Genomic DNA, 80,784 nt, shown 5'->3' with positions numbered 1-80,784 from the left:
TGGGCGCTTCGGATATTGAAGACCGGCTTCGTCCAGCCAGTTGGCGATATTCATGCTCGGCTCCTGCGTGCCTGAAGGACAGGTGCACACTAGTCAGCCAGGCGGGGCCAGTACCGGTACGGTTGGGAAGGAGTGCAACGAACTGTATTGTTTGCCGGCCATGACAGTTGCCTGGGCCGTGGGCGTGCGGGGCGAGGGACGTCAATGGTATTGCGCCGATCGGGCCATGGACGCGGCTGGGAGGAGAGCCGTTCGCACCGAAGGTGACGATAGGAAAGATGAAGAAAATCCGGGCAACAAAAAACCCGCACCAGGCGGGTTTCTTGTGGGCTTTCAGATGATGTTGACACCACCTGAAACTAATTAGTGGTGCCCAGAGACGGAATCGAACCGCCGACACGGGGATTTTCAATCCCCTGCTCTACCGACTGAGCTATCTGGGCAACGGGGCGCATTAAACTGGTTTTTCGAGGGGTCGTCAAGCGCGATTTCAAAAAATATTTAATTATTACCGTCGCTTACGACCCAAAGCTGTTCCAAGCCTGATTATTCGGCCGGTGGAACGTAGCCTTCGGCCTTGGCGTATTCCTCGCCGGAAAAGAACTTGTCCATCTCGCCCTGGATATATTTGCGGTCTTCACCGTTCATCATGTTCAGGCGTTTTTCGTTGATCAGCAGGGTCTGGTGCTTCAACCAGTCGCCCCAGGCTTTCTGCGAAATATGTTCGAAAATATCCAGGCCCTTGGCACCCGGGTACGGAGGGCGCTCAAGGCCGGGCAGTTCTTCGTGGTACTTGCGGCACATTACGGTGCGGGTCATGACGACTCTCCTGCATTCAAAACGTCGGCTGCCCGTTTGAGCAGCTTTTTCACCGGGGCGGCAAGGCCCAGGCGCGGCGGGGTGGCGAGGTTATACCAGAGCCAGTCGGCCTCGGCCACGTGATGGGCATTCGCCTCGACCTGCACCAGCCACGGTTCGATGGCCAGCTGGAAGTGGCTGAAGGTGTGGGTCAGGTTCGGCAGCGCCTGTTGCACGCCCAGTTCCAGCGAGTGCTGCGCCGCCAGGTGTTGCAGGTCGTCGAGGTCGTCCAGCTCCGGCAGGCTCCATAAACCGCCCCAGAGGCCGCTGGAGGGGCGTCGGTAAAGCAGAATGGCGCCCTCGCGGTTGGCGAGCAGCGGCATCAGGGTGCGCTTCTGTGGCACGCTCTTGCGCGGCTTGGGAATCGGGTAGCGGGTTTCCAGGCCGAGCAGGTGCGCTTCGCAGCCGACTTTCAGCGGGCAGAGCAGGCAACTGGGTTTGCTACGGGTGCACAGGGTCGCGCCCAAGTCCATCATCGCCTGGGTGTAATGGTTCACCCGGGTGTCGGGGGTAAAGCGTTCGGCGTTGGCCCAGAGCTGCTTGGCCACCTTGGGCTCGCCCGGGTAGCCCTCCTGGGCGGTGTAGCGCGCCAGCACGCGCTTGACGTTGCCGTCGAGGATCGCCGCGCGCAGGCCCATGCTGATACTGGCGATGGCGCCGGCGGTGGACAGGCCGATGCCCGGCAGCTCGGTGAGTTTCTCGACGTCGCGGGGAAACTCGCCGCCATGCTCGGCGACGACGATCTTCGCGGTCTTCTGCAGGTTGCGCGCTCGGGTGTAGTAGCCCAGGCCCGTCCACAGGTGCAGCACTTCATCTTCCGGCGCGGCGGCCAGCGCCTCGACCGTCGGCAGCGAGGCCATGAAGCGGTCGAAGTAGTTCAGCACGGTGCTGACCTGGGTCTGTTGCAGCATGATCTCCGACACCCACACCCGATACGGCGTGATGCCTTGTTGCCAGGGCAGGTCGTGGCGGCCGTGACGGTCGTACCAGTCCAGCACGGCACTGGAAAACTGCTCGGCTCTCATCGCTTGAACAGTCCCTTGAGTGCGTCCTTGAGTTCGGGACTGACCTTGTCGCCGAGCTTTTCTTCAACTTTCTCGCTCAGTTTGTTGCCGGCCAGGCGCGCGGCGACCTGGCCGAGGCCGTCCTTGTCGATGCGGCAGGCCTTGGCGCCCAGTTCCAGCGGACCACGGCAGCGCAGCGGCCATTCGATCCCGGCGAAACGTTCGTTGACCTGGCAGGCCGGGTCCGGCATGTCGCTCTTGTCGCCTTCGACGATGATGCCGACGCGGTAGTCCATGCCCAGCACGCGCAGGTCGACATCGCCGTTGCCATTGACGCTCAGACCCGGGATGCGGACCTTCAGGTCCGGGTTGCTGGCCACGCCATTGTGCAGGTTCAGGCTGCCCTTGAGGTCCTGGAAGGGGGTGTCCTTGCCTCGCGGTTCGCTGCTCAGGGTCTTGCGGTTGAGGGTGGCGATGCCGGTGCACAGTTGCTGTTCGAGGTTGGCGTTGAGCAGCAGGCCGTCGTTGAGGGTGAAGCTGGCCGTGCCGTTGAGGCTGTCGATCAGGGCCTTCTGGCTGTTGCCGGTGGCGCTGAGGTCGCTGTTGAGGGTCAGGGCGCCCTTGACCGGCGGCTTCTGTCCCTGGGCTTGCAGGACGCGTTCGATCGGTACCCGGTTCAGCTGTGTCTGCAGGCTCAGGCGCGGGACGTCGGGGCGCACGTCGAGGCTGCCCTTGGCGCTGAAGCTGCCGCTGTAGAGCTCGCCGCGCAGGTCGCCGAGGGTCAGCACGCCGCCCAGGCCGCTGGCCTTGAGGGCGGCGTTGTTGATCGGCAGTTTCTTCAGGGTGAGCTGGTCGAAGCTGAGATCGGCGTCCACATCGGCACTGCGCAGGCGCTCGATGGGCAGCAGCTTGTCGCTGCTCCAGGCACCCTTGGTCGGGGATTCCGGCAATGGCGAGCTGCTGGCGATGGCATTGGCCTCGCTGTTCATCACCTCGGCCTGACGGACTTTCGACGCGCTGTTGGCGTCGGCCGATTTCGGCGGCAGGTAGCGGTCGGCGTCGAACTTGTCGCCCTTGAGTTGCACGCGCAGGGATTGCTTGGCGAAGTCCTCGATGGCGACGCGGCCGCTGAAATTGCTGTCATCGAGCTTCAGGTTGAGGCCGTCCAGCACCAGGCTGGTGGGCGTGCCGGTGAGGTGGGTGACCAGCTCGACCTTGCTCAGGCTGCCGTCGGCCACGCTCGGCAGGGGCTGGCCGATACTGTCGAGAAACTTCATCAGGTCCAGTTGGGCAATTGACAGCGTGCCGTTGAATTGCGGGGTCTTGTTCAGCTCATTGACCTTCAGTTCGCCGAGGGCACGCAGCTGGTTGGCCGACAACTTCAGGTTGGTCCATTCGGCGATATTCGCCGCCATGTCCACCAGCAACTGGCCCTGGGCCGAGAAGGTCAGCGGTTTGCCTTGCAGCGGGTCGCCCGAGAGTTCGCCACCGAGGCGCATGTCCTCGAACTGGTAGCGCTTGAGCACGCGGTCGAAACGCAGGTTACCGCTGAGTTCGGTGCGGGCACGCAGGACCGGCTGGTTGGTGCCGAAGAAGGCGGTGAACTTGACCGGGATTTCCTTGCCCTCATGCACCGCGCCGGTGCTCAGCTGGATGCTTTCCGAGGTGATCTGGCGGCCGGTTTTTTCATCGTTGAATTCGATCCGGGCGTTGTTCACGGTCAGGCTGTCGATGTCCAGGCGGATCGGCTGCGAGGGTTTTTCTTCCGCGGCGGGTTCGGCCGGCTCGGTGGCCTTGGCGGTCTGCGCGGTGAGGCTGGCGCCAGGGGCCGGGCGGCCGATGTCCTGCCAGTTGCCGTGGCCGTCCTTGTCGCGGTTGAGCCGCAGGTTCAGGCCTTCGACGCGGACGTCGCTCATCTGCACTTCACGGCGCAGCAGCGGCAGGACACGCACTGACAGGCCGAGCATCTGCAGGTCGGCGAACGGCTGGGTCGGGGTGACCAGGGTCGCCACGCTGGCATCGTGCAGCTCCAGGCCCAGCCAAGGGAAAAGGCTCCAGCCGATGTCGCCATTGAGGGTCAGCTCAATGTGGGCCTTGTCGCGGGCAATCTGGCGAATCTCGTCTTTGTAGTCGTTGGGATTGAACAGGTGGGTCAGGGCAAAGCCTGCCGCCACGATGATCAGCAACAATCCGAGAAGCCCCAGACCCAGGATTTTGCCGAACGCTTTCATGGGCGAGTCCTTGTAGTCAGTGGAATTTGAAATTTAGCCCGCGAGTATAGCGTTACAGGGCTGGCGACAGGGCAGGGATGATCCCTAGAGCGGATCCAGGGGAATCCGCAGCTTGGCCGCCAGTGCCTGGGCCTCGGGATGTCCGATCGGGGCCAGGAGTCGCAGTTGCGCGCCAGCCAGCCTGGCCATCCGTGCGGCTTCCGCCACGAGGCGTTCAGCCACCCCGCGGCGTCTGGTGACTTTTCTGACGCAAAGTTGGGACAGGAGCCAAAGGTCCGCCCGCCGCTCCAGGCGCGCCGCGCCCAGCAGCCGGTCGTTGAAGCGTCCGGCGATCAGGCTGCCGTCGGCCAGGGCGGCCTCGATCAGTTGCTGGCCGTCGGCTTGCGGGGCGAAAAGCCAGGCGGGAGCATCCAGGTAGATCTTCTGCAGATCCTGCTGGTCCTGGTAGGTGGCTTCGGTGAGGGACTCGACAACGATGGGCATAAATTCCTCGAATGTCCGGGGCTGGTGTTTCTGTGGGAGCAAGCTTGCTCGCGATGGCGCTCTTTCGGCTGCCATCTGCGTTCGGGTCTGATGGCTGCCTGCGGCGGATCGCGAGCAATCGAGCGTCGACCGGCTACTCCTACAGGAAATCAGAGCAGTTGCATTGCATAAAGAGCGTATCAGTCTGATTGTGCTGTCTTGGGCAGATGGTAACCTCTCATGGTTCGTCCGTCCTTCTGCGACTTATTGTCGCGTAACAAGCGGCACTCGATAACACGGCCAAGCCTGCGTGCACCAAGGTCGGGAGTGATGTGTGGCCGGCGAATCATCATTTCAATTGGGGGAGACACTTCAAATGAGCACTAGCATTACAGCGGACATTCAAGCCGCTGAGCCGGCGTTCCTGTCAAAGGAGCGCATCATCGCCAAGCCCGGCTTCAACCGCTGGCTGGTTCCGCCGGCCGCCCTGGCCATCCACCTGTGCATCGGCATGGCCTATGGTTTCTCGGTGTTCTGGTTGCCGTTGTCCAAGGCGTTGGGCATCACTGCTCCGCTCGCTTGCGCGCCGGACACGAGCTTTATCGCACAAGTGTTCTCGTCGCAGTGTGATTGGCCGATTTCCATGCTCGGCTGGATCTACACCCTGTTCTTCATCTTCCTCGGTTGCTCGGCGGCGATCTGGGGCGGCTGGCTGGAGCGTGCCGGCCCGCGCAAAGCTGGCGTGGTATCGGCGCTGTGCTGGTGTGGTGGCCTGCTGATCTCGGCGCTGGGAGTCTATACCCACCAGATCTGGCTGATGTGGATCGGTTCCGGGGTGATCGGTGGTATCGGTCTGGGCCTGGGCTATATCTCGCCGGTCTCGACCCTGATCAAGTGGTTCCCGGACAAGCGCGGCATGGCCACCGGCATGGCGATCATGGGCTTCGGCGGCGGCGCGATGGTCGGTGCGCCGCTGGCGGCGGCCTTGATGGGCCATTTCGCATCCCCCACCAGCGTCGGCGTGTGGCAGAGCTTTGTGGTGATGGCGGCGATCTACTTCGTCTTCATGATCGGCGGCGCACTGTCGTACCGCGTGCCGCCAACCGGCTGGAAGCCCGAGGGCTGGACCGCACCGCTGAAGAAGAGCAGCAACGCGATGATTACCCATCGTCACGTGCATGTGAACGTGGCCTGGAAGACCCCGCAGTTCCGTCTGGTGTGGCTGGTGCTGTGCCTGAACGTATCCGCCGGTATCGGCATCCTCGGCATGGCTTCGCCCCTGCTGCAGGAAGTCTTCGCCGGTAAATTGCTCGGCAACGGCCTGACGTTCAGTCAACTGGACGCCACGCAACTGGGCCAGATCGCCGCGATCGCAGCCGGGTTCACCGGTTTGCTCAGCCTGTTCAACATCGGCGGTCGGTTCTTCTGGGCCTCGTTCTCGGACTATATCGGCCGCAAGGCGACCTACTTCGTGTTCTTCGCCCTGGGCGTCGCGCTCTATGCGTCGGTGCCGAGCCTTGGTCACCTGGGTAGCGTCGCGCTGTTCGTCGCCGCGTTCTGCGTGATCCTGTCGATGTACGGCGGTGGTTTTGCCACGGTGCCGGCTTACCTGGCGGACCTGTTCGGTACACAGATGGTCGGCGCGATCCACGGCCGCCTGCTGACCGCCTGGGCGGCAGCCGGGGTGCTGGGGCCGGTGCTGGTGAACTACCTGCGCGAATACCAGCTGAGCCTCGGCGTCGAGCGCGCCGCGGCCTACGACATCACCTTGTACATCCTCGCCGGCCTGCTGGTGCTGGGTTTCATCTGCAACCTGCTGGTGCGTCCGGTGGCCGACAAGTACTTCATGACCGATGCGGAACTCGCCGCCGAACAGGCGCTGGGTCATGACAAGGGCGCTGACAGCACTACCGTGCTGGAGTGGAAAGCCGCGCCGGGCAGCAAGCCGATGGCGGTTGCCGCCTGGCTGGTGGTGGGCATTCCGTTGGTATGGGGCGTATGGGTCACGCTGCAGAAGACGGCGGTGCTGTTCCACTGATCACCTCGCAGGGGCCGGCTTGCCGGCTCCTACAGGGGCGCGCAGTGCCAAGGCATTGCGCTTCTCTTCGGACAACGTTTCTGCTTGTCCTGACAGGTATATCCCCGACACGCCTGGATTCAGCCCGTCCGGGAGTTCACCTTGTGTGTTTCTGTTTGCCGCCCGCGCCCCTATAATGGTTGCCTTTTTCGCCCAATGATTTTGCGGAGCTGGTGATGGCCGAACGTAAGGCGTCCGTCGAGCGCGACACTCTGGAAACCCAGATCAAAGCCTCGATCAACCTGGATGGCACCGGAAAGGCCCGATTTGATATCGGTGTGCCTTTTCTTGAACACATGCTCGACCAGATCGCCCGTCACGGGCTGATCGACCTGGATATCGAGTGCAAGGGCGACCTGCATATCGACGACCACCACACCGTGGAAGACGTCGGTATCACCCTGGGGCAGGCCTTCGCCAAAGCCATCGGCGACAAAAAAGGCATCCGTCGCTACGGTCACGCCTATGTCCCGCTGGACGAAGCGCTGTCGCGGGTGGTCATCGACTTCTCCGGCCGTCCCGGCCTGCAGATGCACGTGCCCTACACCCGGGCCACCGTCGGCGGCTTCGATGTCGACCTGTTCCAGGAGTTCTTCCAGGGCTTCGTCAACCACGCGCTGGTCAGCCTGCACATCGACAACCTGCGTGGCAGCAACACCCACCACCAGATCGAAACCGTGTTCAAGGCCTTCGGTCGCGCCCTGCGCATGGCCGTCGAGCTCGACGAGCGCATGGCCGGGCAAATGCCTTCGACCAAGGGCGTCCTGTAATGCAGACGGTCGCGGTTATCGATTACGGCATGGGTAACCTGCACTCGGTGGCCAAGGCCCTCGAGCACGTGGGGGCCGGCAAGGTGCTGATCACCAGCGATGCCGCTGTGATTCGCGAAGCCGATCGGGTGGTCTTCCCCGGCGTCGGTGCGATTCGCGACTGCATGGCCGAGATCCGTCGCCTGGGCTTCGATTCGCTGGTCCGCGAGGTCAGCCAGGACCGTCCTTTCCTTGGTATCTGTGTCGGCATGCAGGCCTTGCTCGAGCATAGCGAAGAGAACGCCGGCGTCGACTGCATCGGCCTGTTTCCCGGCCAGGTGAAGCTGTTCGCCAAGGACCGGCACGAGGACGGCGAACACCTGAAAGTGCCGCACATGGGCTGGAACGAAGTGCAACAGGCGGTGGATCACCCGCTGTGGCACAACATCCCGGACCTGGCGCGCTTCTACTTCGTGCACAGCTACTACATCGCCGCCGGCAACCCACGGCAGGTGGTGGGCAGCGGGCACTACGGCGTCGACTTCGCCGCGGCGCTGGCCGAGGGTTCGCGTTTCGCGGTGCAGTTCCACCCGGAGAAAAGCCATACCCACGGCCTGCAATTGCTGCAGAACTTCGCCGCCTGGGACGGGCGCTGGTAAATGGCCAAGATCAAGCCGCCGATCCTGACCCTCGCTCCCGAACAGGAGAACGAGGCCAATCAGAAGATCAAGCGCTTCATGGAAGAGCGCTTCGAACTGAGCCTGGGTTCGTTCGAAGCGGCTGAAATCCTCGACCTGTTTACCCGTGAAATTGCTCCGCACTATTACAACAGGGCGATTTTCGATGTGCAGACGCACCTTAAAGAAAGGTTCGAGAGCATCGAAAGCGACCTGTGGGCGCTCGAGAAAAACTGATTTCCGAGTGAAGCTGAAAAAACGACTTTAAGGTTTTCCAGATGCTGATTATCCCCGCTATCGATCTCAAGGACGGTGCCTGCGTACGTCTGCGCCAGGGCCGCATGGAAGATTCCACGGTGTTCTCCGATGACCCGGTGAGCATGGCTGCCAAGTGGGTGGAGGGCGGCTGCCGCCGTCTGCATCTGGTCGACCTGAACGGCGCCTTCGAAGGCCAGCCGGTCAACGGCGAGGTGGTCACCGCCATCGCCAGGCGCTACCCGAACCTGCCGATCCAGATCGGCGGCGGGATCCGCTCCCTGGAAACCATCGAGCACTACGTCAAGGCCGGCGTGAGCTACGTGATCATCGGCACCAAGGCGGTGAAGGACCCGGCGTTCGTCGCGCAAGCCTGCCGCGCGTTCCCGGGCAAGGTCATTGTCGGCCTGGACGCCAAGGACGGTTTTGTCGCCACCGACGGCTGGGCCGAGGTCAGCACGGTGCAGGTGATCGACCTGGCCAAGCGCTTCGAAGCCGACGGCGTGTCCGCCATCGTCTACACCGATATCGCCAAAGACGGCATGATGCAGGGCTGCAACGTGCCCTTCACCGCCGCCCTGGCCGCGGCCACCCGGATCCCGGTGATCGCTTCCGGCGGTATCCACAACCTGGGCGATATCAAGGCCCTGCTGGACGCCAAGGCGCCGGGCATCATCGGCGCGATCACCGGCCGGGCGATCTACGAAGGCACCCTCGATGTCGCCGAGGCGCAAGCCTTCTGCGATTCGTACCAAGGCTGAGGACTGACCATGGCGCTGGCCAAACGCATTATCCCTTGCCTGGACGTCGACAACGGTCGCGTGGTCAAGGGCGTCAAGTTCGAGAACATCCGCGATGCCGGTGACCCGGTGGAAATCGCCCGGCGCTACGACGAGCAGGGCGCGGACGAGATCACCTTTCTCGACATCACCGCCAGCGTCGATGGCCGTGACACCACGCTGCATACCGTCGAGCGCATGGCCAGCCAGGTGTTTATCCCGCTGACGGTCGGCGGCGGCGTGCGCACCGTGCAGGATATCCGCAACCTGCTCAATGCCGGGGCCGACAAGGTCTCGATCAACACGGCGGCGGTATTCAACCCCGAGTTTGTCGGCGAAGCGGCGCAGCATTTCGGCTCGCAGTGCATCGTCGTCGCCATCGATGCGAAGAAAGTCTCGCTGCCGGGCGAAACCCCGCGCTGGGAGATCTTCACCCACGGCGGGCGCAAGCCCACCGGGCTCGATGCGGTGGAGTGGGCGAAGAAGATGGAAGGCCTCGGTGCCGGCGAAATCCTGCTCACCAGCATGGACCAGGACGGCATGAAAAGCGGTTTCGACCTCGGCGTGACCCGCGCCATCAGCGATGCCCTGGGCATTCCGGTGATCGCTTCGGGCGGGGTCGGCAACCTCCAGCACCTGGCCGACGGGATTCTTGAAGGCCACGCCAGCGCGGTGCTGGCGGCGAGCATTTTCCACTTCGGCGAGTACACGGTGCCGGAAGCCAAGGCCTATATGGCCGCGCGCGGTATAGTCATCCGCTAGGTTTCAACGCTCAACCCAGGTGGCCGCTGGCACCATGTAATGCGCTGTTATCGTGGGCTCGGTCAATCAGCTCTCGGGGTGTGGACGCGCTGGCACATTGAGCTGTCGTACGGGCGGTTGCGGGCGCGCTGGCACATGGGGCTGTCGTACAGGCGGTTGCGCTGTTATCTGGGAGCTCAGTAAATCAGTTCTCGGCTCGGATGCCTGTCCTGATGGGGCGTGGGCAATGGTGCAAAGTTTCATCGGTAGTACCGTCTCTGCAAACTGCAGATTCAGGTGGGTGGAGGTAACGTAGTTGTCCTTCTTTGAGCAATCTGTTGCATCCACCGGGCCGAATTTGTAGGAGTAGGTTCGATTCGGTTCTTCGTTGCTTGCCAGATTGACCCTGAGACCTGTGAATGACAGGACGGGCTGGCTTATGGGGGGATCCGCGAGGATTTCCACCGGAAGGGAAAGAGCGTTACCCATGAGCCCGAATGAAGGTCTCTGGGTCGCGGATTCGACGCCGACAATGCATAGGAAATAGTAGCCAGGCTGGGTACCGATCCGGGAGTTGATAAACGCGTCGGTGGAGCTCAAGGCATCGCTATAGTAGTAGGGCTTTTCGCAGTCCTTTGCACTACGAACGGTTTTGTGGCGATAGAAATCGGTGTCGATGGAAAAGCGGTAATTCCAGGTCGGAGTTTCTGTACTCCCGTCAGCTTGTTTCTTGAGCGGCAGATATCTTTGCGGTGCATTCCGGTCGGTGCTCACGGTAGTAAATACTGGATAGAGCGGACAAGACCAGGTCGCGTTATTGACGATACGACCTTGCGGGAAACACTGACCGAGAAAATCAGCCGGGTTCCCGTATACATTTCCTGGCGTCGCCGTATAAAACTTGGCGACCGGCGTACAGGGGGCTTCCATGCGGCATGGAACGAGTCCATCCTTTAGATTGCCTGTGCCCATGACGCCGATGATCTCGTTGGAATAGCGATCGAGAATCGGGCCTCCTGAACTGCCTCCCGCGATGTCCTTGCAGCGGGTCATCATTGTGTTTCGCCATACCCACGGGCCTTCAACAAGCTCGTTGGCGGGCTGTAAGGTGCAGGCGGCCATGCGCAGCTTGTTTTTTTTGAAGTCGGTCGGGACGAGGCCCTGCGGGGCACTCACGATCAAGACATCCGTTCCGTCGGCAGGTTTTTGCCGGGCCAATTTCAGTGGCTGGATACCCTCACTGATGAGTTTTTGAAGGCTGACATCCAGCTCAATAATGGCCATATCAACGCCTTGCATGCTTCGCCACGCCACCTTTTTCACACGGTATTCCTGGGGCGTGGTGTCAACGAAGTAATTGAAGCGCATCAGTCCCCAGATCGGTCGGTCGGTCACGATGTTTCCGTTGGTGCTTTCGATGCAGTGTCCTGCGGTCAGCACATAGGCGGGAGTTGGCCCGTTTGTGGAGGTATCTCGGGTATCGAGCAGTGTGGCGGTGCAATCGCCGTTGCTCAGGCGTCCTATGCCTCGCCAGTGATCGTGGGATCCACCCGCATTTTCAAGAAGCTTTGCCGCCGTGAAGTTTTGCAGGCTTTCACCATAGTCCCTGCTTTGTGCATGCCCCTGTGAACTCAGTGAAAAAAGCACGCCCAGCAGTAGAAAGGAAATCAATCTCATCGAGTTGTACCTTTATTAATTGAGTGAAACCGGCGCTGGCCGGTGTTCTCAACTAAATCAGGTGCGCACTGCGGGTTGGCGGTATTCAATTGCCTCACCCGTGATGACCCTGGCCCATACTCTGAGCGGTTGCGCCGCAAAGGTGTCGAGGGGCGGTAGACATGATTGCGGGCCCAAGGCACTCTTGGGCACGCCACGGATTCCGGTTGCCTACTATGTCTAAACGCTTTTTCCTTGCGCTCTTTTGCCTGTTCGGACTGTTGTCGGGCACGGCGGGTGCGGCGGACGCAGCCGATGACGGCATTGTCCTGCTGACGGAGAACTTCCCGCCCTACAACATGGCGAAAAACGGCAAGAACTTCGCCAAGGACGAGAACATCGAAGGCATCGCCGCCGATATCGTGCGGGAAACCTTCAAGCGCGCCGGTATTTCCTACAGCCTGACCCTGCGTTTCCCCTGGGAGCGTATCTACAAACTCGCCCTGGAAAAGCCCGGCTACGGGGTGTTTGTCATGGCCCGGCTGCCGGAGCGCGAGAAGCTGTTCAAGTGGGTCGGCCCGATTGGCCCGGACGACTGGGTGCTGCTGGCCAAGGCTGACAGCCCGATCGCCTTGTCGAGCCTGGAGCAGGCGCAGCGCTACAAGGTCGGCGCCTACAAGGGCGACGCCATCGCCGAATACCTGGCGCAGCACCGATTCAGCCCGGTACTGGCCCTGCGTGACCAGGATAATGCGAAGAAGCTGGTCGACGGCCAGATCGATCTGTGGGCCTCGGGCGATCCCGCCGGACGCTACCTGGCGCGACAGGAGGGTATTTCCGGGCTCAAGACGATCTTGCGTTTCAACAGCGCCTCGCTTTACCTGGCCCTGAACATAGAGGTGCCCGACGCGGTCGTCGCCAAGTTGCAGTCGGCGCTCGATCAGCTCCGCCGTGAAGGCGTGGTGGATCAGGCCTTCGGTCGGTACCTGTAAGGGTTCTAACCGCTCAGCGATAAATGCCCTGCTTGCCGTGAGCTTCGCTCGCCTGGTTGCCGCGCAGGGCGATCATCGACTTGATGTCGATCCAGTCGATGCCCTGCTCCTTGAGCTTGGGCAGCTCGCGTTCCAGGACCGCCAGTGTCTGCGGGTACGGGTGGCCGATCACCACCGCCGAGCCGTGCTTGCGCGCCAGTCGGATCGCCTCTTCCAGTTGCGCGGTAATGGCCGGTTCAGTGCGTTCATTGTCGAGGAAGACATCCCGTGACACGCTGGCCAGGCCGATCTTCTGTGCTTCGGCCGCGGCGACGGTCTTGGCGCTGGTGCGGCTGTCGACGAAGAACTTGTTGCGCCGCTGCAACTCACCCATCAGCCAGGCCATGGCCAGCGGTTCGGCGGTCATGCGGCTGCCTTCATGGTTGTTGATCCCGCTGGTAAAGGGCACGGCCTTGAAGGCCGCGGCCAGGCGCGTTTTCAATTCATCGAGGGGCAGTTCGGGATGCCAGGCGAAAGGGCCGGTGGCCGGGTCCATGGGCATGTGCAGCATGACGATCTTGCCGGCGGCATGGGCCTCGCGGGCGAATTCGGCGGCGTGCGGGGTATCGGGCATGATCGACGGGGTGACCGGCCCGGGCAGGGCCAGCACCCGACGATCCCGGGGCAGGTTCTGCCCCAGGTCATCGATAATCAGGGTCAGGTAGGCCTTGACCGGGACCGGCGACTCGGTCGGCGTCGCCTGGGCAACACCGATCAAACAGCCGGTCAGGAGCAGTAGCCAGCGGCGCACCTCAGTTGCCGCGTGTCACGCTCAGGCCCTTGAGCAGGCTCAGCGCCTGGCCCAACTGGTAGTCGTCGTCCTGCAGGCGTGGCTTGGCCTTGGCCGCCTTGACGCTCGGCTTGTCGGCGCCGCCGTTGCCGTTGCCCAGGTGACCTTGCAGATCGGCTTCCTTGAAGGTCTCGTCATCCTGGGCGCCGGTGACCTTGGCCTGGCGTACTTCGACGTCGGGGATGATGCCCTGGGCCTGGATCGAGCGCCCGTTGGGGGTGAAGTACAGCGCGGTGGTGATTTTCAGCGCGCGGTCATTGCTCAGCGGCAGCACGGTCTGTACCGAACCCTTGCCGAAGCTGGTGGTGCCCATCAGCACCGCGCGTTTCTGGTCTTGCAGGGCGCCGGCGACGATTTCCGACGCCGAGGCGCTACCGCCGTTGATCAGGACCACCATCGGCACCGCTTCGCTTTCGTCGTGGCCGGTGGCCGAGAAGCGCAGTTCGGAGTTGGCGATCCGGCCCTTGGTGTAGACGATCAGGCCCTTGGTGATGAAGTGGTCGACCACTTCCACCGCCGCCTGCAACACGCCGCCGGGGTTGTTGCGCAGGTCGAGGACGATGCCGTTGAGCTTCTTGCCGTTTTCCTTGCGCAGGGCCGCCAGCGCCTTGGAGACCTCTTCGCCGGTCTTGACCTGGAACTGGGTGATGCGGATATAGCCGTAGCCGTTTTCCAGCAACTGGCTGCGCACGCTCTTGGTGCGGATGATTGCCCGGGTCAGGGTCACGTCGAACGGCGCGCCGCCGTTGCGGACCAGGGTCAGGGTGATCTTCTGACCAACCTTGCCGCGCATCTTGTCGACGGCTTCGGTCATGGTCTGGCCACGGGTCGGCTGGCCGTTGATCTTGACGATCAGGTCGCCGGCCTGCACGCCGGCCTTGGACGCCGGGGTGTCGTCGATCGGCGAGACCACCTTGACGAAGTTGTCTTCCATGCCGACTTCGATGCCCAGGCCGCCGAATTCGCCGCTGGTGTCTTCCTGCAGCTGGGCGAAGTCGTCCGGCCCGAGGTAGGCGGAATGCGGGTCAAGGTTGCTGAGCATGCCCTTGATGGCATTCTCCAGCAGGGTCTTGTCGTCCACCGGTTCGACATAGGCGGCCTTGATCCGGTCCATGACCTCGGCAAAGGTGCGCAGCTCGTCGAGCGGCAGCGGGGCCTTGGCGGTGACGGCTGGAGCAGCGGCAGCCGGCGCGGGCTGGGCAGGTTGCGCAGCGAACGCGTGGGGCGCACCGATCACCAGGGCGATCGTCAGGGCCAGCGAGGTGAGGCGGGACAAATGCAACATGTCGAACGAACTCCTGATTAAGATGCCGGCCTATCCTTGGGCGCGGCACCATTGGGCCGGATCACTCGGGTGACCCTGCTGACGTATAGCGAAATACAAGGCGGGTGCGTCCTGACCGCCACTGTTGCCTACAGTAGAGATCGACTCACCGGCTTTTACCACATCGCCCGCGGACTTGAGCAGCGTCTGGTTGTGTCCGTAGAGGCTCAGGTAACCGTTGCCGTGGTCCAGAATGACCAGCAAACCGGCGCCCCGCAACCAATCGGCGAACACTACGCGGCCACCGTGCACGGCGTGCACCTGGCTGCCGGCGGCGGCGCTGATCATCACCCCGTCCCACTTGGTCCGGGCGTCATCGCCACGGGTTTCACCAAAGCGCGCAAGCAATCGACCATCAACTGGCCATGGAAGTTTGCCGCGCGCTGCGGCAAAAGGGCCGCCGAAGGATTCTCCCGCACTCGATACCAGGGCTCCAGGCGTAGTTTTACGCGGCGGGCGTGGGCTGTCGTCATTGGCGAGCGCAGCCTCACGCTGGCGCTTTTTTTCGGCTTCCTGCTGGGCGAGCAGCGCTTTCTGGCGCGCCTCCTCCGCCTCACGGGCCTGGCGCGCCAGGGTTTCTTCGATGGTCTTGAGGACTTTCGACAGGTCGGCCTGGTCCTGTTCGCGCGCGGCGAGCTTCTGGTCGCGGGCTTTCACGTCGTCACTGAGCTTGGCCAGGGCCGCCTGGCGTTCCTTGCGGACCTTGTCCAGTTCGTCGCGCTGGCTGTCCAGGCTGCTTTTCTGCACGAGCAACTGGGCCTGCTGCAGATTGATGTCTTTCTCGACATTGGCCAATTGGCGCAGGGTTTCGTTGAAGTTCTTCAACTGCTCCATGCGCGCCTGGCTCAGGTAATCGTAATAAGTCAGGGTGCGGGCGAATTTTTCCGGGTTTTGCTGGTTGAGCAACAGCTTGAGGTACTCCTGGCGGCCGCCCTGGTAGGCGGCGCGGGCCTGGATGGCGATCAGTCGCTGCTGTTCAGTGCGCGCGCTCTGGAGTTTTTTTTTCTCTCCATCGAGCCGCTGCAGTTCGCTTTCGCTCTTTTTCAGCTCTTTTTGCAGGGCGTCGACCTGCTTCTCCAGCTTGCCCATCTCGGTTTCGGTGCCGCGCAGCTCTTTCTGCACGCCGGATTTTTCTTCCTGCAATTTGCCCAGGAGCTTTTTCAGCTCAGCGATATCGTGACGCGTGGCGTCCAACTGCTGCTGGGTTTGTGCGCGCTCGTCGGCAAAGGCCGGTTGGAGCAGGCAGATCAGGGCTAGGGCGATAAGGGCGCGAAGCATGGGGCGGGCGACACCTGGGAACGAGACGCCCTAGTATGCCCGCCGCGAGCTGCAAAAAAAACGCCCAAAAGCGGTTGCTTTCAGGCGTTTCCGATAAAGAGGTAGGCCACAGGCAAGTGGCCGTCTGATTTGTGGCGTTTAGATATCAGTCAGGATCGATGTGCCAGTCATCTCTTTCGGCTGTTTCAGGCCCATCAGCATGAGCATGGTCGGTGCGACATCCGCCAGCACGCCGCCTTCACGGACCTTCAGGGGCCGCTTGCCGACATAGATGAACGGTACCGGCTCGGTGGTATGGGCGGTGTGGGCCTGGCCGGTGGATTCGTCTTCCATTTGCTCGACGTTGCCGTGGTCGGCGGTGATCAGCGCTTCGCCGCCAACCTTCTCCAGGGCTTCGACGATACGTCCTACACACAAATCCAGGCATTCCACTGCTTTAACGGCCGCATCGAACACGCCGCTGTGGCCGACCATGTCGCCGTTGGCGTAGTTGACCACGATCACGTCATAGCGCTGGTGTTCGATGGCATCGACGATGCGGTCGGTGACTTCGGGGGCGCTCATTTCCGGTTGCAGGTCGTAGGTGGCGACTTTCGGCGACGGGATCAGGATGCGCTCCTCGCCCGGGAAGGGTTCTTCGCGACCGCCGGAGAAGAAAAAGGTCACGTGGGCGTATTTCTCGGTTTCAGCGATCCGCAGCTGGGTCTTGCCGTTTTTCGCCAGGTAGTCGCCCAGCACGTTTTCCAGGCTGCCCGGGGCGAAGGCCGACGGCGTGTGAATGCTGGCGGCGTACTGGGTCAGCATGATGAAACCGGCCAGTTTCGGCTGGCGGACGCGTTCGAAGTCCTTGAAGCCGTCTTCGACGAACACCCGGGTCAGTTCGCGGGCGCGGTCGGCGCGGAAGTTCATGAACACCACGGCATCGCCGTCTTCGACGGTGACTTTTTCGCCGATCGAGGTGGCCTTGACGAATTCGTCGCTCTCGCCACGTTCATAGGCGGCTTGCAGGCCTTCCTGGGCAGTAGGGGCCTGGAATTCGGCCTGGCCGTCGACGATCAGGTTGTAGGCCTGGGACACGCGGTCCCAGCGGTTGTCGCGGTCCATGGCGAAGTAACGACCGATCAGGCTGGCGATGCGGCCCTTGCCCAGGGTGCGGAAGGTTTCGTCCAGCAGCTCGATGGACGACTGGGCGCTTTTCGGCGGGGTGTCGCGGCCGTCGAGGAAGGCGTGCAGGTAGATCTTCTCGGCACCGCGCTTGAAGGCCAGCTCGGCCATGGCCACCAGGTGGTCCTGGTGGCTGTGCACGCCCCCTTCGGACAGCAGGCCGAGGATGTGCACCGCCTTGCCGGCGCTCACGGCCTTGTCCACCGCCGTGCAGATCGTCGGGTTCTCGAAGAACTCGCCGTCGCGGATCGACTTGGTCACGCGGGTGAAGTCCTGGTACACCACCCGGCCGGCGCCGAGGTTCATGTGGCCGACTTCGGAGTTGCCCATTTGACCGTCCGGCAGGCCGACATCCATGCCGGAGCCGGAGATCAGGCCGTTGGGCTGGGTGGCTTTGAGGCGGTCGAGTACGGGTTTTTTCGCCGAATAGACGGCGTTGTAGTCATGGCTCTCACTGTGACCGAAGCCATCCAGGATGATCAGGACCAAAGGTTTAGGCGTGGTAGTCATGGATGGCTCTCGCGGCTGGATTGAAAGGTCATGGGAAAAAGAGTCGCAGTTTAAAGCCAAGTTCAAAGACAGTCACCGCCGGGCGGGGTTTGGCCGACCTTGACGGCTGTGTATACTGGCCCACATTTTAACGCCCTGGAACCTCCTGATGGTCGATCACCTGATTGCATTTGCCACTAGCCACTATCTGTTAGCCGGCGCCTTCGTGCTCCTGCTGGCCTTGCTGATTGCCCATGAAATGAGCCGCGGCGGCGCCAGCCTGAGCACCGGCCAGTTGACCGCCCTGGTCAACCAGGACCAGGGCGTGGTCATCGACTTGCGTGCGAGCAAGGAGTTTGCCGCCGGTCATATCGTCGGCGCGCTGAACATTCCCCAGGACAAACTGATGGCTCGCATCGGCGAACTGGAAAAGCACAAGGCCAAGACCCTGATTCTGGTCGACGCCCAGGGCCAGCACTCCGGGACTCACGCCCGCGAACTGCTCAAGGCCGGTTTCACTGCCGCCAAGCTGTCCGGCGGTATTTCCAGCTGGAAAGCCGACAATCTGCCGCTGGTGAAGTGATATGAGCCAGGTCGTCGTTTATTCCAGTGATTACTGCCCTTACTGCATGCGCGCCAAGTCGTTGCTCGGCAGCAAGAAGGTTGCCTTCGACGAAATCAAGGTCGACGGCAAGCCGCAGGTGCGTGCTGAAATGGCCCAGAAAGCGGGGCGTACTTCCGTGCCGCAAATCTGGATCGGCGACCGGCATATCGGTGGCTGCGATGACCTGTTCGCCCTCGAGCGCGCCGGCAAGCTGGATGCGTTGCTAGAAGCTTGATTCCCCCAACCCTTTAAAGACCTGAAGATCAAGAAGGATCTGCTGCGATGACTGACCAACAGAACACTGCTGCCACCGAAGAAGATAGCCAACCGCAATTCTCCTTGCAGCGTATCTACGTGCGCGACCTGTCCTTCGAAGCCCCGAAAAGCCCGGCGATCTTCCGCCAGCAGTGGGAACCGAGCGTTGGCCTGGACCTCAATACCCGTCAGAAAGCCCTGGAAGGCGACTTCCACGAGGTGGTGCTGACCCTGTCGGTGACCGTGAAGAACGGTGACGAAGTGGCCTTCATTGCTGAAGTGCAGCAGGCCGGTATCTTCCTGATCAAGAACCTCGATGCGGCTTCCATGAGCCATACCCTGGGTGCATTCTGCCCGAACATCCTGTTCCCGTACGCCCGTGAAACCCTGGACAGCCTGGTCACCCGTGGTTCGTTCCCGGCGTTGATGCTGGCCCCGGTGAACTTTGATGCCCTGTACGCGCAAGAGCTGCAGCGTCTGCAGGAAGAAGGCGCGCAAACCGTTCAATAAGCGGATTGCACACCCTTTTGCAGGAGCCGGCTTGCTGGCGATAGCGCTCGATCAGGCAATGCAAGGCTGACAGGCCTCATCGCCGGCAAGCCGGCCCCCACAGAAAAAAAGCGCCTGTCCGGCGCTTTTTTTGTTCAGGTGGAGCCTGGTTTTCAGGCAAAACCCAACTGGCGCCAGCCTTCGTAGACCGCCACCGCCACGGTGTTGGACAGGTTCAGGCTGCGGCAGCCTTCGCGCATCGGCAGGCGCAGGCGTTGTTCGCCGGGCAGGGCGTCGAGCACCTCGGCCGGCAGGCCACGGCTTTCCGGGCCGAAGAGAAACGCGTCACCTTCGGCGAAGCGCGCATCGTGGAACAGCCGCGAACCCTTGGTGGTGAAGGCGAACAGGCGCGGGTGGCCGAGGCTTTCCAGGCAACTGGCGAGGTCGGCGTGGGTCTTGAGCGTGGCGTACTCGTGATAGTCGAGGCCGGCGCGGCGCAAGCGCTTGTCGTCCATTTCAAAACCGATGGGCTCGATCAAATGCAGGTGGCAGCCGCTGTTGGCGCACAGCCTGATAATGTTGCCGGTGTTCGGCGGAATTTCTGGTTGAAAAAGGATGACGTGAAACATGCACGGCTCCGAAGATGAAGATGGGCAGCATTCTACCCCCGAAGAGGACCCGCGATCGAAGCTATTGCCGCGGGTGTTGGGATCGCTGGCGATTGTCGGCTTGATGGTCGGTCTGATGATCGGTCGCCTGACCGCGCCCCAGCCCCTGGAGTTGCAGCAGGTTGAAGTGGTGCCCGAAGGGGTGGTGCTGTGGTTCAGTGCCGAGCCCAAGGTGCATGGCGAAGAGGTCGACGGTACGGTGGCGCTGCTGTTCGACGCCGAGGGCAAGGCGCAGAACGGTCACTTGCAGGTGGCCGGCAAGGATGCCAACTGGCGTGTGCGCTTGAGTGACAAGGGGTTGCTGCTGACGTTGCTGGCGGCGCGTCCGTTGCACGGCGAATGGGCCGGTGCGAAGGTGGACGGGCGCTGGAGATTGGCGATCAATCTCCGCGAGGAATAAAAGAGGGAATCTGCGGCCTGCCTGTACCGAAGCTCCCGGAACTACTGTCGGATTCGTTGCTGCGAGTCCGGGTGTTAAAGAGGGAAGTCCTGACCTGCCTGTATCAGGGTTCCCCAAAGCGTTTTGGGGCTCGTCGCTGTGAGCGGTATGAGTCCCGGTATAAAGAAGGGGAGTCCCGGCCTGCCTGTACCAGGGTCCCCGAAAGCATCTGGACTCGTCGCTGTGAGCGGTGTGAGTCCTGGTGTAAAGAAGGGAAGTCCCGGCCTGCCTGTACCAGGGTTCCCAAAAGCGTTTTGGGACTCGTCGCTATGAGCGGTATGAGTTCCGGTGTAAAGAAGGGGAGTCCTGACCTGCCTGTATCAGGGTCCCCAAAACTGGGTGGTACTGGGGTTATTGCAGGGCGCGTGCCAGTTTTTTGATAAGCACCAATGATTGCCTCGATAATTTTCAAAATGTGTCTGGAAGCCCCGGAATATGGGGCCTTTCCGATGGGGCAGGAAAATACGGGTGAGGTCTGCGTGGCCTGGTTGGCTGCTCGATAGCGGTTCAAGACGCATTGCCGTGGTGCACGGCTCTCTATTGTGAGAGCCGGCTTGCCGGCGATGAGGCCAGTCAGGTTTGCATCGATCTTGCGGACGTCATCGCCGGCAAGCCGCTATCTACAAGAGGCCGCGTAACACCCAGCCGTTTGCGGGGCGATAAAAAACCCTCTACAGCCGGGCTGTAGAGGGTTTGGCTTGAAGCGACGGATCAAGCCTCGTCGCTATCATCCTCATCGCCGCCATCGATCTTCATGCCCAGTTCCTTGATCTTGCGGGTCAGGGTATTGCGGCCCCAGCCCAGCAGCACGGCGGCGTCGCGACGACGGCCGGCGGTGTGCTTGAGGGCGGTCTCGATCATGATCCGCTCGAAACTCGGCACGGCGCTGTCCAGCAGGCTCGATTGGCCGCGTGCCAGCGCCTGGTCGGCCCATTGGCGCAGCGCCTGCTCCCAGTTGGTCACCGGTGCCGAATCCTGCGGCAGGTTCAGCAGTTCCGGTGGCAGGTCGCTGATATGCACCTCGCGACCGGAAGCCATCACGGTGATCCAGCGGCAGGTGTTCTCCAACTGACGCACGTTGCCGGGCCACGGCAGGTTCTTCAGGTACTCCTCGGTTTCCGACTTCAGCAGCTTCGGTTCCACCGACAGTTCCTGGGCGGCGCGGGCGAGGAAGTGCTTGGCCAGGGTCGGAATGTCCTCGCGACGGTCGGACATCCGTGGAATATGGATGCGGATCACGTTCAGGCGATGGAACAAGTCCTCACGGAATTTGCCCGCGTGAACCAGGGTTTCCAGGTTCTGGTGGGTCGCGGCGATGATGCGCACGTCGACCTTGACCGGCGTGTGCCCGCCGACCCGGTAGAACTCGCCGTCCGCCAGTACCCGCAGCAGGCGGGTCTGGGTGTCGGCCGGCATGTCGCCGATCTCGTCGAGGAACAGGGTGCCGCCATCGGCTTGTTCGAAACGCCCGCGCCGCAGGTTGGCCGCGCCGGTAAAGGCGCCTTTTTCATGGCCAAACAGCTCGGACTCCATCAGGTCCTTGGGAATCGCCGCCATGTTCAAGGCGATGAACGGTTGGGCCGCCCGCGGGCTGTGGCGGTGCAGGGCGTGGGCCACCAGCTCTTTGCCGGTACCGGATTCGCCATTGATCAGCACCGTGATGTTGGAGTGGCTGAGGCGACCGATGGCGCGAAACACTTCCTGCATCGCCGGTGCTTCGCCGATGATTTCCGGGGTCCGGGTCAGGGTCGGCGCCACGGCCATGCCTTGCTGTTCCTGGGCATGTTGGTTGGCGCGCTTGACCAGCGACACCGCTTCATCGACGTCAAACGGCTTGGGCAGGTATTCGAACGCACCGCCCTGATAGGAGGCCACCGCGCTGTCGAGGTCGGAATGAGCGGTCATGATGATCACCGGCAGGCGCGGGTGCTGCTCGCGAATGCGCGCCAACAGGTCCAGGCCACTGGCGCCGGGCATGCGGATGTCGGAGATGATCACATCCGGCTGCTGACGGACCAGGCGGCTCATCACGCCATCGGCACTGTCGAAGCTCTGGGTGGTCATCCCTTCCTGTTGCAGGGCTTTTTCCAGGACCCAGCGGATAGAACGGTCGTCATCGACGATCCACACGGTTTCACTACGGCTCATGTCGATGTGGCTCCTTGTTCCAGTGGCAGAAAGATCGAGAACGTGGTGTGGCCAGGGTGGCTCTCACACTCGATCAGGCCCTGGTGCTGGCTGATGATGTTCTGGGTAATGGCCAGGCCCAGCCCGGTACCGTCCGGGCGGCCGCTGACCATGGGATAGAAGATGGTTTCCTGCAGCTCGGCGGGAATCCCCGGGCCGTTGTCGGTGATCTCGATCTTGGTCACCAGGCGATGGCGCACATGGCCGATGGTGAACTGGCGGATCGCCCGGGTGCGCAGGCTGATGCGGCCCAGGCGCAGCTCGTTCTGGCTGCTGATGGCCTGCATCGCGTTGCGCACGATATTGAGCACGGCCTGGATCATCTGTTCACGGTCGATCAGTACATCGGGAATACTCGGATCGTAGTCACGCACCAGATTGATGCAGCCCTGGCTCTCGGCTTCCACCAGGCTGCTGACATGCTCCAGGACTTCGTGGACGTTGGTCAGCGCCAGGGACGGCAGCTTGTTCGAGCCGAGCATGCGGTCTACCAGGTTACGCAGACGATCGGCCTCTTCGATGATGACGTTGGTGTAGTCCTTCAGGCTTTCTTCCGGCAACTCGCGGGCCAGCAACTGTGCGGCACCGCGAATCCCGCCGAGGGGGTTCTTGATCTCGTGGGCCAGGCCGCGCACCAGCATCTTGGTGGTTTCCTGCTTGGACAACTGCGCTTCTTCCTTGGTGATCCGCAGCAGGCGGTCACGCGGGTGCACTTCCAGCAGCAGCAGGGTCTCGCCCTGGCTGAGAATCGGGGTCACGGCGTAGTCGACGGTCAGGGTCTGGCCGGTCAGCGCGGTGAGCATGGCTTCGCGTTTGGTGAACGGGTGCGCCTGCTCCACGGCCTGGCGCAGGGAGTTCAAGGCTTCGACCGACTCGGTGAACAGCTCGCTGATGAACTGGCCATGGCTGCGCTGGCCGCTGATGGCCAGGAGCATTTCCGCCGCCGGGTTCATGTACTCCAGGCGCAAATCGGCGTTGAGCAGGATGGTAGCGGTGGTCAGGTTATCGAGTAACAGTCTGTGCAGGGCGTCGCTGATGGTCATGGGGACCTCTTTTGGAGCATGGCAAACGGGGCCGGTCCCGATTTGCGCGCGCGAACAAGGCGCCGATACAAGGAAAATGCAAAAAACAAACCAAGGCTCCGAAAAGAAGCGCGAATTGCCTGAAATGGGCGTTTCAGGCTCGATTGAGTGGCGTTCTGCCAGATATGACGGGTACTTTCGAACCAAAATGGGATTTGGTTCGGGTAGGTGTGCAGTTTAGTGCACCAAGATGGTGCTCTGAAGGGCGTTGATCAGAAGAACGGCAAAATGCTGCTTTCTTCCTTGGGCTTATCCGCCAGCGGGCATTCCGGTCGTTGGCCGTAGTCGGCCATCTGGCAGGGGTTGGCCTGGCGTTTCTGCGCCAGCGAGATACGCACCATGTGGAAGGGTTGATTGGCTGTGCGTTCGGCGATCCGACCTTGGTCGTCGAGGATTTCCACCGCGAGCTGGTGGCTGCCGCGGTCGATATTGTTCAAGGCGAACACCGGGCTGGGGCCGGGCGCCGCGGTGGGCTTGCCGTCCAGCAGCAGGCGATAGGTATGACCGGGCATCAGGCCGGGCTCACTGGTGACGCTGACGATCAGGTTGCCTTCGGTGCTGCGCAGGGTGGCATCGGGGTCCGGCACCAGGATGCGTAGCATCTGGTAATGGGCGATCGGCTGGACCTTGGGCTTTTCCGGTGTGGCGGGTGAAGGCCGGGGGGGGGCCGGTGTCAGCGACAGGCGATTGACCGGCGGCAGCGGTACCGCTTTGGCGCCGGCACGGTGCTGGTCGGTGAAGACCCGATTGCCCTGGCTGTCGATGTAGGTATAGATATCGGCCAGCGCCGAGCCGGCGCAGAGCGTCAGGAGCAGCGGCAGCAGGTGGACGAAAGCTCGAATCATGAGGGACTCAAGGCTTGTGCACCCGCTGGACGGTAAAGGGCACGAGGGCGCTTTGCTGCACGACCTGTTCGCCCGCCAGGACCTGGACGCCGAGGGTGTGGTCGCCGCGGTCGATATTCACCAGTTGCAGGCGTGGCACATTGCTCGGCTGGCCGTAGGGCGCACCGTCCAGTACCAGGCGTAGCAGGTGCTGGCGTTGCAGGCGTGGCTCCATCTTCACGCCGACGGTAAAGGTGCCGTTGTTGGCGCGCAGGGCTTCCTGGGTCGGGATGTCCGTCAGCTCCAGGGTGCTGTAGGCCGCGCCAGTAGTGGCTGATGTCGCCGTCGAGGTCACTGGTGCGGGTGTCGCCGGCGTGGGGATTGGCAGCGTGTTCGACTGCTGCAGGCCCACGCTGTTGAGCGGCGGCAGTTCCACGGTCTGCGCGGTGGTGCCGTCGGGCGGCTGGTTGCTATAGGCCGTGTTGCCGTTGGCATCGGTGTACTTGTAGATCTGTGCGGCGGCCGGCAAGGCGACAGCCACTAACAGCAAGAGAAGGCTTCGACCCATGGGCGCTCCCGATAATGGTCCTGGCGGTGACATCCCGCCCAGATGCTTCAGGGTGTCAGCATAGAGCACAACCTTCAACGGCTTCAGCGCCCGTTGAGGCATAACTCGCCCACGGCGCGAATCAACGCCAGGTCATGGATCTTGTCGGTGCTCAGGGCCTTGCGCTCCTGGGCCAGCCAGGTCGGGCACTGCGGGTCCTGCCGGGAGGCGGCAAAGGCCGCGTAATGTTGCAGCAGACGGGCTTGCAGGCGGTCGAGTGCCGGGCGGATCTGCTTCACCAGGTCGGGTCGGGCGATGGTCGGGGCCTTGCCGGCGGCGTGCCACTTGGCCAGCAGGGCGTATTGCACCAGTTTGTTGGCTTCGATCTGGGCGGCGAGGAATTGGCTCACGTCTTCAGGATTGAGCTGATAAGTAGCGGCCTGTTGCGCGGCATTGGCGATGACTTGCTGTTCGCGCGGACTGTCCTGGATCGGTTTGCCGCTATCCCATTTGGTCAGGGCGACCTGATCGGCGATCTCCAGGCGCTCGCTCACGGCCTGGAGCAAGGGCGCCAGGGACGCGGGGGCGGCTGTGGGCTTCGGGGTTTCGGCGAAGGCGCCGGTGCTGAGGAGGATGAGCAGCAGCGGGCTGGCAAGGCGTTTTGTCAGGTACATGGAGCGAGCTTCGTCCGGAGGGGTGGGCACAGGGGGCTGAGTAAACGTCACAAGCGCAGGCAGGCGCCAGTTTCTTTTCATGAAAAAAATCTGGGCGTGTCCCAATGTTGTTCAGTTAAGGCTATTTGTAGCCGGGCACGATCTTGTGGCGAGCGGGCTTGCCCGCGCTGGGTCGCGAAGCGACCCCAAAAACCTGTAATCACGGTGTATCGGATATAACTGGACTATGGTTTTACGGCTGCTGCGCAGCCGAGCGCGCCACAAGGCCGTGCTCGGCTGCAAATTGCTGGTCCTGGGTTCCTGCATTAAGGGGTCAAGGGTTCGACTCCGAGAGCGCCATGCCCTCGCTGCCGGCATAGAACACCAACAGGTCCACCGGAACCGCGCCAGTGCGGGCGCGATGCTGGATGTTGACCAGGGCCGCTATTGTGTCGCCCTGTTTCAATAGCGTGTTGTGACCGCCTTCCCGGGTCTCCACCCACACTTCGCCGCAGAGGATGTAGGCGGCGCTGGGAATCGGATGGATGTGCCAGCCCAATTCGGTGTCAGCCGGAATATTGACCTGCAGCAAGGTCAGTTCCGGTGCTCCCTTGGGATAGCGTTCATAAGGCGTACCGTCCCAGGAGCAGGTGCTGCGTAGTAGTACCTGGGCTGAAGGGGCAGGTGGGGTTTGTGCCACGGGTGTCGAGATCGAGGTCATGTGTCGGGTTCCAGGTTAACGTCCTTGTACCGCGCGCCAGGCGCGGTGCCTGTGGTTCCCGTCGCAAGGTCGGGAATCCATAGTTAACGCCGCGTCGCGCTGTCCTGCCAGTCTTCAAGCGTTTCAAGAAATCTCGATTCCTGCCCATGAAAAAGGCCACCCGAAGGTGGCCTTTCGTTACGCCGCTTGCGCGAGCGCGACTGGATCAGCAGCTGTAGTACAGCTCGTATTCCAGTGGGTGTACGAAGGTGCGGACCTTGATTTCTTCTTCGCTTTTCAGCTCGATGTAGGCATCGATGAAGTCGTCGCTGAATACGCCGCCTTTGGTCAGGAATGCACGACCTTTGTCCAGCTCTTCCAGGGCTTCTTTCAGGCTACCGCAAACCTGTGGGATTTCCTTGGCCTCTTCAGGCGGCAGGTCATACAGGTTTTTGTCAGCGGCATCGCCAGGGTGGATCTTGTTCTGGATGCCGTCCAGGCCGGCCATCATCAGCGCGGCGAAGGCCAGGTAAGGGTTGGCAGCCGGATCCGGGAAGCGTGCTTCGATACGACGAGCCTTGGGGCTGTTGACGTAAGGAATACGGATCGAGGCGGAACGGTTACGCGCCGAGTAGGCCAGCATTACTGGAGCTTCGAAACCTGGGACCAGACGCTTGTAGGAGTTGGTCGACGGGTTGGTGAAGCCGTTCAGGGCCTTGCCGTGCTTGATGATACCGCCGATGAAGTACAGGGCGGTGTCGGACAGGCCGGCATAACCTTCGCCGGCGAAGGTGTTCTTGCCATCTTTGGAGATGGACATGTGCACGTGCATACCCGAGCCGTTATCGCCGTACAGCGGTTTTGGCATGAAGGTCGCGGTACGGCCGTAGGCATCCGCCACGTTGTGTACGCAGTACTTCAGGGTCTGGACTTCGTCAGCCTTGGCAACCAGGGTGTTGAATTTCACGCCGATTTCGTTCTGGCCGGCAGTCGCCACTTCGTGGTGGTGAACTTCGACGGTCTGGCCCATCTCTTCCAGTGCGTTGCACATGGAGGTACGGATTTCGTGGTCGTGGTCGAACGGTGGTACCGGGAAGTAGCCGCCTTTGATACCTGGACGGTGGCCCTTGTTACCGCCTTCCACATCCTGGTCGGACATCCACGAACCTTGTTCGGAGAAGATCTTGAACATGGAGCCGGAGATGTCGGACTTGAACTTGACCGAGTCGAAGATGAAGAACTCAGGCTCCGGACCGAAGAAAGCGGTGTCACCGATACCGGTGGACTTCAGGTATTCCTCGGCGCGACGGGCGATCGCACGGGGGTCGCGGTCGTAGCCCTGCATGGTCGAAGGCTCGATCACGTCGCAGACCAGGATCAGGGTCGGCTCTTCGGTGAACGGGTCGAGTACGGCGGTGCTGTCGTCCGGCATCAGGATCATGTCGGAGGCTTCGATGCCTTTCCAGCCGGAGATGGAGGAGCCGTCGAACATTTTGCCGATTTCGAAGAATTCGTCATCCAGTGCATCACGGGCCGGCATGGTTACGTGGTGCTGAGTACCTTTGGTGTCAGTGAAGCGCAGATCAATCCATTTAACGTCATGATCTTTGATGAGTTGAACCGACTTCGACATGGTGTCCTCCGGGTGGCTTCGGGCTGGGTAGTGGAGTTAGCCCTGAAAGAGTGGTGATGCCGGCGCGAATATCGGCCATGGCAACCTGCCTCACAAGAGAGCAAATTGCATGCCAGTGCCCCGTGATGGGTTTTTTGCCCCAATCTCACGCGTTGCAGCGAGCATAGGAGAATTTCCGGGCATTCGTTGCACCATTATGGGTCTAAAATAATCGATGGCGACCTGTTTTGGTGCGACAAAAACCATCTGCACAATAACTGGTTAAACCTTGAGCAATTTCCGCTATAATCCGCGCCCCCCTTTTTCGGCCGGCCCTTCGCGCGCTGTTTTCATGAAACTTATCGTAAAAGTCTTCCCCGAAATCACCATTAAAAGCCGTCCTGTCCGGATGAAATTCATCCGCCAGCTGGCCAAGAACATCCGTACCGTGCTCCGTGACCTGGACCCGGACGTGGTGGTGAACGGCGTGTGGGACAACCTTGAGCTGGAAACCGCGTTGAGTGAGCCCAAGGCCCTGCAGGAACTGACCGAGCGCCTGTGCTGCATGCCGGGCATCGCGCATTTCCTGCAGGTCGACGAGTACCCGCTGGGTGACTTCGACGCGATCACTGCCCAGTGCAAGCAGCACTTCGGCGAGGCCTTGCCCGGAAAGATTTTTTCGGTGCGCTGCAAGCGCGCCGGCAAGCACAGTTTTACCTCCATGGACGTGGAGAAATATGTCGGCAGCCAGTTGCGCCGACAGTGCAATGCCGCCGGGATTTCCCTCAAAGAGCCGGAAATCGAAGTGCGGATGGAAATTCGCGACCAACGGTTGTTTGTCATCCACAGCCAGCACAATGGCCTGGGCGGTTACCCGCTGGGGTCCATCGAGCAGACGCTGGTGCTGATGTCCGGCGGTTTCGACTCCACCGTGGCCGCCTATCAGATGATGCGCCGTGGCCTGATGAGCCATTTCTGCTTCTTCAACCTCGGTGGTCGCGCCCACGAGCTGGGGGTGATGGAAGTCGCGCACTTCCTCTGGAAGAAGTACGGCAGCTCGCAACGGGTGCTGTTTGTCAGCGTGCCGTTCGAGGAAGTGCTGGGAGAAATTCTCGGCAAAGTCGATAACAGTCATATGGGCGTAGTATTGAAGCGTATGATGTTGCGCGCTGCCACCGTCATGGCCGATCGCCTGGACATCGGCGCGCTGGTGACCGGCGAGGCGATCTCCCAGGTGTCCAGCCAGACGCTGCCGAACCTGTCGGTGATCGACTGCGTGACCGAGAAGCTGGTGATTCGCCCGCTGATCGCCAGTCACAAGCAGGACATCATCGATTTGGCGACCGAGATCGGCACGGCCGATTTCGCCAAGCACATGCCGGAATATTGCGGGGTCATTTCGGTGAACCCCAAGACCCACGCCAAGCGCAACCGCGTGGAGTACGAAGAACAACAGTTCGACATGGCGATTCTCGAGCGGGCGCTCGAGCGGGCCAAACTGGTACCGATCGATCGGGTGATCGACGAATTGGGCCAGGATTTGCAGATCGAAGAAGTCAGCGAGGCGCTGGCCGGTCATATCGTCATCGACATCCGTCACCCGGATGCCCAGGACGACGACCCGCTGGCGATTGCTGGCATCGAGGTACAAGCGATGCCGTTTTATGCTCTGAACGCTCGTTTCAAGGAACTGGACCCTACTCGCCAGTACCTGTTGTATTGCGACAAAGGCGTGATGAGTCGCCTGCATGCCCACCATTTGCTCAGTGAGGGGCATGCCAATGTGCGCGTTTATCGACCGAGCTAAGTGCCCGGGGCTGTTTGCCTGTGGCTTGCGTCACCGGCCCCCCGACGCCGCCGTCAAGCTGTAACGGCAAAGCCCGACTCTACTGTAAATCGCTGCCAAGACTTGTCAGCACACCGAATCCTCTGATCGAGATACACAAGTGATCGAAAATCTACGCAACATCGCCATCATTGCTCACGTTGACCATGGTAAGACCACCCTGGTAGACAAACTCTTGCGTCAATCCGGCACCCTGGAGCGCAACGAGCTCAACGACGAGCGCGTGATGGACTCCAACGACCAGGAGAAAGAGCGCGGTATTACCATTCTGGCGAAAAACACCGCCATCAACTGGAACGGCTACCACATCAACATCGTGGACACCCCGGGCCACGCCGACTTCGGCGGCGAAGTTGAACGCGTAATGTCGATGGTTGACTCGGTTCTGCTGCTGGTTGACGCTCAAGACGGCCCTATGCCGCAAACCCGTTTCGTGACCAAGAAGGCTTTCGAAGCCGGCCTGCGTCCAATCGTGGTGATCAACAAGGTCGACCGTCCAGGCGCGCGTCCGGACTGGGTTCTGGATCAGATCTTCGACCTGTTCGACAACCTCGGTGCTACCGAAGAACAGCTGGACTTCAAAGTCGTCTACGCCTCGGCCCTGAACGGTATTGCCGGTCTGGACCACACCGCGATGGCGGAAGACATGACCCCGCTGTACCAGTCGATCGTCGACGACGTACCCGCGCCGAAAGTCGACCGTGACGGTCCGTTCCAGATGCAGATCTCCGCACTGGACTACAACAGCTTCCTGGGTGTTATCGGTGTTGGCCGTATCGCCCGTGGTCGCATCAAGCCGAACACCCCGGTTGTCGCCATCGACGCCGACGGCAAGAAGCGTACCGGTCGTATCCTGAAGCTGATGGGTCACCACGGCCTGCACCGTATCGACGTTGAAGAAGCGGCTGCCGGCGACATCGTCTGCATCAGCGGCTTCGAGCAGTTGTTCATCTCCGACACCCTGTGCGACCCACTGAACGTCGAAGCGATGAAGCCGCTGACCGTTGACGAACCTACCGTTTCGATGACCTTCCAGGTTAACGACTCGCCGTTCTGCGGCCGTGAAGGCAAGTTCGTCACCAGCCGTAACATCAAGGAACGCCTGGACAAAGAGCTGCTCTACAACGTTGCTCTGCGCGTTGAAGAAGGCGACTCGGCTGACAAGTTCAAGGTCTCCGGCCGTGGTGAGCTGCACCTCTCGGTACTGATCGAAACCATGCGTCGCGAAGGCTTCGAAATGGGTGTCGGTCGTCCGGAAGTGATCATCCGCATGGTTGACGGCGTCAAGCACGAACCGTACGAAAACGTGACCATCGACCTGCCGGAAGAATCCCAGGGCGCGATCATGGAGCAAATGGGCCTGCGTAAAGGCGACCTGACCAACATGGTTCCGGATGGCAAGGGCCGTGTGCGCCTTGAGTACAACATCCCGGCTCGTGGCCTGATCGGTTTCCGTAACGAGTTCCTGACCCTGACCTCCGGTGGCGGCATCCTGACCTCGATCTTCGACCGTTACGACGTGATGAAGTCCGGCGATATGTCCGGTCGTCAGAACGGCGTGCTGGTCTCGGTCGCTACCGGTAAGGCACTGACCTACTCGCTGGAAACCCTGCAGGCGCGTGGCAAGCTGTTCGTTGAACACGGCCAGGACATCTACGAAGGTCAGATCGTCGGCTTGAACAGCCGCGACAACGACCTGGGTGTGAACCCGACCAAAGGCAAGAAGCTCGACAACATGCGTGCTTCGGGCAAGGACGAAACCATCGCCCTGGTTCCGCCGGTCAAGTTCACCCTGGAGCAGGCTCTGGAGTTCGTCCAGGAAGACGAACTGTGTGAAGTCACGCCTAAGTCCATCCGTCTTCGCAAGAAGATCCTGGGCGAAAGCGAGCGTACCCGCGCTGCCAAGAAGTCCGGTAACTAAGTCATTTAGTTAGCTGGCAAAAAAATGCCCCCGACCGCAAGGTCGGGGGCATTTTTGTTTGTCTGGCTTATGGGGCGTCGCACACCTTGTCAGGGGGACGATGCTCTTGTGGGAGCGGAGCTTGCCCGCGAAGCTTCTGGGGGCTGCGAAGGCCCCTTCGCGGGCAAGCTCCGCTCCCACAGGGCCGGTGTTGCAAGGTGTTGATCAGAAATTGTACAGCGTCTTGTCCGGCGCCGGGCGTTCCGGGGTCTTGGGCTTGTAGGCACAGTAGCCCGGGCGTGGCCCGATTTTTGGATGGTTACGGCAGGTGTCCGGACGTTTTTCGTAGATGGTGCACAACCGTGACTTGCGATCCAGGTACAGGCAATCGTTGTTGCTCATGCGCTGCAAGGTGAAGATCTCGGACTTCTGGTTGTAGCGCTCGACGATCCCCTCCTTCTGCAGGCGCTTGGCGATGTTCTTCGGCGGGTCGCCACGCTCGAATTCGTCGACGATGCCGATGCGGATCAGGTCCTTGATCTTGACTTCCACCGGCAAGGTGCAGCAGCTGGAGATGCAGCCTCCGCACATATGGCTGGCGTATTTCTGCCAGGTTTCGAGGCGGTCGAGTTCCGCGGCGGCGATCAGGGTAGGTTTCATCCGGCTGTTGTCCAGGGTGTATCAGGGCGCGCGATGATACCGGGGCTGGTGGATTTGTGAACAACCTTTTGACGGTTTTTCGTACAAACGCGCCTTTGCAGGGAGATTTCCACATGAGTGCATGCTTTTGGGGCAGCATGGGGGCATCGGCTTTCCCCCGGGCCATTCGCAAGAAACGCCGAACCTGCGGTGTTGCCCCGTGTCGAACCGTCTAGGCTCAGAAAACCCGTCTTTCAAATCGTCCATCTCGCTAGAGGTTGTATCGATGTCTCAGGAACCGCTTGTCCGTGAAGCCGAGGTCGCCGCTTTTCGCGACGCTGTCCTCGCCAAACTTACATACGCGGTGGGCAAGGACCCGGACCACGCGTTTGATCATGACTGGTTCGAGGCTATCGCCTTGGCCGCCCGCGACCACATGGTCGAGCACTGGATGGACCACACGCGGCATATCTACCGCAAAGGCCAGAAGCGGGTGTATTACCTGTCCCTGGAATTCCTGATCGGGCGGCTGCTGTACGACAGCCTGAGCAACCTCGGCCTGTTGGAGATCGTTCGTGAGGCGATGGTGGAGCTGGGAGTGGACCTGGAGCGCATCCGCCTGCTGGAGCCCGATGCGGCCCTCGGCAACGGCGGCCTGGGGCGCCTGGCGGCATGCTTCATGGAAAGCATGTCGACCCTCGGGATCGCCGGCCACGGTTATGGCATTCGCTATGAGCACGGTTTGTTCCGCCAGGCCATCGTCGACGGCTGGCAGCAGGAGCAGACCGAGAATTGGCTGGACTTCGGCAACCCCTGGGAGTTCGAGCGCGCCGAAGTGATCTATCCCGTGGGCTTCGGCGGCCAGGTGCAAACCATCACCGATGAAAACGGCGCGCCCCGCCAGGTCTGGACGGCCTCGGAAACCGTGCGCGCGGTGGCCTATGACACGCCGGTGGTGGGTTGGCGTGGGGCCAGTGTGAACACCTTGCGGCTGTGGCGCGCGCGGGCGACCGAAGAGCTGCACCTGGAGCGTTTCAATGCCGGCGACCACCTCGGCGCGGTCGCCGAAGTGGCCCGGGCCGAGAGCATTTCCCGGGTCCTGTACCCGGCTGACAGCACCGAGGCCGGCCAGGAGCTGCGGCTGCGCCAGGAATATTTCTTTGTCTCCGCGTCGTTGCAGGACCTGCTGCGCCGCCACAAGAACATGCACGACTCGGTGCTCAGCCTCGGCGAGCACGCGGCGATCCAGCTCAACGACACCCACCCCTCGATTGCCGTGGCCGAGTTGATGCGGCAACTGGTCGACCTGCACGATATCGCCTGGGATGCGGCCTGGCAGGTCACCGTGGAGACCCTCTCCTACACCAACCACACCTTGCTCCCCGAAGCCCTGGAAACCTGGCCGGTGGGCCTGATGGAGCGCATGCTGCCGCGGCACATGCAGATCATCTACCTGATCAATGCCCAGCACATCGACTCGCTGCGGGCCAAGGGCATCCACGATTTTGACGTGCTGCGCGCGGTGTCGCTGATCGAGGAAGACAACGGTCGGCGCGTGCGCATGGGCAACCTGGCGTTCCTCGGCTCCCACAGCGTCAACGGCGTTTCCGGCCTGCACACGCAACTGATGCGCAGCACGGTGTTCTCCGAACTGCACAAGCTCTATCCGGAACGGATCAACAACAAGACCAACGGCATCACCTTCCGCCGCTGGCTCTATCAGGCCAACCCGAAGCTTACGGCGATGATGGTCGACGCGCTGGGTCCGGAGCTGCTCGACAACCCCGAGGAGCTGCTGCTGGGCCTGGAGGCCTTTGCCGAGAAGGCCGGCTTTCGCAAGCAGTTCGCCGAACAACGCCTGCACAGCAAGCGCGCCCTGGCGGCCCTGATCCATGAGCGCCTGGGGATCGCGATCAACCCGGCGGCGATGTTCGATGTGCAGGTCAAGCGGATCCACGAGTACAAGCGCCAGTTACTCAACCTGCTGCACACCGTGGCGTTGTACCAGGCGATCCGTGCCGAGCCGGAAACCGACTGGGTGCCACGGGTGAAGATCTTTGCCGGCAAGGCGGCGGCCAGTTATCACCAGGCCAAGCTGATCATCAAGCTGGCCAACGATATCGCCCGTACGGTAAACAACGATCCGACCGTGCGCGGTCTGCTCAAGGTGGTGTTCCTGCCCAACTACAACGTCAGCCTGGCGGAAAGCATCATTCCGGCGGCGGACCTGTCGGAGCAGATTTCCACCGCCGGCTTCGAGGCCTCGGGCACCAGCAACATGAAGTTCGGCCTCAACGGCGCACTGACCATCGGCACCATGGACGGGGCCAACGTCGAGATGTGCGAGCGGATCGGCGAGGAGCACATGTTCATCTTCGGTCTCAGCGCCCAGCAGGTGGAGTCGCGCAAACAAAACGGCGAGTTCAGCGCGGCGGCCGACGTGGCTGCCTCCCATCGGCTCAACGATGTGCTGCAGGCCATTCGTGGCGGGGTGTTTTCACCGGATGATCCGTCCCGTTATGTCGGGCTGGTGGATTCCCTGGTCGACTATGACCGCTTTCTGGTCTGCGCCGATTTCGACTCCTACTGGAGTGCCCAGGCCCGGGTCGAAGCCCATTGGCATGATTCCAAGGAATGGTGGCGTTCTGCTGTACTTAACAGTGCGCGAATGGGCTGGTTTTCCTCGGACCGGACCATCCGTGAATACGCCACGGAAATCTGGAAAGCCCTGGATTAACTTTTTGCGGCAAGTTGTGCGGCCGGCCCCACTTTCCGGGGGCCGGATCGATATACTACGCGGCATCTTTTCGGACGCCGCATAGGGATATCGCGCATGCAATGGATTCTGATGCTGGTCGGCCTGGCACTGGGCTGGCTGGTGGACTCGGCGTTTACCGACGCCCTGCTCGGTGCCCTGCTGGGTCTGGGCATTGGCCAGAGTTTCCGCCTGATGAGTCTGGGCCGGCGCGCCGCGGAGCAAGTGGTCGAACTGGAACAGGCGCGAAAAGCCCTGGCTACCGTCGAACTGCGTGTGCGTCAGCTTGAAATCGCTTCGGGCAGGACGCCGGAACCGTCTGTTGCCCCGCTGGTTACTGCTGTGACGCCAGAGGTTGCCGAACAGGTGCCTCAATCCGTCGCCGGGCAAGCCCAGGCAGAACAAGCCCCCGAACCCATCCCCGAAGCCCTGCGCGCGGTTCCCGAATTGGTCTGGGAACTGCCGGTCGAGCTTCAGGAGCCCCTGCGCGAAACGGCGCATTCCGAAAACCTGCACCCCGAGGTGGATGCCTGGACGCCGGAACCGGTCATGGCCCAACCCCGCGAGCCTCAGACGCCTCGTGCCCCACGCGAACCCAACCTGATCGAACGTGCCCTGGCCGGCGCGCGCAACTGGTTGTTCGGCGGCAACACGGTGTTGCGCGTCGGCGTGCTGCTGCTGTTTCTTGGCCTGGCCTTCCTGCTGCGCTATGCCACCGAAGGCATGGTGGTGCCGATCGAGGCGCGTTACGCCGGGGTCGCCGCCTGCGCCCTGGGCCTGCTCGGGCTTGGATGGTGGCTGCGCCTGCGCAACAGCAACTATGCGTTGATGCTGCAAGGCACCGGGATCGCGGTGCTGTACCTGACGGTGTTTGCGGCGATGCGCCTGCACCCGCTGCTCGATCCGTCGGCGGCCCTGGGCCTGCTGGTGGCGGTCACGCTGTTCTCGGCAATTCTCGCTATTACCCAGGACGCCCTCGGCCTGGCCGCCGCGGCCGCCCTGGGTGGCTTCGCCGCGCCGATCCTGACTTCCACCGGTAGCGGCAACCATGTGGCGCTGTTCAGCTACTTCGCCTTGCTCAACGCCGGCATCCTGGCGATTGCCTGGTTCAAGACCTGGCGCCTGCTCAACCTGATCGGCTTTGTCGGCACCTTCGGCATCGGTTTCGCTTGGGGCCTGCGTTCGTATAAACCGGAGCTGCTGTGGAGCACCGAACCTTTCCTGGTGCTGTTCTTCCTGATGTACCTGGCGATCGGCCTGCTGTTCGCCCGGCGTAAATTGCGCGAGATGGCTGCCGGCCCTGAAGATGACAGTCGTGAAGCGCTGCTGCGCTGGTCGGCCCGCCAGGGCGACTATGTCGATGGCGCCATGCTGTTCGGTCCGCCGCTGGTGGGCTTCGGCCTGCAATTCGCGGTGGTCCAGCACCTGGAGTTCGCCACGGCCTTCAGCGCCCTGGTCCTGGGCATTATCTACATGGGCCTGGCACGGATACTCGCCGGCGGTCGCGCCCTGCTGCTGGGGGAAACCTGCCTGGCCCTGGGCGTGATCTTCGCCAGCCTGGCGATCCCGCTGGGCCTGGATGCCCGTTGGACCTCGGCGGCCTGGGCCGTGGAGGGGGCGGGGATCTTCTGGCTCGGCTCGCGTCAGCAGCGACCGTTCGCCCGGGCGTTTGCCCTGTTGCTGCAGATCGGTTCGGCGCTGGCGTTTCTCGGCAAGCTGCAACTCGGTGAAACCAGCCTGCTGGATGGCGCGCCGCTGGGTGCCTTGCTGCTGGGTGGGGCCTTGCTGTTCAGCTTCCAGCAAGTACGCAAGGCGCTGCCTGAACAGCTCTCGTCCTGGGAGCGCAGCTTGGCGCCGGTGCTGGCCTGCAGCGGCCTGACTTTCCTCTACCTGTTGGCGCCGCTGTTCTTCCTCACCCAGGGCACGGCCATCAGTTGGGCGCTGGCCGGGTTGGCGACCCTGTTCGTCGGCCTGCGCCTGCAATCACGCAGTTTCCTGTTCAGCGCCTTTGCCGTGCAACTGCTCGGCGGCGCGTTGTTCCTGCTACGCCTGCAAGGTGCCCAGGGCGACTCGGCGGCGGTATTCAACGCTGGCTGGAGCGGCCTGATGAGCGCTTCGCTGATCGGCCTGTCGCTGATCGCCGGGATGCTCCTGGCGGCCCGCGACGAGATGGTGCGCAACGATGCGCGGCTGCTGCGCGGGCTGTCGGTGGTGCTGCTGGCAGGGCTGGTGTTGATCAACCTCGCCGTGCTGTTTGTCCTGCCGTGGGAAACCGCCAGCGGGGTCTGGGCCGCCAGCGGCCTGTTGATCATCTGGCTGAGCCTGTACTTGCAGCAACGGGTGAGTTTCGTCTTCGGCCTGCTGTTGCAGGTGATCGGCGGCGCGGCGTTCCTGATGGCCGAGCCCGAGCTGTTCCGCGCGCTGTCCGCCGAGGGCCTGCGGCCGTTGGCCCACAGCGGTTTCTGGACGCCGATGGTACTGAGCCTGGCGGCGCTGGTCGGCGCCTGGCGCTTGCAGCGTGGCACCCCGGCCGCCTCTTTCGAGGCCTTGAGCCTGTCGGGCCTGTCCAATGTCCTGCTGGTCTGGGGCGCGCTGTGGTGGGGGCTGGCCTGGGTCAGTGAAGTATTGCGCTTTGTTCCGACGCATCTGCAGCCCCAGGCCTTGCTCGGCTTGGCGACGCTCAGCGTGCTGCTCTGGACACTGCTGGCCTCGCGCTTGAACTGGCCGACCTTGGGCCGGCTCTGCACGTTGCTGACGCCGGTTGCGCTGGTGGTGCTCTACGGCGCCTGGGACCCGGCTTATCATCCGGCGGCCGATTACGGCTGGCTGGCTTGGGCGGCGGTGTTTGTCGTGCACCTGCTGTCGTTGCGGCGCCTGGCGCCGATCCTGCCCGCCCAGGCCCTGAGTTATGCCCATGTGCTGGGTTGCTGGCTGATCCTCGGCGTACTGGCGCTGGAGTTGCGTTTTGGCCTGATGAGCCTGTCCGAGCATTACAACGCCTGGCGCTGGCTGGGCTGGGCGATCCTGCCGAGCCTCTATCTGGTGCTGATGGCCGCGCCGCGCCAGTGGCCATGGCCGGTGGCGGCGTACCCGCGCGAATATCGCCTCTACGCGGCATTGCCCCTGGCCGTGCTGATGCTGGCCTGGTTCTGGTTGGCGAACACTTTCAGCGACGGTCAGGCCGAGCCGCTGCCTTATGTGCCGCTGCTCAACCCGTTGGAGCTGGGCCTGATGTTCGCCCTGTTGGGGATCTATCTCTGGTCGCGGAGCGCCGTGGCGCAATGGGCGTTGCGTCGTGACTACGCGCAGTGGGTCACCCAGGCCGTGGCCGGGCTTTCGCTGTTCGCCTTTGTCAGCGCCCTGGTGATGCGCACCGCGCACCATTGGGGGGGCGTGCCGTTCAACCTGGATGACCTGCTGGTGTCGATGCAGGTGCAGGCCGGTCTGTCGATTGCCTGGACCCTGATTGCCCTGGGCCTGATGATCGGCGGACATCTGCGCAATCGTCGCGAGGTCTGGCTGGTGGGCGCGGCGCTGATCGCCGTGGTGGTCGCCAAGTTGTTCTTCGTCGAATTGAGCAACCGGGGCGGACTGGCGCGGATTGTCTCGTTCATCGGCGTCGGCGTGCTGTTGCTGGTGGTCGGTTACTTTGCGCCGCTGCCGCCCAAGCGTCCGGACCCTGAGCCGGTGACCGAAGAAACTGAAGGAGTATCGTCTTGATTCACAAAGCGAGCCCGTGCTGGTTGGGCATCATCGGGCTGTGTGCGGCGCTGTCGGCGTTCGCCCAGGAGAAACCGACCGACTACACCACCCGGGTGCCGCTGACCCTGAGTGGCGAGGGCCCCTGGTATCGCCTGGAGCTGCCGCTGACGTTGCAACTGAGCGCGCGCCAGTCCGATCTGAGCGATGTGCGGGTGTTCAATGCCGCCGGTGAGCCCCAGGCCTATGCCCTGGCGCGGGAACAGGCGCAGGCGACGCAGAGCCACAGCCTGACGAACGTGAAGTGGTTCCCGCTGTACAACTCGGCCGCTGCGCCCCAGGCCACGCCGAGCGTGCGGGTCCAGTCGTCGGCCAATGGCACTCTGGTCGAGGTGAGTCCTTCGGCTCAGTTGGAAGCCGGTGAGGAAGTGCTGCGCGGCTGGCTACTGGATGCCAGCGCGATCAAGGCGCCATTGCAGCAGCTGGTTTTGGACTGGAACAGCGAGCGCGACGGCTTCCAGCGTTTCAGCATCGAGGCCAGCGATGACTTGCAGCACTGGCAGGCCTGGGGCGATGGGCAGGTGGCGCGCTTGTCGTTTGCCGACGAGCGGGTGGAGCAGCATGAAGTCGCCCTGCCGGGGTTGTCGGCGCGTTACTTGCGCCTGTTGTGGCAGTCGCCGCAGGCGGCGCCGACACTCAGTTCGGCGCAGTTGGCCAGTTCCACCACCAGCAGCCTGCCGTTGCCGCTGGTATGGTCGCAGCCGCTGGCCGGGAGCAGCGCCAAGGCCGGGGAATACACCTGGCAACTGCCCCTCGGCCTGCCGCTTGAGCAGGTGCGGGTCGAACTGGCGCAGGCCAACAGCCTGGCGCCGGTGAACTTGTACGGGCGCCAGGACGGCAACGCGCCCTGGCAGACGCTGAGCAGCGGTTTGCTCTATCGCCTGACCCAGAATGGCCAGGATGTGGTCCAGGACCAGTTGCAGTTGCCCGGGCGTGCCGTGGCGCAATTGAAGCTGGTGGTCGACGAGCGTGGCGGCGGCCTGGGCGCCCAGGCGCCGACCTTGCGTTTCGCGGTGCGCAGCACGCAGTTGGTGTTCCTGGCCCGTGGCGAGCCGCCGTTTTCCCTCGCGCTCGGCAACCCGGCGGTCAAGGCGGCGAACCTGTCGTTGTCGACCTTGATCCCCGATTACAGTCCGCAACGTCTGGCCGGATTGGGTCAGGCCACGGCGAGCGGAGCGGCAGTAACCACGGTGCCGCCGCCGGTGGTACCGGTTGCACTGGGCAGCGATTGGAAGAAGATCGGCCTGTGGGCGGTGTTGCTGCTGGGTGTGGCGGCTTTGGCCGGCATGGCTTTCAGCCTGTTGCGCAAACCGCGGGTATAGGTGCCTGCCCGGGAGCCTGTGGGCGCCGGCTTGCTGGCGACGAGGTCCTTGAGACCGCTAAAAGCTTCGCGGGCAAGCTCCGTTCCCACAAGAGCCGGCACCTACAAGGGCCGGGCAATGGCCGGAATTCCGGCGCTTTTGGACTAGGCTCAAGCCGGTCCCTGAACTCTCCGTGTCGGAACTCGGTCTGACAGGAGGCAATACAGGTCAACTCGCGTTAAACTGCGCGGGTTTTCAGCCCCTCATCTCCGGAGCCATCCATGTCCCGCGTTACCCTGAGTCGCTATTTGATTGAGCAGACCCGCAGCAACAACACGCCTGCCGATCTGCGTTTCCTGATCGAAGTGGTCGCGCGTGCTTGCAAGGAAATCAGCCATGCCGTCTCCAAGGGCGCGCTGGGTGGGGTTCTGGGCAGCATGGGCACGGAAAACGTGCAGGGCGAAGTGCAGAAGAAGCTCGACGTGATTTCCAACGAAATCCTCCTCGAAGCCAATGAGTGGGGCGGTCACCTGGCCGGCATGGCGTCCGAGGAAATGGACAATGCCTACCAGATCCCCGGCAAATACCCGAAAGGCGCCTACCTGCTGGTATTCGACCCGCTGGACGGTTCGTCGAACATCGATATCAACGCCCCGGTCGGTACTATCTTCTCGGTGCTGCGTTGCCCGAATGAACACCTGAGCCAGAACGAAGCCTTGAATGAAAAGGCCTTCCTGCAGCCAGGTACCGAGCAGGTAGCCGCCGGTTATGCCATCTACGGCCCGCAGACCATGCTGGTGCTTACCCTGGGTGATGGCGTGAAAGGCTTTACCCTTGACCGTGAAATGGGCAGCTTCGTGCTGACCCATGAAGATATCAAGATCCCGGCCTCCACTCAGGAGTTCGCGATCAACATGTCCAATCAGCGCCACTGGGAAGCACCGGTACAGCGTTATGTCGGCGAATTGCTGGCCGGCGAAGAAGGCCCGCTGAAAAAGAACTACAACATGCGCTGGGTCGCCGCGATGGTTGCGGACGTGCACCGTATCCTGACCCGTGGCGGCTTGTTCATGTACCCGCGCGACAGCCGCGAGCCGTCCAAACCGGGCAAGCTGCGCCTGATGTACGAAGCCAACCCGATGTCGTTCCTGGTGGAACAGGCCGGCGGCGCCTCCACCGACGGTCACCAGCGTATTCTCGACATCAAGCCGGACGGCCTGCACCAGCGTGTCGCGGTGTTCCTCGGCTCGAAAGAAGAAGTCGAACGCGTCACGGCTTACCACAAGGAATAAACCGGTGAGCGCCCCCTGGCAGCCGTTGCTCGATTGGTGGTTCGGTTCAACCGGGACGACCGCCGGGACGGTGGCTGACAAGGGGCGGTTGTGGTTCGGCAAGCGCGACAGCCAGGACCTCGAGGCGCGAACGCGTTTCGGGGGCCTTGTCGAGCAGGCACTGGCTGGCGAATTGACCGAGTGGACGCAATGTCCCGAAGGTTGGCTGGCGCTGGTGATTTTGCTCGATCAGCTGCCACGGATGATCTTCCGTGATACCCCCAGGGCTTTCTCCGGTGATACCCGCGCCCAGGCGCTGGTGGCACAAGGGGTGGCCGCGGATTTCGATCGGCGGTTGTCGGCGATCCAGCGGGTGTTTGTCTACCTGGTGTTCGAGCACTGCGAGCACCTGGCGGTGCAGAACGAGGCGGTGTCGCGCTTTGCGCAACTGCTGGCGCAGCAGCCTGAGGTGGATCGGGCTATCTTTGCCGATTATCTGGACTATGCCGAACGGCATCGCGACGTTATTGCCCGGTTCGGGCGCTTTCCCCATCGCAATGCGCTGCTCGGACGTGAGTCCACGGCTGAGGAAGTGGCGTTCCTGCGTGAGCCGGGTTCACGCTTCTAGATCTTCTGTGTGGCGGAGGGCCTCTTCGCGGGCAAGCTCCGCTCCCACATTAGGGGTTCGGCCGTACACAAAATGTGCGTCCGACTCGGACACTGTGGGAGCGGAGCTTGCCCGCGAAGAGGCCCTCAGCCCCCCCCGCAGATCTCAGATCCGGAAACTACCCACCAAGTGCTTCAACCGCGCCGCCTGCTGTTCCAGATCCGAACACGCGCGCAAGGTCGATTGCAGGTTTTCCACGCCTTCCTGGTTCAGCGTATTGATCTCGGTAATGTCGACGTTGATCGATTCCACCACCGCCGTCTGTTCCTCGGTCGCGGTCGCCACCGACTGGTTCATGCCGTCGATCTCGCCGATCCGCTGGGTCACGCTGCCCAGCCGCTCGCCCGCCTGGTTGGCGATGCCGACGCTGCTTTCGCTCTGACGCTGGCTGTCGGTCATGACGCTCACCGCCTCCCGGGCGCCGACCTGCAACTCTTCAATCATCTTCTGCACTTGCTGCGCCGAATCCTGGGTGCGGTGCGCCAGGTTGCGCACCTCGTCGGCCACCACCGCAAAACCACGCCCGGCTTCACCGGCCCGTGCCGCCTCGATCGCCGCGTTGAGCGCCAGCAGGTTGGTCTGCTGGGAAATGCCGGTGATCACTTCGAGGATCTGGCCGATATTCACGGTGTTGCTGTTCAGGATTTCGATATTGCCGCACGAATCGCTGATCTTGGCCGACAGTTGCTGCATGGCGCTGATGGTTTTATTCACCACCTGCTGACCGTCTTCGGCCAGGCTGCGGGCTTCGCTCGAATGCTGCGAGGCGAGGGCGGCGTTCTGCGCAATCTCCTGGGCCGCGGCACCAAGCTGGTTGATCGCCGCCGCCACGCTGCTGGTGCGGCTGGCCTGTTGGTCGGAGTTGAGCATCGATGAGTTGGAGGCGCTGACCACCCGCAAGGCCACTTCGTTGACCTGGCCGGTGGCCGAGGCGACTTCGCGGATCGAGCTGTGAATGCGTTCGACGAAGCGGTTGAAGGACATGCCCAGGGTACCGAACTCATCGTGGCCGTGGATGACCAGGCGCTTGGTCAGGTCGCCTTCACCCTCGGCGATGTCGTGCATGGCGCGGCCCATCAGGTGCAGCGGCTGCATCAGTACGCGGATCAGCATGCCGAGCAGGGCGATGATGATGATCACGGCGATCACCGTGGCGATGATCGCCGAGGTGCGGAACTCGCTGAGCATGGAAAACGCGGTGTCCTGGTCGAGCACCAGGGCGACATACCAGTCCACCGAGGACACGCCGCTGACGTGGGTGAAGGAGATGAACTGCTTTTTGCCGTCCACTTCGACTTCCTTGAGTCCGGCACTGATTTTCGGTGCGCCGTTCGGGTAAGCATCAGAGAGGTTTTTCAGGATCAGCTTGCTGTCCGGGTGAATCAGGATCTTGCCATCGGCGCTGACGATGAAGGCCTGCCCGTGGCCGCCGAAGTTCAGCGAGTTGATGATGGCGCTGATGCTGCCCAGGTCGATATCCGCGCCGGTCACGCCGATGAACTGGCCCTGATGCTGCACCGGGGTGGCCAGGGTGATCACCAACTTGCCGGACGACGCGGCGATGTAGGGTTCGGTGACGATGGTCTGTTGGGCGGCGGTGGCGGCCTTGTACCAGCCGCGTGTGCGCGGATCGTAGTCGGCGGGACGGTTGCCCGCCGGTATCGAGGTCATCACGCCCTGCGCGCTGCCGAAATAGCTGAGCTGGAAGTTGCTGGTGTAGGCGGGCAGGTCGATGGCGTGTTTCAGGCTATCGGCGGAGTTGCCGTCCGCGGCGATCTGCTGGGACAGCGATTGCAGCAGCTGGATGCGACTTTCCAGCCAGGTCTGGATATTGCTGGTGGTCAGGCTGCCCAGCGCCTGCATCGAGTCCTCGGTGCTGTGGCGCAGGGCCGCGCGCTGACGGTAGTCGTTGAACAGGATGAAGCAGGCGAACGCCACTGCGACCACCAGGGCCGCCGCCAGCAGAATCTTATGGCTGAACTTGAAGTTTTTGGTCATGAAATGGGCTGTCCACAGGGGGGGCGGGTCAACGAGGGGCGTCAATTTGCCACAGGTCTGCACCTGTGGGGCAATTTCTCTTGGTCAACGTCGGCGTCGGAAGTCCATGTCCTGCTTGTCCATTGCTTGTCATGGTGGGGCGTAACGCCTTGAACATCGGCTTACGGGCCTTTCATGCAGGCAAAATGGTATTGCCTAGTTATGTCGACACCTTCGTGCTGAATATTAATTTCCAAGCGAAAAAGCCGACGAAATGCCGGTTTCGCTGGAAAAAGCCCCTGAAAAGTTTTGAAGGAAATCACTGTAAGAAAAGCGCCCAGGCTCGGGAACCAGATGGCCCTTTTCTCTTCTAAGCTTGCGGTAGGCAGCCGTGCCCACCTTTGAGCCCCAGGAGTTCCCCATGTCGTTGCGCTCTCTCGCCCTTATGTCGTTCTGCGTGCTGTTGGTCGCGTGCAGCAAGGTCAATCAGGAAAACTACTCGAAAATCTCCGCGGGCATGGCCAAGGCCGATGTCGAGAAACTGCTCGGCTCGCCTTCGGACTGTTCCGGAGCGCTGGGCATGTCCAGTTGTACCTGGGGTAACAAGAACAGCTTTATCAGCGTGCAGTATGCCGGTGACAAAGTCCTGATGTTTTCCGGGCAAGGCCTGAAGTAAACCGGGGCGATCGCCCACGGGAGAAGAACAATGTTGCGTTTAGTGGTCACTCTTTTGGCTGGCTTGTTGCTGGCCGGTTGCGCTACGTCGGGCGACGATTTGGCGCCCAAGACTGCGGGTCACGTGGACCTGAACCGTTACCAGGGCACCTGGTACGAGTTGGCGCGGATGCCCATGTATTTTCAGCGCAATTGTGCGCAGTCAGAGGCCCGCTACAGCTTGATGGCGGACGGCAAGGTCGCGGTGTTCAACCGTTGCCTGACCGACCAGTGGACCTGGGAGGAAGCCAAGGGCACGGCGACGCCGCAGGTGCCGGGGCAGACCGACAAGCTGTGGGTGAAGTTCGATAACTGGTTCACGTCGCTGTTGCCGGGTGTGGCCAAGGCCGATTACTGGATCCTGTACGTCAGCGACGACTACAAGACGGCGCTTGTCGGCAATCCGAACCGGCGCTACCTGTGGTTGTTGTCCCGTACGACCAAGGTCAGCGCGGAGACCCGCGAGGACCTGCTGAGCCGGGCGCGCCAGCAAGGTTACGACACCACCCGGCTGATCTGGCGCACTCCGGATTCGAAGATGCTCAACTGAATCCACGCTCTCCATTGGCAGAGGGGGCTATACATCGGTGGCGAGGCGGCTTGCCCCTGTCGGGCCGCGAAGCGCTCCTGAAACCTGAGAACTCGGTGTATCAGGTAAACCGAGATGCCGGTTTTGCGACTGCTTCGCAGTCGAACGGGGCGGTGCGGCGTTCCGACAAGCCCCCTCGCCACAGGATTGCCTCTCCATCCAAGCGGATGTTCAGTTCAGCAGATCGCGCAGCACCTGGGTAAACGCCCGGGCGCTTTCTTCTTCGCCCGCATGCCGTCCACCGCGTACCGCCCACTGGCCGTTGACCATCACGTCGCGCACCTGGCGGTCGCCACCGGCGAACAACCAGCGATTGAGAATGCCATCGTCCCGGGCCGTGGCCAGGTACGGGTCGCTGCCGTCGAGCACCAGCCAGTCGGCGCGCTTGCCGGCTTCCAGGCGCCCGATCGCTTGCCCCAGGGCTTGGGCACCGCCCTCCAGGGCCGCGTCATACAGCGTGCGCCCGACCATCTGCTGATCGGTGCGGTACAGGCGATTGCGCCGTTGATCGCGCAGGCGCTGGCCATATTCCAGCCAACGCAGTTCTTCCACCACACTCAAGGACACATGGCTGTCGGAGCCGATGCCCATCCGCCCGCCCTGGGCGAGGAAGTCCACCGCCGGGAAAATCCCGTCGCCGAGGTTGGCCTCGGTGGTCAGGCACAGGCCGGCAATCGCCCGGCTGCGGGCCATGCGCGTGACTTCCTCGGCGTTGGCGTGGGTCGCGTGCACCAGACACCAGCGCTGATCCACCGCGACGTTGTCGTACAGCCATTGCAGCGGGCGCTTGCCGCTCCAGCTCAGGCAGTCGTCGACTTCCTTCTGCTGCTCGGCGATATGGATATGTACCGGACAGTGCGGGTCGCTGGCGGCCAGCACTTCATTGATCTGCTCTGGCGTCACCGCCCGCAGCGAATGGAAGCACAGCCCGAGAGCCTGGGCTGGCTGTTTGGCGAGCAACGGCTGCAAACGAGCCTGTAACTTCAGGTAATTCTCGGTGCTGTTGATAAAGCGGCGCTGCCCTTCGTTGGGCGTCTGGCCGCCGAAACCGGAATGGCTGTAGAGCACCGGCAGCAGGGTCAGGCCGATACCGGCGGCGCTGGCCGCCTGGCTGATGCGCAAGGCCAGTTCGGCCGGATCGGCGTAGGGCTGGCCGTTGGTGTCATGGTGCACATAGTGGAACTCGGCCACCGAGGTGTAGCCGGCCTTGAGCATCTCGATATATAACTGGCGAGCGATGATACCCATCTGCTCCGGGCTGATCTTGCCCACCAGCCGATACATCAGGTCACGCCAGGTCCAGAAGCTGTCGTTGGGATTGCCCGCCACTTCCGCGAGGCCGCCCATGGCGCGCTGGAAGGCGTGGGAATGCAGGTTCGGCATGCCCGGCAGCAGCGGGCCGCCCAGCCGTTCGGCGCCTTGCGCATGGGAATCGGCCTGGACCTGGGTCAGCACGCCCGCGGCGTTGACCTCCAGGCGTACATTATTGGCCCATCCACTAGGCAGCAGCGCGCGTTCGGCAAAGAAGGCGGACATGGTTCAGCACCCCATCGTGTGTTATTTGTATATACATATACAGACGTTTGCGTGCCCGGTAAACTCCGGCAAGCTAGCCATCTTTGACTCGAACAAGGATTTCCCGTGCCGACTCCGCCTGCCAACCACTCGCTGGCTGCCCATATGGGCGACAGTCCGGCGCCGCTATACGCCCGCGTCAAACAGATGATCAGCCAGCAGATCGACAGCGGAAACTGGCCGCCGCACTACCGCGTGCCGTCCGAGAGCGAGCTGGTGGAGCAGTTGGGCTACAGCCGCATGACCATCAACCGGGCCCTGCGGGAAATGACCGCCGAAGGCCTGCTGGTGCGCATGCAGGGTGTCGGCACCTTCGTCGCCGAGCCGAAGAGCCAGTCGGCGTTGTTCGAAGTGCATAACATCGCCGACGAGATCGCCTCGCGCGGCCACCGGCACACCTGCAAGATCATCACCCTCGGTGAAGAGGCCGCCGGCTCCGAGCGGGCCGTGGCCCTGGACATGCGTGAAGGGCAGAAGGTGTTCCACTCGCTGATCGTGCATTTCGAGAACGATATCCCGGTGCAGATCGAGGATCGCTTCGTCAATGCGCTGGTGGCGCCGGACTACCTCAAGCAGGATTTCACCCTGCAGACGCCGTATGCCTATCTGTCCCAGGTCGCTCCGCTGACAGAGGGCGAGCATGTGGTCGAAGCGATCCTCGCCGAGGCTGAAGAGTGCAAGTTGTTGCAGATCGAGCCGGGCGAACCATGCCTGCTGATTCGCCGCCGGACCTGGTCCGGTCGCCAGCCGGTGACCGCCGCGCGCCTGATCCACCCCGGTTCCCGTCATCGTCTGGAAGGACGCTTTAGCAAATGAGTCAGTTGAAAGTCTTGCGCGCGGCGGATTACCCGCGCATGCCGTGGAAGAACGGCGGCGGCAGCACCGAGGAAATCACCCGGGACGCGGGCGAAGGCCTGGACGGCTTCGGCTGGCGCCTGTCGATTGCCGATATCGGCGAGTCGGGCGGGTTTTCCACCTTTGCCGGCTATGAGCGGATCATTACCGTGTTGGAAGGCGCGGGCATGACCTTGCAGGTGGATGGCCAGCGTACGCGGGCCTTGCTGGCGCTGGACCCGTTTGCCTTCAGTGGCGCGAGCCAGGTGAGTTGCACCCTGATCGATGGGGCGATCCGCGACTTCAACCTGATCTATGCGCCGGATCGCTACAGCGCGCGATTGCAGTGGCTCAATAGTGCGCCACCCAAGCGTTTTTTCAGTTCGGCGACGGTGCTGTTGATCTTCAGTATCAGCGAACAATTGCATGTCGGCCTGGGTAACAGCCGCTATGAAGTGCTGGGGCGGCATGACTGCCTGCAACTGGAGGGTAACGCCGGGTTGCTGGAAGTGGCGCTGACCGGACGTTGTTGTGTGATCGAGCTGACGCCCGCCTGACAGGTGGGTGAGCAGAATGCTGTTTAGCTAAGCCGAGCGCGGTTCCTGTGGGAGCAGAGCTTGCTCGCGAAGAGGCCCTTGAGGTCGCTAAAAGCTTCGCGGGCAAGCACCGCTCCCACAGTTACGCTCGCCACAAGAACGGTGCATCCACCCCCGCCCCATTTTTGTTACCGAACGCCCCAACATGGCGCAAATCTCCGCGTCGGTAACAGCTTCCTACCTGCAGCCTGTCATCCTCCTACAATTTCATTTCTTGCCGAAAGCCCCGCCCCACAAGCCCTGCGGGCTATTCTGAAAAATTCTTCGACTCGCAATTTGCAAGTTGGCCGTTCGATTGCATATGCTTGTATGTACAAGTAAAGATGTGTGCGTATGAGTCATCAGGGAGATCGGCGCACCGCCCCTAATTTCCGCTTGTGCCGGGGCCTTCCCCCACAGGCTTGCTCGCCCGTTGCCTGGGCTGGTTTGGACGATCGCAGAGGAGTTATTTCGTGACTGAGAATACCCAGAAACCTACCGCCACTTTTACCAAGCGCCGTGACGTCGAAATCCGTGCCGCCCGTGGCAACAAGCTGACCGCGAAAAGCTGGCTGACCGAAGCGCCGCTGCGGATGCTGATGAACAATCTCGACCCGGAAGTGGCCGAGAACCCCAAGGAACTGGTGGTCTACGGCGGTATCGGCCGGGCCGCGCGGAACTGGGAGTGCTATGACAAGATCGTCGAGAGCCTGACCAACCTGAATGACGACGAGACCCTGCTGGTGCAATCCGGCAAGCCGGTCGGCGTGTTCAAGACCCACAGCAACGCCCCGCGCGTGCTGATCGCCAACTCCAACCTGGTGCCACACTGGGCGAATTGGGAACACTTCAACGAACTCGACGCCAAAGGCCTGGCCATGTACGGCCAGATGACCGCCGGTAGCTGGATCTACATCGGCAGCCAGGGCATCGTCCAGGGCACCTACGAAACCTTCGTCGAAGCCGGTCGCCAGCACTACGACAACAACCTCAAGGGGCGTTGGGTCCTGACCGCGGGCCTCGGCGGCATGGGCGGTGCGCAACCGCTGGCCGCGACTCTGGCCGGGGCCTGCTCGCTGAACATCGAATGCCAGCAGGTCAGCATCGATTTCCGCTTGAACAGCCGTTATGTCGATGAGCAAGCCACCGACCTCGACGACGCTCTGGCGCGTATTGCCAAGTACACCAAGGAAGGCAAGGCAATTTCCGTCGCCCTGCTCGGCAACGCCGCTGAAATCCTCCCGGAACTGGTCAAGCGCGGCGTACGTCCGGACATGGTCACCGACCAGACCAGCGCCCACGACCCGCTCAACGGCTACCTGCCGGCCGGTTGGACCTGGGAAGAGTACCGCGCCCGCGCCATCACTGAACCCGCCGTGGTGGTGAAGGCCGCCAAGGCCTCGATGGCCGTGCACGTCAAGGCCATGCTCGACTTCCAGAAGCAAGGCATCCCGACTTTCGACTACGGCAACAACATCCGTCAGATGGCCCAGGAAGAAGGCGTGGAAAACGCATTTGATTTCCCAGGTTTCGTCCCGGCTTACATCCGTCCGCTGTTCTGCCGTGGCATCGGTCCGTTCCGCTGGGCTGCGCTGTCGGGCGACCCGCAGGACATCTACAAGACCGACGCCAAGGTCAAGGAACTGATCCCGGACGACGCCCACCTGCACAACTGGCTGGACATGGCCCGCGAGCGCATCAGCTTCCAGGGTCTGCCGGCGCGTATCTGCTGGGTTGGCCTGGGTCTGCGCGCCAAGCTCGGCCTGGCGTTCAACGAAATGGTCCGCAGCGGCGAGCTGTCGGCGCCGATCGTGATCGGTCGCGACCACCTGGACTCCGGTTCCGTGGCCAGCCCGAACCGTGAAACCGAATCGATGCGGGACGGTTCCGATGCCGTGTCCGACTGGCCACTGCTCAACGCCTTGCTCAACACCGCCAGCGGCGCGACCTGGGTGTCCCTGCACCACGGCGGCGGCGTCGGCATGGGCTTCTCCCAGCACTCGGGCATGGTCATCGTCTGCGATGGTACCGACGAAGCGGCCGAGCGTATCGCTCGCGTCCTGCACAACGACCCGGCGACGGGGGTCATGCGTCACGCCGATGCCGGTTACCAGATCGCCATCGACTGCGCGAAAGAGCAGGGCCTGAACCTGCCGATGATCACCGGTCGATAAGGGATCGCGCAAATCACCGATGGACGCTGTCCCGTGGGAGCAGAGCTTGCTCGCGAAGAGGCCCTCAAGTGTGCCAGGAGCTTTGCGGGAAAACCGGGAGACCGGACCTCCTGCTCCCACGGGAAGGGTGTTTCACCTGGAGCATGTTTCACAAACGCTGTGCACCTAACGAAAACAATCCACAGAGGTTGAACAATGTCTGCGTCAAATGATCGTGCAAGCCACAAACCGTTGATCGAAAGGCGTTCGATCGACTACATCCCGGAAGCGGAAAGACACGGTCGTCTACTCAGTCAGTTCACCCTGTGGTTGGGTGCCAACCTGCAAATCACCGCGATTGTCACCGGCGCCTTGGCGGTCGTGCTCGGCGGTGATGTCTACTGGTCGTTGATCGGCCTGCTGATCGGGCAACTGATCGGCGGTGGGGTCATGGCACTGCACGCCGCGCAAGGTCCGCAACTGGGCCTGCCGCAGATGATTTCCAGTCGAGTGCAGTTCGGCGTCTATGGGGCGGTGATCCCATTGGTACTGGTATGCCTGATGTACATCGGCTTTTCGGCCAGCGGTTCGTTGCTGGCCGGGCAGGCGGTGGCGCAGCTGCTGCATGTGGAAGACTGGGTCGGCATCGTGTTGTTCGCGGCCAGCATCCTGGTCTGCACCATCTTCGGTTACCGGGTGATCCACGGCATCGGCCGGATCGCCAGCGTGCTCGGGGTGGTGGCCTTCATCTATCTGTTCTACAAACTGTTGGCCGGCAACGATATCTCGGCCTTGCTCGGCAACAAGCATTTCTCCCTGGCGAGTTTCCTGTTGGCGATGTCCTTGTCGGCGTCCTGGCAGATCGCGTTCGGGCCTTATGTGGCGGATTACTCGCGTTATCTGCCGCGCAGCACTTCGCCGGTGAAAACCTTCTGGGCCGTGGGCCTGGGTTCGGTGATCGGCGCACAGGCATCCATGGTCTTTGGCGTATTCGCCGCCGCCCTGGCCGGCTCGCAGTTCTCCCACCACGAAGTCTCGTTCATCGTCAGCCTCGGCGGTACTGGCGCGGTCGCGGCGGCGCTGTACTTCGCCGTGGCTTTCGGCAAGGTGACGGTCACTACCCTGAACGCCTATGGCAGCTTCATGTCGATCGCCACCATCATCAGCGGTTTCCGTGGCAACCGGCATATCTCCAGTGGTGTGCGCCTGCTGTACATCTTCATCATGGTCAGCGTGTCCGCGGCCCTGGCGCTGCTGGGCAAGGATTCATTCCTCAAGGAATTCTCCTCCTTCATCCTGTTCCTGCTGGCGTTCTTCACGCCCTGGAGCGCGATCAACCTGGTGGACTTCTACTGCATCACCAAGGAACGCTACGACATTCCCGCACTGTCTGATCCCAAGGCGCGCTACGGCGGCTGGAACATCCTGGGCATCAGCATCTATGTGTTCGGCGTGCTGATCCAGATGCCGTTTATCAACACCCAGTTCTATACCGGTTCCCTGGTGGCGGGCCTGGGCGATACCGATATCTCCTGGATCATCGGCCTGGTGGTGCCGGCGGCGTTGTACTACGTCGCAGCGAAGAAGTGGCATGGGGCAATTCCTGATCGTCTGATCCTGCCGGTAGAGTCGAGCGTCGAAGCGCCGGCGCAACCCCGTGGTCGTGTGCAGCCGGCGTCGAACTAGTCGGTTGCAGCCGGGCGTCCACGCGGGTGAGCGTGGACACGGCCTGCTTGCAGGCCAACCCGGGCCGCCAGCCTCTTGAGCGGCGTTAACCCTTTTATGATTTGGAGCGGCACAGTATGAAGATGACCAAGACCCTGCTGACCACGGCGCTGTCCCTGGGCCTGTTGGTCGCGGCCGGCGCAAGCCAGGCCGCCGGCTGGTGCGAGTCCGGAAAACCGGTGAGGTTCGCGGGGTTGAATTGGGCAAGCGGCATGCTCTTGACCGACGTGCTGCAATTCGTGCTGGAAAAGGGTTACGACTGCAAGACCGACAGCCTGCCGGGTAATTCCATCACCATGGAAAACGCCCTGAGCAGCAACGATATCCAGATCTTCGCCGAGGAGTGGGTCGGCCGCAGCGAAGTCTGGAACAAGGCTGAAAAAGCCGGCAACGTCGTCGGGGTCGGCGCCCCGGTGGTGGGGGCGGTCGAAGGCTGGTACGTGCCGCGCTATGTGGTCGAAGGCGACGCCAAGCGCAACCTCAAGGCCTTGGCGCCGGACCTGAAGCACATCGTCGACCTGAGCAAATACGCCGTGTTGTTCAAGGACCCGGAAGAACCGAGCAAAGGCCGCTTCTACAACTGCCCGGCCGGCTGGACCTGCGAGCTGGAAAACAGCGAGATGCTGAAAAGCTACGGTCTGGAAAAATCCTATACCAACTTTCGCCCCGGAACCGGTCCGGCACTGGAGGCCGCCGTGCTGTCGAGCTACAAGCGTGGCGAGCCGATTCTATTCTACTACTGGTCGCCGACGCCCCTGATGGGGCAGGTCGACCTGGTGAAACTGCAGGAAAAACCCGGTGTCGACAAGAGAGTGAGCATCAAGGTCGGTCTGTCCAAGGCCTTCCACGAGCAAGCGCCCGAGCTCGTCGCCGTACTGGAAAAGGCTAACCTGCCCATCGATCTGTTGAACCAGAACCTGGCTCGCATGACCCGGGAACGGATCGAATCGCCGAAACTGGCGAAAATCTTCCTCAAGGAACACCCTGAGGTCTGGCAGGCGTGGGTCAGCGCTGACGCTGCCAGGAAAATCAACGCGGCTCTGTAGGTCGACTACCTCCCGGCTAACCGAGAGGCTGGCCGGGAAGTTCGCCACAACCACTTGATCGAGAGTTTCCAATGTTTCCCGAACGTTTCACATTTTCCATCGCCGACTGGGTCAACAGTTGGGTCGATGCACTGGTGACCAACTACGGTGATGTGTTCCGCCAGATCTCCGACACCCTGCTGTGGGCCATCGTCAACCTGGAAAGCCTGCTGCGCCTGGCGCCCTGGTGGCTGATGCTGGCTATTGTCGGCGGCATTGCCTGGCACGCCACCCGCAAGTGGGTGACGACGCTGGTGATCGTCGGCCTGTTGTTCCTGGTGGGCGCGGTTGGCCTGTGGGACAAGCTGATGCAGACCCTGGCGCTGATGTTGGTGGCCACCCTGATCTCGGTGCTGATCGGCATTCCCCTGGGCATTCTTTCGGCGCGCAGCAACCGCTTGCGTTCGGTGCTGATGCCGCTGCTGGACATCATGCAGACCATGCCCAGCTTCGTGTACCTGATTCCGGTGCTGATGCTGTTTGGCCTGGGCAAGGTCCCGGCGATCTTCGCCACGGTGATCTACGCGGCGCCGCCGCTGATCCGCTTGACCGACCTGGGCATCCGCCAGGTCGACGGCGAGGTGATGGAAGCGATCAACGCCTTTGGCGCCAACCGCTGGCAGCAACTGTTCGGCGTGCAACTGCCGCTGGCCCTGCCAAGCATCATGGCCGGGATCAACCAGACCACCATGATGGCGCTGTCGATGGTAGTGATCGCCTCGATGATCGGCGCCCGTGGTTTAGGCGAAGACGTGCTGGTGGGGATCCAGACCCTGAACGTCGGGCGTGGCCTGGAAGCGGGCCTGGCGATCGTGATTCTCGCGGTGGTGATCGACCGCATCACCCAGGCCTATGGGCGTCCACGCCATGAGGTGAGCAAATGAGCGAGGCCGTCGTCAGCAAGATCGAAGTCAAGAACGTCTTCAAGATTTTCGGTTCCCGCGAGAAGGACGCGATGAACCTGATTCGCCAGGGCAAGACCAAGGATCAGGTGCTGGCCGAGACCGGTTGCGTGATCGGGGTCAACGACCTGTCGCTGAGTGTCAGTACCGGCGAGATTTTCGTGATCATGGGCCTGTCCGGTTCCGGCAAGTCGACCCTGGTGCGTCACTTCAACCGCCTGATCGACCCGACCAGCGGCGCGATTCTGGTGGACGGCGTGGACATCCTCCAGCTCGACATGGAGGCGTTGCGCGAATTTCGCCGGCACAAGATCAGCATGGTGTTCCAGAGCTTCGGTCTGTTGCCCCACAAGACCGTGCAGGAAAACGTCGCCTATGGCCTCAAGGTCCGTGGCGAGAGCAAGGAAGTCTGCGCCGAGCGCGCCTTGCACTGGATCAATACCGTGGGCCTGAAGGGCTACGAGAACAAGTACCCGCACCAGCTGTCGGGCGGTATGCGCCAGCGTGTGGGCCTGGCCCGGGCCTTGGCGGCGGACACCGACATCATTCTGATGGATGAGGCGTTCAGCGCCCTGGATCCGTTGATCCGGGCCGAGATGCAGGATCAGTTGCTGGAGCTGCAGAAGACCTTGCACAAGACCATCGTGTTTATCACCCATGACCTGGATGAAGCGGTGCGGATCGGTAATCGCATCGCGATTCTCAAGGACGGCAAGTTGATCCAGGTCGGCACGCCGAAGGAGATCCTCCATTCGCCGGCGGATGAGTATGTGGATCGGTTTGTTCAGCGGCGCGCGGCCTCGGCTTAAGCCGGTGAGGGGTGTGGTGGCTGGGCGGGCCTCTTCGCGGCGGTGCGGCGATCCGACAAGCTCCGCTCCCACACCAGATTTGAGTCGTGCCCGAGTCTTGCGTACGACTGAAAAACCTGTGGGAGCGGAGCTTGCCCGCGAAGGCGGCGATAAGGCTGCATCAATATTCAGGTTGTACAGATGAGGTTGAAGATGTCCCAGGCTGAAAAAATCGTTATCGCCGACGCCCCCTTGCGCTGGCAGGATGTGGTTGCGGTGGCCCGTCACGGCGCGCCGCTCGAATTGTCGCCCCAGACCTGGGCGCGGATCGACAATGCCCAGGCCATCGTCCAGCGCATCGTCGTCAGCGGCGAGCGCGCCTATGGCGTGAACACCGGCCTCGGTGCGCTGTGCAATGTCTCGCTGTCCGGCGAACAGCTCAGCCAACTGTCGCGCAATACCCTGCTCAGCCATGCCTGCGGTGTCGGCCCAGCGCTGCCCGACGAACAGACCCGGGCGATTATCTGCGCCGCCATCGTCAACTACAGCCATGGCAAATCCGGCCTGCACCGCCAGGTGGTCGAAGCCCTGCTGGCGCTGCTCAACCGCGGTATCACCCCGCAAGTGCCGGCCCAGGGCTCGGTGGGTTACCTGACTCATATGGCTCATATCGGCATCGCCTTGCTCGGTGTCGGCCAGGTGAGCTATCGCGGGCAGATCGTCCCGGCGCAACAGGCGCTGGCCGCCGAAGGCCTGCAACCGGTGCAACTGGGCGCCAAGGACGGTCTCTGCCTGGTCAACGGCACGCCGTGCATGACTGGCCTGAGCTGCCTGGCCTTGGCTGACGCGACCCGCCTGGTGCAATGGGCCGATGTGGTCGGTGCCATGAGCTTCGAGGCTCAGCGTGGGCAGATCGCCGCGTTCGATGCGGAAATCATCGCGCTCAAGCCTCACCCCGGCATGCAGCAGGTCGGCAACAACCTGCGCGGCCTGCTCGACGGCAGCGAAGTGATCGCCGCCAGCCTGGGTATTCGTACCCAGGACGCCCTCAGCCTGCGTTCGATCCCACAAGTACACGGTGCCGCCCGCGACCAGTTGGACCATGCCACCCGGCAGATCGAAATCGAACTCAACGGTTGCACCGACAACCCGCTGCTGTTGGGGACGCCGGACCATTACCGGGTGATGTCCCAGGCCAACCCCCATGGTCAGTCGGTGGCCCTGGCAGCGGACCTGCTGGCGATCGCCATGGCGGAAATCGGTTCGATTGCCGAGCGCCGCCTCGACCGCCTGATCAACCCCCATGTCAGCGGCCTGCCGGCTTTCCTGGTGAGCAACCCCGGGGTCAACTCCGGGATGATGATCGTGCAGTACGTCGCCGCGTCCCTTTGTGCGGAAAACCGCCAGTTGGCGCAGCCGGCGGTGCTCGACAATTACGTCACCTCGGGCCTGCAGGAAGACCACCTGAGCCTGGGCACCAACGCCGCGCTGAAATTGCACCGGGCCCTGGAAAACTGCACGCAGATCCTCGCCATCGAATACCTGCTGGCGGCCCAGGCTTTTGAATTCCTCAAGGCGCAGCGCTTCGGCGCCGGCACCGAGCGCGCCTGGAAACTGCTGCGCGAGCGCGTCCCGGCCTACGACCAGGACCGCTGGCTGGCGCCGGATATCGCCAGCGCGGCGAGCCTGCTCAAGGACCCCCTATTGATCCAGCGCAGGTTTCCCGATCTGCACTGATTCCACGAATAACCAGCGTGCCAAGGCGCCACCGGCTCAAAAAGCCGGCGGCGACGGATAACGGAAGCTTCCGGAGCGTCTGGTAGTTAATAAAACTCTCAAAAGGAGCATGAATGTGACCGCTTTGAACCTGATTCCCGGCCAACTGAGCCTGGCCCAACTGCGCGCCATCTATCAGCAGCCGGTGAAACTGACCCTCGACCACAGTGCCTCGGCACAGATCGAAGCCAGTGTGGCCTGCGTCGAGCAGATCCTCGCCGAGAATCGCACCGCCTACGGCATCAACACCGGTTTCGGCCTGCTGGCCTCGACCCGGATCGCCAGCGAAGACCTGGAAAACCTCCAGCGCTCCCTGGTGCTGTCCCATGCCGCCGGTGTCGGCGTGCCGATCAGCGATGATCTGGTACGGCTGATCATGGTGCTCAAGGTCAACAGCCTGAGCCGTGGTTTCTCCGGGATTCGCCGCCAGGTGATCGACGCGCTGATCGCCCTGATCAATGCCGAGGTCTATCCGCACATTCCGCTGAAAGGTTCGGTCGGTGCTTCCGGCGACCTCGCGCCGCTGGCCCATATGTCCCTGGTGTTGCTGGGTGAAGGCAAGGCCCGCTACAAGGGCGAATGGCTGGACGCCCACGCCGCGCTGAAACAGGCCGGCCTGCAACCGCTGACCCTGGCCGCGAAGGAAGGCCTGGCGCTGCTCAACGGTACCCAGGTGTCCACCGCCTATGCCCTGCGTGGTTTGTTCGAAGGCGAGGACCTGTTCGCCGGCGCCCTGGTCAGCGGTGCGCTGACCGTTGAAGCGGTATTGGGTTCGCGTTCGCCGTTCGACCCGCGGATCCATGCCGCCCGTGGGCAACATGGCCAGATCGATGCCGCTGCCGCCTATCGCCATCTGTTGGGCGAGCGCAGCGAAGTGTCCGACTCCCACGAGAACTGCGAGAAGGTCCAGGACCCGTACTCCCTGCGCTGCCAGCCACAGGTCATGGGCGCCTGCCTGACCCAGTTCCGCCAGGCCGCCGAAGTGCTGGTGATCGAAGCCAACGCGGTGTCCGACAACCCGCTGGTGTTCGCTGCCGAAGGCGATGTGATCTCGGGCGGCAACTTCCACGCCGAGCCGGTGGCCATGGCCGCCGACAACCTGGCGTTGGCGATTGCCGAAATCGGTTCCCTGAGCGAGCGTCGCATCTCGCTGATGATGGACAAGCACATGTCGCAACTGCCGCCGTTCCTGGTGGCCAATGGCGGCGTCAACTCCGGCTTCATGATCGCCCAGGTGACCGCCGCGGCCCTGGCCAGCGAAAACAAGGCCCTGGCGCACCCACATAGCGTCGACAGCCTGCCGACCTCCGCCAACCAGGAAGACCATGTGTCGATGGCGCCGGCGGCTGGCAAGCGTCTGTGGGAAATGGCTGAAAACACCCGTGGAATTCTGGCTGTGGAATGGCTGGCGGCTTGCCAGGGGCTGGACCTGCGCAATGGCCTGAAAACCTCGCCAACCCTGGAAACCGCACGGGCGACCTTGCGCGAGCAGGTGGCGTATTACGAGAAGGACCGTTTCTTCGCGCCGGATATCGAGGCGGCCAGTGAGTTACTGGCTTCCCGTTGCCTGAATGCGCTGGTCCCGGCGAAGTTGCTGCCAAGCCTGTAAGCGTTGCCTGAGAACAGACTGGGGGCGAGGAACGCATAACTGCCCTGTGGAATGCTGCTTGTGTAGGAACGGAGCTTGTGTGGGAGCGGAGCTTGCCCGCGAAGGGGCCCGCGAGATCGCTAAAAGCTTCGCGGGCAAGCTCCGCTCCCACAGGTTCTGCGCCCGCGAAGGGGCTCGCGAGATCGCTAAAAGCTTCGCGGGCAAGCTCCGCTCCCACAGGTTCGGCGATCGGCTTGGCAGGGGTGTTCGCTCCGGGAGGCACCACCCGGCAGATGCGTTTTGCCTGCGCGTGCCGGGTTGGGTACTCTGCGACCCCTTTTGCGGCCGGGTGGCCGCAAGACACTCGCCATCAGTCTGATTCTCATCGAGTTTTACCGATAAGAATAATTAAGGACGAGCAATGCAACAGCAAGTCAAAGGTTTGAAACGCGGGCTTTCGGCCCGACATATTCGCTTCATGGCCCTGGGGTCCGCTATCGGCACCGGGCTGTTCTACGGTTCCGCCTCGGCGATCCAGATGGCCGGTCCGGCCGTGCTGCTGGCCTACCTGATCGGCGGCGCCGCGGTGTTCATGGTCATGCGCGCTCTTGGCGAAATGGCCGTGCACGATCCGGTCGCAGGCTCCTTCGGCCACTACGCCAGCACCTACATCGGTCCCCGTTCCGGTTTTATCCTCGGTTGGACCTATGCGTTCGAGATGGTTATCGTCGGCCTGGCCGATGTCACCGCCTTCGGCATCTATATGGGCTTCTGGTTTCCCGACGTCGATCGCTGGATCTGGGTCCTCGGCGTCGTCTTCTTCATCGGCGCCCTGAACCTGTGCACCGTCAAGGTCTTCGGTGAAATGGAGTTCTGGCTGTCGTTGCTCAAGGTCAGTGCCATTGTCGCGATGATCCTCGGCGGTTTCGGCATCCTGTTCTTCGGCATCAGCACGGCCACGCCCTCGGCGAGCGTCGGCATCGGCAACCTCTGGAGCAACGGCGGCTTCATGCCCAACGGCGCGGCCGGGATGATCGCCTCGTTCGCGGTGGTCATGTTCGCCTTCGGCGGCATCGAGATCATCGGCGTCACCGCTGGTGAGGCCCAGGACCCGCAACGGGTGATCCCCAAGGCGATCAACGCGGTGCCGCTGCGTATCCTGCTGTTCTACGTGCTGACCCTGTTCGTGCTGATGTCCCTCTACCCGTGGCAGCAGATCGGCAACCAGGGCAGTCCGTTCGTGCAGATCTTCCAGAACCTGGGGATCGGCTCGGCGGCGACTATCCTCAATATCGTGGTGATCTCGGCGGCGATCTCCGCCATCAACAGTGATATTTTCGGCGCCGGGCGCATGATGTACGGCCTGGCCCAGCAAGGCCATGCGCCCAAAGGCTTCGCCAAGCTGTCCCGCGCCGGGGTGCCGTGGATGACCGTGCTGGTCATGGCCGCCGCGCTGCTGCTGGGCGTGCTGCTCAACTACCTGATCCCGGAAGACGTGTTCCTGCTGATCGCTTCCATCGCCACCTTCGCTACCGTGTGGGTGTGGATCATGATCCTGATCACCCAGGTAGCCATGCGTCGTTCCATGAGCCGTGCAGAGGCCGCGCAACTGAAATTCCCGGTACCGTTCTGGCCCTATGCGCCGATGGCGGCGATTGCCTTCATGGTGTTTATCTTCGGCGTTCTGGGCTATTTCCCCGACACCCGGCCGGCGCTGATCGTCGGTGCGATCTGGATCGGCCTGCTGGTGCTGGCCTACCAGGTCTGGGTCAAGCCGACGGCGGTCCAGGTCGCGCGCACCGAGCAAGAACCTGCTTTGTCTCATTGATAACCTAACGGAGGCCCCGGATGAAAACGCTTTGGCAGAACTGTCACGTTGCAAGCATGGCGCAAGGCAGCTACTCGATCATCGAGGATGCCGCCATCGTGACCGTGGCGTCGACGATCGAGTGGATCGGCCCGCGGGCCGAACTGCCGGCGGCGGATTATCCACAGATCAATGACTTGGAAGGGGCCTGGGTCACGCCGGGGTTGATCGATTGCCACACCCACACGGTGTTCGGCGGCAACCGCAGCGGTGAGTTCGAGCAGCGCCTGCAGGGTGTGAGTTATGCCGAAATCGCCGCCGCCGGTGGCGGGATTGCCAGCACCGTGCGGGCGACCCGTGCCGCCAGCGAGGACGAGCTGTTCGCCAGTGCCCGGCAACGCCTGAGCTGCCTGCTGCGCGACGGTGTGACCAGCGTCGAGATCAAGTCCGGCTATGGCCTGGACCTGGACAGCGAACGCAAGATCCTCAAGGTGATTCGCCGCCTCGGCGCCGAGCTTCCGGTCAGTGTGCGCAGCACCTGCCTGGCGGCCCATGCCTTGCCGCCGGAATATAGCGGGCGCGCCGATGACTATATCGAGCATATCTGCGCCGAGATGCTCCCAGCCCTGGCCGCCGAAGGCCTGGTGGATGCGGTGGATGCCTTCTGTGAATACCTGGCGTTTTCCCCGGCCCAGGTCGAGCGAGTGTTCAAGGTTGCGCAGCAACTGGGCTTGCCGGTCAAGCTGCATGCCGAGCAGCTTTCATCGCTACACGGTTCGAGCCTGGCGGCGCGTTACCAGGCGCTGTCGGCGGACCACCTGGAATTCATGACCGAAGAGGATGCCATCGCCATGGCCGCCGCCGGTACCGTTGCGGTGCTGCTGCCCGGGGCATTCTACTTTTTGCGCGAAACCCGGTTGCCGCCGATGGATGCCCTGCGCAAGCACGGGGTGAAGATGGCCATCGCCAGCGACCTCAACCCCGGCACCTCGCCAGCACTGTCCCTGCGGCTGATGTTGAACATGGCCTGCACCCTGTTCCGCATGACCCCGGAAGAAGCCCTGGCCGGTGTCACCCAGCATGCCGCCACCGCGCTGGGCATGGGCGCCACCCACGGTTCGCTGGAGATCGGCAAGGTCGCGGACTTCGTCGCCTGGCAGATCGAGCGGCCGGCGGACCTGGCCTACTGGCTGGGTGGTGACCTGAGCAAGCGCGTGGTGCGCCATGGTGTCGAAGTACTGATCTAGGAGATTGTCCTGTGGATAACGTTCTGAGTTTCAAACAAGGTCGCGTGCCGCTGTTGATCAGCATGCCCCATGCCGGTCTGCAACTGACCCCGGCGGTCAAGGCCGGGTTGATCCCTGAAGCGCAAAGCCTGCCGGATACCGACTGGCACATCCCGCGACTCTATGATTTTGCCGCCGAGCTGGGCGCCAGTACCCTGGCGGCCGGTTATTCGCGGTTTGTCATCGACCTGAACCGGCCGTCCGACGACAAGCCGCTGTATGTCGGTGCGACCACCGGCCTGTACCCGGCGACCCTGTTCGATGGCGTGCCGTTGTTCGTCGAGGGCCAGGTGCCGTCGGCTGCGGAGCGGGCCAGCTACCTGGAGCAGATCTGGACGCCGTATCACCAGACCCTGCAACAGGAGCTGGCGCGGCTCAAGGCCGAGTTCGGCTATGCCTTGCTGTTCGACGCCCACTCGATCCGCTCGGTGATCCCGCACCTGTTCGACGGCAAGCTGCCGGACTTCAATCTGGGTACCTTCAATGGCGCCAGCTGCGACCCGCTACTGGCGGCGCGCCTGGAAGGCATCTGCGCCGGGCATCTGGCCTACAGCCATGTGCTGAACGGGCGCTTCAAGGGCGGGCATATCACCCGTCACTATGGTGACCCGGCGCAGGACATCCACGCGGTGCAGCTCGAACTGGGGCAGTGCACCTATATGGAAGAGTTTGAACCGTTCAACTACCGCAGCGACCTGGCGGAACCGACCCGGGTGGTGCTCAAGGAGCTGCTGCAAGGCCTGCTGGCCTGGGGCCGCGAGCACTACGGGCGCTGAAACCCCGGTTACATGGCCTTTGGGGTGTAAGGCGATCCTTGTGGGAGTCGGCTTGCCGGCGATGGTGCCCTTGAGGCTTGCACCGTCGTTGCGGGCCTCATCGCTGGCAACCCAGCGCCTACAGGTTGGTGTCATCCCGGGTGCACCTCGACCCCTGGACTCAGGAAGTCGATGTGATAACCGCTGGCGCCGTCCCCCAGGCCCACATGCACGCCGCTGACACCTTCGTTCAGCGGCGAGTTGTGGCTGTAGTTGATGTTCGGCCCGATGGTGTCGTTGACGCCGATGGCGAACTCGCTCAGGTACAGCCCCCTGTCGCCCGCGGTCCGCGCCAGCAGGCCGGCATATTCCTGCCCGGCGACCTTGAATGAGCGCACCTGGTTGTATTCGATATGCAGCCAGGCCTGGTGCCGGGCGACACGTTGGGTCAGCGCCAGCAACTGTTCGTCGACGCCGCTGGCCAGCGGCGTCCTGCAGCGGCCCTGGGACGTCAGCAGGCCGCTGATGCGCAGGATACCGTTCAATTGAAAGAGATCGGGACTGTCCGGGCGCATATGCGCGTAATGCACTTCGAACAACTCCGAGACGGACAGCACGAATGAGTTGCTGATTTCGTCGCGGGTCGTGACGTAAGGGGCCGAGCGGCTTTTCAACCAGACGTCGGCCCGCGAACCTTCGCCGGCCAGATGCAGACGTTGGTGCCGGCTCAACAGCTTGAGGTAGTCGCGCTGGCGCCGCAGGCAGTCGGCGAAATCGCTGCGCAATAACAGCATCAGGCTGTACAGCGCATTGTCCAGGCCCGAATCGAAAGCATGCAGCGGGCAGAGGATGCTTTGCTTGTCCCGGGTCCTGGCCGCGCGCTCATAGAATTGCCGGGCGCCCTGGTGGGTAAAGGAAAACACCAGGCTGTGCGCCGGCAGCGGTTCTGTGGAGTCGACGACGGCGGCGTCGAGCCCCAGTTCGGAGAGGGCGCGGATAAACATTTCGTTGTCAGCGAGGATGATGGCCTTCTCCGGGTAGGACAGCAGGCCCGGCAAATAGTCTTGCTGCATTGGAAACTCCCTTTCACTTTTGCACGGATACCCCGGCAGAACGGCTCCTGCCGTTCTACGTGACTTGGCTATTGAAGCGTTTATCGGGCCGACTTGAACACTGACCAAATGGCTAGGCAGCATCCGACGGAAGGGCGCGCGTGACAAATGCGCCTGTGCGCCCGGGCTTTTGACAAGGGCATGCCGATTCCGCGTTTCGGGTTTATGATGCCGAACGGCAGAATAATATGAAGTCCCCATCAGGGATGACCTCGACCCCCTACGGAGCGCGTGATGCAGACTTTGTACCCGCAGATCAAACCCTACGCCCGGCACGATCTGGCCGTGGATGAAACGCATGTGCTGTATGTCGATGAGAGCGGTTCGCCGGAAGGTTTGCCGGTGGTCTTCATCCACGGAGGACCGGGAGCCGGTTGCGATGCCCAGAGCCGCTGCTATTTCGACCCCAACCTGTTTCGCATCGTTACCTTCGACCAGCGTGGTTGCGGGCGCTCGACCCCCCACGCGAGCCTGGAGAACAACACCACCTGGGACCTGGTGGCCGACCTTGAGCGGATTCGCCAGCACCTGGGGATTGAGAAATGGCTGCTGTTCGGCGGTTCCTGGGGCTCGACGCTGGCCCTGGCCTACGCCCAGACCCACGCGGAACGGGTCCACGGGCTGATCCTGCGCGGGGTTTTCCTGGCCCGGCCACAGGACGTTGAATGGCTCTACCAGAGCGGTGCCAGCCGCTTGTTCCCGGATTACTGGCAGGACTACATGGCGCCGATCCCGCTGGATGAACGCGACGACCTGCTCAACGCGTTCCACAAGCGTCTGACCGGCAACGACCAGATCGCCCAGATGCACGCGGCCAAGGCCTGGTCCCTGTGGGAAGGCCGTACCGCGACCCTGCGCCCGAACCCGCTGGTGGTCGACCGCTTCTCCGAGCCGCAGCGCGCGCTGTCGATTGCCCGAATCGAATGCCACTACTTTACCAACAACTCCTTTCTCGAACCGAACCAACTGATCCGCGACATGGACAAGATCGCCCATCTGCCGGGGGTGATCGTGCACGGTCGCTACGATGCGATCTGCCCGCTGGACAACGCCTGGGAATTGCACCAGGCCTGGCCCAACAGCGAGTTGCAGGTGATTCGCGATGCCGGTCACGCGGCGTCCGAACCGGGTATCACCGATGCCCTGGTGCGGGCTGCCGACCAGATGGCCCGGCGTCTGCTCGACCTGCCTCTCGAAGAAGCATGAAGGGGTTGTTGCAACGCGTCAGCGGCGCGCGGGTGGAGGTGGCGGGAGACGTCGTCGGGGCTATCGACCAGGGTTTGCTGGTGTTGCTGGCGGTGGAGCCGGGCGATACCCAGGCGCAGGCCGACAAACTGCTGAAGAAGCTGCTTAACTATCGGGTGTTCAGCGATCCGCAGGGCAAGATGAACCTGTCCCTGGCGGACACCGGCGGCGGTTTGCTGCTGGTGTCGCAGTTCACCCTGGCGGCCGATACCCAGAGCGGATTGCGCCCGAGCTTCTCCACGGCGGCGCCTCCGGCGCTCGCCGAGGTGTTGTTCGACTACGTAGTGGCACAGGCGCAACGCTTGCATGGGCAGGTGGCGACCGGGCGTTTCGGGGCGGACATGCAAGTGCATCTGGTCAATGATGGCCCGGTCACCTTCCTGTTACAGACCTGAATGCACCAAAAACGACGTACTTGGCTGAAAACAGGGGGTTTTCGCGATAAATACTTTGTTTCACCTGATGCGTTGTAACGCGGCCTACTAGATAATCGCGCGCTACGGTGATCGGCGTTCGTTGGTCCATTTTGACTTAGGTAGAGACTTGTCCGTGACCGTTTGGGGAATCATTTGCCCCCATCGGAGTCGGAACAATGCTCGCCAACCTGGCATATAGATAGCTGGCCGTTGGTTTTTGATCTGTTTTCGGCGAGGGTTGCTCGTGATTGTTAGTCCCTGTAATGCTCCAACACTGACTGCCAAAGGGTTGAGAAAAGCGCTGGTGGCGGGCTCGGCACTGCTTTGCCTGCTCAGCGCCGGCCAACTCTTTGCGTTCAATCTGGATGATGTGTCGGCCAAGGCCAAGACGCTGGCCGGGCAGAAATACGAAGCTCCGCGCAGCAATCTGCCGAACGAGTTCCGTGACATGAAGTTCGCGGACTACCAGAAAATCCGTTTCCTGACCGACAAGGCCGAATGGGCGGGTGAGAAGACCCCCTTCAAACTGTCGTTCTACCATCAGGGCATGCACTTCGATACGCCGGTGAAGATCAACGAAATCACCGCCGACGATGTGAAAGAAATCAAGTACGACCCGACCCGTTTCGATTTCGGTGACGTCAAGTTCGATCCAAAATCCACCGAACAGCTGGGTTATGCCGGTTTTCGCGTGCTTTACCCGATCAACAAGGCGGACAAGCAGGACGAGATCATGACCATGCTCGGCGCGAGTTACTTTCGCGTCGTCGGCAAGGGCCAGACCTATGGCCTGTCGGCCCGTGGCATGGCCATCGACACCGCCTTGCCGTCCGGCGAAGAGTTCCCGCGCTTCACCGAGTTCTGGATCCAGCAACCCAAGCCGACCGACAAGCACCTGGTGATTTTCGCCTTGCTCGACTCGCCACGGGCCACTGGCGCCTATCGCCTGATCCTGCGTCCGGGCACCGACACCATCGTCGACGTGAAGGCGCAGATGTACCTGCGCGACAAGGTCGGCAAGCTCGGCGTGGCTCCGCTGACCAGCATGTTCCTGTTCGGCGCCAACCAGCCGTCCAAGGTCCTCAACTACCGTCGCGAGCTGCATGACTCCAGCGGCCTGTCGATCCATGCCGGCAATGGCGAGTGGGTCTGGCGTCCACTGAACAACCCGAAACACCTGTCGGTGAGCAATTTCTCCGTGGAAAACCCGCGGGGCTTCGGCTTGCTGCAACGTGGCCGTGATTTCAGCCACTACGAAGACCTCGATGACCGCTACGACAAGCGCCCAAGCGCCTGGATCGAGCCCAAGGGCGACTGGGGCAAGGGCACCGTCGACCTGGTGGAGATTCCGACCGCCGACGAAACCAACGACAACATCGTGGCTTTCTGGAACCCGGCCGAGCGCGCCGAGGCTGGCCAGCCGATGAACTTCGCCTACCGCCTGCACTGGACCACTGATGAAGCGGCCCTGCATTCGCCGGACAGCGCCTGGGTCAAGCAGACCCTCAAGTCCACCGGTGACGTCAAGCAATCCAACCTGATCCGCCAGCCGGATGGCAGCGTGGCCTACCTGATCGACTTCGAAGGCCCGTCCCTCAAGGCCTTGCCTGAAGATGCGCCGGTGCGCAGCCAGGTCAGCGTCGGCGACAACGCCGAGCTGGTGGAAAACAGCCTGCGCTACAATTCGGAAACCCAGGGCTGGCGCCTGACCCTGCGCTTGAAGGTCAAGGATCCGGGCAAGGCCACCGAGCTGCGGGCGAACCTGGTCAAGGACCTCACTACGGCGGATCCGGCCAAGGTTGCGGTCTCGTCCCAGGTGGTCAAGGCCGACAAGGTCGCGGCCAAGCAGCAAGAGAAAGAGCTGGCCCTGGAAAAGAAAGCGCAGGCTCAGGATAAGAAAGAGCAGGCTCAGGACAAGAAAGAGCATGACGCCGAGGCGCCAGCTCCCGATGCTGCCCCAACCACCCCGGTACCGGTGCCGACTGAACAAGTCCTGACCGAGACCTGGAGCTACCAGTTGCCCGCCGATGAGTAACCCAAACGTACAGCCAGAGGCTCTTTTCGAGTACCTGGCGCACTTGCCACTGAGCAATGAGCAGCGTGCGCAGCTGTCGAACTGCACCTCGTTTGCCGAACTGCACGAGCGCCTGAGCGAGCAGCCGGCGGTTGACCCCGCCGATGCCGCGCAGGCTTCGGTTGGGCGGCGCCTGATCCTTGATTCGGCGGTCGATCTGGAAGATGCCGAGATGCTCGCGGTGGATGCCACCGGGCGCGTGCGCCTCAAGGCCACGCCGCCGATCCGCCGGACCCGGGTGGTTCCGGAACCGTGGCGCACCAATATCCTGGTGCGCGGCTGGCGGCGCCTGACCGGGCGTAGCAACCCGCCTGCGCCCAAGGATGACAAACGCGACCTGCCCCATGCGCGCTGGCGTACCGTGGGTTCGATTCGCCGCTATATCCTGCTGGTGTTGATGCTCGGCCAGACCATCGTCGCCGGCTGGTATATGAAAGGCATCATGCCTTACCAGGGCTGGGCATTCGTCGACCTCAACGAAGTGGTGCATCAACCGCTGTTGCAGACCGCCCAGCAAGTGCTGCCTTATCTGCTGCAAACCAGCATCCTGGTGCTGTTCGGGATTCTGTTCTGCTGGGTCTCGGCGGGTTTCTGGACCGCGTTGATGGGCTTTCTCGAATTGCTCACCGGGCACGACAAGTACCGTATCTCCGGCGCCAGCGCCGGCAGCGAGCCGATCGCCAAGGATGCGCGTACCGCCATCGTCATGCCGATCTGCAACGAAGACGTGCCACGGGTCTTTGCCGGCCTGCGGGCGACCTTCGAGTCGGTCGCGGCCACCGGTGACCTGGACCGCTTCGACTTCTTCGTCCTCAGCGACAGCAACGACAGCGATATCTGTGTCGCCGAGCAACAGGCCTGGCTGGATGTCTGCCGCGAAGCCTCGGGCTTCGGCAAGATCTTCTACCGCCGTCGCCGCCGTCGGGTAAAGCGCAAGAGCGGCAACCTCGACGACTTCTGCCGTCGCTGGGGCGGTGACTACAAGTACATGGTGGTGCTCGACGCCGACAGCGTCATGAGCGGCGAATGCCTGACCAGCCTGGTGCGGCTGATGGAAGCCACGCCGGACGCCGGGATCATTCAGACCGCGCCACGGGCGTCGGGCATGGATACCCTCTATGCGCGCATGCAGCAGTTCGCGACCCGCGTCTACGGTCCGCTGTTCACCGCCGGCCTGCACTTCTGGCAGTTGGGCGAATCCCACTACTGGGGCCACAACGCGATCATCCGCATGAAGCCGTTTATCGAGCACTGCGCCCTGGCGCCGTTGCCGGGTAAAGGTGCCTTCGCCGGTGCGATCCTTTCCCATGACTTCGTCGAAGCCGCGCTGATGCGCCGCGCCGGCTGGGGTGTGTGGATTGCCTACGACCTGCCGGGCAGCTACGAAGAACTGCCGCCGAACCTGCTCGACGAACTCAAGCGCGACCGCCGCTGGTGTCACGGCAACCTGATGAACTTCCGCCTGTTCCTGGTCAAGGGCATGCACCCGGTGCACCGTGCGGTGTTCCTCACTGGCGTGATGTCCTACCTGTCGGCGCCGCTATGGTTCTTCTTCCTGGTGCTGTCGACGGCCCTGTTGGCGGTCAACACGCTGATGGAGCCGCAGTACTTCATGGAGCCACGCCAGCTCTATCCGCTGTGGCCGCAATGGCATCCGGACAAGGCGGTGGCGCTGTTCTCCACCACCATCGTGCTGCTGTTCCTACCCAAGCTGCTGAGCATCATCCTGATCTGGGCCAAGGGCGCGAAAGAGTTCGGCGGCAAGTTCAAGGTGACCCTGTCGATGCTGCTGGAGATGTTGTTCTCCATGCTGCTGGCGCCGGTGCGGATGATTTTCCACACCCGTTTTGTCCTGGCCGCGTTCCTCGGCTGGGCGGCGACCTGGAATTCTCCGCAGCGTGACGACGATTCCACGCCGTGGAGCGAAGCGGTGCGCCGACATGGTCCGCAAACCCTGCTGGGTGCGCTCTGGGCACTGCTGGTGGTCTGGCTCAATCCGAGCTTTCTCTGGTGGCTGACACCGATCGTCGGTTCGCTGATGCTGTCGATCCCGGTTTCGGTGATCTCCAGCCGGGTCAACTTGGGCTTGAGTTCCAAGGATGAGAGCCTGTTTCTCATTCCCGAGGAATACAACCCGCCGCAAGCGTTGCTGGCCACGGATGAGTACACCCACGAAAACCGTTGGCATGCGCTGAATGACGGCTTTGTCCGGGCGGTGGTCGATCCACGCCAGAATGCCCTGGCCTGTGCCCTGGCAACGGCCCGTCACGGTCATGCCGAACCGATCGAATGGCTGCGTGTCGAGCGTGTGCGGCATGCGCTGAAGGTCGGTCCGACCGGTTTGGACAATCAGTCGCGCTTGCACCTGCTGAGCGATCCGGTAGCCCTGACCCGCTTGCATGAGCAGGTCTGGAGCGAAGGCCATGCCGAGTGGCTGGGCGCCTGGCGCCAGTCGATCAAGGCCGATCCCCATGCGCCGTTGCTGCCTCTGCAACCGGCCACGACGGCGGCCCAGCCCGCCTGACGCCCGAGGGGCCGCGGTGTGACAAGCACCGCGGCCCCTTTGTCATTTGGTAACAAAAGACCCGCCTCCCCTCGGTGTTGCCTCGCATTCGAGTACGTTAGGATCGCCCCCCAAAATCGTCTCCGCCAGATCCGGCGCCGTGCTTTCGCGCAGGTGTCGCAGGGCTTGGCGGTACGACCGGAAAAGCGGCCCTGGGAGTTTCATGATGAAAAGGTTTCTATCGATCCTGCTGTTGGGTCTGGTTGTGCTCACTCACGCCTGTGCGCTGCAAGCGGGCGCCATTGACGATGCACTCAAGCGCGGCAGTCTGAAAGTGGGGACCAATCCTACGTATATTCCCTTCGAAATGACGAACAAGCGCGGCGAAATAATCGGTTTCGAGATCGATCTGTTGCGTGAAATGAGCCGGGCGCTGGGGGTCAAGCTGGAGCTGGTGTCCAGCCCTTACGCCGAGCTGCTCCCTGGTTTGCTGGCCGACAAGTTCGATCTGATCGCCAGCGGCATGACCCTGACCCAGGAGCGCAACCTGCGGCTCAACTTCAGCGATGCCTTTATCGTGGTCGGGCAGACGCTGCTGATTCCTCTGGAACTGGGCAGCAAGGTGCAGGGTTTCGAGGACCTCAACGCGGCGGGTTATCGCATTGCCGCCAAGGCCGGGACCACGGGTGAAATCGTCGCGAAAAAAATGATGGGTGAGGCTCAACTGAGCATTTTCGCCAATGAGGAGGAGGGTGTACGGGCCGTGCTCGACGGCAAGGCCGACGCCTTTGTCCACGACGCACCCTACAACCTGGTGGCGGTGAACAAACTGGGCGAGGGCAAGCTGTTGTGCCTGGACCAGCCGTTCACCTACGAGCCGCTGGCCTTCGGGGTGAAGAAGGGCGACCACGACAGTCTCAACTGGATCAACCACTTTCTCCACCAGATCGCCGAAGATGGCACCTATGATCGGATCCACGACAAGTGGTTCAAGGCGAGTGACTGGCTGGCCGAGATCGATTGAGCCCGGGTGCGATGGTACGTGCCCCGCAAACCTCATGTGGGAGCGGAGCTTGCCCGCGAAGCTTCTGGCGTTCTCACGGACCGCTTCGCGGGCAAGCTCCGCTCCCACAAAAGCTCGCATACACGGGGAGTGGGGGGCTCAGACCTTGAAGCGCTCCACCAGCCGCTGCAACTGAGCCCCCAGCTGGCTCAGTTGCAGGCTGGCGGCGGCGGTTTCGTCGCAGGCATTGGCGGTCTGCTGGGACATGTCCCGTACATGCAGCACGCTGCGGCTGATCTGTTCGGCGACCACGCTCTGTTCTTCGCCGGCGGCGGCAATCTGTTCGTTCATCCCGAGGATCTGCGACACGCTGCGGCTGATGGCCTCCAGTTTACCGCCGCTGTGGCGGCTCGACTCGACACTGTGACGGGTCAGTTTGCGGCTGTTGTCGAGCATGCCCGCGACCTCCTGGGTCCCGCCTTGCAAGGCCGCGATCAGGTCCCTGATCTCCTGCGCCGAGTCCTGGGTGCGTTGCGCCAGGCAGCGGACCTCATCGGCGACCACGGCAAAACCACTCCCGGCCTCACCGGCCCTGGCCGCTTCGATGGCGGCATTCAGGGCCAGCAGGTTGGTTTGCTGGGACACCGACTTGATCACATCGAGCACGCTGCCGATCCGCTCGCTTTCTCGTTGGAGCCCGTCCATGGCCTGGGAGCAGCGTTGCATCTGTTGCTCGAGCTGTTCGATCTGTTCGATGGCGTCGGCCACGGCACTGTCGCCTTCACGGGCCTGCTGGTCGGCCTGGGTGGCCGCCACGGAGGCGGTTTCGGCGTGACGGGCGACCTCGAGCACGCTGGCGGTCATCTGTTTCATGGCGGCGGCCACTTGCTCGGTGGCGGCGTACTGGCTGTTGACGCTGGCGTCGGTCTGTTCGGTGCTGGTCGACAGGTGTTCCGCGGCGCTGGCCACCCGCGAGGCGCTGGCACCAATGCCCCGGATCAGCTCCCGCAGGCCGAGGGTCATGCCGCGCATGGCCTGTTGCAACTGGCCGAGCTCATCCTGGCGATCCACCGCCACATCGCGGCTCAGGTCGCCAGCGGCGATATGGCGGGCCAGTTTCAGGCTGCGTGAGAGCGGAATCAGCAATTGGCGACTGAGGACCCAGGCGGCCAGGGTCGCGATCAACCAGGCCAGCAGGGCTATTTTCGCCAGCATCCATTTCGCCGCCTGAGCCTGGCCATCGCGGGCCAGGGTCTGGCTGCGGCTGAGTTCCTCGTTGCCGGTCAGCAGCCGGTCGCCCAAACTCTCCATCACGTTGTGCGCCGCCTCGGCGAGCAGTTGCGCGTCCTTGAAACGCTGCAGGGCCTCGCGGTAGTGGCGCAGCTCCAGGAGCATGCGCTGATGGTCGTCGGCCAGTGACGCGGTCAGCGGTGTCACCTGGCTCTCAAGTTGTCCAAGCCGGTCGATCGCCTTCAGCGCCTGCTCCGAATAGGCTTGCAGCGAATCGGACAGGTAGGCCGGTGCCTGCACGCTGGCGTGGGTGTCATTGACCAGTTGGCGCAGTTCTTCTGTCTGTTTGAGCGGGGCCTGCCACTGCTGTGCGTGGGGGCTTTTGCTGGCTTCGCGCAGTTGATGGGCGGCGAAGCGGGCCACCGCCTGGGTGGCCTGTACCAGGCCGGCGTTCATGCGTTTGCGGGCACGGTCGCGGTCGCGCAGGTTTTCATCGAGATCGTCGAGGGTGGTCTGGAAACCTTGGGTCGCGCGCTGCTGGTCGGTGAGGATCTGTCGCTCGCCCGGGTCCGTCAGGCGCGGCAGGAGCGTTGCCAAGAGTTTCTCGATGCTCGTCAGTTGGCGGGTGATCCGGATGCGACTCTGCGGGTCGTTCAGCACCCGGAAGGCGATGCGATCGGCGCGCATGTCGCTGGTCAGGCGGCTGAGCCGGGCAATGCTCGACAGCGTGTGCGAGCGTTCTATGGTGGTGCCCAGGGCGTGCCAGCCGGTGAGGGTGACCGCCAGGGTCAAGAGCAGCACGAGGCCAAAGCCCAGGGCCAGTTTGAAGCGGATACTGCGGTCGCGCAGTGCGCGTGTCAGCCAGTGGAACATGATGTATCTCCTGCCAAACAGATAAGTCCATGGCCCTCACGCGTCACTGCGCGGGGCATGTTCTGTCATCGGCTTGGGCGCGGGAGATGCGACCTGAATGGGCTGTGGGAAAGCTCTTTGAAGCTTGAGGTCTTTTTCTGTCGATCCTTTGTCAAGGTCGAACACGGTTCCTGTGGGAGCGGAGCTTGCCCGCGAATAGGTCGGTGAGGCCGCTAAAAGCTTCGCGGGCAAGCTCCGCTCCCACAGGGTCTATGTGTTCCCACAGGGTCTATGTGTTCCCACAGGGTCTATGTGTTCCCACAGGGTCTATGTGTTCCCACAGGGTCTATGTGCTCAAGGTGAGATCTATGCGTTCAGGCTTGATCCGGGGGTCAGAACAGCCGGGCGAGCAGGGCGGTCACGGCGGTTTCGACCCGCAGGATGCGTTCGCCGAGTTGCACCGGTTGCAGCCCGGCCTTGCCCAGCAGCTCGATCTCGTAGGGAATCCAGCCACCTTCCGGGCCGATGGCCAGGGTTACCGGCTCATCCAGGCCGCGTGGGCAGGACGGGTAGTCGCCGGGGTGGCCGACCAGGCCGAGGGTGCCCGCGCCGATGGCCGGCAGGCGGTCTTCGACGAAGGGCTTGAAGCGCTTCTCGATGACGATTTCCGGCAGCACGGTGTCGCGGGTCTGCTCCAGGCCGAGGATCAGTTGCTCGCGAATCGCCGCCGGCTCGAGGAACGGCGTCTGCCAGAAGCTCTTTTCCACGCGATAGCTGTTCACCAGCACCACTTTCGGTACGCCGAGGGTAGCGACAGTCTGGAACACTCGCCGAAGCATCTTCGGGCGCGGCAGGGCGAGGATCAGGGTCAGCGGCAGCTTCGCCGGTGGCGCCCGATCCAGGCTGACCCGCAGCTCGGCTTCCGTGGCGTCCAGGCGCAGCACCTCGGCGCTGCCCATCAGACCGCCGATACGTCCCACCCGCAGGCTGTCACCCACCGCCAGGCGATGGACTTCCTGCATATGGGTCAGGCGCCGATCACGCAGCACCACGAGGTCGGCCGCGATAAAGTCGGCCTCCTCCAGCAGCAGCAGGTTCACGTCAGCGGGGCTGGCGGCTGGGCGTCGTCGCGGTCGGCGGACTCTTCTTCGCTGCGTTTGCGGACCAGGCCACCGAACAGGATGCCGATCTCGAACAGCAACCACATCGGCACGGCCAGCAGGGTCTGGGAGAACACATCCGGCGGGGTCAGGATCATCCCGACCACGAAGCAGCCGATGACTACGTAGGGCCGGATCTTCTTCAGGTACTTGATGTCGACCACGCCGATCCATACCAGCAGTACCACGGCCACCGGGATCTCAAAGGCCACGCCGAAGGCGAAGAACAGCGTCATCACGAAGTCGAGATAGCTGGTGATATCGGTCATCATTTCCACGCCGGCCGGGGTGGCGGCGGCGAAGAACTTGAAGATCAGTGGGAACACCAGGAAGTAGGCGAAGGCCATGCCGGTGTAGAACAGCAGGATGCTCGACACCAGCAGCGGCACGGCGATGCGTTTTTCATGCTTGTACAGGCCCGGCGCGATAAAGCCCCAGATCTGGTGCAGGATCACCGGGATGGCCAGGAACAGCGAGACCATCATGGTCAGCTTGAGCGGCGTCAGGAACGGCGACGACACGTCGGTGGCGATCATCGTTGCGCCGGCGGGCAGGTACTGGCGCAGCGGGATGGAGACGAAGGTGTAGATCTGCTGGGTGAAGGCGAACAGCCCGGCGAAGATCAGGAAGATCGCCGCGACACAACGCAGCAGGCGGGTGCGCAACTCGGTGAGATGCGAAACCAGCGGCATGTGCTGGTCGTTTTCCGGAATATCGCTCATGGGGCTCGCGGCGGCAAAGTAGGGTCATGAGGCGCAGGCGCGGCGGTTGGCGTCGTGCTTGCGGGTTCTGTCAGGTGCGGCGTCGGTTCCACGGCACCGAGTACCGCGACCGGCTCGGCGGCGCTCACCGGCGTCGGCGGGACTTCCGGCGACGTCGGCGGAACCGCGTGGATCGTCTGCTCGGCCACCGGCTCGACCGGCGCGCTGGTGGCGATCGGTGAGAGAATCTTGCGAGCCTCCTGCTCCAGCGAGAGGATGTGCTCGTTGTGCAGTTGCCGGCGGATCTCGTCGGCACCGATCTCGCGTTCCACTTCCTGCTTGATCGCGTTGAAGCTGCGCTTCAACCTTCCGACCCACAGGCCTGCCGTGCGCGCGGCATGGGGCAGGCGCTCGGGGCCGAGCACCAGCAGGGCCACCAGGCCCACGAGCAGCAGTTCACTGAAGCTGATACCGAACATTAGTCAGTGCTCACGAATTGTTGCGGGGCTCTTCTACTTTTTGCGCCTGCACGTCGATGGTGTGCGGCGTGTTCTGCTGGGCCGTGGCCTGCGGCTGCACCGGCTGAGCCGGTTGTACGACAGGTGGCACCACCGGCTCGGCGGGTTTTTCTTCGTCGTTCATGGCCTTGCGAAAGCCCTTGATCGATTCGCCGACGTCGGTGCCCAGGTTTTTCAGTTTCTTGGTGCCGAACACCAGCACGACGACAACCAGGATGACGATCCAGTGTTTCCAGTCAAAAATGCCCATGGTGCTGCTCCTCTCGAGAGTTGTTAGGCGGACGGGCGCGAGGCTTTCTCGACGTGTCCGGACAGGCCGAAGCGGCGATCCAGTTCGTCCAGCACGGCCTGCGGATGCTGCCCCAGTTGGGCGAGCATGACCATACTGTGGAACCACAAATCGGCGGTTTCATAGATGACGTCGCTGCAGTCGCCACTGATCGCGGCATCCTTTGCAGCAATGATAGTCTCGACCGACTCCTCGCCAACCTTTTCCAGGATCTTGTTCAGACCCTTGTGATACAGGCTGGCGACGTAGGAACTGTCGGCGGCGGCGCCTTTGCGCTCTTCCAGCACCTGGGCCAGACGGGTCAGGGTGTCAGTCATGTTCAATGTCCTGCTGAGTAGATGCTGTGCGGGTCCTTGAGGACCGGGTCGACGATCTTCCAGTCGCCGTTTTCATACACGCGGTAGAAGCAACTGTGGCGGCCGGTGTGGCAGGCAATGTCGCCGACCTGCTCGACCATCAGGATGATCACATCGGCGTCGCAGTCCAGGCGCATTTCATGCAAGTGTTGCACATGGCCCGACTCTTCGCCCTTGCGCCACAACTTGCCACGGGAGCGTGACCAGTAAATGGCGCGGTTCTCGCTGGCAGTCAGTTGCAGCGCCTCGCGGTTCATCCAGGCCATCATCAGTATGCGCCCGGTCTTGTGATCCTGGGCAATGGCCGGCACCAGGCCGTCACTGTCCCATTTGATCTCGTCCAGCCAGTCTTTCATCTTCGACTCCGACAACCGGACACCACCCGCGTGGTGGTGCCTCGGCGTATGAACAGTGTGCCAGCCCACGGCCTGACTGGCTATCGGCGCACGATCAGATACAAGCCCACGACGACCATGATAGCTGCTGGCCAGTGGCCGAGTTCCTGCAATGGCCCGCCAGCAGCCAGTACCGCGCCGCCACCGAGGTGCGCGCAGCCGAGGAGGCGCAGGAGCCAGTCGTCCTTGCGGCGCTTTTCTTTCGGCTCGGGATGGACGGCGTGGGGTTGGGCCATGCGTTCCAGCAGATCGCGGGTCATATTGGCCAGGTGCGGCAGTTGCTCGATCTGGCCCTGCAGGTTGCCGAGCAGGGTTTTCGGACTGACGCGCTCGCGCATCCAACGCTCGAGGAACGGCTGGGCGGTGCTCCACAGGTCCAGGTCCGGGTACAGCTGGCGCCCCAGGCCTTCGATGTTGAGCAGGGTTTTCTGCAGCAGCACCAGTTGCGGCTGGACTTCCATATTGAAACGCCGCGCGGTCTGGAACAGGCGCATCAGCACCTGGCCGAAGGAGATGTCCTTGAGCGGTTTTTCGAAGATCGGCTCGCACACGGTGCGGATCGCCGCTTCGAACTCGTTGAGCTTGGTGTGCGCCGGTACCCAGCCTGAATCGATGTGCAACTGGGCGACGCGGCGGTAGTCACGCTTGAAGAAGGCGAACAGGTTGCGGGCCAGGTAATCCTGGTCTTCCGGGGTCAGGCTGCCGACGATGCCGCAGTCGATGGCGATGTACTTCGGGCTCCACGGGTTCACGGTACTGACGAAGATGTTGCCGGGGTGCATGTCAGCGTGGAAGAAGCTGTCGCGGAAGACCTGGGTGAAGAAGATCTCGACGCCGCGTTCGGCGAGCATTTTCATGTCGGTGCGCTGGTCGGCCAGGGTCGCCAGGTCAGTGACCTGGATACCGTAGATGCGCTCCATCACCAGCACTTTCGGTCGGCACCAGTCCCAGTAGACTTGGGGCACGTACATCATCTCCGAGCCTTCGAAGTTGCGCCGCAGCTGGCTGGCGTTGGCCGCCTCGCGTAGCAGGTCGAGTTCGTCGTAGATGGTCTTTTCGTAGTCGCTGACCACGTCCACCGGGTGCAGCAGGCGGGCGTCGGCCGAAACCCGCTCGGCGGCCCGGGCGAGGAGGAACAGCCACGCCAGGTCCTGGGCGATGATGGGCTTGAGGCCGGGGCGGATGACCTTCACCACCACTTCTTCGCCGCTCTTGAGCTGGGCGGCATGGACCTGGGCCACCGAGGCCGAGGCCAGGGGCGCGATATCGAAGCGGCTGAAGACCTCGTCGATCTTCTTGCCCAACTGCGATTCGATCAGCTTGACCGCAGTCTGTGAGTCGAACGGCGGCACGCGGTCCTGCAACAGCATCAACTCGTCGGCGATGTCCTCGGGCAGCAGGTCGCGGCGGGTGGAGAGGATCTGGCCGAACTTGATGAAGATCGGTCCGAGGTCCTGCAGGGCCAGGCGCAGGCGTGCGCCGCGGCTCAGGTCCAGGGTCTTGCGCGGGAACCAGCGCCAGGGCAGGGCAAAGCGCAGTGCCAGGAGGAACCAGGGCAGGGGTAATTCGAACAGCAGGTCATCGAGACGGTAACGGATCACGACGCGCTGGATGCGCAACAGACGGCGGACGGCAAGCAGCTTCATGCGTTATCGCTGGATTTGAGGGATCGGGAAAGGCGCTCGACACGCGCCTCGAGACGTTCCAGGTCGAGCTTGACCCGGTCCAGCTCGGCGAAGCGTGCTTCGGCCTCTTGGGTGCCGACCAGGGCGCGGGACTCTTCACTGAGGTATTCGGCGAGGTTCTGCTTCAGGCTGGCAAAGCCCTGCCTGTACCAGCCGGCGCGGCTGCGCAGGTGGCCGCTGAGCAGGGGCGTGGCGACCGGCCCGAGCCAGCGCGAGAGTTCGTACTCCCAGTCCAGCTCCAGGTCCTGGAGCACCCCGGCCAGGTCCAGCAGCACCGCGCTGTCGCCTTCCAGGTGCACTTCTGGGCCGTGGAGCACGGCAGTCTTGTCGCGGCTCAGGGCCAGGTTCAGCAGGCTCGAGGCCGGGGCACGGAGGATGCAGTCGGCCTCGGCGGCCCAATGCGCGGCCAGCAGCAGGCCTTCGTCGCTGGGCAGGATGAACAGCTTCAGGGCCGGGCTGGCGCAGTCGACCTCGATGACTTTGCCGGTCAGGTGGCCCAGGCGGCTCAAGGCCGTGCTGTCAAGGCGCAGCACGCGATTGAGCCCGTGTTCGACGCCGGCGAGAAGGCCGCTGAGCAGCATCAGGGTTTGATGCCGCGATGCAGGGCGACGATGCCCGCGGTCATGTTGTGGTAGGTCACGCGGTCGAAACCGGCTTCCACCATCATCGATTTCAGGGTTTCCTGGTTCGGGTGCATGCGGATCGATTCGGCCAGGTAACGGTAGCTTTCCGAGTCGTTGGTGATCAGCTTGCCGGCCAGCGGCATGAAGGCGAACGAGTAGGCGTCGTAGACCTTGGACATCAGCGCGTTGGTCGGCTTGGAGAACTCCAGTACCAGCAGGCGGCCGCCGGGCTTGAGGACTCGCAGCATGGAGCGCAGGGCGTCTTCCTTGTGGGTGACGTTGCGCAGGCCGAAGGCGATGGTCACGCAGTCGAAATGGTTGTCCGGGAACGGCAGTTTTTCCGCATCGGCCTGGACGAACTCGACGTTGCCGGCCACGCCCAGGTCCAGCAGGCGGTCACGACCGACCTTGAGCATGGAGGCGTTGATGTCGGCCAGCACCACCTGGCCGGTGGGGCCCACCAGGTGCGAGAACTTGCGTGCCAGATCGCCGGTGCCGCCGGCGATATCCAGCACCCGGTTGCCCGTGCGCACGCCGGACAGTTCGATGGTGAAGCGCTTCCAGAGGCGATGCATGCCACCGGACAGCACGTCGTTCATCAGGTCGTACTTGGCGGCCACGGAGTGGAACACCTCGGCGACCTTTTCCGCCTTTTGGCTTTCCGGTACGTTCTTGAAGCCGAAGTGCGTGGTGGGTTCGGCATCGCTGCCTTTGCGCTGATCAGTCATGTCGCTGTCACCAGAAGAGAATGCGGGCATTCTAATCCCGGTGGCCGGCTTTGTCTTGGCAAGGGTGCATGTAAGATAGGCAACCGCCGGGACGTTTTGACGCATTCAGGCTCAGGACGCGCCGGGCAAGTCCCGATAGAGCAGGAGTATTCGATGGCCCGTATTAGTGTTGAACGCGCCCATGGCCTGGGCAAGGCCGGTGCACGCGAGAAGGCCGACCAGTTGGCGCAGAAGCTGGCCGGGCAGTATGGCCTGGAGCCGCAGTGGTCCGGCGACACCCTGAACCTCAAGCGTTCCGGGGTCAAAGGCGCGGTGCATGTGAGTGAAGAAAGGATCCGTGTCGATGTCGAGCTGGGCCTGCTGATGTCGGCCATGAGCGGCACCATCCAGGCCGAGATCGAAAAGGCCCTGGACAAGGCGCTGGTCTGAACACGAGTGTGGAAGTGGTGCTTGTCGGATCGCCGCACCCCGCGAGGCTCCTGGCGGTCTCAAGGGCCTCTTCGCGGGCAAGCTCCGCTCCCACAACAAGCTCCGCTCGCACAATAAGGAGCACCGCTGCGACACCGGGCCGGCCTTTAGGGTGCCCATTCTAATTTTTCTCATTACTTTGTGCATAAGCCCCCATTCCGGTGGGCAGGTCCTCCAACCCTTCACATGTGAGGTGCACCATGGCCAAAGTAAGTCTGAAGAAAAAATCCGACGGTCAGCCAACCGCCCTGGCTGAAGTGAAAGTGTATGCCCGCAAGATCTGGTTGGCGGGTCTGGGTGCTTATACCAAGGTCGGCCGCGAAAGCAGCGAGTACTTCAAGGAACTCGTGGAAGCTGGCCAAGGTGTTGAAAAAGAAGGTAAAAAACTGATTGGCGCGCAGCGTGAAGCGGCCAACAGCCAGATCGATAACGTGAAGAGCGAAGTCACCAGCCTCAAGGGCAGGGTGGAAGTGCAGCTGGACAAGGTCGAGAAGGCCTTCGACCACCGTGTCGCCAGTGCCTTGAATCGCATCGGGATTCCGTCTAAACATGATGTGGAGACACTCTCTGCTAAGCTCGATGAGCTGACGGCATTGCTCGAACGTGTCGCGCGTAAACATTAAGGAGAACGGGATGGCTGGCAAAAAGAATACCGAGAAAGAAAGCAGCTCGTGGATCGGGAAGGTTGAGGAATACTCCCGCAAAATCTGGCTTGCTGGTTTAGGCGTGTACTCGAAGATCGATACCGACGGCAGCAAACTCTTCGAGACGCTGGTGAAGGATGGCGAGAAGGCCGAGAAGCTCACCAAGACCGCGGTCGACAAGAAGGTCGATGCGGCCAAGGACTCCGCCAGTTCGGCCAAGTCGCGCATCGCCGGGGTCAAGGACCGGGCACTGGGCAAGTGGGACGAGCTGGAAGGGGCTTTCGACAAACGCCTGAACAGCGCCATTTCGCGCCTGGGCGTACCGAGCCGTAATGAGGTGAAGGCGCTGCACAGCAAGGTCGATACCTTGACCAAGCAGATCGAAAAATTGACCGGTCAGGCCGTGACTCCCGCTTCGGCGAAAACGGCAGCGGCCAAGCCGGCGGCGAAAGCGGCAGCCAAGCCGTTGGTTAAAGCAGCGGCCAAGCCGGTGGCGAAAACTGCGGCAGCCAAGCCGGCAGCCAAAGCGGTGGCCAAGCCAGCAGCGAAACCTGCGGCCAAGCCGGCGGCGAAAACCGCGGTGGCCAAACCGGCTGTGAAACCTGCGGCCAAGCCTGTGACAGCGAAACCGGCTGCCAAGCCAGCGGCGGCGAAAAAGCCTGCTGCCGCGAAGCCGGCTCCTACTGCGGCGGCCAAGCCTGCTGCGGCTCCGGTATCGGCCGCCAACTCGGCCTCTCCGGCTCCGGCATCCGCTCCAGCGGCTACGCCAACAGCACCGACTCCAGCCTCTCAAGCCTGAGTCGTTACCCGCTGAATGAAAACGCCCGGCCTGTGAAGGTCGGGCGTTTTTGTTTGTGTCAGGGAAAGATGTGTTGCCTGCCATGTCGCTT

The 80,784-nt window shown here is 62.5% G+C and carries 71 protein-coding genes, 1 tRNA gene and 1 pseudogene; 40 read left to right on the top strand and 33 right to left on the bottom strand.

Features of this window, described 5'->3' with window-relative positions; genetic code table 11:
• Window positions 1–367: 367 nt before the first annotated feature.
• The 5 genes from M5B99_RS20235 to M5B99_RS20215 all read right to left on the bottom strand — a co-directional run bounded on the left by M5B99_RS20235 (window position 368) and on the right by M5B99_RS20215 (window position 4,576).
• A tRNA-Phe gene (locus M5B99_RS20235) sits at window positions 368–443 on the bottom strand.
• Window positions 444–546: 103 nt separating this feature from the next.
• Entirely contained in the window at window positions 547–819 is a 273-nt protein-coding gene (locus M5B99_RS20230; RefSeq protein ID WP_248798071.1) for an oxidative damage protection protein, read from the bottom strand.
• Complete coding sequence (gene mutY / locus M5B99_RS20225) at window positions 816–1,883, bottom strand: A/G-specific adenine glycosylase (RefSeq protein ID WP_248805693.1); 1,068 nt, start codon at window positions 1,881–1,883, stop codon at window positions 816–818. The genes M5B99_RS20230 and mutY overlap by 4 nt, the downstream gene beginning before the upstream one ends.
• Complete coding sequence (locus M5B99_RS20220) at window positions 1,880–4,093, bottom strand: AsmA family protein (RefSeq protein ID WP_248805692.1); 2,214 nt, start codon at window positions 4,091–4,093, stop codon at window positions 1,880–1,882. The genes mutY and M5B99_RS20220 overlap by 4 nt, the downstream gene beginning before the upstream one ends.
• An 84-nt stretch (window positions 4,094–4,177) precedes the next feature.
• Window positions 4,178–4,576: an acetyl-CoA sensor PanZ family protein gene (locus M5B99_RS20215; RefSeq protein WP_248805691.1), complete on the bottom strand. Its 399-nt coding sequence runs from the start codon at window positions 4,574–4,576 to the stop codon at window positions 4,178–4,180.
• A 355-nt stretch (window positions 4,577–4,931) separates the two neighbouring features.
• Between M5B99_RS20215 and M5B99_RS20210 the strand changes: the two genes are divergently transcribed.
• From M5B99_RS20210 to hisF, 6 genes are all read left to right on the top strand, one after another.
• A complete protein-coding gene (locus M5B99_RS20210) occupies window positions 4,932–6,593 on the top strand; it encodes an OFA family MFS transporter (protein ID WP_248805690.1) in 1,662 nt (553 codons plus the stop codon).
• Between the two features lie 215 nt (window positions 6,594–6,808).
• Complete coding sequence (hisB, locus tag M5B99_RS20205; RefSeq protein ID WP_017132500.1) at window positions 6,809–7,402, top strand: imidazoleglycerol-phosphate dehydratase HisB; 594 nt, start codon at window positions 6,809–6,811, stop codon at window positions 7,400–7,402.
• Complete coding sequence (gene hisH, locus M5B99_RS20200) at window positions 7,402–8,040, top strand: imidazole glycerol phosphate synthase subunit HisH (protein WP_248805689.1); 639 nt, start codon at window positions 7,402–7,404, stop codon at window positions 8,038–8,040. The genes hisB and hisH overlap by 1 nt, the downstream gene beginning before the upstream one ends.
• Window positions 8,041–8,295, top strand: a complete 255-nt coding sequence (locus M5B99_RS20195) for a DUF2164 domain-containing protein (protein WP_248805688.1) — start codon at window positions 8,041–8,043, stop codon at window positions 8,293–8,295.
• Between the two features lie 41 nt (window positions 8,296–8,336).
• A complete protein-coding gene (hisA, locus tag M5B99_RS20190) occupies window positions 8,337–9,074 on the top strand; it encodes a 1-(5-phosphoribosyl)-5-[(5-phosphoribosylamino)methylideneamino]imidazole-4-carboxamide isomerase (protein WP_248805687.1) in 738 nt (245 codons plus the stop codon).
• A gap of 9 nt (window positions 9,075–9,083) precedes the next feature.
• The gene (gene hisF / locus M5B99_RS20185) at window positions 9,084–9,854 is read left to right on the top strand and encodes an imidazole glycerol phosphate synthase subunit HisF (protein WP_248805686.1); all 771 of its coding nucleotides are present in this window, start codon (window positions 9,084–9,086) and stop codon (window positions 9,852–9,854) included.
• 66 nt (window positions 9,855–9,920) lie between these two features.
• Here hisF and M5B99_RS20180 read toward each other — a convergent pair whose 3' ends face one another.
• Window positions 9,921–11,510, bottom strand: a complete 1,590-nt coding sequence (locus M5B99_RS20180; protein ID WP_248805685.1) for a trypsin-like serine peptidase — start codon at window positions 11,508–11,510, stop codon at window positions 9,921–9,923.
• A 215-nt stretch (window positions 11,511–11,725) separates the two neighbouring features.
• On the opposite strand from M5B99_RS20180, the gene M5B99_RS20175 reads away from it, so the two are divergent.
• Window positions 11,726–12,481: a substrate-binding periplasmic protein gene (locus M5B99_RS20175; protein WP_248805684.1), complete on the top strand. Its 756-nt coding sequence runs from the start codon at window positions 11,726–11,728 to the stop codon at window positions 12,479–12,481.
• 13 nt (window positions 12,482–12,494) lie between these two features.
• On the opposite strand, the gene M5B99_RS20170 is transcribed toward M5B99_RS20175, so the two are convergent.
• The 4 genes from M5B99_RS20170 to gpmI all read right to left on the bottom strand — a co-directional run bounded on the left by M5B99_RS20170 (window position 12,495) and on the right by gpmI (window position 17,586).
• Complete coding sequence (locus tag M5B99_RS20170) at window positions 12,495–13,271, bottom strand: divergent polysaccharide deacetylase family protein (protein ID WP_248805683.1); 777 nt, start codon at window positions 13,269–13,271, stop codon at window positions 12,495–12,497.
• Window position 13,272: 1 nt separating this feature from the next.
• Window positions 13,273–14,595 carry a S41 family peptidase gene (locus M5B99_RS20165; protein ID WP_248805682.1) on the bottom strand — a complete coding sequence of 441 codons (1,323 nt, stop codon included), beginning with the start codon at window positions 14,593–14,595 and terminating at the stop codon, window positions 13,273–13,275.
• 30 nt (window positions 14,596–14,625) lie between these two features.
• Window positions 14,626–15,912 (bottom strand): murein hydrolase activator EnvC family protein, encoded by a 1,287-nt coding sequence (locus tag M5B99_RS20160; RefSeq protein ID WP_248805681.1) that lies wholly within the window; start codon window positions 15,910–15,912, stop codon window positions 14,626–14,628.
• Window positions 15,913–16,050: 138 nt separating this feature from the next.
• Window positions 16,051–17,586: a 2,3-bisphosphoglycerate-independent phosphoglycerate mutase gene (gene gpmI, locus M5B99_RS20155; RefSeq protein WP_248805680.1), complete on the bottom strand. Its 1,536-nt coding sequence runs from the start codon at window positions 17,584–17,586 to the stop codon at window positions 16,051–16,053.
• Window positions 17,587–17,734: 148 nt separating this feature from the next.
• Here gpmI and M5B99_RS20150 point away from each other — a divergent pair, with 148 nt between their 5' ends.
• From M5B99_RS20150 to secB, 3 genes are read left to right on the top strand one after another with little or no spacing between them, the layout of a single operon-like run.
• Complete coding sequence (locus tag M5B99_RS20150; protein WP_248805679.1) at window positions 17,735–18,148, top strand: rhodanese-like domain-containing protein; 414 nt, start codon at window positions 17,735–17,737, stop codon at window positions 18,146–18,148.
• Between the two features lies 1 nt (window position 18,149).
• Window positions 18,150–18,404 carry a glutaredoxin 3 gene (gene grxC / locus M5B99_RS20145; RefSeq protein WP_248805678.1) on the top strand — a complete coding sequence of 85 codons (255 nt, stop codon included), beginning with the start codon at window positions 18,150–18,152 and terminating at the stop codon, window positions 18,402–18,404.
• A 47-nt stretch (window positions 18,405–18,451) separates the two neighbouring features.
• Entirely contained in the window at window positions 18,452–18,934 is a 483-nt protein-coding gene (gene secB, locus M5B99_RS20140; protein ID WP_248805677.1) for a protein-export chaperone SecB, read from the top strand.
• A 152-nt stretch (window positions 18,935–19,086) separates the two neighbouring features.
• On the opposite strand, the gene M5B99_RS20135 is transcribed toward secB, so the two are convergent.
• A complete protein-coding gene (locus M5B99_RS20135) occupies window positions 19,087–19,542 on the bottom strand; it encodes a tRNA (cytidine(34)-2'-O)-methyltransferase (protein WP_248798088.1) in 456 nt (151 codons plus the stop codon).
• Between M5B99_RS20135 and M5B99_RS20130 the strand changes: the two genes are divergently transcribed.
• Entirely contained in the window at window positions 19,541–19,981 is a 441-nt protein-coding gene (locus M5B99_RS20130; protein ID WP_248805676.1) for a hypothetical protein, read from the top strand. The two genes, M5B99_RS20135 and M5B99_RS20130, sit on opposite strands and share 2 nt — an antisense overlap.
• 750 nt (window positions 19,982–20,731) lie before the next feature.
• Here M5B99_RS20130 and ntrC read toward each other — a convergent pair.
• From ntrC to glnA, 7 genes are all read right to left on the bottom strand, one after another.
• Complete coding sequence (gene ntrC / locus M5B99_RS20125) at window positions 20,732–22,168, bottom strand: nitrogen regulation protein NR(I) (RefSeq protein ID WP_248805675.1); 1,437 nt, start codon at window positions 22,166–22,168, stop codon at window positions 20,732–20,734.
• A complete protein-coding gene (glnL, locus tag M5B99_RS20120; protein ID WP_248805674.1) occupies window positions 22,165–23,250 on the bottom strand; it encodes a nitrogen regulation protein NR(II) in 1,086 nt (361 codons plus the stop codon). The genes ntrC and glnL overlap by 4 nt, the downstream gene beginning before the upstream one ends.
• Window positions 23,251–23,501: 251 nt before the next feature.
• A complete protein-coding gene (locus tag M5B99_RS20115; RefSeq protein ID WP_248805673.1) occupies window positions 23,502–24,134 on the bottom strand; it encodes a DUF4124 domain-containing protein in 633 nt (210 codons plus the stop codon).
• A gap of 7 nt (window positions 24,135–24,141) precedes the next feature.
• Complete coding sequence (locus M5B99_RS20110; RefSeq protein ID WP_248805672.1) at window positions 24,142–24,681, bottom strand: DUF4124 domain-containing protein; 540 nt, start codon at window positions 24,679–24,681, stop codon at window positions 24,142–24,144.
• Window positions 24,682–24,764: 83 nt separating this feature from the next.
• Window positions 24,765–25,334: a chorismate mutase gene (locus M5B99_RS20105; protein ID WP_248805671.1), complete on the bottom strand. Its 570-nt coding sequence runs from the start codon at window positions 25,332–25,334 to the stop codon at window positions 24,765–24,767.
• Window positions 25,335–25,647: 313 nt separating this feature from the next.
• A complete protein-coding gene (locus M5B99_RS20100) occupies window positions 25,648–26,034 on the bottom strand; it encodes a cupin domain-containing protein (protein WP_248798093.1) in 387 nt (128 codons plus the stop codon).
• A 205-nt stretch (window positions 26,035–26,239) separates the two neighbouring features.
• Window positions 26,240–27,646 (bottom strand): type I glutamate--ammonia ligase, encoded by a 1,407-nt coding sequence (gene glnA / locus M5B99_RS20095; protein WP_017126970.1) that lies wholly within the window; start codon window positions 27,644–27,646, stop codon window positions 26,240–26,242.
• 331 nt (window positions 27,647–27,977) lie between these two features.
• On the opposite strand from glnA, the gene thiI reads away from it, so the two are divergent.
• Window positions 27,978–29,432, top strand: coding sequence for a tRNA uracil 4-sulfurtransferase ThiI (gene thiI, locus M5B99_RS20090; protein WP_248805670.1), 1,455 nt, complete (start codon window positions 27,978–27,980; stop codon window positions 29,430–29,432).
• 139 nt (window positions 29,433–29,571) lie between these two features.
• A complete protein-coding gene (gene typA, locus M5B99_RS20085) occupies window positions 29,572–31,392 on the top strand; it encodes a translational GTPase TypA (RefSeq protein ID WP_103495503.1) in 1,821 nt (606 codons plus the stop codon).
• Between the two features lie 204 nt (window positions 31,393–31,596).
• Here the strand turns inward: typA and M5B99_RS20080 are convergent, their stop codons facing one another.
• The gene (locus M5B99_RS20080; RefSeq protein WP_248805669.1) at window positions 31,597–32,031 is read right to left on the bottom strand and encodes a YkgJ family cysteine cluster protein; all 435 of its coding nucleotides are present in this window, start codon (window positions 32,029–32,031) and stop codon (window positions 31,597–31,599) included.
• Between the two features lie 265 nt (window positions 32,032–32,296).
• On the opposite strand from M5B99_RS20080, the gene M5B99_RS20075 reads away from it, so the two are divergent.
• From M5B99_RS20075 to M5B99_RS20055, 5 genes are all read left to right on the top strand, one after another.
• Window positions 32,297–34,747 carry a glycogen/starch/alpha-glucan phosphorylase gene (locus M5B99_RS20075; RefSeq protein ID WP_248805668.1) on the top strand — a complete coding sequence of 817 codons (2,451 nt, stop codon included), beginning with the start codon at window positions 32,297–32,299 and terminating at the stop codon, window positions 34,745–34,747.
• A gap of 96 nt (window positions 34,748–34,843) precedes the next feature.
• On the top strand, window positions 34,844–38,485 hold the full coding sequence (locus M5B99_RS20070) for a DUF2339 domain-containing protein (RefSeq protein ID WP_248805667.1): 3,642 nt from the start codon (window positions 34,844–34,846) through the stop codon (window positions 38,483–38,485).
• A complete protein-coding gene (locus M5B99_RS20065) occupies window positions 38,482–39,846 on the top strand; it encodes a DUF3999 domain-containing protein (protein WP_248805666.1) in 1,365 nt (454 codons plus the stop codon). Before M5B99_RS20070 ends, M5B99_RS20065 begins: the two co-directional genes overlap by 4 nt.
• 260 nt (window positions 39,847–40,106) lie before the next feature.
• Window positions 40,107–41,117 carry a class 1 fructose-bisphosphatase gene (locus M5B99_RS20060; protein WP_248805665.1) on the top strand — a complete coding sequence of 337 codons (1,011 nt, stop codon included), beginning with the start codon at window positions 40,107–40,109 and terminating at the stop codon, window positions 41,115–41,117.
• 4 nt (window positions 41,118–41,121) lie between these two features.
• A complete protein-coding gene (locus tag M5B99_RS20055) occupies window positions 41,122–41,724 on the top strand; it encodes a DUF924 family protein (RefSeq protein WP_248805664.1) in 603 nt (200 codons plus the stop codon).
• A 144-nt stretch (window positions 41,725–41,868) separates the two neighbouring features.
• On the opposite strand, the gene M5B99_RS30320 is transcribed toward M5B99_RS20055, so the two are convergent.
• Together M5B99_RS30320 and M5B99_RS30315 are read right to left on the bottom strand one after the other, a co-directional pair.
• On the bottom strand, window positions 41,869–42,633 hold the full coding sequence (locus M5B99_RS30320; RefSeq protein ID WP_412548749.1) for a methyl-accepting chemotaxis protein: 765 nt from the start codon (window positions 42,631–42,633) through the stop codon (window positions 41,869–41,871).
• A 93-nt stretch (window positions 42,634–42,726) separates the two neighbouring features.
• A pseudogene (locus M5B99_RS30315) lies at window positions 42,727–43,626 on the bottom strand (cache and HAMP domain-containing protein); the annotation flags it as partial.
• A 535-nt stretch (window positions 43,627–44,161) separates the two neighbouring features.
• Between M5B99_RS30315 and M5B99_RS20045 the strand changes: the two are divergent.
• Both M5B99_RS20045 and M5B99_RS20040 read left to right on the top strand, forming a co-directional pair.
• Entirely contained in the window at window positions 44,162–44,416 is a 255-nt protein-coding gene (locus M5B99_RS20045) for an outer membrane protein assembly factor BamE (RefSeq protein WP_248805662.1), read from the top strand.
• 30 nt (window positions 44,417–44,446) lie between these two features.
• The gene (locus M5B99_RS20040; RefSeq protein ID WP_248805661.1) at window positions 44,447–45,004 is read left to right on the top strand and encodes a lipocalin family protein; all 558 of its coding nucleotides are present in this window, start codon (window positions 44,447–44,449) and stop codon (window positions 45,002–45,004) included.
• Between the two features lie 210 nt (window positions 45,005–45,214).
• On the opposite strand, the gene M5B99_RS20035 is transcribed toward M5B99_RS20040, so the two are convergent.
• The gene (locus tag M5B99_RS20035) at window positions 45,215–46,579 is read right to left on the bottom strand and encodes a formimidoylglutamate deiminase (protein ID WP_248805660.1); all 1,365 of its coding nucleotides are present in this window, start codon (window positions 46,577–46,579) and stop codon (window positions 45,215–45,217) included.
• A 144-nt stretch (window positions 46,580–46,723) separates the two neighbouring features.
• On the opposite strand from M5B99_RS20035, the gene hutC reads away from it, so the two are divergent.
• The 12 genes from hutC (at window position 46,724) to hutG (ending at window position 61,913) form a co-directional block, all read left to right on the top strand.
• Complete coding sequence (gene hutC / locus M5B99_RS20030) at window positions 46,724–47,434, top strand: histidine utilization repressor (RefSeq protein WP_152737845.1); 711 nt, start codon at window positions 46,724–46,726, stop codon at window positions 47,432–47,434.
• Window positions 47,431–48,009 carry a HutD family protein gene (locus M5B99_RS20025; protein WP_248805659.1) on the top strand — a complete coding sequence of 193 codons (579 nt, stop codon included), beginning with the start codon at window positions 47,431–47,433 and terminating at the stop codon, window positions 48,007–48,009. The genes hutC and M5B99_RS20025 overlap by 4 nt, the downstream gene beginning before the upstream one ends.
• Window positions 48,010–48,500: 491 nt before the next feature.
• Window positions 48,501–50,201: a urocanate hydratase gene (gene hutU, locus M5B99_RS20020; RefSeq protein ID WP_248805658.1), complete on the top strand. Its 1,701-nt coding sequence runs from the start codon at window positions 48,501–48,503 to the stop codon at window positions 50,199–50,201.
• Between the two features lie 195 nt (window positions 50,202–50,396).
• On the top strand, window positions 50,397–51,866 hold the full coding sequence (locus tag M5B99_RS20015; RefSeq protein ID WP_248805657.1) for a purine-cytosine permease family protein: 1,470 nt from the start codon (window positions 50,397–50,399) through the stop codon (window positions 51,864–51,866).
• Between the two features lie 116 nt (window positions 51,867–51,982).
• Entirely contained in the window at window positions 51,983–52,951 is a 969-nt protein-coding gene (locus M5B99_RS20010) for an ABC transporter substrate-binding protein (RefSeq protein ID WP_248805656.1), read from the top strand.
• A 71-nt stretch (window positions 52,952–53,022) separates the two neighbouring features.
• Window positions 53,023–53,874, top strand: coding sequence for an ABC transporter permease (locus tag M5B99_RS20005; protein ID WP_248805655.1), 852 nt, complete (start codon window positions 53,023–53,025; stop codon window positions 53,872–53,874).
• Window positions 53,871–54,701 carry a quaternary amine ABC transporter ATP-binding protein gene (locus M5B99_RS20000; protein ID WP_248805654.1) on the top strand — a complete coding sequence of 277 codons (831 nt, stop codon included), beginning with the start codon at window positions 53,871–53,873 and terminating at the stop codon, window positions 54,699–54,701. The genes M5B99_RS20005 and M5B99_RS20000 overlap by 4 nt, the downstream gene beginning before the upstream one ends.
• 192 nt (window positions 54,702–54,893) lie before the next feature.
• Window positions 54,894–56,417, top strand: coding sequence for a histidine ammonia-lyase (gene hutH / locus M5B99_RS19995; protein WP_248805653.1), 1,524 nt, complete (start codon window positions 54,894–54,896; stop codon window positions 56,415–56,417).
• Between the two features lie 109 nt (window positions 56,418–56,526).
• Complete coding sequence (gene hutH, locus M5B99_RS19990) at window positions 56,527–58,065, top strand: histidine ammonia-lyase (RefSeq protein ID WP_248805652.1); 1,539 nt, start codon at window positions 56,527–56,529, stop codon at window positions 58,063–58,065.
• Between the two features lie 400 nt (window positions 58,066–58,465).
• Window positions 58,466–59,872 carry an amino acid permease gene (locus M5B99_RS19985; RefSeq protein ID WP_248805651.1) on the top strand — a complete coding sequence of 469 codons (1,407 nt, stop codon included), beginning with the start codon at window positions 58,466–58,468 and terminating at the stop codon, window positions 59,870–59,872.
• 20 nt (window positions 59,873–59,892) lie between these two features.
• On the top strand, window positions 59,893–61,098 hold the full coding sequence (gene hutI, locus M5B99_RS19980) for an imidazolonepropionase (protein WP_248805650.1): 1,206 nt from the start codon (window positions 59,893–59,895) through the stop codon (window positions 61,096–61,098).
• 11 nt (window positions 61,099–61,109) lie between these two features.
• Window positions 61,110–61,913 (top strand): N-formylglutamate deformylase, encoded by an 804-nt coding sequence (gene hutG / locus M5B99_RS19975; protein ID WP_248805649.1) that lies wholly within the window; start codon window positions 61,110–61,112, stop codon window positions 61,911–61,913.
• 131 nt (window positions 61,914–62,044) lie between these two features.
• Here the strand turns inward: hutG and M5B99_RS19970 are convergent, their stop codons facing one another.
• The gene (locus tag M5B99_RS19970; protein ID WP_248805648.1) at window positions 62,045–62,965 is read right to left on the bottom strand and encodes a hypothetical protein; all 921 of its coding nucleotides are present in this window, start codon (window positions 62,963–62,965) and stop codon (window positions 62,045–62,047) included.
• Between the two features lie 273 nt (window positions 62,966–63,238).
• Here M5B99_RS19970 and pip point away from each other — a divergent pair, with 273 nt between their 5' ends.
• The 5 genes from pip to M5B99_RS19945 all read left to right on the top strand — a co-directional run bounded on the left by pip (window position 63,239) and on the right by M5B99_RS19945 (window position 70,266).
• The gene (pip, locus tag M5B99_RS19965) at window positions 63,239–64,210 is read left to right on the top strand and encodes a prolyl aminopeptidase (RefSeq protein ID WP_248805647.1); all 972 of its coding nucleotides are present in this window, start codon (window positions 63,239–63,241) and stop codon (window positions 64,208–64,210) included.
• Window positions 64,207–64,644, top strand: coding sequence for a D-aminoacyl-tRNA deacylase (dtd, locus tag M5B99_RS19960; RefSeq protein WP_248805646.1), 438 nt, complete (start codon window positions 64,207–64,209; stop codon window positions 64,642–64,644). Before pip ends, dtd begins: the two co-directional genes overlap by 4 nt.
• 265 nt (window positions 64,645–64,909) lie before the next feature.
• Complete coding sequence (locus M5B99_RS19955; RefSeq protein WP_318654581.1) at window positions 64,910–66,700, top strand: glucan biosynthesis protein G; 1,791 nt, start codon at window positions 64,910–64,912, stop codon at window positions 66,698–66,700.
• A complete protein-coding gene (gene mdoH, locus M5B99_RS19950; protein ID WP_248805644.1) occupies window positions 66,693–69,263 on the top strand; it encodes a glucans biosynthesis glucosyltransferase MdoH in 2,571 nt (856 codons plus the stop codon). Before M5B99_RS19955 ends, mdoH begins: the two co-directional genes overlap by 8 nt.
• 202 nt (window positions 69,264–69,465) lie before the next feature.
• Window positions 69,466–70,266 carry a transporter substrate-binding domain-containing protein gene (locus M5B99_RS19945; RefSeq protein WP_248805643.1) on the top strand — a complete coding sequence of 267 codons (801 nt, stop codon included), beginning with the start codon at window positions 69,466–69,468 and terminating at the stop codon, window positions 70,264–70,266.
• 138 nt (window positions 70,267–70,404) lie between these two features.
• Here M5B99_RS19945 and M5B99_RS19940 read toward each other — a convergent pair whose 3' ends face one another.
• From M5B99_RS19940 to ubiE, 10 genes are all read right to left on the bottom strand, one after another.
• The gene (locus M5B99_RS19940) at window positions 70,405–72,348 is read right to left on the bottom strand and encodes a methyl-accepting chemotaxis protein (RefSeq protein WP_248805642.1); all 1,944 of its coding nucleotides are present in this window, start codon (window positions 72,346–72,348) and stop codon (window positions 70,405–70,407) included.
• Between the two features lie 371 nt (window positions 72,349–72,719).
• On the bottom strand, window positions 72,720–73,427 hold the full coding sequence (locus tag M5B99_RS19935) for a 16S rRNA (uracil(1498)-N(3))-methyltransferase (protein WP_248805641.1): 708 nt from the start codon (window positions 73,425–73,427) through the stop codon (window positions 72,720–72,722).
• Entirely contained in the window at window positions 73,424–74,209 is a 786-nt protein-coding gene (gene tatC, locus M5B99_RS19930; RefSeq protein WP_248805640.1) for a twin-arginine translocase subunit TatC, read from the bottom strand. The genes M5B99_RS19935 and tatC overlap by 4 nt, the downstream gene beginning before the upstream one ends.
• Window positions 74,206–74,667, bottom strand: a complete 462-nt coding sequence (gene tatB / locus M5B99_RS19925) for a Sec-independent protein translocase protein TatB (RefSeq protein ID WP_248805639.1) — start codon at window positions 74,665–74,667, stop codon at window positions 74,206–74,208. The genes tatC and tatB overlap by 4 nt, the downstream gene beginning before the upstream one ends.
• A 10-nt stretch (window positions 74,668–74,677) precedes the next feature.
• The gene (locus tag M5B99_RS19920) at window positions 74,678–74,956 is read right to left on the bottom strand and encodes a twin-arginine translocase TatA/TatE family subunit (protein ID WP_248795915.1); all 279 of its coding nucleotides are present in this window, start codon (window positions 74,954–74,956) and stop codon (window positions 74,678–74,680) included.
• A 23-nt stretch (window positions 74,957–74,979) separates the two neighbouring features.
• Entirely contained in the window at window positions 74,980–75,312 is a 333-nt protein-coding gene (locus M5B99_RS19915; RefSeq protein WP_018929162.1) for a phosphoribosyl-ATP diphosphatase, read from the bottom strand.
• Window positions 75,313–75,314: 2 nt separating this feature from the next.
• On the bottom strand, window positions 75,315–75,707 hold the full coding sequence (gene hisI / locus M5B99_RS19910; RefSeq protein ID WP_248805638.1) for a phosphoribosyl-AMP cyclohydrolase: 393 nt from the start codon (window positions 75,705–75,707) through the stop codon (window positions 75,315–75,317).
• An 80-nt stretch (window positions 75,708–75,787) separates the two neighbouring features.
• Entirely contained in the window at window positions 75,788–77,392 is a 1,605-nt protein-coding gene (ubiB, locus tag M5B99_RS19905) for a ubiquinone biosynthesis regulatory protein kinase UbiB (RefSeq protein WP_248805637.1), read from the bottom strand.
• Window positions 77,389–78,012: an SCP2 domain-containing protein gene (locus M5B99_RS19900; RefSeq protein ID WP_248805636.1), complete on the bottom strand. Its 624-nt coding sequence runs from the start codon at window positions 78,010–78,012 to the stop codon at window positions 77,389–77,391. Before M5B99_RS19900 ends, ubiB begins: the two co-directional genes overlap by 4 nt.
• Window positions 78,012–78,782: a bifunctional demethylmenaquinone methyltransferase/2-methoxy-6-polyprenyl-1,4-benzoquinol methylase UbiE gene (gene ubiE, locus M5B99_RS19895; protein ID WP_103497711.1), complete on the bottom strand. Its 771-nt coding sequence runs from the start codon at window positions 78,780–78,782 to the stop codon at window positions 78,012–78,014. The genes M5B99_RS19900 and ubiE overlap by 1 nt, the downstream gene beginning before the upstream one ends.
• 153 nt (window positions 78,783–78,935) lie before the next feature.
• Here ubiE and M5B99_RS19890 point away from each other — a divergent pair, with 153 nt between their 5' ends.
• From M5B99_RS19890 to M5B99_RS19880, 3 genes are all read left to right on the top strand, one after another.
• Window positions 78,936–79,211 (top strand): polyhydroxyalkanoic acid system family protein, encoded by a 276-nt coding sequence (locus M5B99_RS19890; protein WP_248805635.1) that lies wholly within the window; start codon window positions 78,936–78,938, stop codon window positions 79,209–79,211.
• 239 nt (window positions 79,212–79,450) lie between these two features.
• The gene (locus M5B99_RS19885) at window positions 79,451–79,873 is read left to right on the top strand and encodes a phasin family protein (RefSeq protein ID WP_248805634.1); all 423 of its coding nucleotides are present in this window, start codon (window positions 79,451–79,453) and stop codon (window positions 79,871–79,873) included.
• 10 nt (window positions 79,874–79,883) lie between these two features.
• Window positions 79,884–80,693 (top strand): phasin family protein, encoded by an 810-nt coding sequence (locus M5B99_RS19880; protein WP_248805694.1) that lies wholly within the window; start codon window positions 79,884–79,886, stop codon window positions 80,691–80,693.
• Window positions 80,694–80,784 lie beyond the last annotated feature (91 nt).

It is taken from the genome of Pseudomonas sp. MWU13-2100 (assembly GCF_023242365.1).
In the GTDB taxonomy this organism is placed as follows: Bacteria; Pseudomonadota; Gammaproteobacteria; order Pseudomonadales; family Pseudomonadaceae; genus Aquipseudomonas.
This window is presented reverse-complemented; position numbering and strand designations above follow the sequence as displayed.

What these genes read in the sequence shown, in the direction of transcription:
- M5B99_RS19985 (WP_248805651.1), top strand. Translation starts at nt 58,466, where the DNA reads ATGCAACAGCAAGTCAAAGGTTTGAAACGCGGGCTTTCGGCCCGACAT.
- M5B99_RS19915 (WP_018929162.1), bottom strand. Translation starts at nt 75,312, where the DNA reads ATGACTGACACCCTGACCCGTCTGGCCCAGGTGCTGGAAGAGCGCAAA.
- M5B99_RS20150 (WP_248805679.1), top strand. Translation starts at nt 17,735, where the DNA reads ATGGTCGATCACCTGATTGCATTTGCCACTAGCCACTATCTGTTAGCC.
- thiI (WP_248805670.1), top strand. Translation starts at nt 27,978, where the DNA reads ATGAAACTTATCGTAAAAGTCTTCCCCGAAATCACCATTAAAAGCCGT.
- M5B99_RS20025 (WP_248805659.1), top strand. Translation starts at nt 47,431, where the DNA reads ATGAGTCAGTTGAAAGTCTTGCGCGCGGCGGATTACCCGCGCATGCCG.
- M5B99_RS20045 (WP_248805662.1), top strand. Translation starts at nt 44,162, where the DNA reads ATGTCGTTGCGCTCTCTCGCCCTTATGTCGTTCTGCGTGCTGTTGGTC.
- hisH (WP_248805689.1), top strand. Translation starts at nt 7,402, where the DNA reads ATGCAGACGGTCGCGGTTATCGATTACGGCATGGGTAACCTGCACTCG.
- M5B99_RS20130 (WP_248805676.1), top strand. Translation starts at nt 19,541, where the DNA reads ATGCACGGCTCCGAAGATGAAGATGGGCAGCATTCTACCCCCGAAGAG.
- hutH (WP_248805653.1), top strand. Translation starts at nt 54,894, where the DNA reads ATGTCCCAGGCTGAAAAAATCGTTATCGCCGACGCCCCCTTGCGCTGG.
- hisI (WP_248805638.1), bottom strand. Translation starts at nt 75,707, where the DNA reads ATGAAAGACTGGCTGGACGAGATCAAATGGGACAGTGACGGCCTGGTG.
- M5B99_RS20015 (WP_248805657.1), top strand. Translation starts at nt 50,397, where the DNA reads ATGTCTGCGTCAAATGATCGTGCAAGCCACAAACCGTTGATCGAAAGG.
- M5B99_RS20060 (WP_248805665.1), top strand. Translation starts at nt 40,107, where the DNA reads ATGTCCCGCGTTACCCTGAGTCGCTATTTGATTGAGCAGACCCGCAGC.
- M5B99_RS20115 (WP_248805673.1), bottom strand. Translation starts at nt 24,134, where the DNA reads ATGATTCGAGCTTTCGTCCACCTGCTGCCGCTGCTCCTGACGCTCTGC.
- M5B99_RS19920 (WP_248795915.1), bottom strand. Translation starts at nt 74,956, where the DNA reads ATGGGCATTTTTGACTGGAAACACTGGATCGTCATCCTGGTTGTCGTC.
- M5B99_RS20110 (WP_248805672.1), bottom strand. Translation starts at nt 24,681, where the DNA reads ATGGGTCGAAGCCTTCTCTTGCTGTTAGTGGCTGTCGCCTTGCCGGCC.
- M5B99_RS20070 (WP_248805667.1), top strand. Translation starts at nt 34,844, where the DNA reads ATGCAATGGATTCTGATGCTGGTCGGCCTGGCACTGGGCTGGCTGGTG.
- hisA (WP_248805687.1), top strand. Translation starts at nt 8,337, where the DNA reads ATGCTGATTATCCCCGCTATCGATCTCAAGGACGGTGCCTGCGTACGT.
- pip (WP_248805647.1), top strand. Translation starts at nt 63,239, where the DNA reads ATGCAGACTTTGTACCCGCAGATCAAACCCTACGCCCGGCACGATCTG.
- M5B99_RS20035 (WP_248805660.1), bottom strand. Translation starts at nt 46,579, where the DNA reads ATGTCCGCCTTCTTTGCCGAACGCGCGCTGCTGCCTAGTGGATGGGCC.
- M5B99_RS20000 (WP_248805654.1), top strand. Translation starts at nt 53,871, where the DNA reads ATGAGCGAGGCCGTCGTCAGCAAGATCGAAGTCAAGAACGTCTTCAAG.
- ubiB (WP_248805637.1), bottom strand. Translation starts at nt 77,392, where the DNA reads ATGAAGCTGCTTGCCGTCCGCCGTCTGTTGCGCATCCAGCGCGTCGTG.
- M5B99_RS20220 (WP_248805692.1), bottom strand. Translation starts at nt 4,093, where the DNA reads ATGAAAGCGTTCGGCAAAATCCTGGGTCTGGGGCTTCTCGGATTGTTG.
- M5B99_RS19880 (WP_248805694.1), top strand. Translation starts at nt 79,884, where the DNA reads ATGGCTGGCAAAAAGAATACCGAGAAAGAAAGCAGCTCGTGGATCGGG.
- gpmI (WP_248805680.1), bottom strand. Translation starts at nt 17,586, where the DNA reads ATGACTACCACGCCTAAACCTTTGGTCCTGATCATCCTGGATGGCTTC.
- M5B99_RS19940 (WP_248805642.1), bottom strand. Translation starts at nt 72,348, where the DNA reads ATGTTCCACTGGCTGACACGCGCACTGCGCGACCGCAGTATCCGCTTC.
- M5B99_RS20010 (WP_248805656.1), top strand. Translation starts at nt 51,983, where the DNA reads ATGAAGATGACCAAGACCCTGCTGACCACGGCGCTGTCCCTGGGCCTG.
- M5B99_RS30320 (WP_412548749.1), bottom strand. Translation starts at nt 42,633, where the DNA reads ATGCTCAACTCCGACCAACAGGCCAGCCGCACCAGCAGCGTGGCGGCG.
- M5B99_RS20180 (WP_248805685.1), bottom strand. Translation starts at nt 11,510, where the DNA reads ATGAGATTGATTTCCTTTCTACTGCTGGGCGTGCTTTTTTCACTGAGT.
- tatC (WP_248805640.1), bottom strand. Translation starts at nt 74,209, where the DNA reads ATGAGCGATATTCCGGAAAACGACCAGCACATGCCGCTGGTTTCGCAT.
- M5B99_RS20105 (WP_248805671.1), bottom strand. Translation starts at nt 25,334, where the DNA reads ATGTACCTGACAAAACGCCTTGCCAGCCCGCTGCTGCTCATCCTCCTC.
- M5B99_RS20165 (WP_248805682.1), bottom strand. Translation starts at nt 14,595, where the DNA reads ATGTTGCATTTGTCCCGCCTCACCTCGCTGGCCCTGACGATCGCCCTG.
- M5B99_RS19890 (WP_248805635.1), top strand. Translation starts at nt 78,936, where the DNA reads ATGGCCCGTATTAGTGTTGAACGCGCCCATGGCCTGGGCAAGGCCGGT.
- hutI (WP_248805650.1), top strand. Translation starts at nt 59,893, where the DNA reads ATGAAAACGCTTTGGCAGAACTGTCACGTTGCAAGCATGGCGCAAGGC.
- M5B99_RS19900 (WP_248805636.1), bottom strand. Translation starts at nt 78,012, where the DNA reads ATGCTGCTCAGCGGCCTTCTCGCCGGCGTCGAACACGGGCTCAATCGC.
- M5B99_RS20080 (WP_248805669.1), bottom strand. Translation starts at nt 32,031, where the DNA reads ATGAAACCTACCCTGATCGCCGCCGCGGAACTCGACCGCCTCGAAACC.
- M5B99_RS20215 (WP_248805691.1), bottom strand. Translation starts at nt 4,576, where the DNA reads ATGCCCATCGTTGTCGAGTCCCTCACCGAAGCCACCTACCAGGACCAG.
- M5B99_RS19885 (WP_248805634.1), top strand. Translation starts at nt 79,451, where the DNA reads ATGGCCAAAGTAAGTCTGAAGAAAAAATCCGACGGTCAGCCAACCGCC.
- mutY (WP_248805693.1), bottom strand. Translation starts at nt 1,883, where the DNA reads ATGAGAGCCGAGCAGTTTTCCAGTGCCGTGCTGGACTGGTACGACCGT.
- hutH (WP_248805652.1), top strand. Translation starts at nt 56,527, where the DNA reads ATGAATGTGACCGCTTTGAACCTGATTCCCGGCCAACTGAGCCTGGCC.
- mdoH (WP_248805644.1), top strand. Translation starts at nt 66,693, where the DNA reads ATGAGTAACCCAAACGTACAGCCAGAGGCTCTTTTCGAGTACCTGGCG.
- M5B99_RS20135 (WP_248798088.1), bottom strand. Translation starts at nt 19,542, where the DNA reads ATGTTTCACGTCATCCTTTTTCAACCAGAAATTCCGCCGAACACCGGC.
- secB (WP_248805677.1), top strand. Translation starts at nt 18,452, where the DNA reads ATGACTGACCAACAGAACACTGCTGCCACCGAAGAAGATAGCCAACCG.
- dtd (WP_248805646.1), top strand. Translation starts at nt 64,207, where the DNA reads ATGAAGGGGTTGTTGCAACGCGTCAGCGGCGCGCGGGTGGAGGTGGCG.
- M5B99_RS20040 (WP_248805661.1), top strand. Translation starts at nt 44,447, where the DNA reads ATGTTGCGTTTAGTGGTCACTCTTTTGGCTGGCTTGTTGCTGGCCGGT.
- M5B99_RS20075 (WP_248805668.1), top strand. Translation starts at nt 32,297, where the DNA reads ATGTCTCAGGAACCGCTTGTCCGTGAAGCCGAGGTCGCCGCTTTTCGC.
- grxC (WP_248805678.1), top strand. Translation starts at nt 18,150, where the DNA reads ATGAGCCAGGTCGTCGTTTATTCCAGTGATTACTGCCCTTACTGCATG.
- glnL (WP_248805674.1), bottom strand. Translation starts at nt 23,250, where the DNA reads ATGACCATCAGCGACGCCCTGCACAGACTGTTACTCGATAACCTGACC.
- glnA (WP_017126970.1), bottom strand. Translation starts at nt 27,646, where the DNA reads ATGTCGAAGTCGGTTCAACTCATCAAAGATCATGACGTTAAATGGATT.
- hisF (WP_248805686.1), top strand. Translation starts at nt 9,084, where the DNA reads ATGGCGCTGGCCAAACGCATTATCCCTTGCCTGGACGTCGACAACGGT.
- ubiE (WP_103497711.1), bottom strand. Translation starts at nt 78,782, where the DNA reads ATGACTGATCAGCGCAAAGGCAGCGATGCCGAACCCACCACGCACTTC.
- hutC (WP_152737845.1), top strand. Translation starts at nt 46,724, where the DNA reads ATGGGCGACAGTCCGGCGCCGCTATACGCCCGCGTCAAACAGATGATC.
- M5B99_RS20210 (WP_248805690.1), top strand. Translation starts at nt 4,932, where the DNA reads ATGAGCACTAGCATTACAGCGGACATTCAAGCCGCTGAGCCGGCGTTC.
- M5B99_RS19970 (WP_248805648.1), bottom strand. Translation starts at nt 62,965, where the DNA reads ATGCAGCAAGACTATTTGCCGGGCCTGCTGTCCTACCCGGAGAAGGCC.
- M5B99_RS20100 (WP_248798093.1), bottom strand. Translation starts at nt 26,034, where the DNA reads ATGACCTCGATCTCGACACCCGTGGCACAAACCCCACCTGCCCCTTCA.
- M5B99_RS20175 (WP_248805684.1), top strand. Translation starts at nt 11,726, where the DNA reads ATGTCTAAACGCTTTTTCCTTGCGCTCTTTTGCCTGTTCGGACTGTTG.
- M5B99_RS20230 (WP_248798071.1), bottom strand. Translation starts at nt 819, where the DNA reads ATGACCCGCACCGTAATGTGCCGCAAGTACCACGAAGAACTGCCCGGC.
- M5B99_RS19945 (WP_248805643.1), top strand. Translation starts at nt 69,466, where the DNA reads ATGATGAAAAGGTTTCTATCGATCCTGCTGTTGGGTCTGGTTGTGCTC.
- hisB (WP_017132500.1), top strand. Translation starts at nt 6,809, where the DNA reads ATGGCCGAACGTAAGGCGTCCGTCGAGCGCGACACTCTGGAAACCCAG.
- M5B99_RS20195 (WP_248805688.1), top strand. Translation starts at nt 8,041, where the DNA reads ATGGCCAAGATCAAGCCGCCGATCCTGACCCTCGCTCCCGAACAGGAG.
- M5B99_RS20160 (WP_248805681.1), bottom strand. Translation starts at nt 15,912, where the DNA reads ATGCTTCGCGCCCTTATCGCCCTAGCCCTGATCTGCCTGCTCCAACCG.
- M5B99_RS20005 (WP_248805655.1), top strand. Translation starts at nt 53,023, where the DNA reads ATGTTTCCCGAACGTTTCACATTTTCCATCGCCGACTGGGTCAACAGT.
- tatB (WP_248805639.1), bottom strand. Translation starts at nt 74,667, where the DNA reads ATGTTCGGTATCAGCTTCAGTGAACTGCTGCTCGTGGGCCTGGTGGCC.
- ntrC (WP_248805675.1), bottom strand. Translation starts at nt 22,168, where the DNA reads ATGAGCCGTAGTGAAACCGTGTGGATCGTCGATGACGACCGTTCTATC.